Source organism: Paenibacillus agri (genome assembly GCF_013359945.1).
Lineage (GTDB): Bacteria > Bacillota > Bacilli > Paenibacillales > Paenibacillaceae > Paenibacillus_AQ > Paenibacillus_AQ agri.
This window is the reverse complement of the sequence record NZ_JABWCS010000206.1, coordinates 1-115,343: the sequence shown is the minus strand read 5'-3', so window position 1 is coordinate 115,343 and position 115,343 is coordinate 1. Positions and strand designations below refer to the sequence as shown.

Annotated in this window: 99 protein-coding genes, 2 pseudogenes and 1 riboswitch; of the genes and pseudogenes, 72 read left to right on the top strand and 29 right to left on the bottom strand. The window is 44.4% G+C overall.

Annotated features, from left to right (window positions below; genetic code table 11):
- Window positions 1-127: 127 nt before the first annotated feature.
- A complete protein-coding gene (locus tag HPT30_RS30400; protein WP_281364489.1) occupies window positions 128-1,555 on the top strand; it encodes a TQXA domain-containing protein in 1,428 nt (475 codons plus the stop codon).
- 258 nt (window positions 1,556-1,813) lie between these two features.
- Here the strand turns inward: HPT30_RS30400 and HPT30_RS30395 are convergent.
- Window positions 1,814-2,101: pseudogene (locus tag HPT30_RS30395) on the bottom strand (LOG family protein); the annotation flags it as partial.
- A 167-nt stretch (window positions 2,102-2,268) separates the two neighbouring features.
- On the opposite strand from HPT30_RS30395, the gene HPT30_RS12160 reads away from it, so the two are divergent.
- The 8 genes from HPT30_RS12160 (at window position 2,269) to HPT30_RS12125 (ending at window position 9,587) form a co-directional block, all read left to right on the top strand.
- Window positions 2,269-2,583 (top strand): MazG nucleotide pyrophosphohydrolase domain-containing protein, encoded by a 315-nt coding sequence (locus HPT30_RS12160; protein ID WP_175371656.1) that lies wholly within the window; start codon window positions 2,269-2,271, stop codon window positions 2,581-2,583.
- Between the two features lie 217 nt (window positions 2,584-2,800).
- Window positions 2,801-3,136: an LPXTG cell wall anchor domain-containing protein gene (locus tag HPT30_RS12155; protein ID WP_175371655.1), complete on the top strand. Its 336-nt coding sequence runs from the start codon at window positions 2,801-2,803 to the stop codon at window positions 3,134-3,136.
- A gap of 374 nt (window positions 3,137-3,510) precedes the next feature.
- Complete coding sequence (locus HPT30_RS12150) at window positions 3,511-4,083, top strand: GNAT family N-acetyltransferase (RefSeq protein WP_175371654.1); 573 nt, start codon at window positions 3,511-3,513, stop codon at window positions 4,081-4,083.
- A 253-nt stretch (window positions 4,084-4,336) separates the two neighbouring features.
- Complete coding sequence (locus HPT30_RS12145; protein ID WP_175371653.1) at window positions 4,337-5,311, top strand: alpha/beta hydrolase family protein; 975 nt, start codon at window positions 4,337-4,339, stop codon at window positions 5,309-5,311.
- 174 nt (window positions 5,312-5,485) lie between these two features.
- On the top strand, window positions 5,486-6,475 hold the full coding sequence (locus tag HPT30_RS12140; RefSeq protein WP_175371652.1) for a tRNA dihydrouridine synthase: 990 nt from the start codon (window positions 5,486-5,488) through the stop codon (window positions 6,473-6,475).
- Between the two features lie 127 nt (window positions 6,476-6,602).
- Window positions 6,603-7,172, top strand: a complete 570-nt coding sequence (locus tag HPT30_RS12135; protein ID WP_175371651.1) for an SF0329 family protein — start codon at window positions 6,603-6,605, stop codon at window positions 7,170-7,172.
- Between the two features lie 173 nt (window positions 7,173-7,345).
- Window positions 7,346-7,672, top strand: coding sequence for a MazG-like family protein (locus tag HPT30_RS12130; RefSeq protein ID WP_175371650.1), 327 nt, complete (start codon window positions 7,346-7,348; stop codon window positions 7,670-7,672).
- Between the two features lie 22 nt (window positions 7,673-7,694).
- A complete protein-coding gene (locus tag HPT30_RS12125) occupies window positions 7,695-9,587 on the top strand; it encodes a DUF2075 domain-containing protein (protein WP_175371649.1) in 1,893 nt (630 codons plus the stop codon).
- 104 nt (window positions 9,588-9,691) lie between these two features.
- Here the strand turns inward: HPT30_RS12125 and HPT30_RS30945 are convergent, their stop codons facing one another.
- A complete protein-coding gene (locus HPT30_RS30945; protein ID WP_175371694.1) occupies window positions 9,692-10,066 on the bottom strand; it encodes a DNA cytosine methyltransferase in 375 nt (124 codons plus the stop codon).
- 193 nt (window positions 10,067-10,259) lie between these two features.
- Here HPT30_RS30945 and HPT30_RS12115 point away from each other — a divergent pair, with 193 nt between their 5' ends.
- From HPT30_RS12115 to HPT30_RS12090, 6 genes are all read left to right on the top strand, one after another.
- Window positions 10,260-12,353: an ATP-binding protein gene (locus HPT30_RS12115; RefSeq protein ID WP_175371648.1), complete on the top strand. Its 2,094-nt coding sequence runs from the start codon at window positions 10,260-10,262 to the stop codon at window positions 12,351-12,353.
- The gene (locus HPT30_RS12110) at window positions 12,346-13,545 is read left to right on the top strand and encodes a hypothetical protein (protein WP_175371647.1); all 1,200 of its coding nucleotides are present in this window, start codon (window positions 12,346-12,348) and stop codon (window positions 13,543-13,545) included. The genes HPT30_RS12115 and HPT30_RS12110 overlap by 8 nt, the downstream gene beginning before the upstream one ends.
- A 1,506-nt stretch (window positions 13,546-15,051) precedes the next feature.
- Window positions 15,052-17,211 (top strand): Z1 domain-containing protein, encoded by a 2,160-nt coding sequence (locus tag HPT30_RS12105; RefSeq protein WP_175371646.1) that lies wholly within the window; start codon window positions 15,052-15,054, stop codon window positions 17,209-17,211.
- A gap of 533 nt (window positions 17,212-17,744) precedes the next feature.
- Window positions 17,745-18,905 carry a hypothetical protein gene (locus HPT30_RS12100; RefSeq protein ID WP_175371645.1) on the top strand — a complete coding sequence of 387 codons (1,161 nt, stop codon included), beginning with the start codon at window positions 17,745-17,747 and terminating at the stop codon, window positions 18,903-18,905.
- Window positions 18,895-20,487 (top strand): hypothetical protein, encoded by a 1,593-nt coding sequence (locus HPT30_RS12095; RefSeq protein WP_175371644.1) that lies wholly within the window; start codon window positions 18,895-18,897, stop codon window positions 20,485-20,487. The genes HPT30_RS12100 and HPT30_RS12095 overlap by 11 nt, the downstream gene beginning before the upstream one ends.
- A gap of 241 nt (window positions 20,488-20,728) precedes the next feature.
- A complete protein-coding gene (locus HPT30_RS12090) occupies window positions 20,729-21,844 on the top strand; it encodes a DNA cytosine methyltransferase (RefSeq protein WP_175371643.1) in 1,116 nt (371 codons plus the stop codon).
- 35 nt (window positions 21,845-21,879) lie between these two features.
- On the opposite strand, the gene HPT30_RS12085 is transcribed toward HPT30_RS12090, so the two are convergent.
- Window positions 21,880-22,743, bottom strand: coding sequence for a hypothetical protein (locus tag HPT30_RS12085; protein WP_175371642.1), 864 nt, complete (start codon window positions 22,741-22,743; stop codon window positions 21,880-21,882).
- Window positions 22,744-22,965: 222 nt separating this feature from the next.
- Complete coding sequence (locus HPT30_RS12080) at window positions 22,966-23,193, bottom strand: helix-turn-helix domain-containing protein (RefSeq protein ID WP_175371641.1); 228 nt, start codon at window positions 23,191-23,193, stop codon at window positions 22,966-22,968.
- A gap of 222 nt (window positions 23,194-23,415) precedes the next feature.
- Here HPT30_RS12080 and HPT30_RS12075 point away from each other — a divergent pair, with 222 nt between their 5' ends.
- The 6 genes from HPT30_RS12075 (at window position 23,416) to HPT30_RS12050 (ending at window position 30,631) form a co-directional block, all read left to right on the top strand.
- Entirely contained in the window at window positions 23,416-23,913 is a 498-nt protein-coding gene (locus tag HPT30_RS12075) for a hypothetical protein (RefSeq protein ID WP_175371640.1), read from the top strand.
- Between the two features lie 143 nt (window positions 23,914-24,056).
- Window positions 24,057-24,749: a nuclease-related domain-containing protein gene (locus tag HPT30_RS12070; RefSeq protein WP_175371639.1), complete on the top strand. Its 693-nt coding sequence runs from the start codon at window positions 24,057-24,059 to the stop codon at window positions 24,747-24,749.
- A gap of 18 nt (window positions 24,750-24,767) precedes the next feature.
- Window positions 24,768-26,411 (top strand): McrB family protein, encoded by a 1,644-nt coding sequence (locus HPT30_RS12065; protein ID WP_175371638.1) that lies wholly within the window; start codon window positions 24,768-24,770, stop codon window positions 26,409-26,411.
- On the top strand, window positions 26,383-28,797 hold the full coding sequence (locus HPT30_RS12060) for a DUF2357 domain-containing protein (RefSeq protein ID WP_175371637.1): 2,415 nt from the start codon (window positions 26,383-26,385) through the stop codon (window positions 28,795-28,797). Before HPT30_RS12065 ends, HPT30_RS12060 begins: the two co-directional genes overlap by 29 nt.
- A gap of 518 nt (window positions 28,798-29,315) precedes the next feature.
- Window positions 29,316-29,795, top strand: coding sequence for a carboxymuconolactone decarboxylase family protein (locus tag HPT30_RS12055; RefSeq protein ID WP_175371636.1), 480 nt, complete (start codon window positions 29,316-29,318; stop codon window positions 29,793-29,795).
- Window positions 29,796-29,878: 83 nt separating this feature from the next.
- Window positions 29,879-30,631 (top strand): SDR family oxidoreductase, encoded by a 753-nt coding sequence (locus HPT30_RS12050; RefSeq protein WP_175371635.1) that lies wholly within the window; start codon window positions 29,879-29,881, stop codon window positions 30,629-30,631.
- 67 nt (window positions 30,632-30,698) lie between these two features.
- Here HPT30_RS12050 and sigJ read toward each other — a convergent pair whose 3' ends face one another.
- Window positions 30,699-31,559, bottom strand: a complete 861-nt coding sequence (sigJ, locus tag HPT30_RS12045) for an RNA polymerase sigma factor SigJ (protein WP_175371634.1) — start codon at window positions 31,557-31,559, stop codon at window positions 30,699-30,701.
- Between the two features lie 412 nt (window positions 31,560-31,971).
- Entirely contained in the window at window positions 31,972-32,334 is a 363-nt protein-coding gene (locus HPT30_RS12040) for a hypothetical protein (RefSeq protein ID WP_175371633.1), read from the bottom strand.
- A 117-nt stretch (window positions 32,335-32,451) separates the two neighbouring features.
- Between HPT30_RS12040 and HPT30_RS12035 the strand changes: the two genes are divergently transcribed.
- Window positions 32,452-33,198 carry a helix-turn-helix domain-containing protein gene (locus tag HPT30_RS12035; protein WP_246317046.1) on the top strand — a complete coding sequence of 249 codons (747 nt, stop codon included), beginning with the start codon at window positions 32,452-32,454 and terminating at the stop codon, window positions 33,196-33,198.
- Between the two features lie 328 nt (window positions 33,199-33,526).
- Here the strand turns inward: HPT30_RS12035 and HPT30_RS12030 are convergent, their stop codons facing one another.
- Window positions 33,527-34,069 (bottom strand): TetR/AcrR family transcriptional regulator C-terminal domain-containing protein, encoded by a 543-nt coding sequence (locus HPT30_RS12030; RefSeq protein ID WP_175371632.1) that lies wholly within the window; start codon window positions 34,067-34,069, stop codon window positions 33,527-33,529.
- Between the two features lie 215 nt (window positions 34,070-34,284).
- On the opposite strand from HPT30_RS12030, the gene HPT30_RS12025 reads away from it, so the two are divergent.
- Window positions 34,285-36,204 (top strand): oxidoreductase, encoded by a 1,920-nt coding sequence (locus HPT30_RS12025; RefSeq protein WP_175371631.1) that lies wholly within the window; start codon window positions 34,285-34,287, stop codon window positions 36,202-36,204.
- Window positions 36,205-36,274: 70 nt separating this feature from the next.
- Here the strand turns inward: HPT30_RS12025 and HPT30_RS12020 are convergent, their stop codons facing one another.
- Window positions 36,275-37,690 (bottom strand): PQQ-dependent sugar dehydrogenase, encoded by a 1,416-nt coding sequence (locus HPT30_RS12020; RefSeq protein ID WP_175371630.1) that lies wholly within the window; start codon window positions 37,688-37,690, stop codon window positions 36,275-36,277.
- A gap of 756 nt (window positions 37,691-38,446) precedes the next feature.
- Here HPT30_RS12020 and HPT30_RS12015 point away from each other — a divergent pair.
- Window positions 38,447-39,565, top strand: a complete 1,119-nt coding sequence (locus tag HPT30_RS12015; RefSeq protein WP_175371629.1) for a slipin family protein — start codon at window positions 38,447-38,449, stop codon at window positions 39,563-39,565.
- A gap of 51 nt (window positions 39,566-39,616) precedes the next feature.
- On the opposite strand, the gene HPT30_RS12010 is transcribed toward HPT30_RS12015, so the two are convergent.
- From HPT30_RS12010 to HPT30_RS11990, 5 genes are all read right to left on the bottom strand, one after another.
- Window positions 39,617-40,348 (bottom strand): aminoglycoside 3'-phosphotransferase, encoded by a 732-nt coding sequence (locus tag HPT30_RS12010; RefSeq protein WP_175371628.1) that lies wholly within the window; start codon window positions 40,346-40,348, stop codon window positions 39,617-39,619.
- Between the two features lie 20 nt (window positions 40,349-40,368).
- Window positions 40,369-40,854, bottom strand: a complete 486-nt coding sequence (locus HPT30_RS12005; protein ID WP_246317045.1) for a GNAT family N-acetyltransferase — start codon at window positions 40,852-40,854, stop codon at window positions 40,369-40,371.
- Window positions 40,855-40,877: 23 nt separating this feature from the next.
- Window positions 40,878-41,741 carry a hypothetical protein gene (locus HPT30_RS12000; RefSeq protein WP_175371626.1) on the bottom strand — a complete coding sequence of 288 codons (864 nt, stop codon included), beginning with the start codon at window positions 41,739-41,741 and terminating at the stop codon, window positions 40,878-40,880.
- Between the two features lie 27 nt (window positions 41,742-41,768).
- Window positions 41,769-43,577, bottom strand: coding sequence for a DUF2201 family putative metallopeptidase (locus tag HPT30_RS11995; protein ID WP_175371625.1), 1,809 nt, complete (start codon window positions 43,575-43,577; stop codon window positions 41,769-41,771).
- Between the two features lie 142 nt (window positions 43,578-43,719).
- A complete protein-coding gene (locus HPT30_RS11990; RefSeq protein ID WP_246317044.1) occupies window positions 43,720-44,640 on the bottom strand; it encodes an AAA family ATPase in 921 nt (306 codons plus the stop codon).
- Window positions 44,641-44,873: 233 nt separating this feature from the next.
- Between HPT30_RS11990 and HPT30_RS11985 the strand changes: the two genes are divergently transcribed.
- The 3 genes from HPT30_RS11985 to HPT30_RS11975 all read left to right on the top strand — a co-directional run bounded on the left by HPT30_RS11985 (window position 44,874) and on the right by HPT30_RS11975 (window position 47,363).
- Window positions 44,874-45,452: an RNA 2'-phosphotransferase gene (locus HPT30_RS11985; RefSeq protein ID WP_175371624.1), complete on the top strand. Its 579-nt coding sequence runs from the start codon at window positions 44,874-44,876 to the stop codon at window positions 45,450-45,452.
- On the top strand, window positions 45,449-46,240 hold the full coding sequence (locus HPT30_RS11980; RefSeq protein WP_175371623.1) for a TatD family hydrolase: 792 nt from the start codon (window positions 45,449-45,451) through the stop codon (window positions 46,238-46,240). Before HPT30_RS11985 ends, HPT30_RS11980 begins: the two co-directional genes overlap by 4 nt.
- Window positions 46,241-46,475: 235 nt before the next feature.
- Window positions 46,476-47,363: an MBL fold metallo-hydrolase gene (locus tag HPT30_RS11975; protein ID WP_175371622.1), complete on the top strand. Its 888-nt coding sequence runs from the start codon at window positions 46,476-46,478 to the stop codon at window positions 47,361-47,363.
- A 216-nt stretch (window positions 47,364-47,579) separates the two neighbouring features.
- Here HPT30_RS11975 and HPT30_RS11970 read toward each other — a convergent pair whose 3' ends face one another.
- Window positions 47,580-48,776: an MFS transporter gene (locus tag HPT30_RS11970; RefSeq protein WP_175371621.1), complete on the bottom strand. Its 1,197-nt coding sequence runs from the start codon at window positions 48,774-48,776 to the stop codon at window positions 47,580-47,582.
- A 197-nt stretch (window positions 48,777-48,973) separates the two neighbouring features.
- Here HPT30_RS11970 and HPT30_RS11965 point away from each other — a divergent pair, with 197 nt between their 5' ends.
- From HPT30_RS11965 to HPT30_RS11955, 3 genes are all read left to right on the top strand, one after another.
- Window positions 48,974-49,717, top strand: a complete 744-nt coding sequence (locus HPT30_RS11965) for a FadR/GntR family transcriptional regulator (RefSeq protein WP_175371620.1) — start codon at window positions 48,974-48,976, stop codon at window positions 49,715-49,717.
- A gap of 72 nt (window positions 49,718-49,789) precedes the next feature.
- A complete protein-coding gene (locus HPT30_RS11960; RefSeq protein ID WP_175371619.1) occupies window positions 49,790-51,157 on the top strand; it encodes a uracil-xanthine permease family protein in 1,368 nt (455 codons plus the stop codon).
- Window positions 51,158-51,209: 52 nt separating this feature from the next.
- A complete protein-coding gene (locus HPT30_RS11955) occupies window positions 51,210-51,875 on the top strand; it encodes a cysteine hydrolase family protein (protein WP_175371618.1) in 666 nt (221 codons plus the stop codon).
- 137 nt (window positions 51,876-52,012) lie between these two features.
- On the opposite strand, the gene HPT30_RS11950 is transcribed toward HPT30_RS11955, so the two are convergent.
- Entirely contained in the window at window positions 52,013-52,636 is a 624-nt protein-coding gene (locus tag HPT30_RS11950) for a nuclear transport factor 2 family protein (protein WP_217622355.1), read from the bottom strand.
- A 54-nt stretch (window positions 52,637-52,690) separates the two neighbouring features.
- Here HPT30_RS11950 and HPT30_RS11945 point away from each other — a divergent pair, with 54 nt between their 5' ends.
- From HPT30_RS11945 to HPT30_RS11935, 3 genes are all read left to right on the top strand, one after another.
- A complete protein-coding gene (locus tag HPT30_RS11945; protein WP_175371617.1) occupies window positions 52,691-53,587 on the top strand; it encodes a helix-turn-helix domain-containing protein in 897 nt (298 codons plus the stop codon).
- A 211-nt stretch (window positions 53,588-53,798) separates the two neighbouring features.
- A complete protein-coding gene (locus HPT30_RS11940; protein ID WP_175371616.1) occupies window positions 53,799-54,782 on the top strand; it encodes a helix-turn-helix domain-containing protein in 984 nt (327 codons plus the stop codon).
- 45 nt (window positions 54,783-54,827) lie between these two features.
- Window positions 54,828-55,226 (top strand): hypothetical protein, encoded by a 399-nt coding sequence (locus HPT30_RS11935; RefSeq protein ID WP_175371615.1) that lies wholly within the window; start codon window positions 54,828-54,830, stop codon window positions 55,224-55,226.
- A 98-nt stretch (window positions 55,227-55,324) separates the two neighbouring features.
- On the opposite strand, the gene HPT30_RS11930 is transcribed toward HPT30_RS11935, so the two are convergent.
- Window positions 55,325-55,933, bottom strand: a complete 609-nt coding sequence (locus HPT30_RS11930; RefSeq protein WP_175371614.1) for a nitroreductase family protein — start codon at window positions 55,931-55,933, stop codon at window positions 55,325-55,327.
- A 186-nt stretch (window positions 55,934-56,119) separates the two neighbouring features.
- On the opposite strand from HPT30_RS11930, the gene HPT30_RS11925 reads away from it, so the two are divergent.
- Entirely contained in the window at window positions 56,120-57,286 is a 1,167-nt protein-coding gene (locus HPT30_RS11925) for a DUF4317 domain-containing protein (RefSeq protein WP_175371613.1), read from the top strand.
- 544 nt (window positions 57,287-57,830) lie between these two features.
- Here the strand turns inward: HPT30_RS11925 and HPT30_RS11920 are convergent.
- The 3 genes from HPT30_RS11920 to HPT30_RS11910 are packed head-to-tail and all read right to left on the bottom strand — an operon-like array spanning window position 57,831 to window position 61,891.
- Complete coding sequence (locus HPT30_RS11920; RefSeq protein WP_175371612.1) at window positions 57,831-59,342, bottom strand: sodium:solute symporter family protein; 1,512 nt, start codon at window positions 59,340-59,342, stop codon at window positions 57,831-57,833.
- A gap of 44 nt (window positions 59,343-59,386) precedes the next feature.
- On the bottom strand, window positions 59,387-60,139 hold the full coding sequence (locus tag HPT30_RS11915; protein ID WP_175371611.1) for an SDR family NAD(P)-dependent oxidoreductase: 753 nt from the start codon (window positions 60,137-60,139) through the stop codon (window positions 59,387-59,389).
- 24 nt (window positions 60,140-60,163) lie between these two features.
- The gene (locus tag HPT30_RS11910) at window positions 60,164-61,891 is read right to left on the bottom strand and encodes a methyl-accepting chemotaxis protein (protein ID WP_175371610.1); all 1,728 of its coding nucleotides are present in this window, start codon (window positions 61,889-61,891) and stop codon (window positions 60,164-60,166) included.
- 263 nt (window positions 61,892-62,154) lie between these two features.
- Here HPT30_RS11910 and yaaA point away from each other — a divergent pair, with 263 nt between their 5' ends.
- Both yaaA and HPT30_RS11900 read left to right on the top strand, forming a co-directional pair.
- Window positions 62,155-62,907, top strand: coding sequence for a peroxide stress protein YaaA (gene yaaA, locus HPT30_RS11905; RefSeq protein ID WP_175371609.1), 753 nt, complete (start codon window positions 62,155-62,157; stop codon window positions 62,905-62,907).
- A 138-nt stretch (window positions 62,908-63,045) separates the two neighbouring features.
- A complete protein-coding gene (locus HPT30_RS11900; protein WP_175371608.1) occupies window positions 63,046-66,411 on the top strand; it encodes a HEAT repeat domain-containing protein in 3,366 nt (1,121 codons plus the stop codon).
- Between the two features lie 109 nt (window positions 66,412-66,520).
- Here HPT30_RS11900 and HPT30_RS11895 read toward each other — a convergent pair whose 3' ends face one another.
- Both HPT30_RS11895 and HPT30_RS11890 read right to left on the bottom strand, forming a co-directional pair.
- Window positions 66,521-68,296: an ABC transporter ATP-binding protein gene (locus HPT30_RS11895; protein WP_175371607.1), complete on the bottom strand. Its 1,776-nt coding sequence runs from the start codon at window positions 68,294-68,296 to the stop codon at window positions 66,521-66,523.
- Window positions 68,283-70,058, bottom strand: a complete 1,776-nt coding sequence (locus HPT30_RS11890) for an ABC transporter ATP-binding protein (protein ID WP_175371606.1) — start codon at window positions 70,056-70,058, stop codon at window positions 68,283-68,285. Before HPT30_RS11890 ends, HPT30_RS11895 begins: the two co-directional genes overlap by 14 nt.
- Window positions 70,059-70,318: 260 nt before the next feature.
- Here HPT30_RS11890 and HPT30_RS11885 point away from each other — a divergent pair, with 260 nt between their 5' ends.
- Window positions 70,319-71,020, top strand: coding sequence for an ABC transporter ATP-binding protein (locus tag HPT30_RS11885; RefSeq protein WP_175371605.1), 702 nt, complete (start codon window positions 70,319-70,321; stop codon window positions 71,018-71,020).
- Window positions 71,021-71,033: 13 nt separating this feature from the next.
- On the top strand, window positions 71,034-73,517 hold the full coding sequence (locus HPT30_RS11880; RefSeq protein ID WP_175371604.1) for an ABC transporter permease: 2,484 nt from the start codon (window positions 71,034-71,036) through the stop codon (window positions 73,515-73,517).
- A 33-nt stretch (window positions 73,518-73,550) separates the two neighbouring features.
- Here HPT30_RS11880 and HPT30_RS11875 read toward each other — a convergent pair whose 3' ends face one another.
- On the bottom strand, window positions 73,551-74,543 hold the full coding sequence (locus HPT30_RS11875; RefSeq protein ID WP_175371603.1) for a DUF4003 family protein: 993 nt from the start codon (window positions 74,541-74,543) through the stop codon (window positions 73,551-73,553).
- Window positions 74,544-74,770: 227 nt separating this feature from the next.
- Here HPT30_RS11875 and HPT30_RS11870 point away from each other — a divergent pair, with 227 nt between their 5' ends.
- Window positions 74,771-76,147, top strand: coding sequence for a hypothetical protein (locus HPT30_RS11870; RefSeq protein WP_175371602.1), 1,377 nt, complete (start codon window positions 74,771-74,773; stop codon window positions 76,145-76,147).
- A 185-nt stretch (window positions 76,148-76,332) separates the two neighbouring features.
- Here HPT30_RS11870 and HPT30_RS11865 read toward each other — a convergent pair whose 3' ends face one another.
- On the bottom strand, window positions 76,333-77,526 hold the full coding sequence (locus HPT30_RS11865) for a DUF5780 domain-containing protein (RefSeq protein ID WP_175371601.1): 1,194 nt from the start codon (window positions 77,524-77,526) through the stop codon (window positions 76,333-76,335).
- A gap of 330 nt (window positions 77,527-77,856) precedes the next feature.
- On the opposite strand from HPT30_RS11865, the gene HPT30_RS11860 reads away from it, so the two are divergent.
- The 8 genes and pseudogenes from HPT30_RS11860 to HPT30_RS11825 all read left to right on the top strand — a co-directional run bounded on the left by HPT30_RS11860 (window position 77,857) and on the right by HPT30_RS11825 (window position 85,149).
- On the top strand, window positions 77,857-78,201 hold the full coding sequence (locus HPT30_RS11860) for a YojF family protein (protein ID WP_175371600.1): 345 nt from the start codon (window positions 77,857-77,859) through the stop codon (window positions 78,199-78,201).
- A gap of 23 nt (window positions 78,202-78,224) precedes the next feature.
- Window positions 78,225-78,881 (top strand): bacillithiol biosynthesis deacetylase BshB2, encoded by a 657-nt coding sequence (gene bshB2 / locus HPT30_RS11855; protein WP_175371599.1) that lies wholly within the window; start codon window positions 78,225-78,227, stop codon window positions 78,879-78,881.
- A gap of 204 nt (window positions 78,882-79,085) precedes the next feature.
- On the top strand, window positions 79,086-79,895 hold the full coding sequence (locus HPT30_RS11850; protein WP_175371598.1) for a DUF427 domain-containing protein: 810 nt from the start codon (window positions 79,086-79,088) through the stop codon (window positions 79,893-79,895).
- Between the two features lie 349 nt (window positions 79,896-80,244).
- Window positions 80,245-80,988: pseudogene (locus tag HPT30_RS11845) on the top strand (ABC transporter ATP-binding protein); the annotation flags it as partial.
- 86 nt (window positions 80,989-81,074) lie between these two features.
- Entirely contained in the window at window positions 81,075-81,686 is a 612-nt protein-coding gene (locus HPT30_RS11840) for an ABC transporter permease (RefSeq protein WP_066379920.1), read from the top strand.
- A gap of 77 nt (window positions 81,687-81,763) precedes the next feature.
- Window positions 81,764-83,122, top strand: a complete 1,359-nt coding sequence (locus HPT30_RS11835) for an LLM class flavin-dependent oxidoreductase (RefSeq protein WP_175371596.1) — start codon at window positions 81,764-81,766, stop codon at window positions 83,120-83,122.
- 238 nt (window positions 83,123-83,360) lie between these two features.
- Complete coding sequence (locus HPT30_RS11830) at window positions 83,361-84,188, top strand: DUF427 domain-containing protein (protein ID WP_175371595.1); 828 nt, start codon at window positions 83,361-83,363, stop codon at window positions 84,186-84,188.
- Between the two features lie 37 nt (window positions 84,189-84,225).
- A complete protein-coding gene (locus tag HPT30_RS11825; RefSeq protein ID WP_175371594.1) occupies window positions 84,226-85,149 on the top strand; it encodes a DMT family transporter in 924 nt (307 codons plus the stop codon).
- 523 nt (window positions 85,150-85,672) lie between these two features.
- On the opposite strand, the gene HPT30_RS30940 is transcribed toward HPT30_RS11825, so the two are convergent.
- Window positions 85,673-85,747, bottom strand: a complete 75-nt coding sequence (locus HPT30_RS30940) for a putative holin-like toxin (RefSeq protein WP_376767031.1) — start codon at window positions 85,745-85,747, stop codon at window positions 85,673-85,675.
- Window positions 85,748-86,110: 363 nt separating this feature from the next.
- On the opposite strand from HPT30_RS30940, the gene HPT30_RS11820 reads away from it, so the two are divergent.
- From HPT30_RS11820 to HPT30_RS11800, 5 genes are all read left to right on the top strand, one after another.
- On the top strand, window positions 86,111-86,959 hold the full coding sequence (locus HPT30_RS11820; RefSeq protein WP_175371593.1) for a methyl-accepting chemotaxis protein: 849 nt from the start codon (window positions 86,111-86,113) through the stop codon (window positions 86,957-86,959).
- A 40-nt stretch (window positions 86,960-86,999) separates the two neighbouring features.
- Window positions 87,000-87,848 (top strand): P-loop NTPase family protein, encoded by an 849-nt coding sequence (locus HPT30_RS11815; protein ID WP_175371592.1) that lies wholly within the window; start codon window positions 87,000-87,002, stop codon window positions 87,846-87,848.
- 188 nt (window positions 87,849-88,036) lie between these two features.
- Window positions 88,037-88,939 (top strand): AraC family transcriptional regulator, encoded by a 903-nt coding sequence (locus HPT30_RS11810; RefSeq protein WP_246317043.1) that lies wholly within the window; start codon window positions 88,037-88,039, stop codon window positions 88,937-88,939.
- A 34-nt stretch (window positions 88,940-88,973) separates the two neighbouring features.
- Window positions 88,974-89,855 carry a phosphotransferase family protein gene (locus HPT30_RS11805; protein ID WP_175371590.1) on the top strand — a complete coding sequence of 294 codons (882 nt, stop codon included), beginning with the start codon at window positions 88,974-88,976 and terminating at the stop codon, window positions 89,853-89,855.
- A 272-nt stretch (window positions 89,856-90,127) separates the two neighbouring features.
- Window positions 90,128-90,706 carry a GNAT family N-acetyltransferase gene (locus tag HPT30_RS11800; protein ID WP_175371589.1) on the top strand — a complete coding sequence of 193 codons (579 nt, stop codon included), beginning with the start codon at window positions 90,128-90,130 and terminating at the stop codon, window positions 90,704-90,706.
- Between the two features lie 189 nt (window positions 90,707-90,895).
- On the opposite strand, the gene HPT30_RS11795 is transcribed toward HPT30_RS11800, so the two are convergent.
- From HPT30_RS11795 to HPT30_RS11785, 3 genes are read right to left on the bottom strand one after another with little or no spacing between them, the layout of a single operon-like run.
- Window positions 90,896-91,705, bottom strand: a complete 810-nt coding sequence (locus HPT30_RS11795) for a pentapeptide repeat-containing protein (RefSeq protein WP_175371588.1) — start codon at window positions 91,703-91,705, stop codon at window positions 90,896-90,898.
- A gap of 33 nt (window positions 91,706-91,738) precedes the next feature.
- Window positions 91,739-92,563: a WYL domain-containing protein gene (locus HPT30_RS11790; protein ID WP_175371587.1), complete on the bottom strand. Its 825-nt coding sequence runs from the start codon at window positions 92,561-92,563 to the stop codon at window positions 91,739-91,741.
- The gene (locus HPT30_RS11785) at window positions 92,538-93,863 is read right to left on the bottom strand and encodes a helix-turn-helix transcriptional regulator (protein ID WP_175371691.1); all 1,326 of its coding nucleotides are present in this window, start codon (window positions 93,861-93,863) and stop codon (window positions 92,538-92,540) included. The genes HPT30_RS11790 and HPT30_RS11785 overlap by 26 nt, the downstream gene beginning before the upstream one ends.
- Window positions 93,864-94,025: 162 nt before the next feature.
- On the opposite strand from HPT30_RS11785, the gene HPT30_RS11780 reads away from it, so the two are divergent.
- Together HPT30_RS11780 and HPT30_RS11775 are read left to right on the top strand one after the other, a co-directional pair.
- Window positions 94,026-94,805, top strand: coding sequence for a nucleotidyltransferase domain-containing protein (locus HPT30_RS11780; RefSeq protein WP_175371586.1), 780 nt, complete (start codon window positions 94,026-94,028; stop codon window positions 94,803-94,805).
- 7 nt (window positions 94,806-94,812) lie between these two features.
- Window positions 94,813-96,039 carry an RtcB family protein gene (locus HPT30_RS11775; protein WP_175371585.1) on the top strand — a complete coding sequence of 409 codons (1,227 nt, stop codon included), beginning with the start codon at window positions 94,813-94,815 and terminating at the stop codon, window positions 96,037-96,039.
- A gap of 200 nt (window positions 96,040-96,239) precedes the next feature.
- Here HPT30_RS11775 and HPT30_RS11770 read toward each other — a convergent pair whose 3' ends face one another.
- Window positions 96,240-97,004, bottom strand: coding sequence for a class I SAM-dependent methyltransferase (locus HPT30_RS11770; RefSeq protein WP_175371584.1), 765 nt, complete (start codon window positions 97,002-97,004; stop codon window positions 96,240-96,242).
- 295 nt (window positions 97,005-97,299) lie between these two features.
- Here HPT30_RS11770 and HPT30_RS11765 point away from each other — a divergent pair, with 295 nt between their 5' ends.
- The 12 genes from HPT30_RS11765 to HPT30_RS11710 all read left to right on the top strand — a co-directional run bounded on the left by HPT30_RS11765 (window position 97,300) and on the right by HPT30_RS11710 (window position 108,321).
- Complete coding sequence (locus HPT30_RS11765; protein ID WP_175371583.1) at window positions 97,300-97,974, top strand: HAD family hydrolase; 675 nt, start codon at window positions 97,300-97,302, stop codon at window positions 97,972-97,974.
- A gap of 96 nt (window positions 97,975-98,070) precedes the next feature.
- Complete coding sequence (locus HPT30_RS11760) at window positions 98,071-98,460, top strand: iron chaperone (RefSeq protein WP_175371582.1); 390 nt, start codon at window positions 98,071-98,073, stop codon at window positions 98,458-98,460.
- A 203-nt stretch (window positions 98,461-98,663) separates the two neighbouring features.
- A complete protein-coding gene (locus tag HPT30_RS11755) occupies window positions 98,664-98,930 on the top strand; it encodes a CD3324 family protein (RefSeq protein ID WP_175371581.1) in 267 nt (88 codons plus the stop codon).
- A gap of 169 nt (window positions 98,931-99,099) precedes the next feature.
- A complete protein-coding gene (locus HPT30_RS11750) occupies window positions 99,100-100,122 on the top strand; it encodes a phosphotransferase enzyme family protein (RefSeq protein ID WP_175371580.1) in 1,023 nt (340 codons plus the stop codon).
- Between the two features lie 419 nt (window positions 100,123-100,541).
- Entirely contained in the window at window positions 100,542-101,396 is an 855-nt protein-coding gene (locus HPT30_RS11745; RefSeq protein WP_175371579.1) for an AraC family transcriptional regulator, read from the top strand.
- Between the two features lie 135 nt (window positions 101,397-101,531).
- Window positions 101,532-102,398, top strand: a complete 867-nt coding sequence (locus HPT30_RS11740) for a DUF6923 family protein (RefSeq protein ID WP_175371578.1) — start codon at window positions 101,532-101,534, stop codon at window positions 102,396-102,398.
- Window positions 102,399-102,432: 34 nt separating this feature from the next.
- On the top strand, window positions 102,433-103,797 hold the full coding sequence (locus HPT30_RS11735; protein ID WP_175371577.1) for an ABC transporter substrate-binding protein: 1,365 nt from the start codon (window positions 102,433-102,435) through the stop codon (window positions 103,795-103,797).
- 124 nt (window positions 103,798-103,921) lie between these two features.
- The gene (locus tag HPT30_RS11730) at window positions 103,922-104,812 is read left to right on the top strand and encodes a carbohydrate ABC transporter permease (RefSeq protein WP_175371576.1); all 891 of its coding nucleotides are present in this window, start codon (window positions 103,922-103,924) and stop codon (window positions 104,810-104,812) included.
- A gap of 82 nt (window positions 104,813-104,894) precedes the next feature.
- A complete protein-coding gene (locus HPT30_RS11725; protein ID WP_175371690.1) occupies window positions 104,895-105,731 on the top strand; it encodes a carbohydrate ABC transporter permease in 837 nt (278 codons plus the stop codon).
- 12 nt (window positions 105,732-105,743) lie between these two features.
- On the top strand, window positions 105,744-106,601 hold the full coding sequence (locus tag HPT30_RS11720) for a metallophosphoesterase family protein (RefSeq protein ID WP_175371575.1): 858 nt from the start codon (window positions 105,744-105,746) through the stop codon (window positions 106,599-106,601).
- Entirely contained in the window at window positions 106,598-107,800 is a 1,203-nt protein-coding gene (locus HPT30_RS11715) for a Gfo/Idh/MocA family protein (protein WP_175371574.1), read from the top strand. The genes HPT30_RS11720 and HPT30_RS11715 overlap by 4 nt, the downstream gene beginning before the upstream one ends.
- Window positions 107,801-107,802: 2 nt before the next feature.
- Window positions 107,803-108,321 (top strand): GNAT family N-acetyltransferase, encoded by a 519-nt coding sequence (locus HPT30_RS11710; protein ID WP_175371573.1) that lies wholly within the window; start codon window positions 107,803-107,805, stop codon window positions 108,319-108,321.
- A 54-nt stretch (window positions 108,322-108,375) separates the two neighbouring features.
- Here the strand turns inward: HPT30_RS11710 and HPT30_RS11705 are convergent, their stop codons facing one another.
- The gene (locus HPT30_RS11705) at window positions 108,376-109,560 is read right to left on the bottom strand and encodes an MFS transporter (protein WP_175371572.1); all 1,185 of its coding nucleotides are present in this window, start codon (window positions 109,558-109,560) and stop codon (window positions 108,376-108,378) included.
- Between the two features lie 134 nt (window positions 109,561-109,694).
- Between HPT30_RS11705 and HPT30_RS11700 the strand changes: the two genes are divergently transcribed.
- The 6 genes from HPT30_RS11700 to HPT30_RS11675 all read left to right on the top strand — a co-directional run bounded on the left by HPT30_RS11700 (window position 109,695) and on the right by HPT30_RS11675 (window position 115,089).
- Window positions 109,695-110,033, top strand: a complete 339-nt coding sequence (locus HPT30_RS11700) for a winged helix-turn-helix transcriptional regulator (protein ID WP_175371571.1) — start codon at window positions 109,695-109,697, stop codon at window positions 110,031-110,033.
- 148 nt (window positions 110,034-110,181) lie between these two features.
- Complete coding sequence (locus tag HPT30_RS11695) at window positions 110,182-110,763, top strand: hypothetical protein (RefSeq protein WP_175371570.1); 582 nt, start codon at window positions 110,182-110,184, stop codon at window positions 110,761-110,763.
- A gap of 17 nt (window positions 110,764-110,780) precedes the next feature.
- On the top strand, window positions 110,781-111,710 hold the full coding sequence (locus HPT30_RS11690; protein ID WP_217622353.1) for an aminoglycoside phosphotransferase family protein: 930 nt from the start codon (window positions 110,781-110,783) through the stop codon (window positions 111,708-111,710).
- A 95-nt stretch (window positions 111,711-111,805) separates the two neighbouring features.
- Window positions 111,806-112,243 (top strand): HEAT repeat domain-containing protein, encoded by a 438-nt coding sequence (locus HPT30_RS11685; protein WP_175371568.1) that lies wholly within the window; start codon window positions 111,806-111,808, stop codon window positions 112,241-112,243.
- 158 nt (window positions 112,244-112,401) lie between these two features.
- Window positions 112,402-112,508: riboswitch (TPP riboswitch) on the top strand.
- A gap of 116 nt (window positions 112,509-112,624) precedes the next feature.
- Complete coding sequence (gene thiC / locus HPT30_RS11680; RefSeq protein ID WP_175371567.1) at window positions 112,625-114,418, top strand: phosphomethylpyrimidine synthase ThiC; 1,794 nt, start codon at window positions 112,625-112,627, stop codon at window positions 114,416-114,418.
- An 86-nt stretch (window positions 114,419-114,504) separates the two neighbouring features.
- Window positions 114,505-115,089 (top strand): SMI1/KNR4 family protein, encoded by a 585-nt coding sequence (locus HPT30_RS11675; RefSeq protein WP_175371566.1) that lies wholly within the window; start codon window positions 114,505-114,507, stop codon window positions 115,087-115,089.
- The last annotated feature ends 254 nt before the right edge of the window (window positions 115,090-115,343 follow it).

Here is a 115,343-nt window from a genome sequence, read left to right as displayed (position 1 = left end):
AAATAAAAGTGAAGCTAGCCATATTTCTGATTATTCTGCTAGGTTCGACTCATTTCAATCTATCCAAGCAGCTCCTACAGTTGTTGAGAAGTTTGAGGTCGTAGATCATTGGTTTCCTAATGTGCGAATGTACCCTATCATTGTTTTAGCAGAATATAATAACGGAGTTTATGAACGAAGGCCGAACAGAGCAGGTCTACCTGATGGTATTTTAGCTTATTGCTTTGACAGGTCGAGACAATATCCACTTACGAAAGATCTTTTCGGTTATCGTGACGGTGAAGAGTTCTTTTCACCACTTAAAGAAATTAACAACTACTCCATTAAAGGAAAGGTGATTAATGGGGATATGTTAAGAGCGATCCTGCTCAATGGTTTTCCAATGAAGAGTGTTGCAGATTTACAAGCGGCCACTGGTATTACAGGTTTGGATGAAGACATGGCACTTTGGGCTACCCAATATGCTATTTGGCATTACACTAATGGAGCGAGTTTGAATGACTGGCGTGGGCAGCATTATCCGCCAACACCAGCGGGAGAGGATTTGTTTAATTACTACATCAGTTTAGCGCCTATAGGGCCAACGTATACAGAAGCCGATGTGGATGTATATGATCAGCAATTATCATTTGATGCGAATGATAACCTTGTTGTATCAGTATCCTATAAAGCAACAGAAAAGAACTATGATGGAACTGTCATTTTACCATCAGTCCAGCTTGATAATGCTACGGAGGCTAGATATCCAAAAGCGACTGTAGTTGAATCAACATACACCAATCCAAGTCTTAACAGTAAGACGATCACGATTACAATCGCTGATGGCGATTATGATGATACGGCTTCAAATGTAGATATTGGACTCCAATTTATGATGCGTCAATCTGTCAACGATGTGTTCATCACTTCGTCAGTGAAATATATCAATGATATTCAAGATTTTGGTGCGGTCGCAGTCAATGTATTGGATGTGCAAAGAAATGTGCTATTGAACTTTAAACTTCCCGTGTCGCCAACACCAGCACCAACAGCAACACCAACGCCAGCACCAACGCCAACAGCGACACCAACGCCAACAGCAACACCAACACCAACAGCAACAGCAACACCAACAGCAACACCAGCACCAACAGCAACGCCAGCACCAACAGCAATAGCAACACCAACGCCAACAGAAGAACCAGAACGGGTAGAAGAGCCAACGGCAACGCCGACGCTGACTCCAACAGAAGAACCAGGACGGGTAGAAGAGCCAACGGCAACGCTGACTCCAACAGAAGAACCAGGACGGGTAGAAGAGCCAACGCCGACGCTGACTCCAACAGTAGGATCAGAATGGGTAGAAGAGCCAACGGCAACGCCGACTCCAACAGAAGAACCAAAACGGGGAGAAGAACCAACACCAACGCCACTTGAACCGACAAATGCAAATGAAAAAATAACCGTCCTTCCTAAAACGGGTGAAGAAAGTAAAACTTTATTTTATATTATAGGAGCGGTATTTATTGTCGCCGGTTTGTGGCTATTTAGAAGAAATAGCATGGGTAGAGGTTGAGTAAATGATGTGCTTTGAAAAAAAGGCCGAAAGCTGCTCGAAAGAGGGCTGACCCTCCAGAGACACTCATTCTGCTGATTCGCCCTACTCTGCTATGTCGGAACAGATTATTACGGGGATGGCTTCTCTCTCAAGGATCATCGCGACCTTGCTCGTCTGCTGGCGAATAACAAAAGCAAGGCGATGGTGCTACACAGCTCGGAAAATGCGCTTGATTGAACGCATCGAGATCGAATTGGGTGGTGGAATTATTATCCACTATAATTTCGGAAATCCGTTGTCTACGGGGGCGTAATTCTCCCCTGTATTCACGTCAATATTAAGCACTCCACACATGTGGAATGTACAGTAAGACTTGAAAGAAAAGACACAGTCAATTAGACTGTGTCTTAGTTTTTCGCTAGAGGGTTGCTGGCTCCATGTAAATATTTCGAAAAACTCTTCTAATGTACCGGAACCACCTGGAAGCGCAATAAAGCCATCTGCTAACTCCATCATCTTGCTTTTTCGCTCGTACATGGCCTCAACAGTAATTAATTTTGTTAAGTTTTTTTGTGATATTTCTCATTCCACAAGTAGCCATGCTATAGAAGATCCATTACTAGATCCACAAAAAAACAGCTATTTTATTCATTAAAATAACCCCATTCCGAAGAATATTATATACTTATAATTGTTGTTGAATTCTGCTTAATTCATAGGGGGCACATAAATTGGACGTAAATGCATTTCAAGAATGGGTGAAGGATTATTATGAAGCACGAGGTTGGTCAGAACTCGATATTTTCATTCGCATAGGCTTTTTAACGGAGGAAACGGGAGAAGTAGCACGTGCTATTAGAGCTTTAGAAATTGGTCGAGATCGTCCAGATGAAATCGTCGGGACATACGCTGAAAATAAGCAGGAGTTAATAGAAGAACTTGGTGATGTACTAGGGAATGTTATAGTCATTGCTAACAAGTACGACATTAGCATTGAGGATATATTTAAATCTCATCAAGAGAAGTTATTAAAACGTTATAAGTAGAAGTTCACAGTATTACAGAATTGTAGATTTACATATGAATTGGAATTACCCCGTCACCTTCCGTTATTTTAACGGTTAGCAAGCGGGGTTTTTTAAGGTGTTTTCGATAGACAGGCACAAATCCTTCTTCTATGCAAAACTATATCGCTTACAGCAATCTGGAGATGTTCTAAAATAGCACTAGGGTTGTTTGGGAGGGTACGGGAAAATAACATATGTGAGATATATCGATGATATTCAAGATTTTAGTGCGATTGCAGTCAATGTATTGGATGTGCAAAGAAATGTGCTATTGAACTTTAAACTTCCCGTCCCGACAACGCCAGCACCAACGCCAACAGCAACACCAACGCCAGCACCAACACCAACAGAAGAACCAGGACGGGTAGAAGAGCCAACACCAACGCCATTTGAAACGACAAACGTAAATGAAGAAGTAACCGTTCTTCCTAAAACGGGTGAGGAAAGTAAAACTTTATTTTATATTATAGGAGCGGTATTTATTGTCGCCGGTTTGTGGCTATTTAGAAGAAATAGCATGGGTAGAGGTTGAGTAAATGATGTGTTTTGAAAAAATGGCAGAAAGCTACTCGAACCGTTGTCAGTCAATGCGAAGCCAATGAACGTATTAATTAGCGAAGTCAGGAGCTTTGCAGAGTTACAGATTGATGATGAGGAAGCTTCGGGAATCCGTTGTTTGTGGGGGCGTAATTCGCCCCCTTTATTTACGTCAATATTAAGCACTCCACACATGTGGAGACTATAATATTGATGGTTCGAAAATGAAGATGTGACAGTGGTACTCAAAAGCTGCTATTTAGCTGCCGGGCAGATTGGTTTATTAACCTATATAGTGTTATTATTTTCATAAATGTGGTAATTTAATTTCTGATATTGATATCATCAATGGGAAAAGGGAGGAGTAACATGAATTCAGAGTTCGCATTCATTGATTTCCCTCAGTTAAAAACAGAACGGTTCATACTACGGAGGGCAGAAGAAAAAGATCGCTATGATATTTTCGAACTTTATTCAAAAGAAGCCGTTGCGAAATATATGCCATTCATACCATTTACTTCAGTCGATAATGCGATAAATGAAATGAATTGGTATCAGAAAATTTTCAAGGAACAATCTGGCTTACGATGGATGATTGAAGATAGTGAGTCCAAAAAAGTGATTGGAACATGTGGATTTCTAAACTATGAGAAGATGCACAATCGTATTGAAATTGGTTATGACCTAAATCCTGATTTTTGGGGAAAGGGTATTATGACAGAGGTAGTGAAATGTATCATGCATTTTGGTTTTTTGACTATGAATGTCAATAAAATTGAAGCGAAAGTGGAGGCAGAGAATGAGGCGTCGATCCGATTGATGCATAGGCTCGGCTTCCATAAAGAGGGTGTCTTAAGGCAACATGAGTTTGAAAAGGGCAAATATGTTGATCTTGCTGTCTTCTCTAGATTGAAAAGCGAATATGAACCTTCAGAGCAATAAAACGGCTTAAGTTGCCTCTTCTATTTTTCCAATATTGAGCATTTTGCACATGTGGAGTGTACAGTAAGATTTGAGATATATGAATTGGAATTACCCCGTCACCTTCCGTTATTTTAACGGTTAGCAAGCGGGGTTTTTTAAGGTATTTTCGATAGACCGGCACAAATCCTTCTTCTATCCCAAACTATATCGCTTACAGCAATCTGGAGATGTTCTAAAATAGCACTAGGATTGTTTAGGAGGGTGTGAGGGAATGGAATATTATGGTCATTGGAGAAATAGAGCATTTTTTTTGATTCTAGTTATAATTATATTGATTACAGCCACGTTATCCAGCTGTGAAGCAACTGATCCACCGGATAGCGATATAGAGATCATCTCTAAAGAATTAATAGAAGTACCTGGTCAAAATCCGAATATTGATATATACAAGGTATTTTATAAAAGTGATAATATCAAAGTCCTAGCATATTTGACAGTTCCCAAGGCTGCCGGAAAATATCCACTGGTTGTTCATCTTCATGGGGGATACGCTCTTGAACGTAAGGAACTTTCTCATTACGATTTTGGCTTTACGTTCGGTTTTAGTTATATGAGTGACGAAGTGGTTTACTTGTACCCGATCTATCGTGGATATTTGGAGAGCGATGGCCATGTGCAAGGTATTGCGGAGAATACACGGGATGCAGAGAATGGAATTAAAGTGGCAATGTCCACCGGAAGCGTAAAATCGGATTCGGTATACCTGCTTGGTGCATCGATGGGTGGCGGTGTGGCTTTAAGATTAGCTTCTGAGCGGCAGGATGTAAAAGCTGTTGTCGGTGTGAGTCCTTTTGTGGGCTGGGATGTCAATTTACGCTGGTTATATGAGCACCCGGACGCAAATTCACCTGAAATTGTAGAGGAAAATAGAAAGACGGGAGAATATGTGAGATTTGGCTTGATTAATGCCAATCCTGAATCAAAAGGGGATTATTCGATACTGGATCGAATTCCCGACATTAAGGCCCCGGTACTTCTGTTGCAAGGGACTGCCGATGAGAGTCTCATTTGGCAAACCGTTCAAGATTTTGCAGGTGATTTGGAAAAGGCAGGTAAAACCGTGAAGCTTGTTCTGTACCCGGATGGTCGGCACGGGTTAGCGGACAAGTATCAAGACCAGAGGAACCAAGAAGTGACGCAATGGCTTCATACGTACGGCATGCCCAAATCATTTGCCCTACAGTAGGAAAACGGGTAAGAATCAAACCAAGACGGGAGAAGCCTGAGGCTCCCATCAAGAGAATGGAATCGAATGTATCAACAGCAGCTTGTACACTCATTAGAATCAATTGTAAGATAAGATTAAATAATATTATTGCGGGATAAAGATTTATCCTGGTATTTATAGAGAGGGTTTAAGATGATGAATAATTTTTGGCGTGATTTACCACGGCCTTTTTTTATACTGGCGCCTATGGAAGATGTGACGGATGTTGTGTTTCGCCATGTTGTCAGTGAAGCAGCCAGACCGGATGTGTTTTTTACGGAGTTTGCGAATACAGAGAGCTATTGTCACCCGGAGGGGAACCATGCTGTGCGCGGGCGTTTGACGTTTACAGAGGATGAACAGCCCATCGTAGCTCATATCTGGGGAGACAAGCCGGAATTCTTCCGTCAAATGAGTATCGGTATGGCGAAAGAAGGCTTCAAAGGCATCGATATTAATATGGGTTGTCCTGTAGCGAACGTAGCAGAGAACGGGAAGGGAAGCGGCCTGATCTGCCGTCCTGAGATTGCAGCGGAGATCATCCAAGCCGCCAAAGCCGGCGGACTGCCCGTCAGCGTAAAAACAAGGCTCGGTTTTAGTGAAGTAGACGAATGGCGCGGCTGGTTAACCCATATTTTGAAGCAGGATATTGTGAATCTGTCCATTCATCTGCGCACAAGAGAGGAAATGAGCAAAGTAGATGCTCACTGGGAACTGATTCCGGAGATTAAGAAGCTTCGTGATGAGGTGGCACCAGATACACTACTGACCATTAACGGGGATATCCCTGACCGTGAGACCGGCCTTAAGCTCGCTGAAGAGTACGGTGTGGATGGGATTATGATCGGGCGTGGTATTTTTCAAAATCCGTTTGCTTTTGAGAAGGAGCCGAAGGAGCATAGCAGTGAGGAACTGCTGGATCTGCTGCGGCTGCATCTGGATCTACATGATCAATATTCGGGACTAGAATCCCGTTCGTTCAGACCTCTTCAACGGTTCTTCAAAATATATGTCCGCGGATTCCGCGGAGCAAGTGAATTAAGAAATACCTTGATGAACACCAAGTCGACAAGTGAAGTGCGTGCGCTGCTGAGTGAATTTGCAAGCAAGGCGCAGGATGAGGCAGAGGAACATGGGGATTAAGCTGACGAAATTGTAGAAATCCGTGTGGAAATAGAATAAGACGTACAAATTGAGGATCGGATGAATGGAGAGGGGACCAACCCGGAGCCAACCAGCCTTTCCTCTGTTTTGTTATGGAGGGGATCACATGTCCTGGAGCAAATTGAAGCAACAACTGGAGGGCTTTCTTAGTCCTGCGTTAGAGGGAAGGGTAGAATACCGCGCACCGGGTTACCGTTATCTGCCTGATAAATCAGGGATTTGTTATATTACCGTAGATAAGAAGAACATCCTCAACATGAGTGATAAAACGAATCCTATTAGATGGTATCAAACAGAGCTGGAAATTAAGAATGATCCAGACATTCAAATTCCTATCAGCAGTGACGAAATTGAAGCGGTCAGAAAAGATACCAAGGGGCCAGTGCCAGAGGATCGCCTAATAGTCATTGCCAGAGGCAGAAAAAGTACAGAATATGCAAAAGAGCTTTTGTCAGCACAGGCTGCATTAAGTAAGTCGAATTTTACTGTTGTGGCTAATAAGTTCCTAACTACTCCTATAGAGGAGAGCTTGGAGAGCAGTGAGATTCTATTGAATGTGTTGGCTTTGGTGGACAAAAGGGTTGGGAAGAAGCGGATTTTGAGCATGGCTGAGAAGATGGAGTTGAAGCATCCGGTTGTGCGGTATTTTTATGATTTGCGGCGGGGTGGGTTGTAGGGTTCAAAGCCATATTTAGCTGTATGATTTTAATAAGGGCTTCTGATTAACAGGAGTCTTTTTTCTATTTAATTTGCAGGAAATTCGTGGATTTATATTAAGGATTGGGCTATCATATTTTGTGCAGAGCAATTGTAAAAAAAATGAATTTGATCAACATGACGGAGGTACAAATGGACGAATTAATTGAGAGAATCATTCAATTTCGCGATGAAAGGGACTGGAAGCAATTCCATGATCCTAAAGATCTGGCGCTCTCTATCTCTTTGGAGTCTAGTGAACTGTTGGAACTCTTCCAATGGAAGAATAGCCAGCAAGCCATAGAACAGAATTACTCTGACATGCAAGATGAAATCGCTGATATTCTCATCTACACGCTAACGCTCGTTCATGATTTAAATATCGACGTAAAGGATGCCATCCTTCAGAAAATAAACAAAAACGCGGAGAAATATCCGGTATCCCGTTTCAAGGGAAGCTCACAAAAAAGCACGCGGTAGGGAACGAATAGGGGAGAACTCCATGATTATTTATGAATCGACCAAGCAGCAATTTATGAATGATGTAACAGAAGACAGCATTGCGGTAAAAATTCATAACCAGTACGTGCAAAAAGTCGGCAAGGCTTCCATGAGCGAAATTAACGCATGGAACAATTCCATGAACTACCTTTATAAAGTATTAAACACATCGACCATTCCGGATGACGTAGGAATCGCGATTGAATATAAAGTTCCAGCGACCTCGAGAAGAGTCGACTTCATGATTACAGGCTTGAACGAAAAGGATCAATATTCCGTTGTAATCATTGAGCTTAAGCAATGGACAGAAGTTGAAACGGTTGAGGACGCGGATGGCCTTGTTAAGACCTACTTTAATCGAACGAAGACGAGAACGCCGCATCCTTCTTTTCAGGCATGGTCTTATGCTAGGCTGATTAGGGATTATAATGAGACCGTGCAGAACGAAGCGGTCCAGCTCTATCCTTGTGCTTATTTACATAACTATATACGGACCGATAACGACCCTCTATTGCATCCTGTCTACAATCAATACATTGATGAAGCTCCTATCTTCTCAAAGGGGGATGTTCTAAAGTTAAGAGGGTTTATTTCAACCTACATCAAAAAAACGGATAGAAGCAAATCGCTGTACCTCATTGAGCATGGCAAAATTAAACCCTCAAAATCGCTGCAGGATTCACTCCTCAGCATGCTGCAGGGAAATCAAGAATTCATCATGATAGACGATCAGAAGGTAGTATATGAGGAAGCGTTAAGATTGGCGCAGCAAGCCCAGTCGGGCAAGAAACAGGTCTTAATTGTCGAAGGTGGGCCTGGGACAGGTAAGTCGGTGCTCGGAATTAATCTTTTGGTAGAGCTTACGGCACGAGAACTAGTCTGCCAATATGTAACCAAGAATAGCGCGCCCCGTGCCGTATATATGAAAAAGCTGCAGCAAAATGTGAAGAAGTCGGTCATAGATAACTTGTTTAAGGGATCAGGTGTTTACTATGAAGCGTTGCCCGATGAATTCGGTTGCTTGATTGTTGACGAGGCGCATCGCTTAAATGAAAAGTCGGGTCTGTTCAAGAATAAAGGAATTAATCAAACCATGGAGATTATCCGCGCTGCCCGGTTTTCTGTATTTTTTATCGATGAATATCAGAAGATCGCGATGCACGATGTGGGCAGCAAAGAGCAGATTAGACATTATGCCGAACAAATGGATGCGGATATCACGGAGCTGACATTGGCTTCTCAATTCAGGTGCAACGGATCCGATGGATATCTGGCATGGCTCGATGATGTACTTGATATCCGTGAAACGGCAAACGCAGATGGTTTCGATTTCGACTATGACATTCGACTCTTTGATGACCCGAATGAATTACGGGACGAAATCTTCAGCAAAAATCAGATCAATAATAAGGCAAGAATGCTTGCCGGATATTGCTGGGATTGGAAGAAGGATGGGAAGAACAATCCTGGCGTTCATGACATTCAATTAGATCGCTATCAATTCTTCATGAGCTGGAACCTTAACAATACGACGACCTGGGCAATCGACCCTGAATCCATCGAACAAGTGGGCTGCATACATACCTCACAGGGACTTGAATTTGACTATGTCGGAGTCATCATTGGCGAAGATATGCGTTTTGAAAATAACCGTATCGTCAGCGATCCGTTCAAACGTGCGAAAACGGATAAGTCTCTCTCAGGCTTCAAGACCTTGTATAAGAAAGATAAGGACGAGGCGCTCCGAATGGCCGATCAAATTATACGAAACACCTACAGGACGTTAATGACTCGGGGAACGAAAGGGTGCTATATCTACTGTGTAGATCCTCATTTAAAAGCGTATCTGCAAAGGAGATTGGCTATCCAAAGTTCGGCGGTAATTTCGGGATAAGACCAATTGAGGGCGATCGAGAGTTATATTGATTTGAAAAGATGGAGGATCGGATGAATGGAGCGGGTGTAACCCTTGAGCCAATAAGCCTTTCCTCTGTTTTGTTATGGAGGAGCACTTTTAAAGAGAGTATGATAAGAAGGACGGTTGATCTCTTTTTTGTAACCAAATCTATCTATATTCGCTAAATATTTTAGAAACATATGGAATATGATATAATTTATAATGTTTTCAAATAGTACAAAAGTAGGATGAAGAATGTCTACAATCCTTGAGACTTCAAGAATTAAATTGTTACGAATATCAAAGTTACTACAGCTTCTTTTTTTGGAGAAACTCTGACATGGTGGAGTTCTAACAAGTAAATCTAGACTTTCTTTCGAGCCAATTAGGGATCTCAATTTTTCTTCTTTAATATTTCTGAGGCCTTCAACTAGTAAATGTTTATTGCCATGATTAAGAGCATATGACTTTGCAATTGTTTTATCGAACTATATTAAACTTATCTTTTAAGGCGGTGGAGACCCCACCAGCCCCCGAAAAGAGATCCAGCGCGTTGAATCTTTTAAGCAGGTCTCATCCCCCACCCCTCCAAAGTAGACCATACGTATTTATTTTAATCTTCACTAATAGAATTTAGTAACATTTTTTGACGGAGACGGAGGTTGTGTAATGAGTGAAGTTTCGTTTAGACCAAAGGCTAGAACAATGATTCTTTTAGGTGAAGAGCTTATAAAAGACGACTTAACAGCCATAACAGAATTGGTGAAGAACTCCTACGATGCGGATGCAACTCACATCATAATAGAAGTTTCTAATGAGGAGTCATTTATTAGACTATGGGATAACGGTCATGGAATGACTTCAACTATTATTAGTACGAGATGGATGGAACCGGCAACGAATTTTAAGGCCATGAGAAAAAACGGTATTAAAATGAGAAGTCCAATATTTGGACGGGTTTATCTTGGTGAAAAGGGTGTTGGACGATTCTCTTGTCATAGATTGGCTCAAAAACTAGTTTTGACTTCTAGAGGCACTGATCAATTTATAGAGGAAAAAGTTACAATTAATGAGGAAGAGAAAAGAGTTGTTCAAAAAGTTCCTTCTGGCGAAGAGTCAAAGCTCATTGTTGATTGGAATCTGTTTGAAAGTGATTCATATTTGTCTGATGTAAAGATTCCTTTTGACATTGGTAAACCCAATATATTTTTAAATAATACTGGTACAGAGTTATTAATGCAAGAGCTTAAAGAATTTTGGGACGAGGATAAGACTAATGCCTTAAAGATTATTTTGATTAGATTAATTCATCCTTTCGGCGAAAAACCTGAGCTAAAGATCGATTTTATTGTCGATAATCAACCTGTTCAACTTGATTTTAGTGTTTTTGAATATATTAACAGGTCTGATATTAAAATTAAAGGAAATGTAGATACAAAGGGAAACTTCACAGGAAGCTTAAATGGGGAGAAGATTACTGAATCACTACCAGTATACGAGAGAGATTTTAGGAATAAAGAAGCAAGTTGTGGTGATTTTAATATTGAATTTAGTGTGTTTGAAAGAAATGATCTGGCATCACTGAGAAAGAATTATCCCCAGATCGATAATATTTCCTCTCAATATGGTGGTGTTGCCATATACCGTGATGGGTTCCGAGTACTACCTTATGGCGAAAAAGGTGTTGACTGGCTAAATCTCGATGAGAGAAGAATTAGTCGCGTTAGTGAACGGATTGGAAATAAACAGATCCAGGGGCTAATTTCAATTTCAACTGACAACAACTCAAAACTAACTGATAAGACGAATCGAGAAGGATTAATCGAAAATCAAGCATATTACGATTTTAAAGAGCTTGTATTTCGTGTTATAAAATTTATTGAAAATCAGCGTATAAAAAAAACAGTAAAAAAGAATAAGGCTATAACTAATACTGAATTTATTAATAGGATTAGTAGTATTGAAAAAGTTATCAATGAAGAAGTTCCTATTCTTTTTAAGCAAGATATTGTCGATGATCTAAAAAAGGTTAAGGATGCTTATATCAATGAAAAAAAGCAAGTACAAAATAGAATGGAAAATCTTAGCCAATTATCAGGGATTGGAATAGCGGCTGAGAGAACAACACATGAAATAGGACACTTAGTAAATAAGTTAAAGGCTACGATTCAGGAGTTAAGAAAGCTGGTTTTGAATTCTGATGAGGGACTTAATTTAGTTGAGACAATGCTAAATTATACTTCAGCTCTTGATAGCGAACTGAAGCTTTTAAACCCCCTTTTTAAAGCCAACAGATTGATGCGAACACAACTGGATATAAAAAAAGTAATAAACAAAACGACATTATTTTTTAAGAATGCTTTTCAAGAACACCATATTGATTTTTCCTTAACTGAGGACAGTCCCTTAGAGGTTTTTGAAAATGAAGGAGTTATTATTCAGTGTCTGATTAATTTATTTGATAATGCCGTTTACTGGTGTGTTCAAAAAGCTGAAAACGAGCATTTTATTAAGGTTCTAATAAATGGAACAAAAAAAACAATAACAATCTCTGATTCAGGACCTGGGGTATCACAGAAAGATGCACCATACATCTTTGAGCCCTTATACTCCAAACGGAAAGATGGAAGAGGGATGGGGTTATTTATTACGGAAGATGTATTAAACTCGAGAGGTCATGAGATCCGACTATTAGAAGTTGATCAAGTTACAGGGGCGTCATTCCAAATTAAGTTTAACTCAAAGGGAGAAAACGATGATTAATAAGATATTGATTTTAGATGATAAAATTGAAGAATTATCTGACCTCGTCGTAAAGTTAAATCAGAGTTCAGAGCTTTATGTAAAAGCAACGAATGATATTGGGAATATGGAGCTTTTTGAAGCAATGGACTTATTAGTCATAGACTGGGATCTTACCGGCGTAGATACCGATGGGAAAATTTGCATGAGTTTACTTAGGGAAGTGTTAAGTAAAAGAGTTGTCCCAATTATTATCTATTCAACACATTCTGAGGAGAGTATAAAAGAAGTACTACAGGACTTCACACCGTTTCAGCTTAATTTTATTAAAATTGTAAGAAAAGGTGAACAAGAGACTGCAATTGAACAAATAAAGTTAGTGTTAGAAAAATCAGAAAATGTAATTGTGAGAATATCATTCATGTGGAAGGCTGCATTAGCAAAGGCGTTAGATAAATCTTTAAATACTATTAATAGTAGACTAAACGACTATGCTATCTCCTTATTGCAAAAAGAATGTGAGTTAGATACTCAAGATCTTTCAAGTACTGTTAAAGAGTTATTGACTGATTTATTGGCTGGTGAATTAGAAACTCTCCAACCAAATATCATCCAAATGGAGAATCACTTACAAGAGGGTTATGAATCGTATAAATGGTTGTTACAAATGAGAAAATATGCTCTTCCAAGCCCAACTAGGACAATTTTTACAGGAGATATTTTCGTGATTGGAACAAATCAATATGGAATAGTTATAACTCCTAAGTGTGACTTGGCTAGACTGACACCTGGATCTTACGTCAATTATGTAGTTGGATATGATATGTTTAACAAATTAAAGGGCGATGAAACACTTGAACAAGTTAAAGAAAAAACTGCTAATTTTCTTAGAAATCATATAGTGACCCCATCCGAAAAAGAATATTGGTTATTCGACGTTCCGGTTGGGGAAAAAGAGATAAACATAATCTTTACATTTGGTAATATACAAACCCTTCGATTAGATGAATTTGTAGAAAAAGGTTTTTCTAGAGTAGCTTCAGTGAAATCGCCTTATTTAGAGGACCTCATACAAAGTTATTCTAGATTTCAAATGAGAGTAGGAGTGCCTTCTAGGCCATTTAAAAAAGAAGACAAAATAGACAAAGAAAGCTATATTAACGTTTTGTCTGAAAACTATGCGAACAAGTATGTTGCAGCTTCAAAAGCTTAACAAAGTAGTGGTCACATTTTTGGTCACATGTATTTTAGCAAGAGTGTTATGAATTTCAGGCAGGATGAATTGATTTTTCTAAAAACCTTGTCCCACAAAGCTTTACCTTTCGTTTTACTAAGTGTAGATAACCCATCTCTCACTGGCAGCGATGAGGTTAGTTAGGGGTTCGAGTCCTCTATTCTCCACCATACTTTAAATCAGAGACGGCAGAGATGCCGTTTTTTATTGTTTGATTGTGTTGTAGCACACCAGACATTTAGAGTGCTGTGCGTTGTGGTACGGAATCAGTAATTTGAAAGCCGTATTTACCTGGGGTTAAGACCCTAATACATTAAAACGCTTGGGGCTTTAGTTTATTGGGGGAAACGTATTTCATTGTGTTCACTTCAACAGGCACCACTTTAATTGTTAAATTTAATATTAACTTCAACGTGCTTATCTCTTTGTAATGGAGAAGCAGAATCGATAAGCGGCCAAGAATAAATAAATGACGTTCTGAAAATGTTGGAAGAAGAGCAGACGGTTAACATGAAATCGCCAAGGAAATATGAGATTAGCCAAGTGTAAGCCTCTGGAAGGCCGAGTGTTTGGGACCAGTGTCCACGGTGTATCATGATATCTTAGTTTAAGTGCGTTTATTCGGTAGTTAAATTTTTTGAACCTTCACTGTACAAATATACTTAAAAAGTATTTTCATTCTTTTTTTATAATTATTGCAAATTTAAATATTTAAAGTATGAGGATAGTATATCTAATATCCGATGAGGTAATGTATGTCTATACCCGATTTTGCTGAACTTGAAGGTTTGAGGCATATAATAAAAAATTAGTAGAAATCTGAGACTTGGCAAAAGAAGGAAAAAATGAAACATTAGCAAGACAAGCACATATTATAATAACTATGAAACAAGATTCGTCCCCAGGTATGAAGAAACTAATGATTATTGTTACACAAGGTTAGGTCGATAGGGAACTGTAGGCTATTGTGTATATTTTACGAATTTGGAGTTCTGAATTACCGGTGCAGAATAGAAATTGGTTGATCTGGACGAACAAAAGATATTGATGGGGACGAATAACGTGTATGTATTTGTAAAATATTCATCGGAGAAATAGTGTTAATTCTTGAATATAAAAAGAAGGATATGAGGTAGTAATTTAGAATTTAGTAGGGCTTAGCTACTATCAGTCATTTAGGAACTGGTGCATTAGGGAGATGAGTATAGAATTAAGAAGTTCTTTAATGTTTCCACATCTATCCAAATTAATACTTATGTCATATAATTACATAGTTCGGAATGCTCAGAAAATAAATTTTTGAAGGATTTAAGTGTTGATAATGAATGGGAAATCACTATATTTCAGTACTTAAATAGAAAAAAGGCTAGTTATTAAGAATAAAAATCGACTTAAAGGAAATTTAGAGATGGATGTTTGTTTGGGGTTACGCGATAGGTTTTTGAGGGGATAATACAATTGCTTATAGAAGGAGAGAATGAAAGAATGATTAGTACTTTAGATATGAAAGGGTCTTTTTTTACTTATTTGAACGAAAAAAACAAATACTCTGTTGAGATGATTAAATGTATGGAAAGAACTGTTCAAAAGCTGCTTGACACCGAAACAACATTAGATCGTCCAGGAATGCTGCTTGGGAAAATACAATCTGGTAAGACACGGACTTTTCTTGGGGTAATGTCTCTAGCATATGACAATGGCTATGATGTTGTTATTATATTGACTAAAGGAACAAAAGCACTCTCCCAACAAACCTTGGAACGATTAAAGGCTGAATTTAAGGATTTAAATGAAGAAGACAAAATTCAAATATTTGACATAATGGTACTTCCCACACTGACTCGATATGAGCGCCACCAGAAACTTGCTTTTGTAGTCAAAAAGGAGATCCGCAATATGGATCGTTTTCACCAGGCCTTCTTTGAAACATATCCTGACCTCATTGATAAGAAAATATTAATCATTGATGATGAGGCTGATTTTGCAAGTATTGGTTTTACCAATAAGAAGGATGAAGAACCAGAAATTAAAAAGATCGCAGGAAAGATTGATGAATTCAGACAAAGAGTCGAGGGATGCAGCTTTTTACAGGTAACAGCTACTCCGTACTCCCTCTATTTGCAACCGGAAGACATTGCTATTGATTCCGAAGTGTTTAAACCTATTAAACCAATTTTTACAGAATTAGTTCCAATTCACGATAAATATATTGGTGGAGAATATTATTTCCAGAATAGTGAAGAGGAGGGGAGCATAGCATACCATCTATATAAGGAAGTTCATAAGGACGAATTGTCTGTTCTAAAGAAACAGGATCGTCGAGTTTTTAAGATCGAAGAATGCTTATTCAATAATAAAATTAAATCTTTGCGTGATGCTGTTGTTACTTTTATTGTTGGGGGCTGTATCCGGCGTATGCAAGACAGACAAAAGAATGTTGTTTTAAGGAAATACAGCTTTATCATTCATACCGAACAGGCTAAAGCTGCGCATGAATGGCAGGAAAGCATTATTGATGCTATTGTAGAAAAGTTGTTACAAGAGTCCCGAGAGAACTCTCCTTTATTTCATCGATTAATACAAGATGCTTATGCGAATTTAGAGAAATCCATTGAACTTTCTCCACTTATGATGCCTGGTCTTCCTGAGGTGGTATTGGAAACAAAGAAGGCACTGGATGAAGGACACATTATGATTACGAAGGTTAACTCTGAGAAGGATGTAAATCAACTTTTAGATACATCCGGGCAATTAAAACTCAGAACACCACTAAATATATTTATTGGTGGACAAATTCTTGATCGTGGTATAACGATCGGAAATTTGATCGGTTTTTATTATGGAAGACGTCCAAAGACTTTTCAACAGGATACGGTATTGCAACATTCCCGTATGTATGGAGCAAGGCCCATTGAAGATCTGACAGTTACACGATTCTACACTACATCCGACATTTATTCTGTCATGCAGCGTATTCATCAATTTGATTCGGCTTTACGTGAAGCATTTGAGAAAGGAAAACATGATAAGGGAGTCGTATTCATTCAAAAGGATGCGAATAGTCAGATCATTCCCTGTTCGCCTAACAAAATTCTGTTATCTGAAACTACTACATTAAAACCCAAGGCTCGCCTACTTCCGGTCGATTTCAAAATAAGACCCAAAACACATGTTCAAAAGCCAGTAGCTGCTATCGATACTATAATCGGTAATTATTGCAAGGATTCTTCTAATAATCCAGATCCATTCATGATGGATGTCAGTGATGTGGTTGAAATAATTAATCATATTGGAACAACCTTTGAAGAAGGGCATTTATGGAATAAGAAAGCATATATCGCTAGCTTAGAATATTTGACAGCTTTACCTAAGGACAAAATGCTTAAAGGAAAGGTTTGGGTAATAATAAGACGTGACCGGGATATATCTCGGGAGAAGAGCGATGGGCGTCTTGAGAACTCGCCGGACTCTTATCAAGAAAAAGGTTTGGCAAAAGATATAGCTATAGATATTCCAGCAATAGTTTTATTGAAGCAAAAAGGTACAGCTGCTGGTTGGAGTGGGTCGCCTTTCTACTGGCCTGTACTTGTTGCACCGAAAAAGATGCAAACTGTTGTTTTTGCTAATCATTTATTTGCAGATTAGAGCGTATCTTCAAACAACAAATGAGGTCCCAAATATGGTGGACTTCCTCTATGAAAAGACGAAGCGCAATACGCAACGATCAATAGGATCGAATTAAAGACGTACTGCTGCCAGAACCAAAAAATAGGGTGGACGAATTGGCATAGATAATTGAATAATATTAACTGCTTATTTTAAATGATTTTTCTGGTTCGACTTGGTAAAATATACTTGGTTTCAGCGCTGGTAAAAGGCTGGCCTATGGAATCATTTTTTAGGAAACATCCATATCAAATTCGATATGGATGTTTATTTTTGGAAAGAAAGAGATTTATTTGTTTAATTTTATTATTTATAAGGTTGGTTTTGATTTCGGTATTTATTCGAGTGAGAAAATGATTTTTGTACGTTTGCCCACAGATCATAAATAATTGTCCCCCTTTTTGTTGTTTACTATAAGTGGGAACGTCAGTTCTGAATGTAGATGATCAATATAGATGATACAATATATCTATGATTACCGAATATTTTCCTTAAATTAGGGGGAATTTTACATGGCGCTTGCAGAACGGGAAGTACCCGAATCTGAAGAGAATGTTAGTGAAGTAACTGAGCTCCTAAGATTGATAAGATCTGTAACAAAAGATGCTGTGATTCTTTTTATGAAACTAAAGTATGGATCTGAAATTAAGAAGACAATTACATTGACTGAGTTAGGTAATCTGGTGGCTAATGATCAAAATAATGAATTTATTATCAAATCATTAATAGACATAAGTGATTGTATAAAAGAAATTAATCATGATACTTTTGCTGAACTTTGTGAAATTTATGAAGTGAAGGACATCATATTTAATGAGGATATACGTTTCACAGTTGTTAAGTGTTATTTGGCGCTTGATATTACTACATTTCAACGCATTAAAGTAACTGCAGCAGTCAACAAAGATAAGAGTTTTGAAGTTTTAGCAGGTAAAAAGGTAGATGAACCCATCGTTTTCAATAAAAAACACAAGCAAGAGATCAATGATGTCATGGGAGGATTAATAGAAAAGGGTAGAAACTATATTATAAACACAGAGGTTGTTAAAGATGAAATAATTATGACAGCACATTTTGAACAACGCAAAAAGACTTTTACTACAATAGGTAAAGGAAAAACCATTTCATCTGTTACTGTAGTCCCAACGGCTAAGGCAGTTGCTAAATATGAGATTAAAACAAATAGAATTCAGCTGAAGTGTGGAAAAAACAAAAAAATTAAAGATAGCATTATAAATGCTTTCGGAGTTGTTTTTTTTAAAGACATTAATCATTTTTCCGATTCTGATCAACAGCGTGTCTATAATTTAATGCAAGTGAAAAGAGAGGGTTTTGAGGTTGTATTGAACGAGGAGCTGGCTCAAGAAATAGAAACAGCATTTATAGTTGAAGAAACCTTGAAAATCCCCGTCGATAACTCTTGGGCTATTATGACACTGAAGTCTATGGATGTAGAAAAGTTGCTTAAAGAACTTTCAAACAATAAGTATGATTTGAGTTCTATGGAAAGAACGGAATTAACCATAGAAATAAAGTTAAAACCGAAACTTGACGATGAAAAGGCTAAATCTATTAAAGTGACTGTATCTAATGACAGTAAAATAAATTGTGATCCTAAATACATTAGTGTAATCAACAAATGCCTTTCTGCCTGGGGGATCCATGTTGGATAATGAAAAACATAGACTGATAGATGATGTTCTAAGCAGGCTAAGCAGGAATCAACAAGACTTTATTACTCGAGAAGAGTATCTTGAAATAGAGTATAGACATAAGGACGAATGGTTTACTGAACTTAATATGGATTCAAAAGTGTGTTCTTTATGTATGGGAAGGTCATGCAATATTGAATTCCATCCATTGGACCGTGGTGTTCCATGCCCTCATGGAGAAAACCAAATAATTAAAATTGAAGACAGTGATCGAATTAGTTATAAATTTGGATTTGACCAGTTTATTAATGAAATACAAAGTTCTTTTGGAATAAATCAAGATATAAAATTAGAATCCCCCTTTTACTTACTCGGAGATTTTAATATTGAAAAAGATGATTGGCAAATTCTATTTTGCTTTAAAAAGCACTTATCACTAGGCGCTCTCCTGGAATTTAAATATAAAAACCAATCACCTCTAACTCTTATCATAGTAGACACAGACGGAGCTAATACATTTGATAACGCTATTTTAAAAACATTTGGAGTTCTGGTAGTGGACTGGAATGAAAATCCAGTGAAGTATCTGGAACAGAACTACGAAGATAAACCAGCTAATTTATTAGCCCTTAAAGAATTATCTCAAAATGCGCAACTCCATAATATTATTAATGAACAGCTTAAACGTACTGCTTCAGATGGAAAGGGTACCCCATTTGAAAAATCCGTATTTGAGATTATTGAAAAAATATTTAATGTTGTTATCCCCTTTGGCGGTAACCTTAGCGGTTTTAGTATTCCAGATGGTTTAATAATGGCTGATTTGGATATTATGAAATATCAAACATTGTTCTATGATTGCAAATCCTTTATTGGTGATAGATATAAGCATAGCGCTGGTATTCCGATGCAAGTCAATTATTATCACGATTTTCTTAATGCTTTTTATAATGTAGGATCATATAATAAAACGGGATTTATTATTTTTGCTAATTCATTTCCTGAGATTGAACAAAAACAAATCACTGGCTCTCCGCAATGGAAATATGTATTTGAAAATTTTAAAATATTTTTTATTAATGTTGCGTTTCTTTCGAAAGCTAATGAGCTTTTTGATATCTTCACAATTCAAGGTGACCAAATGAATAAAACTGATCTGATAAAGTTTTATTTTCATGAAGATCTTAGTGTTTTGCAAGATTCGGAAGTAGAAAATTATTATAAATTAATTAACAACAAAAGTGCATATGAAAATTATGGTTTTCTAAGTGAAGTGGAAGCTGAAATAGGAATCGTATTATCAGTTATTAACTCAGCAAAAGCTGAAAATTATCCTAGTATAGAATCCCATCTTAAGGATGTTTTAAAGCGATCAAAACATGATAATTTAAAAAAAAGTGTTAGTAAACCGATTTTAACACCATATTTAAGAGAGTTTGTGAAAATGGCGAAAGAGGAAAAATTGGATTCCGTGCTTCATCCATTATCCATTTTACTTACTTTAAACCGTTTTGATGATGATCTAAATTTACAATTAAACAATTATGATATTTTATATCAACAGACTAAAGATAAGTTAGTCGAATTAATAGCTAAAATCTAGTTGGAAGTTTTAAAGATTAATCTACTGTAAGAGGGATGAATGAATGTGAGTTTCAAGCATTCGTTCATTCTTTTTTTTAGTTCACAACAAAAACAGAACACATTTTCTAAACAGAACGCACGTTTCATTTTTCGTCAGTGTTTGATATAATAAAGTCCAGCTCAAAGCCTTATGTTAATGTGATATAAATGGATTTTATTCTAAGAAAATTGAAATTCTGCAATATATGGAGGACACCAACATGAAAAGAGTCTATACTAGCATCGAGTCGTTTTGTGGTGCAGGTGGCCTTGGTCTAGGATTACATGAGGCAGGCTTCAAGATCGGAGCTGCTTTCGACCTTAATGAACCAGCAGTTTTGACTTATCAGAATAACCTTTCGGAGAAAGCCTTTGTTGCGGATGCTACAAAGTTATCTGGGGATTATTTAATGGGATATACTGGGATAAAACGTGGAGAACTTGATATATTTGCTGGAGGACCTCCATGCCAAGGCTTTTCGAAACAAAAGCGCGGAGCTCACTTAGGGGACGATGAAAGAAATAAATTAGTATTGGAATTTGTACGTTTAGTAAAAGAACTTGAACCTAAATTCTTTTTGATGGAAAACGTTGCAATGTTAGGACAGAAGCGCGGTGTGTTTTTCATTGAGGCCTTAAAAGAGGAACTTAAGGATTATGTATTATATCCACATATATATAATTCGGCAGATTATGGATTGGCACAAACCAGAGAACGGTTCATCATTGTTGGGAAACATAAAAAAATCACTGCACCATTCGTAATTCCGCAACCAACTGTTGAAGTTTGGAAGACAGTAGGTGAAGTTCTAAAGGAATTACCTGAGCCACCTGAAGATCACAGAATTGAACATCCTGATATAGCTAATCATCAAAGAGCAAATGTATCAGCGATGAATATTAAGCGCTTTTCGTTTGTTCCACAAGGTGGCGGCTGGAGAGATATCCCAATGGAATTCCGATTAGAATGTCATAAAAATGCCGATACCTCCAAAGGTGGATGGCCAGATGTATATGGTCGCCTTAAATGGGATGGACAAGCTTCAACGATAACTGGCGGCTTCGATAGCTATACTCGTGGAAGATATGGCCATCCACTCCAGAATCGTCCATTAACTCCGAGGGAGGCAGCATTACTTCAGGGATTTCCGATAGACTTTCGGTTTTCAGGAAATCGGCATGAAGTAAGACATCAAATCGGCAATGCTGTTCCTCCCCTGCTGGCCAAAGCGATCGGCTCAGAGATATTGCGTACATTAATGATTGAAGACGGGGACATTTTGGATTCACACGAAGTAAAACAAGGAATTTTAGAAGTGGCCGCAGCACAACAATAAAAAAGGATCCGCCCTTGAGGCGGATCCTTTTTTAACTATGTATTTTGGAATAAGTCATGGACTTCGTAAAAAAATTCCCCTAATGGTTTAACGTGAATCGGTGGGAAAACATTATTGAGTGCTAAGTATTTACTAGGTGCATCTAAATAATAAACACGATACAACTGGGCAATAAATAATTGATAAGCCCGCCATTGTTCAGGTAGGCAAATGTCCGTCACTTCGAGCTTTTTTTGATCAGTCTTTGTCTCAGATAAACATACCAGCATACCTAAGAATCTTCCAGTTCCATAAACACCATCCAAAACGCGTTGGTGAGCCCAAACTTGAATTACCCGCTCTCTGGTTGATGTTTTTACAGGTAAATGAATCTTGGGGCGGTTATCCCCCAGATCGAAAATATAATCGGTAGGCAGTGAAGTGTCCCTATCTAAATTTAAGACGCGTATTGCTGTTTGGGGCTGAACTGAGAGCGTTCGCGCAAACCAGTGACTTGCAAAATATTCAAAAAAAGTGCCTGGAGTTTTCTGATCACCGCTTTTCTCTAAGTCAACAACAGCACAGAAACTTATAGCCATAGTATATAAAGCTCTAGTGATTTCTCCAGAAGAGGTATTTCTTAAATCATTATTTATCAAATAATTTATAGTGGTTTCTACTGTCAAAACATCATCAATATACAAATCTGAATTTATTGCTCTGGAGTTTTTCTTTTCATTCTGAAAGACAAAGTATTCCTTATCAGGAATTTTAGATATTAAAGCTACTCTCCTTACGGAGGCTAGAATGTTACGACATACTTGATGAAGCTCAATGAAGAGATCTGTTATTTCTGGATTTTGTGCATTCACTTTTGCAAGAACACCGATACGTTTATATATTCCGATTGCTGTTAGCATGTATTCTCCCGTCGTGCCATACGTAGTAAGTAAAGAAGCTTTGAGCTATATACCTTATCTTGAGAAAATGTGGTATTACGTACGGTAGTTATAGAATTTTTTGGTGTAAAAAGTGTTAACTTATAATTGTAGTTATGTTACAATCAATGGTCATTTTAAAGAGTCCGATTATTAAAGATTAATTCTTAGAAAGCTGTCCATGAATACTCGCAGTATTACTGGTCAGTTTGTATCTACTGTGTCAACTAAATCAATAATCTCTCGAATATCGCTAATGTCTAAAGACTCTGCAATTCTAATAATATGATTAAAGTTAATACTTTCTCTTTTATCATTGGCTAATTCACTTAAGGCAGCATGTCTAACATCGGATATTCTTGACAACTCTCGCAGAGAGATTCCGTGCTTTTTTGTCAATTGAGTTATTTTCACGATGACTCTCTTTCCCACTAGGATCTCCTCGCTTGTTCTGAATCTTGACTATACGTATAAGCGTACCGTATAATATTTCCAAGTATGGTACTCATATGCGTAACATCGCGAAACTTATTGTTCTTGTTCACATGTATTTTTATTTCATTCTTGAGTTATGGCCAAATAGATTTACCAACAGTTCATAATCAGTGCAAACGATGTCTACAGACATAGCTTGCCCAGGAAGGAGGAGATACAATGCAACATCTGATGCAGAAATATGAGGAGGAACAGCGCAAGCTGAATGAACTCGGACAGAAATCATTGGAGCAGGGAATTCCGTTAAGTAGGAATGAAGAACTTCAAGCTCAGAGTCGCAGGGTGGACGAACTCATTAATCAGATGTATCAGGAAAAGAACGCATATTCAGAGAATTTCCGTCTAAACTTTTGTCTTGGAGGAGATGTGATGAGCTTTCCAGAGTGGTTTATACAGACGTTTCAAGCTCGATTAAATGAAGTAACCGCACAGATCGAACATCAATCCGAGCCTAGATATGTTTTTGAAGAAGAGAGCAAAGCTTTTCAAGCGTTATTTAATTCCATGGACATTGCACGTATGCCAGAGTTTGAATATTGGGAGGATAAGCTTCAATTGAAGCAGTCCATACTTTATGAACGTCTATATTTACAAGGACTAAAAGACGGTATGCAGCTCGCGAATGCCTTTATTGCTCCTTCTGTTCTCTCGGATTAAGACCCAGTCAAAAGCATTCACATATTTATGTTTGGACTGTCCATGCGACAGTCTTTTCCTTATGTATATGTTTGGAAGGGATACATTCCCATATTGTCGAATAACCATACATATTGTAAATCTGGAACAGATGAGGTTTTGTTATGCTGAAAAAGCTACTGTCTCTCTTTAAAAAGTCCCATTCTAAACCGCCACAAGCTGTGCGCAAGGCGCAAGCTCCCAAGCAGAAACCGAAGGTTGCTGCCACAAGAATTGGAGAGCTAGGTGAGCATAAAATTAATATCCAGCTTGGCCAGTTACCTAAGGAGTGTAAATCGTTAAGCGATCTAATGCTTCCGAATCCCAAGTCTCGAACTGGTTACGCACAGATCGATCATATTATAATCTCCCCATATTGTTTATTTGTCATTGAGACGAAAAACTACAATGGTGAAATTAAAGGTGGGCGGACGGATCAACAATGGTCAGTAAGCAACCGTTACAAGATGTATAATCCGCTGAAGCAGAACTATGGACATATTAAGGCCATTGAGAGTCTTCTTAAAGGTGTTCCTAAAGTGAAATCTGTATCGATTATTTCATTTACAATGAGATGTCGCTTTAGCATAGATCCAGAGCTTCGCCAAATTCAGTCTAACGAGCTTGTTGTTTATGATGTGGAGTTGAGTGAATTTATCTCCAGGAAGCTGCTCCGTTTAAAGACAGAAACCTCTGAACCTTTGTTTTCCCAAATGCAAATTCAATCAATCTATGACCAACTGAGCCAAGCTAATATTACAGATACAGAGATCCGTAAACATCATATAGAAAAGATTACGACTACCAAAAATCGTTAACTACCCTTGGAGGACAACATGCCTTTACCTGAATCAATCACGCAGATTTTTAAACGCAAGCAGAAATCCTATAAGATGGTCCTCATTATATCCCTAATTGAAGAAATGAGAGCAACCAATCAGGAGCGTGTCTCGTTCGATAGAGTTAAGGATCGGTTCCTAAATTACTTCATAGATGAACAGGAGAAAGGAAACTGGGTAGATAAGCCTTCAGGCCGGGAGTTATGGAGAAATGCTCCGAAAAGCCAGTTGAAGGATATCATCAACAGTCCTGTTAATGCTCTTTCGCAGGATTTTATATATATGAATTCGGAAGAAAACACAATAGGCTTTCATATCCAGATTCAAAAACAACTAGGGGATGAAGAGCTTACGGAGTTAGAGAAGCTGGCTCATGAGGAGCTTAAGTTATATAACGCAGCAGCCAACGACGAGGAAGTGGAAATATTGCCACAAGAAGCCAAACCTCTGAAGGACGAACAGATAACAAGCATCCTCCACCAAATCCAATACCACATCCGCCGCAAAGGCTTCTTCTTCCCTGAGCACCTCATCGAGAACTTCTACCTTTCGCTGAAGACCAAGCCATTTGTCATCCTGGCGGGTATCTCAGGCACGGGGAAGACGCGACTAGTGAAGCTGTTTGCTGAGGCGCTTGGGGCAACGGGAGATAATGGTCAGTTTACCTTAATCCCGGTACGGCCGGATTGGAGTGATCCTGCGGATCTGCTGGGGTACAAGAATCTGTCGGGCTGGTTCAAGCAGGGTCCGCTCACGGAAGTGTTGGTAGAGGCGCGGAAGCCGGAGAATGGGCATAAGCTTTATTTTATCTGCCTGGATGAGATGAATCTGGCCCGGGTGGAGCATTACTTCAGTGACCTGTTAAGTGTGCTGGAGACGCAGGATTGGCAGGAGGGGAAGATTCGCACCCAACATCTTATCTCTTCTACGATGCTGGATAAGCCTGAGGATCAAGTGAAGTATGGGAGCCTGGGTATCCCGGAGAATGTGTTCCTGATCGGGACGGTGAATATGGACGAGACGACGCATTCTTTTAGCAAAAAGGTACTCGACCGCGCCAATACGCTAGAGTTCAATTACATCAATCTGCAACAGTATCCAGACATGAATGAGCAGGAAGAAGCGGATGATCCCGCTGATCTTGCTGAGCTGAACCATCTGTTTCTGCGCTCCGATTATTTGCAGCTGGTTGATGCCTATGATACCAAAAAGGAGCTCGTTGTGCGGACGACTGAGAGATTGGTGAAGATCAACGCCTTGCTGGAGGAGATTCACGCTCATGTGGGCTTCCGGGTGCGGGATGCAATTTGCTTCTATATGATCTATAACGATCGGTACAAGCTGATGGATGAGGAAGAGGCGTTTGACTGGCAGCTGCTGCAAAAGATTTTGCCGCGTATCCAAGGTAGCCACTCTACGGTGCGCCGGGTCCTGCTAAATTTGATGAAGGTTGCTCTAGGTACCGGATCTGGTGTTACAGTAGACATCTCTACACTTATAGACGACGCTTCTCCGCTTTATATGAAGTGGGCTGCTGGCCAGACTCCGCCTGCGGCGGTACATCCGCATAGTGCGCGTAAATTGGCTTTTATGCTTAGGAGGCTGGAGGAAGATGGATTCACCTCATACTGGCTCTCTTAATCAGGCGGTAGAATTGCTTCGTGTGGACACGGAGCTTTTTACGCTTTACATTCAAGGACGGCCCTATCATCCTACGGTGGAGACCTTGCAGCTTCATCGGTCCCCGGACCAGGAATGGGTGAATGCGCAGCTTGGAATGGTATGCTCTAAGCGGCTTGGTGATGTCCAGATCAAGGTCTTTTCCCCTGAAGCTTACGGGTTGGTGGAGTGGCAGCCGGAGAAGGCAGCGTTTCCGTGTTTCTATGAGACGCAGTCGTATGAGCTGGTGATTGAGAAGAAGACCCCTGTGGACCTTTCTTTTTACCATGATAGTGTGCTGCTGCGGCAGGCGATCAAGCCTTTAGGTGATTCGCTCCTTGTCGGTGCGCTGAATTTCGGGAATGAGGTCGGCCTGACGGAATGGGAAATCCGGGGTGAGGGGCAGACGCTGCTGCGGGTGGAGATGGAGATCTTCCCCTCGAAGATGGATTACAAGCTGGATTACCAGAACATTCTGAATGAAGTGAATGAGCAGATTTATAATTTGGCGTTTGATTTCTTTAAGCGAACCTATCAGCTGACAGGCACGCGGGAGACGCAGCATCAGAGCTTGACGGAGTTTTTCGCTATCCTGCAGCAAGTGTTCAGACAGCTCCTCGATGCCGTCGAACGGATTAACAAGAATCCGAATTATGCGCTGTTACAGGACCGCCGGCTTGTGGATGCCAATCGGGTCAAGAAGGCGGGAAAAGAGAATATCCGCGAGCTTGCCAAGCATCCCGAACGGCTGAGAGAAGATAAGAACCATGGATTTTTAACCATAGATGGCCGGAGCTACTCAGCTACACATTTACTGGAGACACGCAGACGCCTCGCCTATGATACGAATGAGAACCGGTTCATCCGCTGGATGCTGGAACGTATTCAGGGGAAGCTGAAGGTGCTCAAGGGTCGCTGGAAGCTGAACAACCGGACCGAAGATCCATTAATCCTTAGAAAAATCGACACTATGCTTACCCAGCTGGAGCGGGTGCTTCAGATGGATTTCTTACGTGAGGCCGGGATGCTGAAGCAGATGTCTGTTACGCTGGTGCTGCAGATGGCGCCTGGATACCGCGAAGTCTATCGCTTTTACCTCATGCTGCTTAAAGGCCTGTCTATTCAGGGTGAACTATTCCGCTTATCCATGAAGGATGTCGCTCAGCTCTATGAGTATTGGTGCTTCCTCAAGCTGAATCAGCTCCTGGGGCAGAAGTATAAGCTGGTGCAGCAGGATATGATTAAGGTGAACCGGAACGGGATTTTTGTGACGCTGGATCAATCGCGTAGTGCGCAGATGGTGTACGAGAATCCGGTGAACGGAGAGCAGTTTATCCTGTACTATAATGCGATACCTGATTCAGATAAGACACCGACACTCAGTCAGCGTCCGGATAATGTACTAACACTGAAGAAGAAGGATGCTGGCAAAATCAAAGAATATAAGTATGTTTTTGATGCCAAATACCGCTTAAATCCTGCTTATGAAGATACTGCTTACCAGAAAAAGTATAGACAGCCTGGGCCTGAAGAGGACGACATCAATACGATGCACCGCTATCGGGACGCCATTGTGTATCAGGAGAAAGGCTCAGGGGAATATGAACGAAGCATGTTCGGCGCGTATGTGTTATTTCCGTACCCTGACGAGGAGCGGTATAAGACCCACCATTTCTATAAAAGCATTGAGCTGCTGAATATTGGCGCCTTGCCGTTTCTACCGAATTCTACAAGCTTGGTGGAGAAATTCCTGGATGAGATTATTCAGGATAGTCCGGAAAAAGCTTACGAACGTTCCACACGTCCACGCGGGACGAAAGAGTATTATGCGAACCAGCTTGCGGGCAAAAATGTGCTTGTCGGCTCTGTCCGGGGACCGGAGCAGGTGGAGGCGGCGAGAAAGCATTCTTTTTACCATGTGCCGTTAAAGAACCTTTCGGACGTGAAAATCCTCACCCAGATCGAGTACGTGGCGATGTGCCAATCGCGGAAAAAGTTCTTTGATCCTGCAAAAACGGGCATTCACTGGGTAGGCAAAGTTACAGATTGGAAGGTGCTGCGGCGTAAAGAGATTAAGGAAGTCCCTTGCCGTCCGGGGACGGAGGAAGAGTTGTATGTCCGATTTTCGATTAAGAAATGGGAGGAGGTAGCAGCTCCCATTTCACTAGGAGGACAGGGAATCTACACAGTGCTGTATACGAGCAAATATATCCTGGACCGGGCCCTTGAGATCGCGGAGCTTCGTTTGGACACGGAGGAAGATATTCAGGAATGGCGGGAGAAGCGCCGCAAGGGCAGAGTGAAGGTGAAGCTGGATCATGAGCAGTATGTGGATTTAGGCAAGGTTGTGGAAGTTCGGAATATTTAAAGTCAGTTGGACATTATATTATGGATAATAGAACGAATTCGACATAAAAAACGTGAGATGACGCTCGGGAATCGATCCCCGTAGCGTCTTTATTTTTGCTCTTTTGCTTTGATATCAACCTTAGAAATCTGTGAATTACAGTAAGTCAATAGTGTAACCTGATGACTCTCTAATCAGCAAAATTATGGTTGGGCCGACCGCGTTACTTTGAACATTCCAATAGAACGAAAGCGAAGGTAATATGACTGGCAACAGAAAAAGGATTGCACGAATCAATTGCTTCCCTACTGTCACAGATTAATAAGTAACATCGTTATATGTATGAAAATCGAGCATGTCACAAAATGAATCTCATCGCCGTTATATTCACGTGTGCGAATGACAAAGGGGGTAAAGCCAAAAGGCACGGCTAATTAAGCTTCGGCGGATACCGTTTGTACGATAACTTATAGTTTGGGGATAATCACCATTGTTCATGAAATAGAAATCATAGATTAGAAAAGAGAGGTAGTGTAGTTATGGCACAACGTATAAATTACATGCAACAATCACCGGAATTTTTCAAAAAAATGATGGAATTTAGCAATTCCGAGAAGGAAAGCTCAATTGAAGAGAAAATTCTCGAACTCGTTCACATCAGAGCTTCGCAAATGAATGGATGTACATTTTGTCTGGATATGCATGTCAAGCAGGCCAAGATCCATGGCGAGAGTGAGCTTCGTCTATACCACATCTCGACTTGGCGTGAATCAACGCTATTTAGTCCACGCGAACGGGCTTCGCTAGCATGGACCGAGATTCTGACCAAGCTGCCAGAGCAAGGTGTACCTGATGACATCTATGACCGCGTTCGCGGGCAATTGTCGGAGAAAGAAATATCAGATCTTACCTTCTCCATTATGGCGATCAATGCCTGGAATCGCATTAACGTCGCCTTCAAGACCGTACCGGGTTCTGCTGACGCAGCATTTGGATTAGCTAAAGCCGGCTTGAGCTAAGCTGTAGGAGCAGGTGTTGTTTCTTTTAATAAAAATATAACTCTAGCACTCGTCTAACGAGCTGCTAAAACCAGGAGGTTAACATGAAAATTGTCGTTATCGGAGGAAATGGGCTTATTGGAAAACAGTTGGTGGAAAATCTTCGCAGTAATGGCCACGAGGCAGTAGCGGCATCCCCTTCCTTAGGCGTTAACACTGTCACAGGCGAGGGGCTGGCTAAAGCTCTTATCGGCGCACAGGTTGTTGTTGACGTGTCGAATTCACCTTCGTTTGAAGACAAAGCCGTGTTGGAATTCTTCGAGACCTCAACTCAAAATCTTCTTGCCGCCGAAGCAGCCGCAGGCGTGGGGCATCATGTTGCGTTATCGGTCGTTGGCACTGACGGGCTTCTCCAGAGCGGTTATTTCCGTGCTAAAATGGCTCAAGAAAAGTTGATCCAGGCTTCCAAGGTTCCTTATACAATCGTTCGTGCAACGCAATTCTTCGAGTTTGTTAGCAGTATCGCCTATGTCTCCACTGAAGGCGAAACGGTTCGTCTGCCATCCGCTTTAGTGCAACCCATCGCTTCTAAAGACGTTGCCGCAGCGCTAAACGACTACACGGTTGGGACACCGGTTAACGGTATCGTTGAAGTGGCTGGCCCGGACCAGATGGGATTCGATACATTCGTCGGTTCTTTCTTAAGCGCTCAAAAGGACAATCGTCGGGTGGTTGTAGATGACAAAGCGCCATACTTCGGCACGGAGTTGAACAAGCATTCTCTTGTTCCGGCTGGCAGTGAAGCTTACATCACATCAACGCACTTCAATGATTGGCTCAGTCAGTCGCAGGGGTGATGTCTAGCAGTATCGGATGTCAAAACAGAAGCACAAAGAACCTTGCGAAGGTTCTTTGTGCTTCGTTTCATTCTGCAACGTGCTTCAGCTTGTCCGGGTTTCGTACAATATAAATGTTACGAATTCGATTTTTCTCAACATGAAATATCCCGACGGTATGAATCCCTTCGCTAGATCGAAGAATAAATGCAGGTTGTCTGTTCATCTGAACAACCTCGATATGAACGCCATCGATCGTTGATGCTCGGCGCAATGGACCAAGCAGGAATTGTGCAACAAGTTCACTTGTAGAGATAGGCTCGACAACGGCCGAGACTTTGCCTCCTCCATCGGAGACAAGAACAACTTCTTTATCCAGAATAGCTAAGATTTTATTGAGGTTGCCCTGTTTGAGAGCATTCAGGAAGCCATGGACTAGCTCCGGGGTGGCTCCTTCCAAATGAACAAGTTGTTCAGATGTAATCCCCATCTTTGCGTTGGCCCGACTGAACAGTTTGCGACAGTTCACTTCGCTCTTCTCCACCAGTTCGGCGATTTCATGATAGTCTAGACCAAGCGCCTCTCGAAGCACAAATACGACACGTTCCGTTGGTGAGAGTCTTTCAAGCAGAACAAGCATCGCATAGGACAACAGATCGTCGCGGACGACGGCATCCATCGTATCGTCATTCATGCTGTGCAGGGGCTCTGGGAGCCATTCCCCATAATATTGCTCCCGTTTCCTGCGTGCCGATTTTTGCAAATCCCGACAGCGATTTGTTATCATCTTACAAAGATAAGCTTTAGGCTGTGCCAGCTTCTCCGGCGGTACATCGGCTATTTTCAAAAAAACATCGTGTACAACATCTTCCGCGTCAGTAACAGATCCGGTTAGTTGGTAGGCGAGCTTAAAGAGCAGTCCTTTATACTTCTGATACAATTCCTCCATGTCCTCACTTCCGATCGGTTCACATATATTAGTCTATTGCAAGATAGGCCTTAGATATTAAACGAGTTCCGGGGGGAGTTTGTGACATTCTCAAATTCAAATTCTGCATAGGACAATTCTAATGCCAATTCTTTACCAATGAAAGTAAAGCCCGTTAGATACGTTTGAAGTGCTTTCCTTTTGAATTCTTCTGTGTAGCTTGTAAAATGTATCCCTTATTTCCACTGAAATTAAGTCATATCTACTAATTTACGACAAAAATCTACAACTTTTGACCTAATTATCCGATATTTAGCGTAGAGGGTTTGCTAAGGTCTGTAGGCTATGAGTTGTGGTTATCCGAACTGAATTTGGCAAGCGCCACTGAAAAAAACCGCCACTAGGGCGGTCTATTCGTTCATTAATATTTATGTTAATTTTCTGGAGCATCAAGGTAAGCCTGAGCATCTTCAACAGTATCGAAGAACTTGATGAATCCTCCAAACATCCTTTTTTGTTGCATTCTATAAATTGAGCTAGTTGTGACAGTGGCCCAGCTCTTCTCCGTTGAAAGGCCGTACTTTACGACAAGTTCATTGGAGGAGGATAGTTCTTGCGCTACATCTTGGGAAAGGACTTTGGCTTCGGATAAATCACCAATGGCGGTAAATCCAGGTTGTGTTTTTTTAAGGTTGTCGGTAAGCTCATCGACATATTGTTGAACATTATCCTTGGTAACCGAATAGATTTTGATATACAGTCTATTCTTTTCTTGATCGTAATTGATTGTGAACATTATGTATTCCTCCTGATTGTCTTAAAATCAACTTAACTAAAGTATAGGGTATGATTTATTAATCATTCCACGGACTATAAGTCACATAGATTGAATTTCTCCAAAAGTATTTCAAGCATGCATAATCAAATCTTTATTTTACATATAGAAGAGGCTGTTGGAGGTTGTTGTATGGATATACTTGCTGAGTTTGGAAACAGGGTTAAGGAGCTGCGGGTGCGTAGCGGAATCTCGCAAGAACTGCTGTCGCATCGCTCCGAGCTGGATCGGACATATATAAGCGGAGTGGAACGTGGTATGCGTAACATCAGCTTAGTTAATATCGAGAAGATTGCAAATGGGCTTAGCGTCCCAATGAATTACTTGTTTTCAAGTGAGCGGTTTCCAAGCAATCCTGTTTGTATAAAGAAAGATGTTGAAGTCCCAATCTCCGAACGATTCAAGTATCATTTGGACTGTGACCACAAGCTACTCACTATCCAGATACAAGGATTACTAACCGGAGCCAATGTGGATTATATATCGAAAATATGGAAAGGCATTGTCTCTAACTTTGCGGAGGGAGAATTAAGTGTTTTCGTGGATCACAGAGATATGAAGGCATCGGACGGGGAGCCTGTTGTTTTTTTTCCTGAAGTCATTGAGAAGGCTGTTTTGCTTCAACAGAGTGTGATCGCGCGGAGCAAAAAGGCTATAGTATTATGTAATTCAGAATTCATGGTACATCAATTGAATTATATGACAACCAGAAGTGGGGTATGGGATAAAACTAATCCCTTGTACGGCAAGGATAAGGAAATGGTAGGTCAGGCTTACGAATTATTAGATGTTCACGGGAATGAATTAATTAAACCTATGCAATAAACCGTCCGCGATTGCTGACGGTTTATTTTCTGCCTAAATACCGCTTTTTTAAGATGAAAATAATATAGGCGAATTAAGTTCGAAATACAAAATAAGTGCTTTGTTTTAAAAGAGACAAAACACTCAGTTTGTTTCTTTTAAAGTGGTACTAAACAGAATAGACTGGAGTTGCTCACGGCAAAGAAATGTATATTGAACCCACTCCAAAGGTGGGAGACACCATGGCAGAAAAGGAGGGAAACGACGCTTGCGCGTATGATATGCGGAACTAAGTAGCTGCGGCTATTTATGTGAAAAACATCACAACCATAGAGTAAGAGAAACTAAATCAGGTATGTGTTTGTGCAGTTGCATTAAGTCCGCTTTTTAGAATATCGGGCATGTTATTGCAAAGTAACGCCGCCAATTCCTTCGGCGAGAGCTTCATATCCGAATTTACCCAGCTAATGAATATCTGAATGGTGCCTGCGCAATGATAATCAATCGCGAATTTAAGCTCTGTGGATACTGCTTGAGAGTTGTTTCTTGACACATAAGTGGCAGTGCAAAAATCCTGGTAATACTTTTGTATAAACTCAATAAATGAGTTTTGTCCTTTGTATTTTATGGCGTTCTGAAAAAAAAGCTTCCGCTCATAAATGAACTCAGCGGATTTGTTGCATATCTGCTCCCAGTTATCCTCGGAGTGAAAGAGTTCTTCTTTTATATAGGAAGCGTAGTACCAGTTCATCAAATCGTATTTGTCTTTGAAATAACGATAAAACGTCGCACGTGATATATCACTTTTTCTCAGAATCATGTCGGTGGAGATTTGATCGATGCGATGATCCTGCATTAAATCAAATATGGCATTATACAGATGCTTCTTCACATTCATGTTGTTTACCTTTACATTGTATGGAATTTAAGCCGTGCAAGAGCGTTGAATAATGTCACTATTATATTGTGTGGGGTAGGCAATGTAAAGCAGAGGATAGCAGCCATACTCGATGATACTTAATTCAAGGAGTTCGAGATCGGGCTGCAGGTTGAGTGTAGCAAAGGGATAAATGATACCGTTTTCAACTAGACATAGGAGGCATAATTATGTACGAAAAATTGTTTCAGCCTATTAAAATAGGTCAGGTAGAATTGAAAAACCGCCTAATCGTTCCACCCATGGTGGTAAACTACTGTACCCCGGATGGTATGGTTACTGAGCGGTTTATCCGCTATCACGAAGCCCGTGCCAAGGGCGGCTGGGGCCTGATCACGGTAGAGCAGAGTGTGGTGTGTGTGGAGGGAAAAGGACATCCGGGACAGCCCGGCCTTTGGTCTGACGATCACATAGAGGGGCTTTCTCGACTGACGGAGCGAGTCCATGCAGCCGGTGCCAAAATCTCCATACAAATCAACCATGCCGGTCGGGCGGCAAGCAGCTCTATCACTGGCTCCCAGCCAGTAGGACCTTCGCCGATTAAGGGGATCAGCAGTCTAGAAACGCCGCGTGAACTGAGTGTCGCGGAAATTCAGGAAATTGTACGTCAATACGGGCAAGCCGCACGACGTGCCAAAGCGGCCGGTTTTGACATGATTACTGAACATGCCCATGCAGGATACCTCATTGCTTCATTCCTTTCCTCCACCAGCAACAAGCGCACGGATGAATATGGCGGTACCCTTGCCAACAGGGCTCGTCTTGCACTGGAGATTCTAAAGGAGATGCGCGCCCAGGTGGGGAGTGAATTCCCCATTTTGTACCGGTTTTCGGCTGAAGAATATGTGGAGGGCGGCTTGACCATACGTGATACTGCTGCTCTGGCAAGATTGATGGAAGACGCTGGGGTCGATATGTTGGATGTTTCAGTGGCCAATGACACCCCGCCTTATACCGTGCAGCCCGCAGCGTTGCCACATGGTTTTGCAGCAGAGTTATCCCGGGAGATCAAAAAAGTGGTATCTGTTCCGGTAGCAGTGGCGGGACGGATTAACGACCCGCTTGTTGCTGAAAGCATTTTGGCTTCGGGTGATTCCGATTTAATCTCCATGGGCAGAGCGTCTATCGCTGATCCGGAGTTTCCTAACAAAGTGAAAGAAGGACGGCTGGATGATATTAACTACTGCGTCGCTTGTCTACAGGGCTGTGTAAAAAGCGCTGCTTCCTATTCCCCAGTCTCCTGCTTGGTCAATCCTGTTACAGGACGTGAGGAGGAATTTACCGTAGAGCCGGCTGCGCAGCGCAAAAAAATATTGATTGCCGGCGGAGGTGTGGCAGGCATGGAGGCTGCAATCGTCGCAGCTCAGCGAGGCCATGATGTTCACCTCTATGAGCAGTCTGACAGGCTGGGTGGTCAATGGCTGTTAGCTGCTGTTCCTCCTACCAAAACGGAGCTTAATTATTTTACCATCTGGCAAAAGAACCAGCTAAAAAAGCTGGACGTAAAAGTCAGCTACAACACATCTGTGGATCGCAACCTGGTGTTGCAGGAACAGCCGGATACTGTAATTATTGCCACTGGTGCCAAACCAATCGTTCCTCGCATCAAGGGAGCGGACAACCCAAATGTGGTACTGGCTTTTGATGTTTTAGCAGGTAAAGCAGAAGTTGGCAATCGAGTAGCTGTGATCGGCGGCGGTTTGGTAGGTACAGAAACCGCTGACCATCTTGCCTTACATGGAAAACAAGTGGTTCTGATGGATATGCAGGATGCTATCGCAAAGGATGGCTTTGTGTTTAATAACCACTATCTGCTTGAAAGTATTAATAAACATCATGTAGAGGTGATCACCTCCGCGAAAGTGCTGGAGATTACTCCTGATACTGTGATTTATGAAAAGGGTGGCGAACCACTTCGGGTAGAGCAGCTTGATACTATCATTCTTGCATTAGGGGCTGTACCTGTTGATACGTTGAGCCAGGAATTTAAGGATATGGGAATTGACGTGAAGGTTGTGGGAGACTCCGCAGTGGTTAAACAAGCCATTGATGCGATAAAGGACGGATTTGAAGCAGGATTAGCAGTATAGGTATAGTCGATACGGATAGATAATAACGAAATTGGAGAGATTGCCGCAAAATATAAATATGAGGCGACCTCTATGGCACAATCTCAAAAACAGTGCCCTGATTAGCATCAGCCACTTTCATCGAGCCATACACCCCTAAAAATAACCGGGTTTGATCCAGATTTGTTCCTAAACTAACATAATAAGCGGCGTGAGACCCGAAATTATAATCAGTTTCAATAATATTGTAATCACTTTGTTTACAATCTTCTCTTACTTTGGTATAAGCTAAAACTCCTCTAACTGGAGGTTGTGATTGTTTCCGAGCCAGATCGGTAAACACGACGCTCCCTGTTAAATCGGGGAGTTCATTTCCGTTATAAGCCTGAACTCCTGTGAGTGCAGTTCCTGCAAACTTACCCGGGCGGGGGTCTTCATGATAATAACTGACTAGAGGCGGAAGGCGCAGCACTGAAGTAGTCACAGCCTCATCGAAATAGGCAATATTTTTCTCATTCAGAGTGGTATTTCCAGGGCAGCCTCTAGGTACCGCAGTCGGTAAAGTACCTTCCCACCCTCGCCAGCCAAAGTTAATAAATCCTTCTTGGTTAGATGCAGGCTCCATCATAGAAGCTTGGACGAGCTGAGTAACCGGTATGGGTTGATAATGAGCGAATGAAAAAATCGATTCCACCAGTTCCTGTCCGACACTCCCTACGTATTTAATATACTTATTATTAAACCTTTGAAATGATATGCCTGTTAGATTACGTCCTCCTTTGGCAATGACCGTAAGCATTTCCTGAATAGGTTCGGGCAGCTCATGGAAACGTGTAACAACGGTTGGATTATCAATAAAAGTATGTATGCCTACATCAATTTCAATGACTTTGCCGGCGATTTCCATAATGTCCTGGCTTAGATTAAAGGGGTCATATGCTGATCCGCCATCTCCGGTCGTTAAAACAAGTTTTCCTGTTTCAGGTGAGAAGTTTAAGCTATTAACACCATTATGATTTAAAAAGGGTCTTCTTATATTAAGTAATGAGCGCCGTTTTTGAGGTTGAACATTCGATTGTAGAAACCATTCTTCTTCAACCGTATCGATATGATCATATTTTACGTCTCTATTGTCCCACTTTAAATTTAAAGTGCTGGGATCACACGGGTTAGGCTTAAAAGATTCAGAAAAAGCAACTGGACCTTGGCTTCCAGCAACGGAGTAATGGAGATAGAACAAACCGTTATAGTAAAATTGGGGATGAAAAGCTAAGCCGATCAGCCCTCTTTCATCGTATCCCCCACCAGAAGTCCCTAGTTTTAAGATTCGCTGGCGAATATCTAGAAATGTCCCGATCACTCCGTTTCTAATGTAAAAGATCTCTCCGACCTGGGTTACAATAAATAGGCTTTCGAAGGAGTCACCCGGGAGGATAGCTGTTTTTACAACAGTAGGCATATTTATCCCGCTAACAATAGGTCGTAGACTGACTTTAACTTTTTTCAACGAAATTCCCCTCCCGGTTGTTGGCATCTTTTTAAGAATATGATGTGATTTGTTTCATTAGCACGGGGATTTTAGAAATATGAACCGGATAGAGAAATCTAATTGAGTTGACAAGTGTTGACGAAATAAGTAGCCCTAAATTAGAAAACACCTGTTTTTAAACAGGTGTTTTTTCACGTTTTCAAAGATATCGGCGAACTATTCAATCAAGAGGGAATCATTCGAATGGCAAACTTTCTCCCGGTCGTAATACTTTCACCATGTTCCTTTAGGTCGAAATGAGCGATTATAGAACTGCAAGACACATCGGTTCTTATTCGGACGGACGTAACGAGGCGGGGATATCCATATATCCCGCAGTGCCGTGCATGGTATGTTACGGTATCCTGTGCGAACCGGCTCGGTAAGAATCCACTATTTGGGGTTCGATTCCCCAATCGCCTAGGGAGCGATTCTGGTAGAATACTCGACTTTCAATCGAGCAAAAAAAAATTGAGCAACAGAAAGACCAAAGGATAGAATCCCTAGCGGCTAGTTTGAGCGCACTGCAGGCTGGCTTTGTAATCCGTGGATACCGCTGGAACGAAACTCCGGGGAATTCGCTTGGATGGAGGATCAAGAAGGACGACTGAAGTGTAGTCAGCCATCTTCCCAAAACCCTTGAAAATCACTCGCAGATCGTCCAGCTAAAACGAGATTCCGTCAAAACCACAGTGGGATTTAATCCAATGGTCGAAATATTAAGGGGGAACGAATATGTTAAAAAAAGTAACCATTCAAGCGGACCAGCGAGGTTTGCTCTTTCATAAAGGAAGTTATGTTAAAAAACTCATGCCGGGAACGTACAACTATTTCTCGTGGTCGCAAAGCACAGTTGTGGTAATGAATATCGCGAAACCGTTCGATGTAGAGGGCAAAGACTTGCAGTTGTTCCTTCACGATGAGGATCTCGCGCGAGAACTCAATATCGTACGAGTGCAAGACCACGAGTATGTCCTGCGTTACGAGGACGGGCAATTCGTACAACTTCTTAAACCGGGTATCTATGCTTTTTGGAACATACTTAGAAAACATACCTTTATACATACAGATACCAGACAAGCTGAGCTGTCTGCCGAGGTAGATCGTTCAATTTTACCGAAGCTCACAGCCTATGTGCAGGCCTTCGAAATCGCGAGTAACGAATCTGGATTTTTATTCTATGATCACGTTCTGCAACGAGAGATCTCTCCCGGAAAGTATTACTTCTGGAAAGGCCCAGTGTCGGTTATGGTCAAGAAGATTGATCTGAGACAACAACAAATGGATCTTATCGGCCAGGAAATTATGACGGAAGACAAGGTTACACTACGGCTGAACTTCGTTTGCCAATACAAGATCGTAAACCCGCTGCGCGCTTTGGAAATGAAATCGTTTGACGAGCAAATTCATATCCAGCTTCAGCTTATGCTGCGGGAGTATGTCGGGACGCTTAAATTAGATGATCTTTTGAAACGGAAAGAGGACATCGCGTCGTTCATCCTGTCTCGTATGCATGAGAAGAGTGAAGAATTTGGCGTACAGTTCCTGGGCGCGGGAGTTAAGGATGTTATTTTGCCAGGAGAAATGAAAGAGATCTTAAACACCGTCCTAATGGCGGAAAAGAAGGCCCAAGCCAATCTAATTACCCGCCGGGAAGAGACAGCATCGACTCGAAGCCTGCTTAATACCGCGAAGCTAATGGATGAGAACCAGACGTTATTCCGATTGAAAGAGCTGGAATTCTTAGAGAAAATATGCGAAAAAGTCGGATCCATCTCTTTAACGGGCGGTGGAGATCTGCTTGAGCGGCTGAGTTCGCTTATTGGGGAGAGAAAGCCAGCGAGTAAATCGTAATAAGTAAAGAGGGGCCATCGCCCCTCTTTTTGTTTAAATCAGAACACGCATTTATTCCGTCAACCGAACCAACTCCGTGAAGTATTTCAATCCCTCTTCATCAATATCACTGCGCCCATAGGCATCCAAAAACAATTCTCTATACTGATCGGTCTTCAGATTATAGTTCAGAGTCCATATTCCCCAATATAAATCGTAGTGTCTGTCGCCAACCCCGCCATATCCCAGATCAATAAACCCGTTGAGCGAAAAGTGATCCATGATGATATTCGGCAAGCAGTAGTCCCCATGAATGATCACATTGTCTGCGGGAGAGTAATTGAACGTACTTAAGAGACTACAGTCGCTCCCCTTAACATAAGCCTCATTTAAAATTTCCTTCGTTCTATGGTTGTAAGGACATTCCGCAGTAGGCAGTGAATGCAGCATTTTAAGATATTCCCCGAACACGGATACCAATCGGCGTGGGTCCTCTAGGTGATGTGCGGCTGCTCCATCTTCACCGTTTACCGCTTCTGTAAGCAGATAATCATACTCTGAATCCGATTCATAGGCTATGGCATTAGGTGCGACATGATGTCTATGTAAAAAAGAGGTCATTTTATATTCGCGTTCAAGCGAGTCTCGTTCGCTTATTTTCAGAAAAGCACGTTCATCGCCTGCAACTAATAGTGTTTTTGCATTTTCGGAAGAGCTGCTGTCATAAAGGGTTGCTCCTTTTAGATATTGCCTGATAGTTGCGGGTACGGTCTCAATATCAAAGGAAATCTCAGTACGTTTCATATTCTAATGCTCCGCTCAAATTATATTCTATCAATCCCATAAAGCGCTTGCTCAGCGTCGTATCTCATGATTTTACGATCTAATTTCATGCCTACTCTTTCTAATAGCTTGCAAGAAGAATGATTAGCCGTTTGGGTCTCAGCAATCACTCTGTTTAAGTTCAATTCATTGAATGCGTAAGTAAGGACTTGGGCAACGGCTTCTTTCGCGTACCCATGGCCCCAGGAATGGGGGAGAAGCTCATAGGAGATCTCAGTATCTTGACCATCAACATGTTGTTCCAAAGAAACTAGTCCTATAAACTCGTTACTGATTTTCAGTCGAACAGTCCAGTAATATGAATCTGTCTCAGAACGTTGTAATATATCTAAAAACTTATTTAATGCATGCTCCTCGGGTATTGCTCCACCCAAGTATGTTCTTACTTGTTCGTTCCCATAAAGAGTTTTTACAGCTTGATAGTCACTTTGTTGTAGTCTGGTTAAATTGCATCTGTGTGTCTCCAAACGAGTTCGCCTCCGTGAAATCATTAAATTCCTCTTTCTAATCTTTCCTCCCAGTCTAGCCACAGTCTGCTTTCCCAATTTGACCAAACCTCTTTTACTTTGTTGATTAGCCATTCTCCGCCAATAGTTATTGAATTTTCATGGGAGGCGTAGATAACCCAGTCCATTTCTTTACTACACCAGAAGCCCTCCCCATTAAATGTATAAGTAGGAGTAAATGCTGAGAGCTCCAGTTCATATTCAGGTGAAAATTCTAATTCCCTTAACTCATAAACATGATTAACCCCATGTTCTTTTAAAAACTTACGGAGTAGTTCGTAGCCAACTTCTGAATCAAAGTAGTCATCCATAAAAGCTAGCGTGAGTTCATTCTGACTACCATCAAGTGGTATCCAGGGCCCTCTCGTTTTTATAGCCCATATATCATTTAGTTGAGTCCAAAGTAATTCAATTTCTGGCACGGATAACTTGCGTCTGTAGAATAACGGTGGTTGGCTCATGACTTTTGCTGCAGATACATTCTCAAGATAAGAAACAAAGCTACTTCTCTCTTCAGACATTGTGTTTCTTGTAACATTATCATCGTCATTTGCTTTTGTCATAAAACTAACAGCTTCATTTATAACTTGAGTGATCTTGACTTTTGCCTCTGAAAAAGAGTCAAAGTCTTCGGGTATATATCTTTCCAATTCAGCTAAAATAGCTTTCAAAACAATATATCTGGGGAATAATTTCTTGGCTTCAAGAGAGTGGTCAATTCCGTCGGGTTCCCGATCCCTACCTTGATCGATTAATCTACTATACTTTCTGCCCCAATAATCAATTTTTGTTATGCAATATCTCCTTGCTAACGAATGCAGGCCTCTTGTTAGCGATGCTTCAAGCATGTGTTCACCTCATTAAAATCTCTCATTTCAATCCATACGAAAAACCTTCCCCTTGGGTACAAACGGCAAGCTTTGTCCCTTGGGAATAAGAAAGGCGTGCTCCCGGCGAATGGTGACTCTATCACAGAAGCCGTCTGTGATGATCAGCAAGGGGCCGTTTTTGGGGAAATCCTCTGCACGCTCTAGCAGATCGATTCCCGGTTGGAGGATGGTGCCCCCGCGGCCTTTGACGGATATGCGATCGGCGATGACCTCTGGGGCGAGATACCCTTGGTCGTAGACAGTAGCGTCGCAGAACACTACACGTACCAGTGGAACATCTCTAGATAAGCTATAGCTGGCGATGGCACCCAGAGCTTTGCCAAGTAGCTTGGTATCCATGGAACCGGAGGTGTCTAGTACCACTCCGAACGTACGGCCATCTTCGTCCCCGGCGTCTGGTACCCAGCGAGGTCTGGGAATGTCGGGGGTGGAGGATTGTCTGCGGCTGATTCTGGAATAACTCCGAAACTTTTCCACTGGAGAGAAGTAGTGATCGAACCATTTCGCAAGCTCTATATCCCATAGGATAGGGGGCTGAGACAATGCACGAATTTCTTCTACAAGACCTGCCGGAAGTAGCCCGCGATGCTGATCATAGTGATAATCAAGACCTTGGCTGAGACAATTACGGTAAAAATCATCAAGGGCAAGTCCATCATTCCGCTCCCACCAATCAGGTTTACTCGGCGGTAGGATATCTCCAAGGCCCATTCCCCGAAAGGTAGCGACTTTACGATACAACCGGAGGTCGTTAACGATCCGGTCATAGATCGATTCGGCAGATAAGCCCTTTAATTCTGGATCATAAAGCCCGCCAATTCTAGGGAAAGCACCTAATCCCATCTCCATCAACCACTGATTGATGACATAATCACAGGCCACATTCCATAAATACGGAACACGTCCGTCAGCGCGGGCATGGTGTCTTAACCCGACATGCAGAAATTCATGCGCCAGCACAAACCGGCATTCCTGCTCATCGAGGCCTGCGGCGGGATTCATGTAGATTTCTTTGGCCTCGGCATCTACAGCGGCGACAGTGATGGACAATCTATTGCATAGAATGGGGTCCTCAATAATGGTAAAATCGGCAGCCATCGCTCCCATAAGCGGATAACTGCTGATGAACCAATTGCGGGCTTTTAGGGCGGGCGTGAGGACTTCTTTCTGAGCTCCCAGGTATGCTTCGTATCCTGCGGTCACATTGACTGCACTGGTGACAGCCATGGATAAACCCTTCCCCAGACAATCCTGCCAATTCACTTGACGGTTGCTCCAATAGTAGCCCGTATCACGGGAATTCAAGAGCATGTCCTGAAATCCGTGCCCGGCAGAGCCGAGGTTGTGGAAGGAAGGAGGGAGCCCCCGCTCCACGAAGGTGTCATACAACTCTTCTTCGCTTTTAGCAGCCAATTCTACTCGTCCGTCCATACCTGCAGGCGGTCGCCCAAGCTTCATGTCATACAGAAATTTTGCAATAAAAGCATCGCATGCCGCATTCCATAGATCCTGACGTTCCATCACCCGGAAATGTCCAAACCCAAGATGAAGCAAGGCATGGGCAAGAATGTACACCCATTCCTCCGGTAGACCTCTTCGCTTAGGATGCACATGAATAAAACCATCACTAGTGGTGACAGCCCAGCCGTGCTCTGGACACTGATTACCTTCCCGGCGGATAAAATGAGCGTGTAGGGCAAGCGGAGCGAACATGGGATGTTCGGTAATGTATTGAAGACCTTCGTTATAGGCTTTGGTAGCGGGATCAAGTTCTCTGGACTTAGGTTTCGCCATAGTTATACTTCCTTCTTCTGAACAAGTCGTGGCAAGTCACGGACAATTTCAACAAGGAACCAATCCGGCAGGCTCTCACCGTTCTCATTTCGCGCAACCGTAAGCTGAGCGATTTCGAGACTGATGGTGCTTAAGTTTTTAATCAGAGCCTTGGAACGGTGGGCAAGTCGCTTGTGATGCTCAGTAAGATTGGACTTGGATTCCGGCAGCTCTTTAATAAGATGTGCACGGAAGGACTGTGCCATAAAGTACAGCACATCCCGATCCTCTGGTTCATGAGGCCAATGGAGTTCACCTTCCAGGATGCATTCAATTTGTATTTGTTATTCGTTTGTTTGTAGAATGCTTTGAATTGCCCGGCATGATGAGGAGATAGACAACCCGTGGCCAGAATATCCAAAATTTCAGGCTGCAGGCCGTCACCGTATTCTTTTAACGCATCACTTAGCATATGCCAGGATCTTGGTGTGGAGAAGGGTACTTCGTGTTTCGGAGGTTGAACCCAAAGATGGTCTGGACGAGTCTCTATATATTGGATCACTAGCGGGTGGATTTCATTCTCATACGCCCACGCTAACCATTCACGGTGAGATACTCTCAATTGCACATGAAACATGCGGTTGATCAGTGCGGATGACATGGGTTTGACGATAGCGCTATCCTGCGCACGGTTTCCCGCACCAATGACGATAGAGCCCTCCGGGAGGCGGTATTCCCCGACACGTTTTTCCAGGATCAAGCTATAAAAAGCTTTCTGAACCTCATGCGTACAAGCGTTAAGCTCATCCAGAAACAGGCAATAAGGCTCGTCGCGGGCGATGATGCTTGGCGGACAGAATCTGCTTTTTCCATCTATAATTTGCGGGACGCCAATGAGATCCTCGGGTGCAAGCTGACTTCCCAGCAGAGAGACACAGGGCAGACCCACCTGATCGGCAAATTGCTGAACTAAGGAGGATTTTCCGATTCCCGGAGGTCCCCAAATAAAAACAGGACGTGCGACGGCGATGTTTAATAATAGATCCATGATCTGTTTAGATGACACTGTTGTAGAGATATTCATTATTGATTGTTGATTCCTTCCATATTTAAACGTTAAAGTAATGATACCACAAGATAATTGTGGACCTGGTGATAAAGAATGGTTATAAATTAAAGATTCATAGGTTAACCTTGCTTAGATACAGGCTGTATTTTTCAGCTATAATCAAAAACTACCGCTTCTTAAGGTGACATCAGAGTATAATGCGGTTAATGGAAGTTGAAATGAAAAAGGAATTTAGGAAGTGAAGGTAAATGTTAAATCAAGCTGCAGAAAAAAGCTTAAGCAAGTTAATGACCAAGATTCTCCGTCATACTCCTGGGGAGTTTGGTGTCGTTCTGGATTCTGGAGATGGATCGTGTCGGCTGAGTGTTTTATTGGAGGCGATTCAAGCCCAGCCAAAGTGGTCGGGAGTTACGTTAGCGGATATTGAACAGGTGGTTTCTCAATCGGACAAACAGCGTTTTGAAATTAAGGATGACCGGATCAGAGCGAGGTACGGTCATAGTCACGATAAAATTCAGTATGCCCCCGGTGAGCCTCCGGTGCTACTGTATCATGGTACGAATCAGAAGGCTCTCCCTGCAATTTTGCAGGAAGGGTTGAGCCCGATGAGCAGGCAGTATGTTCATTTATCGGAAGGGACTCATTTTGCAACATTGGCCGGGAGTCGCAGGGGAACGTTAGTTATCCTTAAAGTGGACACGCAGCGCGCACAGCAGTTAGGCGTTAACTTCTATTACGCTGGAAATGAAGTTTGGTTGGCAGAGCATGTGCCGCCTGTGTGCTTCTCGGTCTTAGAATCTGATGAACAAGAGGTGCGACAATCATGAATCAACCTATCATCGATATCGGCGTTAATCTGATGCACCGTTCGTTTCACCAAGATCGTGAGCAAGTGGTGGAGAGGGCAGTCGCTAAGGGCGTTAGTCCGCTTATTATTACAGGAACAAGTCTTAGGAACAGCATGGAAGCGGCCCGTTATGCTGGTCGTTACCCGGGGAAGCTCTATACTACAGCGGGCGTGCATCCGCATGATGCCAAGAGCTGCAATGAGGATACGATTGCGAAGTTAAAGGAATTAGCGGCACTTCCGCAAGTGGCAGCGATAGGTGAATGCGGTCTGGATTATAATCGTGATTTTTCCCCGCGGGATGTGCAGCGAAAATGGTTCAGGGAGCAGGTTAATCTGGCTGTTGAACTGAACATGCCGTTGTTCCTGCACGAACGGGAAGCGGCTACGGATTTTAAGGCTATTCTTAAGGAACAGGCATTCCCCAAAGCTGTTGTCCATTGCTTTACCGGAACCCAAGCAGAGCTCATCGCGTATCTGGAGATGGGTCTCTATATTGGGATTACCGGCTGGATTTGTGACGAACGAAGAGGGAAACATTTGAAGGAACTGGTGAAGCTGATTCCGCTGGACCGGCTGATGATCGAGACGGATGCGCCATTTTTGACCCCGCGCGATTTAAAAGAAAAGCCGGTGGATGGGCGGAACGAGCCAGGCTACCTGCCGCATATTTTGGAGGCCGTAGCGCGTTGTATCGGTCAGCCCGTGGAAGAGGTCGCCAAGGTAACGACAGAGACAGCGGTAGCGTTTTTTAATTTGAAGAGATAGAAGAAGATCTATTATGGTTTATGCAACGCTATTGATAATACTAAATCCAACAAGTAAATCTTGTTGGATTTTTTTGTTGAACATAATCTTTAAACCATATAGTAAGACGACAAATCCTACCTATTTGTTTAATATACAACGGAACCGCGATGTTGTTGGTTGATAAACAATAAAGGAGACTGATATCATGACAAGTGTATTATAAATAACAGTTGTTGTTTAAGGAGGAGCAAACATGAGCACCAATTATAAACCCCAAGCGCAAGTCCCTAGCGTTTTTCATAAAAAAATCGGTGGTATTATCGTTACGGTATTATCAGACGGGAATTTGGAATTACCATTGGATGCCTTCTTCGAACTAGAAAAAGACGAACCGATTCAAATATTGAGAGAACACCTTCAAGCTGTGCCTCCATACATGAATACAAATGGATTTATTGTTAATAACAACGGACATATTACTTTAGTGGACACGGGATTTGGATCTAGTTTTGGGCCAGGGGCAGGCCATCTAATCGATAACCTAATAGCAGCTGGCTACTCAACAAAGGATGTCGATACCGTACTTCTGACTCATATGCATCCGGATCATGTGAATGGTTTATTGTTGGCAGATGGAACGAGAGCGTTTCCTAACGCCAAAGTCATTGTACATGAGAAGGAATATGGATTTTGGATGAAGGACAATGTTGAGGATCATTTCCAGGACGATTTAGGAAAAATGAGTGTCCAAATGGCTCGATCAGCACTCGCTCCGTATAAAGATGATATTGTGACTTTTTCCGATTCCGTTGGTATTCCCGGGATAACCCCAATAGAGGCCCATGGACACACGCCTGGTCATACCGCATATCTAATAGAATCTGAAGGAGACAGATTGTTAATTTGGGGGGATATCATTCAGAATGCAACCATCCAGATGTCACAGCCAGAATTGAAGTTTGCTATGGATATTGATGCTGACCAAGCGTCAAGAACACGCATTAAACTGCTCGACTTCGCATCAGAGGAAAGAATCCGGGTAACAGGAATGCATATGGATTTCCCTGCTTTCGGGTACGTCAAAAAAGAAGGTAATCGTTATATTTATGTACCGGAGCAATGGAGAGCTAATGACTTATGAGGAGAGTTAGAAGTTAATAACTGACAGTAGCAGTCAGAAGGCTGACGAAAGTATAGCTCCCCTCTAGGGAAAACTCATAGTGTAGCGAAGGACCGCTCCTCTAAAACGCTGGACTTGGAATTCCGGCTCCAAGATGTAAAAACATTTTGCTTTTACTTAGTCCAAAATATAAACAGCCTGTTGAGTTTCCTCAGCAGGCTGTTTGAGCGATATGTATCAAAGTTTATCGGTGGCTCCGGGTACTTTGATAAACATTGCCGTAATCAGTCCCAAACACATCATAACGGCAAAGGTGAGAAAAGGGAGGGAGGCTATGCCAGACTTCAGCAGGCGTGTCGTTGCGAGTGGACTTACCCCGGCCCCGGCAAATAGAACAAAGGTATACATGGAAGTGGCGATGGCCCTGTTCCTGCTTCCTATTTCCCCAACCAAAGAGATGATGGCTGGTACAACCAGCGAGATGCCGCCTACAAAAACAACACTCATGAGCATATAGCTGCTTAGCTGTTGAACCAACCCCATGCTCGCTAAGCCCACGATGGCCAGTGTTAGGCCGATGCGCAGCGTCGGAAGTGTGCCCCATTTTTCAAATAGATTACCGGCAAAAGGGCAAATCAGCATACCAATGATGCCGAGTGCGCGCACACCGAATAATTGTATGCTGCTAAGCCCAAATGGTGCTTTCTCAAGAACAGTACCCAGCACGGTATACATTCCTACAAAGCAGAACAGGATCAAAGCGGTAATTCCGTAACACAGCAGCAAATTCGGGTTGGACCACACCTGTTTCCACTGTTTAGCATATGTCCGGGCATTCCAAGAGGGCCGATCCATTTTCTCTCTGGGCAGCAGGGTAATAATAAGCCCCAGGGTCAGCAGATAAGCGAAGCCCAGGACCACGAATACTTGATGCCAGCCCAGCAAATCCGTGAAAAAACTTCCCCATAGCTGTCCGACAATCCCGGCCATTAGAAATCCGGTGCTGACCACCCCGATGGCTGTCCCTCTTTTGGAAGAAGGAAAAACTTCACCAATGTAGGTTAAAGCTACGGGGGAGAACGCCGCAGCGGCGATCCCCTGCACGCACCTCAGGAAGATCAGAAGGTTGAAGCTGGAGACGAAGCCCACAGATAAAGTGGCCAAGGACAAAACAGCAAGCCCGATAGAAATGACTGTTTTTCTTCCTAACCAATCGGATATCGGACCGTGAATCAAGCAGCCGATTGCGTAAAAAAGAGAAAAGGAGCTTCCAAGTACAGCAGCCTTCTCGGACGACAGGTGAAAGCTCTGTGTAATAGTGGGAATCAGCGGTACGGATACATATAACGAAGAAAGAACAATCAACCCTGACCAGAACAGCAAAGCGACAAGCCGCGTGTAATTAGGCTCTCTGATTTGTAAGTTAGTATTCATAGAATCGACCAGCTCTCCTTTGAAGGGGAAATCCATAAAACAGATTATTCAATAGATCATCTGATGTTTGATTTTGTCTAACATAACTTTTAGTAAGGTGATTTGTCAATAATACATGTAATGTAACATTACATAACTATGAAAAAATAGCTTGTTTTTTACGATATCACTCACTATAATGTGAACCATAAACCGAAATGAATGAAATTGTGTTAGGTAAAATAACATATACAAGAGGCGGTGGTCCTATTAGCACCTATGCAGGTTTTAAAACTGTTCAGCGTCGAAAGCTGGTGGATGAAGTGCTTGACCAGTTACAAATGCTGATTGGCACGGGAGAATATAAAAATGGCGACAAGCTGCCGGCTGAACCCGAATTGATGCGGCTGCTCGGCGTTGGTCGATCCACCATTCGTGAAGCGGTCAAAATTTTGGTTCACGCCGGACTGCTGGAAGTCCGCCAGGGAGACGGGACGTATATCCGTTCTTCCTCGACAGTCATGAACGGGGTCCGGCAGACGCTGGCTCCGCATAACTATGCTCAAATTCTTGAGGTGCGCCGGATCCTGGAAATTGAAGTGTCAGGTTTGGCGGCAGACAGAAGATCGGAGGAAGATCTTGTGCGAATGCGCCAATACCTGAACCAGAGAAACGAAGCTTTGGACAAGGGGCGGTATGCCGAATATGTAGAGGCTGATCTTTCTTTTCACATTGCCGTCGCTGAATCGTGCCACAACGAAGTGCTGCTGGAAATGTACAAGGTCGTGGCTGAAGGACTCAAGGCGATGCTGAGCCAGCTAATTTTGGATACCCGCCATTATGAAGATAATACAGCTTATCACGAAGCGATTTTTGCAGCGATACAAGCGGGTGACAGTGCTGAAGCCAAACGGCAGACGATCTGTAATCTGGAGGCTGTGGCCCAAATTCGGATTTCCTAAGCTCTAAACATCAGATGATATGTTGAATAAGGATAACTTGCCCCGCCAACCACATCAAAGGAGTGAGAAAGTATGAGTCAACTTCATGAGGAGAACCAAGTTTTGCAGGTGGGCATTGAAGAAAAGCTTTCTTTCGGAGCCAATTTGACTTACGGGTTTCAGCATTTGCTTGCTTTAACAGGTATATTCCTGTTTCCGGTGTTAATTGGACAAGCGATGAAGCTCGAGGCCGGCACCATTGGTTATATGATTCAGGCCTGTTTTTTGACCACGGGGCTCGTTACCATTCTCCAGTCAGGTAAAATGCTGAAGCTCCCTGTCGTTCAAGGACCGACGGCCGCCTTTTTTGTAGCTGTATTATCTGCAGGTACTAGCGTAGGGCTGGGCACTGCGTTTGGCTCTATGGCAGTTGCGGGTGTGATTTTCATGCTGCTGACCATACCGATCCGCAAATTCGGGTTGATTGGACATGTTAACAGGTTTATATCCCCACCGATTGTATATGGGACCCTGCTCATTATCATTGGCGCCCAGCTCGCGAACATCGGCCTGAAAAACTGGTTCGGCAGCGCCAATGAGGGAATTAACTTCGCTGCTGCCGGGGTTACCGTGATTTGCGTGCTTGTTCTGATGATCGTTGGAGGCAATACGCTGCTTCGCCGGGGTGCCTTGTTGTGGGGGATTGTGATTGGCACTGTATTTTACTCGATTTTCGGGACGGCTAACTTCTCTGCAGTTGGATCAGCCGGTTGGTTCAGTCTGCCGTCGATCTTCCCCTTTGGTTTCGGTGTCTCCATTCCGGTAGTAATCCTGATGCTCCTTGCCTTTCTTCAAGCTTCGGCTGAAGCCGTCGGCATGTATACGCTGCTTACCAAATGGGGCGGACAGAAAATGGATTCCGAGCGTGTGAACCGCGGGTTGTTCGGCGAATTTCTCGGCTGTACGATCGGCGCTGTGTTTGGCGGGCTGGGCACAACTTCGTATCCGGAAAATATCGGGATTGTGCGGGTATCCGGTATTGGAAGCCGCTACGTTACGATGACAGCCGGCGTGATGGCGATTATTCTTGGTCTGATTCCTAAGGTAGGCTTGTTCATCGCTTCTCTTCCAGGTCCGGTCCTTTCGGCAGCTTCAACGGTGTTGTTTGGCATTATCGCAGTCAGCGGTATTCAAATGGTCAGCAAGGTCGTTTGGGACGAATTGAATCTGGTTGTCGCTGGTTCTTCCTTCATTATTTCGCTGGGTACGATGTATCTGCCTACAGAATTGACCTCTAAGCTGCCACTAGCAGTTCAAAGCATTGTTACCCAGCCTATGCTGGTGGGGGTTGTCCTGCTCATCGGATTAAATACGGTGGTTAACATCTGGATCAGACCGGTGATGGAGCAACGGTCCGGCGGGGTTAAAACGAACACGGAAGTCCCGACAGAGGTTGCCTGACGACGGGTTGTAGTCTATATATTCAATTTATCCGATTAGAGGAGCTGGGCATATGAGCTTTAAAAATAAGGTGAGATGGGAGATCAATCCCACTAGAACGGCAGTGATCGTGGTCGATATGCAGAATGTATTTTGCCAGCCGGATGGCGCGCTTTACGTTCCTCGTACCGACAATATTATTGGGAATATTCAGGAACTGACTGTAGCCGCTCGTGAGGCCGGGATGCCGGTCATTTATCTTCGCCATATCGTACGGGGAGACGGCAGCGATACCGGTAGGATGAAGGATATGTATCCGAATGTGGATGAAATATTGAAAAGAGGCACGCATGGAGTGGAGATTATAGACGAACTGGAGCCGCTTCCTGGTGACATTATCGTGGATAAACTGTTCTACAGTGGCTTTCATGATACCGATCTGGATACTATTTTAAGAAAACATGATGTCGATACGCTTATTATCTGCGGCACAGTGACCAATGTGTGCTGCGAAACAACGGTTCGCGATGGGGCACATCGGGAATACAAAATTATTTTTCTGAGCGATGGCAATGCAGCAATGGATTACCCGGATATGGGCTGGGGGGCCATTGCTGCCGAGGATATTCAGCGTATAACGCTGACAGTGATTGCCTATGAGTTTGGGCAAGTCTCGCCAACGGGTGAAATTATTCAAGAGATTCGGGAACGAGCTGGTCATTTGATTGCAGGGAAGTAAACCGTTATAAATTAGAACACCTGTCAATACTGGGCAATAAGAGTCCGGTATTAACAGGTGTTTTGAATTGTTGAGGACAAATCGAAGCGAAGTTACAAGTGAATTAAGCCTCAGAGGAAAACGGTTATGCGGGCGATTTAGCTATGTTGAGGTTTAGTTTCAACCCATGCAACCTTAAGATCTCTCTTTTTGAAGAACCAGGCATTGTTAATTTTGACGAACTCGTCGAAATATCTGATCGTTGCCACCATCAAATTTTTGTTATCTCCATCAACGGTTAAATGGTGCGCGAAACAATAGGTTGTCCCAGTCGCAGTATCACCAGACAAGTTGATCTTGCTTTGGCCATTAAAATGCATAGTGGAGGTATAGGTGTTCAGGTTGTCAAACACAGGGAACAAATCTTGTCTACTATTAATGACTTGATCTGGTTCTGCCTGACGTTCATCCATAAATACTCTAAATAGCGTATCTTCAGTGAATAGAGCCATTTGACCTTCAGCATCTCTCGTGTCTGCACAGAATGCATAGGCATCAACAAGATCGCGGATGGCATCACGGTCAGCAATTTCTTCAAGGGATAATTTTTTTACAGTTGTCATTTTTTCCACACCTTTTCCTTCATATATTTGTGTATCTGTTCTTGCTACATATATTTTGCTTGTTGCATAACTTCTATCCTTATAGTAACCGGGCTGAAGTTTTAAAGCTTTGTCGTACAGGTCATTTTTGTTGTCAATTCGGCTCATTCGAACGAGCATTGGATTGTCTTGCTGCCTTTGTGTTATCTTTTACTCAGATAAGGAGTGAGGTGAATGGGGTCAGTAATTAGAAAGGCTGTGAAAATGCCTCAGAGTATAGCTAGCGTTAGCATGTTGAAGTTAAAAGGATTATCGGTCATGGGAGCATGCGGCTATTCGGATATCAAGACCGGAAGGATGTATCTGCAGGACCATGTTTTATTGGTTGTTCTGGAAGGGGTCTACATCGTCAGATACGGTGAGCAGAAATATACGGTAAGGAAAAATGAAATGTTACTTTTGCATAAAGGCATCGCCGTTGAGTATGAGAAGTATGGGGAAGAGGATTCGAGGCATGTCTTGGATTATATGATGTTCTTTCTGAAAGATGAGTTGCTTCATGAGTTTATGAAAATATCGAGTTTTCCTTCTTCTGAGCCTGTATCACCTGCTCCGACTGCTGTTCATTCGGTGAATGAGCGCCTGCTAAGCTATGTTGCATCACTCAAACCCTATTTTGAAAAACCGGAGGCCATTCAAGACGAATTAATAAAACTGAAAATGCTGGAGCTTCTATTTGATATATTGGACGCGGACAAAGGGTTATTGAACCAAATTCTACAGCTCAGGCAGCAACGCCCTACAAGCATTGTAGAGGTGGTGGAAAAAAATCTGCTGAACCCTGTATCGCTTCAGGATCTGGCCTATTTGTCCGGCAGGAGCTTATCGACCTTCAAACGGGAATTTCGGAAGATCTATAATGAGCCTGCCATTCAATGGATTCGTAACCGCAGGTTAGAGAAGGCCAAGGAGCTATTAACCCATTCGGGAATATCCATAACGGAAGTCTGTTACGCCACAGGCTTCGAAAATGTTTCGCACTTCTCAAAAGTCTGGAAGAAGAAGTACGGAATTCCTCCATCCGCCATGAGACAGCGTAACGTTGCCGGAGTTTCTATTGCTGAGGGATAATCTGATATTAGGCACGGAATGGTTCTTCCGTGTCTTTTTGCTATTCTATAATGGATTCGAACTCAACTACGCTCTGGCGTGAATTGAAAGAATAATGGCGTGAAATGTCGTTAAAATCGTGTGGCCTAAAGGATATAATGTTTAACATAAGGGAAGTTGAATATATAGATGCAATTATGACTAAGTATCTGTGAAATAGTAGGAGGGATATATGTCTAATAGTAGAGTTGTAATAGATAGGAGATTTGATGATTTAATCGAGAAAATTGGAATATCAACTATAGAGGCCCTGAAAAAATCCGACTTGCCTGAAGATTTATTTACTCGTCCAATATCTTCATTAACAGCTACTGAATATATAAGATTCATGGAAGCACTTAAAGAACTGTCCATTGATGAGTGCGCGCCAATAAAGATTGGTACATTAGAAAGTATAGAAACTTTTTCTCCACCTGTTTTTGCAGCTTATTGCAGTAAGAATGCATTAACTTGTATGAAAAGAATAGCGACATATAAAAAACTTACAGGTCCATTAGTATTTCTAATTAACGAAAACAGGGATTACATAACTTTAGAGATCGTTTTTGAGAATGAAGAACATGAAATACCAGAGTTTTTAACTGCATTAGAAATGGTGTTTTTAGTACAGCTTATGAGAAATGCTACAAAAACTCATATTATACCCATAGAAGTGATGACAAAGCATAAGATAGATCATGATGATTATGAGAAGTTTTTTGGCGTAAGACCTAAAATAGGACCAAGAAACGTACTGACTATATCAAAGCAAGATGCGCTTTGTCCTTTTATAAGCCAGAATGATGCCATGTGGGAGTATTTTGAGCCAGAATTAAGAAGACGGCTTAATGAATTAGACGTAGATGACACTTATGCAGCTAGAGTTAGAAGTGCACTCACAGAGCTTTTACCCGCAGGAGAAGGAAGTATAGATAATGTATCATCAAAATTAGGCTGTAGCAAAAGAACGCTTCAAAGAAAATTAAATGAAGAAAATACTACATTTCAGAAGCAGTTAAACCATACTAGAGAACTGCTTGCAAGGCATTATTTAAAAAATTCTGGGATGTTATCTGATGAGATAGCTTATCTCTTAGGATATCAAGATTTAAATTCATTTGTAAGAGCATTTCATATGTGGACAGGTATGACGATAAGTGAATATAAAAGACAATAAATATATATAGTTTATTTAGAATAATTGAAAAAGGATGAGGTCTCTATGTATACATTTGATAATCAATTACCCAAAACAACTACCTATTGGAAAGAAGGAGGGATTTTTTATATTAAACATGCAAGCTTTCGTGTAACCATTGAGGAAGCATATGCCATTGCGGAATTGTTAAAAGCATCTGTTAAGGATCAAGACACAAAGGCAATTGTGATAGATAACCGTGAAGCAAGTGGGGTTTGGACACCAGAAGTTAATAAAGTTTGGGATGATACAACGGTTGGAATTAGTGATGAAATACCAAAGAAGTTTATTACATTAACGAATAGTGTTACAGCTGCAATGCAGATTAATCGGATTTCTAGAAGAACTGGTAATGAAAATAGGTCTAAAGCATTTTACAGTGATTTTAATGATGAGGTAAAGGCATTTATAAACGCAGATTAGAAATTCCGACCTGAAATCTACTCACCCTTACCCTTACATACACGCAAAAATAAACGGTCTTCATCCTTGATGGATAAAGACCGTTTTTAAGTGGGGGATTATTTATAAGTTCCCTCGAAAACGACTTCGCTAAGCAATTTTCGGCTACTCGGGACCTCTCTCTCTTGAATCGGAGCAGGCAAACTACTCTTATCTCCTTGGTAGCCAATGGCAATGACGGCATGGAGATCGTACTGCTCAGGCAAGTTCAAGGCTGCTTTAGCTTGCTGGCGGTCGAACCCGCCAATGGCATGGGTTGCAAGTCCTTTCAGCGTTGCTTCAAGTGCCAAATAGCCCCAAGCAGTTCCTGCATCAAATGCATGCGCTCCATTAGGATCGCCGTTCTCACGTTTGGTATCGGAAGCTACGAGCACGAGCACTGGCGCTGTGGACGCCCAAAGCTTGTTGAAATCGCCCAGGAACTGATGAAATACAGCCAATTGTTCCTCTGTCTTTGCGACTACAAACCGCCATGGCTGATCATTATATGAGGAAGGTGCCCAATGAGCGGCCCCCAAAATCGCATTTAAATCTTCTTCGGATACTTTGCGATCCTCAAATGCACGCGGCGACCAGCGATTCAGAAACAATGAAGAGACACCGTTCTCAGCGCTGCGGTAAGGCTGAACCTCTGCCGAGATTTCTTCTAAAATACGAGTTGAGCTCATTTAAAACACACCTTTCCTATGCGCATTATTTGAATTTTGTTTTATTGTATCATGTTAAGATAGGCAAGGCAAAAGATTTCTATTCATGGTCTAGAGCCCTTCTAAGTTCGTCTTATATAGCGAAGGTTTGTTATATGATTTATACTGATAAAGCCAATTTAATTCGTAGGAGTTGTTTAACGAATCATGATAAAGAAAGAAGTCGCGCATATACGCAAGCAGTTTAAGTTGGATCACGATTTGCTGAATATTTACGACATTCTCAACGTGTATATTATGAAGGAAAGCAACGAGATCTATCACTGGGAGCGCCAGCCGTTTGGACTGGTGGACAGAGAGAAGCAGGAGCTGTATATGGGCAACTTCAAAAAACTGCTGACCGGTGAATTGGATCAGAAGTTGTTCGAGTTGAAGTTTCAAGCGGAAGCCGAGGAGCCGACGCAGGTAATGCTTCACCAAGCGTTAGTGACAGGTGATCCGGATGAATGGCAGGATTTGATGCTGCTGTTGGTGGATAGAATGATGGCGGATACCCATTTTGAACGGGATACGGTTGTTACTTTCGTTCGCGGACAATATTACCGGCCGACCAAAGAAAGAAACGATGAAGCTGAGGAAAGCGAGAAGAACGAGATGTTCGCGCATCCGTTCATTTTATGTAGCGTGAATTCCACGGAGAAGCAACGGAAAGCTCTCTTATTTGATTATGTGGAGAAGGAATATAAATACAATGTCATTGTAGATCCGATCGTCAAGTTAAGTACGCCGGAGCAGGGCTTCTTTTACCCGAGCGTGACGGACAATTATTCCGATGTGAACCGTATTCTGTATTGTACGGGAAAATCGAACTTTCCAGATCCGCATTTCATCGAGCAGGTCTTGAATGCCGAAAGATCCGTGACGGCACTGGAAGAGAGAGCTATTTTTGAAGATATCGTGAAGGAAGTGGCAGGGGAACAAATTGACGCAACCACCCTCGCACAGGTGTATGAGGAAATCTATCAGGTCATCGAAACTAACGAAGACCAGGAAGAGCCTCCACGGCTCGATTATAAAGATCTGGAACGCGTCCTAACGGTAAGCGGCGTAGAGAATGTGACTCCGGAGAAAGTGGAACGGGCGTTTGAAACGATCGTCGACAATAAGCATTATGAGATGAAGGCGAGCAGCGTGATGCCGAAATTCACTACCAAATCGATTAAGATCGATACAAAGGTAGCTACGATTTCGATCAGCCCGCAGGATTTAAAGTATGTGAAGCAGGTGAATTATCAAGGGAGACGCTGCATTTTGATTGAGGTTGACGAAGATGCTGTGATCGAAGGGTTTACGCTCACTACAGAGACGCTGTAAGTTTTGGCGTCAGGAATGAAGGGAGAGCTGAGGAAGTGAAGCGCTTGTCTGAAAGCTTTCGGTAGGAAAGCTCGCCCCCATAAGCTGAACTGTCTCCGGATTTGAAGAGCGGGTGTGATTCTGGTGAAGTCAGGGCATTAGAGGTAAATCTAGTTCCTCCACTCCTCTTTCTCCGTCTTCTTAAACGTGAAAAAGGGCTCAACTTTCCAACTAACAGCATTTTTGTATCTTATTTTTATTAGATGGAGGTAAATAATAGAAATAACGGCATTATTGTATCTTAATTTATGGGGAATCACACTTAAAGGCGTATTGTGGAACATTTAAGGTACAAAATTGTCCTTAGTCACCATGATCTCTTAATTGTTGGGCGTTTAAGATACAAAAATGTCGTTAATTACACTTCAGGAGTCTTTACTAAAAGAGATCACATATCTCGGATCAATAGGAATCAGATTCATCATAAAAAAGGGCTGTCACCGGATCTTGAAGATCCGGCAGACAGCCCTTTTTAGCTGAATTGAACTATGATAATTGGTTTCTACTAAGCTTTAGCGTGAGTGCTAAAACCAGAATTGATGTCATCCGTACCACTCACTTCATCCAGTGAGGCGTCCTTCTGTTTATTGAACATTTCGAGGACAGCAGGCGTAGCCGGGAAGATGAAGCTGAACAATACAATGGTAATGCCTGACAGAACCACACCGGAAATGCCCGGCATCATCCAGAGTTCGGTCACCAGACCAAAGAATCCAGTGGATTCGGTAGTCCATCCCGGTACCCCGGTGAAGGAAGTGATGATGTAGTAGAGCAGGCCGACGGTGATGCTGGCCCACACGGCAATGGTGGAGACTCTTCGCCAGAATGGACCTAGAACGAGCGGCCAGAAGACTGTGACGAAGATGATATCCCATGCGAGGTAAGCCAGATCAATGATCTGCTGAAAGTTAATCGCCAGGATGAAGCCGATAACGGCACTAACCGCAATTCCGATCCGCGAGACGCGAAGCAGCTTCTTCGGTTCAGGGTTTGTATTGATGAAATCCAGATAAATGTTCTTAGTGAACACCCCGGAAGAAGCGACGAAGCAGGCGGCTAGCGTCGACATTCCCATGGCAGCCAGCGCAGTCAGGAAGATCGCGGAGACTAGCGGCGGGAAGTAACCTTGTGCGAAGGCCAGCATGAGGTTCTCCGGATTTTGGCTGCCTGGGTAAATGAATTTATAGGCTTCGCCTAGCATGCCAGGAATCCAGCTAATTAGAATTACAATGACACCGGAGATGATCATCCCCCGCTGGGCAATCTTCGGATTCTTGGCTCCCGCTACCCGCTGCCCTAAGTCAGCTGCAGGAATATCACCGAAGGCCAGGACCAGATACAAGCTCCAGAATGTAGCGCCGCCTTTATTGAATAGTGTACTTACGTTCCACCAATCGGGATGGAAGATGTTGTCGTGGTACGAGTAAATGACTGCAACGGTAATCCCCAGGATTCCCACAATGGAGAGAAGGCCTTGGATGACTTCCGTATAAGCAACAGCCCATAGTCCGCCAATGATAGAATATAGCGCCGTCAGAAGCACGAACAACAGTGCAGCCGGGATAAAAGGAAGATCGAAGATCGCTTGGATGATGTAGGTTCCTCCGACCGTCAAAGCCCCCGCATTAAAGAAGCCGAAAGCGACGGTCATTACAGTTCCTGAGTAAGCACCCAGCTTCTTACTGGCATAGCGCAGGCCGTAATAGTCGGCAATGGTCCAGCCCTTCAATCTGCGCAGCGGCCGGGTCCAGATGAACGCACCCAGTACCATACAGGTTCCAAGTCCGGCCATCGTTGCTGTTCCTTCAAAACCGCCGGTGGTATAACCGGACCCGATAGCGGCGAAGAAGAATGGTGCGGCCAGCATGGCAGCCAGGAGACTGCCGGCTACGACGTAGAGCGGCATGCTCCAGCCCGCTACGAGCAGGTCTTCTGCGGTTTTGATTTTTTGGTATCCTTTGAAGCCGATGTAATAAATAAATACCAAGTAAATGAGAAATACAATTATAGCTGTCATGTTGTTGCTCCTCCAGTGATTACCGCTGAGATGACTTGAGAAAATTAGTTCATTACACTGCCGCCATTGGCACCGAGCACTTGCCCTGTGTAGAAATTGGCATCATCGGAAGCCAGGAACAGAACGGATTTGGCGATTTCCTGCGGCTGTGCCAGACGCTTCAGCGGGTATTTGGCCGCTTCTTCCTCTTCGTAGCCTTCACCGAAGTCAGCCAGGATGTCGGTCAGTGTTCCGCCTGGAGCTACCGAGTTCACGTTAATGTGCGGGGCAAGTTCCCGTGCCAAAGCTTTGGTGAAAGAAGTAATTCCGCCTTTGGCCGCTGAATAATGCGTGAATTCTTCACAACCGAGACTCGCTAAGTCTGAGGAGATATTAATGATTTTGCCGGCCTGGTTATCCCACATGCGGCGGGCAGCTTCCCTTGCATTATAGAAAGTTCCATATAGATGTACTTTGATCATCCGGTCCCACTGCTCATCGGTCATGTCACGGACCGTCACGGCCTGGGCAATCCCCGCATTATTCACGAGGATATGGAGTGTACCGAATAGCCGGTCGAATGCCTCGAACATCTCACGCACCTGGGTGGAATCACTGACATCCGCGTGGTGAATCTCGGCTTTGACACCATATGACTCCGCTTCTTTTTTTACTTCAAGTGCTTCCTGATCATCGCCAATATAATTGATCATCACATTTGTACCTGCCTTGGCGAATTCGAGCGCCACTGCTTTTCCAATTCCTTTGCTTGCGCCTGTAATCAGCGCGTGCTTTCCTTTTAGACCTGCATAGCTCATCTATGATCGCTCCTGTCTACTAAATTAAACTTTGAATTGTTGAATTAATTCCTGAAGAGACTGCGAAGTATGGCTTAAAGATTCGGTAGCCTGGGCTACTTCCTGGATGAATTGCAGCTGTAGCTCGGAGGCGCTGGAGACTTGGTCGGAGCTCTTGGCAATCTCTCCCGAGACATTTCTAAGCTCTGTCATCGAAGCGGTAACCTCTTCAGAAGAAGCGGAAATTTGCTGGGAAGAAGCGGATATTTCTTGCATTTGCATAGATACGTTCTTAGTAGATTCGAGAATCTGATTGAAGGACTGAGCGGCTTCTTTCATCAGCTCAAGGCCTTTATGAACTTCCCCTTGTCCCTCTTGGGCGATGATCTGTGACTGAGTGGTGCTCTGTGTAATACTTCCCAGGTGTTCAGCAATTGTATTTGCAGAGCGGCCTGTTCTTTCAGCGAGCTTCCTGATTTCGGTGGCAACGACTGCAAATCCCCTGCCATGTTCACCTGCACGCGCAGCTTCAATGGAAGCATTGAGCGACAGCAGGTTCGTCTGTTCTGCCACATCGGTAATCAGATTTGTCATTTCGTTAATTTCACTAATTTGGGAATTGAGTACTTGAATCACATCGGCAATGCGGGTAACGGATTCTGTAATATTATGCATTTGATTCTGCAGCCTATCTAAGGAGTCATATCCGTTCTGAGCACTAGCAGCCATTTGTTCAGATTCCTCTGAAGCGGTAGAAGTGGATTCGGCAATACGCTGGATGCCTATCGCGGTCTCTTCCAGTACAGTTACAGTTTCTTCCGTAATTTTAGAATTCATCAGGGTCTTCTCAGCGATTTCTGTCATATCACTGTTCACTTTTACAGAGTAGGATTCAGTTTCCTGGGAACTAGCGGTGAGCTGCTGAGAGGAGGTAGCCACATGCTCTGAAGAGTCCTGGATATTCAAGATCAGAGTGCGCAGGCTATGTTGCATTTTGACAACCGCCGTATTAAGCTGACCTATCTCATCGTTTGAGTCGTAGCTCAGCGGATTGCTGCTCAGGTCTCCTTCGGCGATACGGTTAGACACATTTACAATAGATTTCAATGGTTTGAGTATCTTATTGATAGCGGCATAGATTACAAGAGCTATAATGATCAGACCAATAATTGTAATTAATAGCTGTTGATTCCGAGCCTGACTGGATAACTGATTTATATAGTCAGCAGAATAGTCTATCCCGATTACAGCAATGACCTTTCCATCCTGCTTAATAGGAGAGAATACGGTTCTCCATGTGCCGAACGGATCTTTAAATATATCAGTGACTTCAGATTTTCCTGTGGAGTACACCTTCTTGGCAGCATCTAAGTGGATGGGAGCAAGATCGGCGAACAAAGCACCTGGCTTATAGATATCATTCAAATTGGAAGTGTACGCTTGAGTGGTCACTTGATCATCCTTCAAGGTCCAAATATAACTCCAGCTCATCACACCTTGATCTTTCTGTATTTGGTCAAGCTGTTTCTGCAGACTTGTGAAGTCAGGATTTCCTTCTCCGTTCTTGCTGAGTAGCTTACCAACCTGATCCGGATTAACCTGCATGCTGGTCAAGGTTCCTACACTAAGAAGCTCACTCTTCAAGTCATTCGAAAGATTGGTTTTAAGAATGTTTAAGCTGAAATAGGTGACTCCGGCAAAAATTAAGACAACCATGATAATTACAATCATGGATACCTTATACTTTAAAGATAAATTTCTAACTTTTTCCACGATATCCTCTCCTTTTAAATGATTTCTCTCTCTTATGTATCGTTTCTCTTTTTAGTTATCGACATTAATCTTCCTAATAATTAGAAAGGTAGGTCTAAAGGTTGAAAATATCCCAGTATTCTTCTTGGAAGGAGAAAACAATAAGTATATTTAATATCTCCCTTACTGAACATAACTTGCAGCTCTCAATATGCCTACGAAGATTAAGTATGATACGATAAGATATATTTAAATTCCCCGTAGGGGTTAGAAAAGGGAGCAGCATGAGAATCATTATTTCACCTGCCAAGAAGATGAAGCGGGACACGGATTTCTTGGATTGCCGCCAGATGCCGCAATTCATAAGCGAGTCACAGACTCTTTTGGCCTTATTACAAAAATTGAATTATGAAGAAGCCAAATCACTATGGAAATGCAATGATGCCATCGCCACACTGAATGTGGAGCGGATTCGGGATATGGATGTAACACGGAATCTTACACCGGCTATCTTTTCTTATGAGGGTATCCAGTACCAGTACATGGCTCCTGGGGTACTTCAAATGGAGGAGCTAGAATATCTTCAGCAGCATTTACGGATATTGTCCGGGTTCTATGGGATTATCCGGCCATTTGACGGGGTTGTACCGTACAGGCTGGAGATGCAGGCTAAGCTTAGCGGACCTGGTTTCAGCTCGATCTACGAGTTCTGGAACAGGAAGCTGGCGGATCAGTTATTTTCGGAGAGTGACATTATTCTGAATTTGGCCTCTAAGGAATACAGCAAGTGCATCTCCCCGTATGTTGGCGGAAACGTTCGAATGATTAGCTGTGTATTCGGGCAGGAAATCGGCGGTAAGGTGGTTGAGAGAGCGACTCTGGTCAAGATGGCTAGAGGTGAAATGGTACGCTTCATGGCCGAGCGCCAAATCACCTGTGTGGAGGATATCAAAGGCTTCGACGGGTTTGATTTCAGCTTTGATGATAAGCTGTCGGATGAGAATACGTATGTGTTTATACAAAAAAAGAATGAATAGAGTAAGTAGTACATTAAAGGTAATCTTGAAGGCGGCTCTACAACCAGCTTCAGGGTTACCTTTATTTATAAAGGAAATGTATTGCAGAATAGAGAATAAAGTGTGGATGGAATAAGAACAGGCGTATTAGGAGGACTTATGATTTTTAAAAGAGATCCATTGGACAAACAGAGCTTACTTAAAGAATTGGATTCACTAGGCTATTCCGACAGACTTAAAAAAGTAGCGAAATTAGGCCGTGATCATCTTGGATCTGCCCAGTACTCCCAATTACTGTCCTCTTTGCTGGAGGATGGTGTTTATGAAGCACGTCTAGCGTTAATCGGTGCCATTGCAACACAGGATACCGCTATTGTTCTATCAGGACTGCGTCATCCCATGGCAAGTATCAGAAATACGGCTGCGGGTCTTTTGGCAAAGGTAGCATCTGATGCTGATATTGAACGTGAGCTTCCCCATTTGTCGCATGATTGCCGCCGCAAGCTGCTGCACAGTATTTCACAGATTAACCGTCAGGAATTGGCGGAACGCTTATTGCCTGTAGTGTACGCCCGGTGGGGCGCGGAGGAGGCAGCAATTGTTCTGCAGGCCTGTAATACGGCAACGGTTAGTAAATGGCTTGCTGATATTGGATATGCCATAAAAGACTGGAAGAAATTATCCACCAGGCATCTTGACGTAGTTGCGGAATACTTTGTAACCTCTCTAGAAAGTACGCCACCGAGGGAAAAGGGAGCTGTCTGGTGGAGGTTCTCATCCGCTATGGAGCTCCTATGCAATCTAAAGGCGGACTTGGTGCTGGATTGTGCGATGAAGCATGGACCCGTGGGCAGCATACCTCCTGTGTTAAAAGAACAACTTGGCACGCTCGTACGCCAAAATCCTAACGAGGTGTGTCAGTTGCTGACGCAGACGGAGTCGCGGAGTGATCTGACTACTTATGGTGTTCCTGAAGGGGTTCTAAAAAGAAAAAAATATTTATCCATTGATCAATGGATCGCGATAGCGAAATTACTCGCAGATCACCCTATGCATTTAGCGAATCTGCTTCGTAATATGGCACCTTCTAACCGCAAAGTCATTTTTGATGCCGTATATGAGGAAGATAAACGCCAAGAGCGTATTTTTCCGGAAAGCTTACTCTACGTATTACCACATGCCTTGCGTGACAAGGAAGCCGCCCGAATGCTGGGCCTTCGTGAAATCAAGGATGACCCGGATCGAACCATCAGAATTACGGCTTGCCGATCCATTGTTCATTCAAGAGTGGGGCTTGAACAAGCAACACGGGTATCCAGCGCAGATCAACGCGGCACGGCGCTTATGCAGTTGATCAGAAGTACAGTTCTGTCGAGACAGGGTATGAATGAGACTTTGGTGTACTTGGGCCGGATTCGAAATGAGCAGGACCTTGTCCGGGCCTTTGTGTTTAAAGAGCTTTCGGAAAGTCCTGCGTCTGTGTTCACGGATGACCATGTCCAAGAGCTTACTTTGCTTGTTGATAGTGTTATAGATGCCAGAGATACTTCCTATGGTACGAAGTTTTCCGTTCAACAGCTGGCCTTTGCTATTCTGCGGCATAACGTGATGCATCCTCACGGTGAGCTGTTTAAGTTCTCTATGAATACAATACAGAAACTGGCCAAGCAGAGTGGGCAGCTGTCCCTTCCATCACTCGAGAAGAATTTCCCCCGGGGAGTAGAAGAGATTATCTTCGAAGAAATGTATACACTAGCTGTACAAGCCAACCGGAGAGAAGACTACAATCTGGTGCTTAGCCTGGCTAGCTCATTCGGTAAAAGAGGCCATGGCATCATAAAACTTCAGAATCTGTTAAAGGAAGCAACGAGAGCAAAGGCAGATTCTACAGCTATACAAGCGGCCAGACATTGGCTTGCGCCACATATAACGCGTGATGCCAGAGTTAAGGAATTATTGGCTTTGGATAAATCGTATATTACGATCCATGAAGTGTTTCAGCATCTGCATCTGAAGCGTCAAGAATGGCTCGATCCTTTTATTTCGGGGGCTGTTATTAAGGGCAAGTTCCTATCGGGTAAAACGATCTATCCTGTGCCGGCTACGGACGGATTCAACAGGTGGCTGCCGCGTCAGCAACAAGCATTAAGCTCATTATTAGAAAAAATAGCATTCGATGCCAAGCGCAACCTTTGGGAGCGTGCAAGAGTGATTAAGATCATGGCAAGGATGCCTGATCTTGGTCCGGATAGGATACTTGAGCTTGTACAGGATAAAGAGATCACTGTAGTAGAGGCTGCGCTGCATGCTCTTTCACTCATGGAGGAACCGGAGAAGGCACTTCCCATTCTAATGGAGAATCTGGATGGGGATCGGGCCCGTGTTGCCATGTACTCGATACCTAGATGCATCCGCAGAGTGAATCCGGTGTTGCTGGTTTCTATGCTGAAGGAACTGTTAGATCGGGACAAGCTCAAAATCACTGTAAGAAAAGAGGCCGTCCGGTTACTGGGAGCATACAGAAGCGAGGATAGCATTCCGCTATTGATGAACGAGTTCGAGAAACCAAACGCACACAAGGATGTAATCATAGCCATAGGGCATGCTGCGAAACAGCTTCTAGATGATGAACGTGCTTGGGATATTTTAAATGCAATGGCTTCTTCATCGGAAAGTGACATCGCAGGAAGTTTATTATCTCAACAGCCTGATGCTATTCCGCTAGACTATAGACCGCGCTATCTAGGGTTAATCATTGAAATTTCCAAGCACCAAGATGCGTTTATTAGCAGATATGCTTTCTTTTCTATGATGCGGTGGACAAATGGAAATGAAGGGGTTATTGCAGCTGCCACTGCCCGGGCTATTGCGGATTTAGAAGACAGCACCAGATGGGAATTTGCTATGAACACGCTGATAGAAACATGCCGCGATGGTGAGGTCAATGAGGTTGTAATCGATGTTTGTCAGAGACTGGCAGGTATGGCGATAAATAATGAATGGAATGCAACTACCAGAAGAGATTTGCCTCATCGGCAGCGTCTCCTGAAATTGGTTGATCAGTTGAACGCTTTACCAAAAATCACACGAATGAACCTAATACCTTTGTATACGGGTCTGATTGACTGTCTGGCCTCTGATGAGACTTTACAGCAAGCTGTGATGAAATTGTATACAGCAGTAATAGACTGGAATAAGGTGGAAGAATCGGCAGCTTATCTGAATCGGATGATTAACTGTATTTCAGATCAGCCCCAGCTATTAAGCGATGCCTATAAGCAGGTCGCTCATAATTTAGAAGACAGTGTAGGGTACTGGAGTCCGGAGACTTTATTGGAAATTGTAGATGTGCTAGGGGCTGAAGGTGGTTACGAATCTCAGTATATTGGACTTTCGCTGCTTGAAGTTTCCGGAAGTGCTCTATTATGGAGTTCAGAGCCTGCAGAGCGTTTGAGGTTGTACAGAAATCACCCGAACATCGCGGTTCGCTCACTTGCGCTAAATGTTTGGACGGCGATAGATTGACCATCGAGAATGGAACTATATTTTTCCAGGAAAATAGCACAAAAAAGCTCAGGCTGCAAATTAAGCCTGAGCTTTTTTGGTGCTTATTCAATTAAGTGCTTATCTTCAATTATGCTTCCATCTTCTGCGCCGTATAGAGCCGGTGATAGAGTCCCTGCTTTGCGATCAGCTCATCATGCGAGCCGCTTTCTGCAATGCCTTTGCCCGACACATACATAATACGGTCACAGTTTTTTACCGTAGAGAGACGGTGCGCGATAATGAACGAGGTACGGCCCTTGAGCAGTTCGTTCAGACCCTTCTGGAGCAAGCGCTCCGTCTTCGCGTCGATAGATGAAGTAGCTTCATCCAGAATGAGAATGCGCGGATCAGCGAGCAGTGTTCTTGCGAACGAAATGAGCTGCCGCTGCCCCTGAGACAGCTTGGAGCCGCGCTCGTTAACTTCTGTCATATAGCCTTGCTCGAATTCACGGATGAATTCATCCGCGCAAACGGCCTTTGCCGCGGCGATCACTTCTTCTTCGGTGGCATCCAGTTTACCGTAACGGATATTGTCCAGAATGGTACCGGAGAATATGAAGCTGTCCTGCAGCATGATCCCCATTTGGCTACGAAGGGATTTCAGTGTGATCTGTGAGATATCCTGGCCATCAATAAGAATCTTACCGCTTGAAATGTTATAAAAGCGTGAGATCAGATTGACGACTGTTGTTTTGCCTGCGCCTGTTGGTCCTACTAGAGCGATGCTTTCTCCCGCTTTGACCGAGAAGGAAATATTCTCAAGGATGTTGAGCCCTGGATCATAGGCGAAGGTCACATTGTCGAAAGTGACATGGCCCTGTACAGCTGGCAGTGTCTTCGCATTCGGAATATCGCTGACCGTAACCGGCTCATCCAGCGTTTCGAAGATACGCTCTAAGTAGGCAACGGCGTTGATAAAGTTATTGTACAGGTTCGAGAGGTTCAGAATAGGCTGCCAGAAGCGGGCAGCATAGCTACTCATCGCTAGAATGACGCCAAGCGTTATGTTTTGCGGACTAAGTGTCAACAGACCCACTAGAAAAATCAGTGCTGTAACGATCGTAGACAAGTTGTCTACTGAGAACGGAATCAGCATGTTGTAACGTAGAGCCTTCATCCATTCCGTACGGAAATTGCCAGCCAGACGCGTGAAGATCCCCTCATTGCGCTGTTCGCGGGAGAACATCTGCGTTACACCAATGCCGCTGATGCTCTCTTGTAAATACGCGTTCAGATTGGAGCTTTTATTGGACACAGCCTGCCATGCCCGGCGCTGCCGGGTTTTGATCAGCATCATGATGCCGAAGAACACAGGTAACCCTGCCAGAATGACGAACGATAGGCGCACATCGACGGCGAACATGAAGGCAGCGATAAAGAGCAAGTTCACGATTTCCAGAATGAAGTTGATAATCCCGTTGGACAACACATCTGAAACCGAATTGACGTAATTCACGACCCGTATAAGGATCTTACCCTGCGGCCGGTCGTCGTAATATTTGAAGGGCAAATCCTGCAGATGCTTAAACAAATCGGTACGGATATCGAAAATAATATCCTGCCCGACACTTGTCATGATGCGTGATCGGACGGTTGCCAGATAGACGCTGACCACGATGGTCACAAGCGTCAGGGCAGACCAGCCCAGCAGCGCAAGTTTGTTTTTTGCCGGAATGGTCACGTCGACGACATGCTGCATGATCAGCGGAGCCGAGAGTGAGATGCCAGCTGAAAGAGCGCTGAGTATAAACGCTACAATCATGGGTGTTTTCTTTCGTTTGATGTATACCATCGCACGTCGGAAGTGTTTTATGTTGAACGGCGATTCCAAATTCTCATCGACGTCGAATTTATTCCGTGCCACTTTCGCTCACCTGCCTTCCAATACCCTCGTTCTGCAGTTTAAATACATCGTAATAGTAGCCGCGTTTCGCCAGCAGTTCGGCGTGTGTACCTTCTTCAATCAGCTTCCCGCCATCCACAATGAGGATACGGTCAGCCTGCGCAGTAGTAGACACGCGCTGCGCGATAATAATTTTTGTACAAGGATAATCGAGCTCGCGTAGACTTTTCTGAATATGTTCCTCTGTCTCCAGATCGACAGCAGAGGTCGTATCATCCAGAATCAGGATTGGACGGCGGACCGCCAAGGCCCGTGCCAGTGCAATACGCTGCTTTTGTCCTCCAGACAATCCGACTCCGCGTTCCCCAACAACGGTATCATAACCTTCAGGCATTTTGGTGATGAAGTCGTGTGCGGCTGCTAGCTCGGCATAGCCTTTCGCATCCTCTTCCGGAAGATCAGGATCGCCATAGGCGATATTTCCGTCGATGGTATCGGAGAACAAGAGTACATCTTGGGTCGCCATGCCGATATTACCGCGGAGTTCATCCAGCTCCAGCTCTCGAACATCGATATCGTCTACCAGCACACGTCCTTCGAATACATCGTAGAAGCGAGGGATCAAGTTGATGATTGTTGTTTTGCCTGATCCCGTCGAGCCCATGATTGCGATGGTTTCACCGGGTTCAACAGTAAAGCTAACATCGTCTAACACGAGAGCGCTGTCATATTTGAAGCGGACATGATCGAACACAATGCGGCCTTTATAACGGCGTTTCTCTATGGACGAGTGTTCGTTTACTATATTGGGCTTAGCATAATAGACATCGACGATTTTGGATAAGCTCGCGAAAAAGCGCTGAATATCGTTGATAATAATGCCGATGTTGCGCATAGGGTTAGATACGGCCCATATGAGCGAAGAAAAGGCTGTGAATTCACCAAAGGTGATCCGGCCATCCATAAGGAAGTATCCGCCGGCTAACATTAGGACTACGTTGAAGCCTTGCGCGAAGGATTCCAGATAAGGAAAATAATCAAGCCATACGAGGGCGGCCTTTTTGTTCGCCGTGGAATAGTTGACATTCTTCTCCGTGAATTTTTGGATCTCGAACTCCTCGCGGGCAAAAGCTTTAACTACACGGTTGCCTGAAATATTCTCCTGAGTAGTCGTGTTAAGCTGGGACAGTCGCTCGCGCAGGTCGATATACATGGGACGGACGCGTTTGGCGAATATGTAAGCCACGATAAAGATTGGCGGTGACAGGATCAGCATCCACAACGTCAGCTGCGTATCTATTGTGAAAAAATAGATAACGGCAGCAATGAAGATTGTTAACGATTCGATGATCGTCTTGAAAATCCATGCCATGGAGTGTCTGACCATGTCCAGATCGCCAGTCATCTTGGTCATAAGATCGCCAGTGCGGTTATGGTCGTAATATTCCCTGTCTTGCCCCTGGATCTTGTTGTACAAATAAATACGGATGTTGTACATCATGTTTTGCGAGGACTTTTCATACTGCATGGTCGTAAAATAAGCGAGCCCTGTACGCAGTAGAGAAAATCCAATCATGCCCAGGCAGAGCATTATCAATAGTTGCCGTTCTTGTGTAAGATTCTGCAGCGCGTTGTCACCAGCTATAAACGTATCGACAATGCGTTGACTGATGTATGGGTTCACGATCGTGAGACTGGAGCCCACCACCGAGAGGCAGAGCGCCATAATATAACGCGTCCGGTTTCCCTTTAAGTTCTGCCATAGCCATTTAAGTTCGAACATCTGATCACCTGTTTCTGATTGTTCTCTCACCCTTGCCTGAAAAGAGTGGCTAAATCAAAGTGATTATAACATTATCAAACGCCCAAGTATCGATTACGGAAATATTTTTCTTGTTACAATCGATGGAACTTTTTCAGAAGATCGTTTGTTCCTTGGTTTATAAGGTGATGCTAAAATGACCGCGTTCTTTTCTATAACGAGCATTGGATAGATAGTGAAGAAGACGGGGCTTGGTTCGGCCAGAGACAGGAGGATGAGGGATGAGCTTTGTTGCAGTAAAAGGGGGATACAAACGTTACAAGATGGGTGAGACTGTGATTGTCGCGAGCGACGGGATTGATTTTGAGATTAATAAGGGGGAATTTGCGGTCATTGTCGGTCCAAGTGGGGCGGGCAAATCGACTGTGCTTAATATTCTTGGCGGGATGGATTCTGCTGACGAGGGTCAGGTCATGGTGGACGGTACGGATATTGCCAAATATAGTGCCAAGGAGCTGACAGGCTACCGCCGTATGGATGTGGGTTTTGTCTTTCAGTTCTACAATTTGGTGCCCAATCTGACCACGCTGGAGAATGTCGAACTGGCGTCCCAGATTTCCCCGCGTGCCTTGGATGCACGTAAGGTGCTGGAGGATGTGGGACTGGGTGAGCGGCTTGATAATTTCCCGGCTCAATTGTCCGGCGGTGAGCAGCAGCGTGTCGCCATTGCCAGAGCGTTGGCCAAGCAGCCGAAGCTGCTGCTCTGCGATGAACCAACAGGCGCGCTAGACTACAACACCGGCAAGCAGGTACTGAAGTTGTTGCAGGATACTTGCCGCAATACCGGGACTACGGTCATCGTAATTACACATAACCTGGCGATTACGCCAATAGCAGACAGGGTCATTGAGATCAATAACGCTAAGGTACGGAAAATGGTTACCAATCCTTCGCCGGTATCCGTTGACGATATCGAATGGTAGGGAGAAGAAACGGATGAACAAACGCGCGTTGTGGAGTGATATTTTTCGTGAAATTTGGCGCACCAAGGCTCGTTTTATTTCGATTTTTGCAATCATTATGCTGGGCGTCAGTTTTTTTGCCGGGGTCAAGGCGACGGGGCCGGATATGCTGGATACAGCCGAAACGTTTTACCGGAAGCTGCGACTAATGGATCTAAAGGTGCAGACTACCTACGGACTGACTGAAGACAACATAAAGCTGCTAAGTAATGTGCCAAGGGTCGATGTGGTCCAGCCAGGGTACAGTGCGGATGTGTTCACCGGCGATAAAGCTTTAATACTTAAAGTCTACTCCTATGACACCGAGAAACCGTTAAATCAATACCGTATTATTAAAGGTCATCTTCCCAAGCATTCGGGAGAAATTGTACTAGATGACCGGCTTGATGGTGAGTATGGTCTAGGGGACAAGATTACGTTCACGGGAAACGGTAAGGATGCCGAACTGTCGAACCGCTTCGGGGTACTGGATTATACCGTAGTGGGTTTTGTCCGGAGCCCCCAGTTTATTGAGAAGAAGAGCCGGGGCACCAGCGGGATCGGCAAAGGTCAGGTAGATGCGTTTGCAGCCATCCTGGCGACAGACTTCAAGCTGCCGGTGTATACAGAAGTGTATCTGTCCTTCACAGATACCTCCGCGTTGAAGGCCTATACGCCAGAGTATGAGGCGCTGATGAAGCAGCATACCAAGGATGTAGAACAGGCGCTGTCCGCCGGGCTGGCTTCCGCGAAGAAGGATTTGGTCGAAGGGGAGCGAAAGCTTGCAGAACTGGCTTTGCCCAAGATCTATGTCACTGACCGCAATGATAATCCGGGGTATGCCGAATATAAAGACAATGCTGACCGGTTGTCGGCGATTGCGAGCGCGTTTCCGGTGTTCTTTTTCTTGATTGCAGCACTGGTCAGCCTCACGACGATAACGCGAATGGTGGAGGAGCAGCGCTTACAGATTGGTACTCTTAAGGCGCTTGGGTATGGTAACCGTGACATTATAGCTAAATTCCTCGTCTATGGCACGCTTGCCAGTCTGGCGGGTTCAGTTGTGGGGCTCGCGTTGGGTTTTACCCTGTTCCCGACATTTATTTATAATGCGTATAGTTCGCTCTATAACCTCCCGGATATTATCAAAAGGTTCTATCCTGCGTATTCCATCATCTCCATCCTAGTGGCGTTAATATGTACTACTTTGACGGCCTGGATTGCTTCCCGTGTAGTGCTTCGCGGCAATGCTTCCATTTTGATGCGCCCGAAGGCGCCAAAGAACGGGCAGCGGATTGTACTGGAGCGGTTTTCCTTTGTATGGAAAAGGCTGAGCTTTGTCCAAAAGGTAACCGCACGGAATCTGTTCCGCTACAAGCAGCGGATGTTCATGACTGTGTTCGGCGTGGCCGGCTGCACGGCGCTGATCCTGACTGGATTTGGTCTCAAGGACTCGCTCGGCAGCATCTCGGGACGGCAATTCGGGGCAATTATGAAATATGATGTCCTTGTAGCTCTGCATGCAGATGCGTCCCCTGATGTAGTGGATGCCTATAAGAAGTGGATCACTGACGAATCTGCCATAACCGGTACGCTTGAAGTGGCACAGGAAACGATGACCGCGCGGGCCAAAGGTATAAATGATCAGGATGTGAATCTGTTCATTCCTGTATCCGTTGATTCTTTGGCACAATTTGTGGAGCTGAGGGATCGATTAAGTGGAGAAAGGCGGAAGCTTACGGACAAGGGTGCTATCGTCTCGGAAAAGCTGGCTAAACTGTACGGGCTTGAGCCTGGTGGCTACTTGACCGTGGTGAACAAGGAGAACGAAACGTTCAAAATACAGATCGCTGGGATCACAGAGAACTATGTAATGCACTATGTGTATATGACCCCAGCCTATTATTCTTCCGTATTCGGGAAAGAGCCCGTATTTAACACAGAACTTCTGAACAATACCGTGCAGGATAAAGCCTCGGAGGATACATTCGGCGAGAAGCTAACGGATAGTGAGCATGTTGCTGCCGTTAGCTTCTCCAGCAGCTTAGGCACTGCCTTCGACGATATCATGAAAAGTATGAACGTTGTGACCTGGGTGCTCATTGTGTCGGCGGCGGCACTGGCTTTTGTCGTTCTCTACAATTTGAGCAATATTAATGTGTCCGAGCGGATCCGGGAGCTGGCTACGATCAAGGTGCTGGGTTTTTATGATAAGGAGATAACGATGTACATTTATCGGGAAAATATTTTGCTGAGCGTAATTGGTATCGTGGCTGGGTCGGGTCTCGGTATCCTGTTACACAGCTTCGTGCTGAAGACGGCCGAGCTAGATGCAACCTTGTTCGTTCCGATCATCAAATGGCCCAGTTATATTTATGCCGCACTCTTAACGCTGTTGTTCTCGGGCATGATCATGGCTTTCATGCATGTCAAGCTCAAGCGGATTCATATGATTGAGGCGTTGAAGTCGGTGGAATAGAACAGTCCATACCTTCCTTCCCGTCAATCCATTTTAATCTGAAGAGGAGGAAGCTACTGCGGCAGCTGATGCAGCTGTAGCCCCGGCTATAGCTGCCTGTTGTGCAATCACAATATTGGTAATGCTGGTGGAGAGCATCGTGGTGATCATGCCATTTCGCACATCATCCACATATTTGAAGGCCAGCAGCGAGGCGGAGAGCAGCAGCAATTCCTGCTTGCTGATGGACCAGCTGCCGAGGCCTTTTTGGGTGCGCAGAAATTCGTATGTCTCTGAGACATCCGTAACGATGTCCTCTCTGTTGCTGGGAAGCAAAGAGAGCACACCAAGCGAAGAAAGGGTATATTCCTTGTCCAGACGGATCCCCTGTGCACGGAAGTCATCGCGTAAAGCAAGAACACGGGCCGCTGCCTCTGGGGCTTCTCCTCCAAGAATCAGGACCTGCGTCAGGGCTTGCACACTGTTCCCCGATAAAAACTCAGGTTTAAGCGTAGAATAGAGCTGCTCCATACGATCGATACCTTGTTCAATGTCGATATCGGAAAGACCGAGCATGGCAGCAAAGATATAATCATCCTGTCCGGTAAGGAAACGGTGCTTCGCCTTCATACTGTCGTAAAATTGCTTTGCGCGTTCTACCGTACGGGGATATTGATCCGATGTCGCATGGGCAGCGATCTGATAGGCGGAAATGACGAGATAATCAGAGGCTCTAAATTTGGCTTCCTTCATTAACTCATACACGGTCAGTGTGTTTGTGAGCTGTTTTTCTTGATCGGCAGAAAGAGAGAGCAGGGCAGCTATGCTGATAATCGAATTACCCCTGAAAGCAGAGAACCATCCGGTATTCTCTTTAATAAGTTCATAGCTTGCGCGGATCGCTTCATCATCGGCAATTTTGTTCTCTGCCGTGTATAGCAATGCCGCCAAACGGTTAACCATTACATTTTGCCAGGCGAACGCTTTTTTCAACTTCAGCGCGTTTTCTGCGAACAATTCAAGCTTTGCTGTGTACTGCTCCTTCATTAGATACACTCCTCACCTGTACTATGCTTTATTTGATACACCCTTCCAAGATCCGTTGATGTATATTCATTTTACCAGATCATCTTACATTTTTATCCTTTATTTTACGCTATGAAAGCGAGAGAAATGATTTACAAAAAAATTGCAAGCGACTATGATATTTCTATGCGTACTAATTTCCTTTTTTATCTATTTCATGGGGTCAGAGGGGACAAATGGAGGTCTAAATGAAGAAGCATGACAAAGTCATATCCATCATTTTTGTACTGATTATGGCGGGTATGGCTATTTTCTGGGCAGATTCAAATCATAGTTGGACAGTGCTAGGCACTATCGCCACAGTTGCCTGTTTCGCACTATTCGTGTTATTAGGTCTGCGCACGATACCCGTTTTATCAGAATATATTCTGACCAGCAAGCAACCGGAAGAGATGCGAGCCCATAGAATCGAACCCGGGAGAAAACAGACTTGGTTGAAGATTATTGGCTGGATGTTAATTAGCCGTGCGCTTCTCCTGATCATTGGTTATGTTTTTCTAATCATACAGAATGGTTATTCCGGCGGTCTCTTCAGTAAGGTGATGGAGACATGGCATATATCGGGGATCGATGCTGCATCCTATCTTGGTATTGCGGAGAACGGGTATGTGACAGAGGGAGATGCTAAATTTCACCTCGTGTTTTTCCCCTTTTTACCCAATCTGATAAAAGTGGTTGAGATATTTACCGGGAGTTATCTTGCGGCAGGATTTGTTATCTCTATCCTCAGCTCGATCGTTGCAGCTCTATTTGCTTATGAACTTGCCCGAATAGATATGTCGCAAAGAAATGCTCTACGAGTTGTAAAGTATATTTTTATATTTCCAGCAGCATTCTTTTTCCTCATTCCTATGACGGAATCGCTATTCTTGGCACTTTCTCTGATGTGTATCTATTTTGTGCGGAAAAAGCAGTGGTTCATCGGATGCTTGTTCGGGGCACTGGCAGCCTATACGCGTTCTCCGGGGATACTTCTGGCAGTACCGGTCGCTATTGAATTCGTTCGGGAGTTGCTAGGTACATATAAAGTTGTAAATAGAAGGGCATGGATAAGCAGACTTGTTGGTGCGTTTGCCTGTCTCTTCATTATATCGCTGGGGCTGCTAGCCTATCTTTATATTAATTATGAGGTTACAGGTAACGCGTTTCAGTACAGCATCTATCAAAAAGAGCATTGGTTCCAAAAGCTCTATTTCTTCTTCGATACGGTAAGATATCAGATGGAATATGCTGTTCGTACTTTTATTGAGGGAGATAGCCGTAATTTTCTTGGATTATGGTTGCCCAATTTGTTGACTATATTCTCCGCTCTGATCGTAATATATATGGCTGCGAAGAAGCTGAATCCCGCGTATACAGCGTATTTTATCGTGTATTTTGCTTTTGTAGTCGCTCCGACCTGGTTGTTGTCTGCCCCGCGCTACTTTATCGTTGTGTTTCCGTTAGCTTTTGCAGCCGTAGCGCTCACAGAGGAGAAATCTAAGGATGCTGCGCTTACGGCAGTATCTGTTATCGGTGGCTTGCTATATCTCGCATTGTTTGTAGCGGGGTATCCTATATATTGATAGGTTCTAAGCGGCGATCTGCTGTCGGTAGTTGTTCTATCGGTGACCGGTCGCTGGGTGTTATCTGGAAGTGTTGGTCATTACGCGTGTAAAATAAAATGCGCTGGCAAAGAAGGGAAAACCTCTCTCGCCAACGCATTTTATTTTCATAGTATGAGCAGGATGGGATTTCGAAGGTATTGTTATCAATCTAAGGGCTTTTCTTGGTGCTTCTCAATCCAATACGGATAATACTCGTTCTCCCATGTTGTACCGTCATAGTATTCTACACTTTTTACACAGGCAAGCACAGTTGTTATACCATGGGTGCTGTCGAGGCCCCAGCCTTTTCCTGAACCAAAGGTAGCCTTTGGTACAATGTTTACATTTTGAGCGAGTCCTACAAATTCTAAGGAACTATCTCCATATTCTCGTTTAATCTTTATAGGAAGCCCGTTATTATCAAAGCCCAGCATAGAAACATCCATGTTTTTAACCACTTTATTGGTGTTATTCCGTGTTATGACTTGAATCATATCAGGATATAGCGTTTTGTAGGTATCATCTTGAACGATTATAGATGTTTTCTCTACAGTTACCTCTTGATTTTTTTTGGCTTGTTCCATTTTCTCTTTGCGTTGGAGGGCTAGTTGTTCTTCATTTTGTTTTTCATAGACTGTTTTTTTAGCCATCAAATCAGAATCAGTAGACATGATGAATAATCCTTCATTTATAACTTTGATAGCTTCATCATACTTATGATCTGTTGCGAGTTTTTGAGCATCATCTAAAATAGATGTTTTATAGGCAGAAAAAGTATCCTTAATTAAGGTTTGGGCCTTCGAATAGTTAGCTTCGTCAACCTTGCTGACCTTCTTTAATTCCGTTAGGGCATTTTTCACATCGTTATTTTTCAGGAGTTCTTCTCCGGTCTTAAAGGCCGTTCTTGAACCATTCAATTTATCTATATCCGATTGAGCGGTTCTCACTTCCGAATTCAAAAGATTCGTTTTCTTAATGATTTCCAGTTGGTTTAAAGCAGTGTTATAATCGATCTTTTCGTCAGTATAATCTTTTTTAATTTGTTCTAAGCTGGTTTGAAGATAGATTTCGACTTCTGATTCCTTTTCTAAATCGCCTTTGATTTTGTTTTCATAAACTTCTATCGCATTTCCGTATTTATTATCTTTAATAGCATTCTTGAATGCATTCACAGGTCTGTTGTTTAAGGTCAAGAATATCAAGGCAATGATGATCAAAGCTCCAATAATACTACTGCTTAAAATCCACGTTTTTTTGTTTTTTTTCCTTCCAGAAGCTCTACTCATAGTCCTGGCTCCACAATTGTTACAGAATAGGCTATCCTCAGGCAGCTCAGTGTTACACTTGCTACAAAGCATGTTCATTCCCCTTTTATTTTACTTGCCTGTTTAAGTTCTTCTTCAATCTTTTAGTGAATAATGTCGAATTAGGTCTTAAGTTGTAGGCATATAATACCATTATACTTAAATAAACAAAATCATCCAATTAATTAAATTTTATTAGAAATAGATATTGGATACCTGTCCCTACTACTCAGAAACATCCATTGAATTACATAGCATCGCAAGTTATACTTTGATGAGAAATAAGTCACACTTGTATCCTGTAGGTCCGTTCTGCAAAGGGTTGGATCTTATTTCTTATAAGTTCATTCAGCTATACATTCAGTCAGAGATGGAGGCGTAACATTGCAGCTAATCAATCAGTCAGAAATACAAAAAAGAATTGACCGACTTAAAGATCAGGAGCTGTATATCCATCTTGAGTTAACAATGGGGGCATATGCAGCCCACTTGGATAGCTCTAAGCACTCGGCTTCTACTTTCATCACCAATGCTGTCATTCAATATTCTCATGGGTCGATTTCTGGAGAAGGACCTTATCGTATCGGTCTGAAAATGTCGCAGGGTTGGGTTTACTCAGAAGGTTTAACTCACTATGAAGAGAGTGAGACAGATAGATTGATCATGGCAGGGCACGACAGTCAAGGCAAGCTTATCGTATCTTTACAATTAAGCCGGGAGCCTTTCTAATGCATGAGGAGATGAAAAATTCAGTGGAAAGACATATTCTTGTTGTATTGCCACACCCGGATGACGAGGCTTTCGGTGTAGCAGGAACCCTGGCGAAGCATATACAGAATGGAACTCAGGTAACTTATGCCTGCCTGACATTAGGAGAAATGGGCCGGAATATGGGAATTCCGCCTTTCGCCAATCGGGTAACCCTTCCCGAGATACGCAAAAAAGAGCTTGAAGCATCTTGTGAGGCCATTGGGATACAGGATCTAAGAATGCTTGGTTTCCATGACAAGATGATTGAATTTGAGGATCAAGACTTGTTGGATAGTCAAATTGACGCTCTTTTGAAAGAGCTTAACCCTTCGTTAGTCGTTACGTTCTACCCGGGTTACAGTGTTCATCCCGACCATGATGCCACTGGAGCCGCAGTTATCCGTACGGTTGAAAGATTACCTAAGGCAGAGAGACCTCCTGTTCATTGTGTGGCCTTTGCCCGGAATACGGAGCAAGAGATTGGCAAACCTAATGTTATCATTGATGTCAAAGATTTTCTGAAGCCTAAAATGGCATCGATTCAGGCGCATAAATCACAATTCCAAGCCGCTGAGTTAGTAGGCAGCAAAGAATTGAATGATGAAGAGATTCAAGCGCGTTTTGGAACAGAACATTTTTGGATTTATCCTTTTAAATAAGGAAGTCAAAACATAGAGTAAATTTAAGCAACCAATCACCAGAAGATTATCGGTGATTGGTTTTTTTATTTCGTTAGTTATTATTTTAAATTCTTATTGGAAAAGTTGGTTTTTTATATTGAATATCTGAAATTTGCATGATATTATCTAAATGCAATAATTAATTACCTATATTTGATATTATTTAGAAGGAGGAGAGTACACATGTCTAATAAGAAGAAATTGCAGTTTGATTCAAATCCAAGACGAGTAAGAGTGGAGTTTGAAGGGGTTACGATTGCGGATAGCAAGAATGTGATCACGGTTCATGAGAGAGGGCATCTTCCGGTTTATTATTTTCCCGAGAGTGATGTTCGCAAGGATCTGTTCGTAGAGTCGGAGCATCATTCCCACTGCCCATGGAAAGGTGCAGCATCTTACTGGAGTATCAAGGTTGGGGACCGGATTTCAGAAAATGCAGTTTGGAGCTATCAGAACCCCATTCCCGAGAGTGAGCCGATCAAAGGATATGTTTCATTCTATTGGAATCAAGTAGATGCCTGGTTCGAAGAAGATGAAGAAATCTTTGTTCACCCGCGTGACCCTTATAAAAGAGTTGATGCGCTGCAAAGTTCTCGGCATATCCAGGTAGTGATTGATGGTGTAACGGTTGCGGATAGCAAACGTCCGATCATTGTATTCGAGACTGGTGTCCCTGTTCGTTATTATTTACCGAAGGAAGACGTGAAGCAGGAGTTCCTGCAGGAAACCGACTTGGAAACGAGATGCCCTTACAAAGGAAAGGCTTCTTATTGGTCCGCTGAAGTGAATGGTACCGTTCATGAAAACATTGTGTGGAGCTATCTCAATCCGATTCCCGAAATTCCTAAAATTAAGGAATATCTCTCCTTCTATAATGAACGTGTAGAGATTTATGTTGACGGCGAGAAAGAAGGAGAGACTTCTTGGTATCGCTCCGCATTGGATTTTTTTAATGCTAATGAGATTAAACCTGCGCTTGTGGAAAGTAATTAATTCTTAAGGATAACCGCATAGTAGTCTAATATGGCTGACCTGATCACAGGAGGTCTTTTTTTATGCCCTAAAAAACATAAATCATCTCGTGATTTGAAAATTTTAATCCGATGAGTTTACTTGTTTTTAATGATTGACAAAAAATTAGACGTAATATAATATTGCATTAAAGTATTACATTACAGTATTGTATTATCGGATGTTAATAATAGAAGAGACTAACCTTACAAACGGAGGTCTCATTTCCCTTGCAGCTACATGAGGGAGATGTGATCTTTTTTTATATTTAAAACCGACTAAAATTATGAATTAAGTTGGTATATTTTGAGAAGAAGGATGAGTGAATGATATGGGTGTTGATGTAGCCGCAGTACAGTTCAAGCAAGTGACTAAAAATTATGGTTCAGGTAATGTGTTGGAGAATTTTGATCTAACCATACCTAGTGGTCAAATCGTTACCATTATCGGACCGTCAGGTTGCGGGAAGACAACGCTGCTTAAAATGATCAATCGCTTGATAGAGCCGGAGTCTGGTTCTGTATTGGTAGAAGGGCAGGAGGTCAGCACACTTAATCCGGTTGAGCTGCGGCGGAATATTGGTTATGTCATTCAACAGATCGGATTATTTCCTCATATGACCATTGAACAGAATATCTCTATCGTTCCAAGGCTTAAGGGCGAGAAGAAGAAAGATTTGGTTCAGCGTACAGAAGAACTCCTGCAATTGATTGGTCTTGATCCACAGCAATTTCGTAGCCGTTACCCGCATGAGCTAAGTGGTGGACAACAACAGCGCATCGGTGTAGCTCGTGCACTTGCTTCCAACCCTTCTATTATTCTTATGGATGAACCTTTCAGCGCATTAGACCCCATTAGCCGGGTACAGCTACAGAAGGAGCTTATTAAGCTGAATGAAAAAGTGCAGAAGACCATCGTGTTCGTAACACATGATATCGATGAGGCACTTAAAATAGCCGACCAGGTAATTCTGCTAAAGGATGGCTTTATTATTCAGACTGGAACACCTGCGAATTTACTGGAGGCACCTGCTTCTGACTTCGTTCGTGAATTTCTAGGTGCAGAGCGGTTTGAACAATATTCAATTTGATCTCGATTATCAATGAAAGGGAGTGGTTATGGGTGGATCAATTTTGGAATACCTTGCAAGCAGATTGGCCTATGATTTTACAGAAGATGGGGGAGCATATCAATCTGTCACTGATCTCGGTTCTGATTGCTTGCCTGATTGCAGTACCGACCGGAATTATTCTTACTGCCTATAAACGTGTAGCGAACACAGTCATAACAACGGTATCTGTGATTCAGACCATTCCCAGTCTTGCATTATTCGGATTTATGATCCCGTTTCTGGGCATTGGAACAAAGCCTGCGATTATCGCGTTAACGCTGTATGCGCTACTTCCGATTCTTCAGAACACCTATGTAGGTATTGGGGGCGTGAATCAGGCGTTAATTGAAGCTGGTACGGGAATGGGAATGACCAGATGGCAGATTCTGTGGATGGTTCAACTTCCTATTGCGCGCAGCGTTATTATGGCCGGTGTAAGGCTAGTTGCGGTGCAGACGATCAGTATGGCTACTATTGCTACTTACATTGCTGCTGGCGGACTAGGCGATATTATTACTAGAGGGATAGCGATGATCAATACGGTAACTATTATGGAAGGTGCAATTCCTGTATCGCTACTCGTTATTGTCGTTAATTTATTGTTGCTAGGACTGAATAAGTTGCTTACGCCAAAAGGCCTGCGTCAATATACCAGAAATTAATATTTAATAGCGAAGGAATGGCTGGAGAATCAAGGCCTGCTGTAATTAACAGACAGTATAAGGGATGGTGTATAGAGATGAGTAATAACAAACGACAAATGGCACTGGGAGCGATGATGTTCTTTCCGGCAGGTGAGCATATCTCCAGTTGGAGACATCCGGAATCGGATGCAGCCGGTCTGCTTGATTTTAATTACTACAAGCATATTGTGCAGACTGCTGAACGCGGGAAATTTGATATGTTCTTCTATGCAGATGAATTATATGTCTGGGACAGATTTCAGTCAGGGATCACTGCGGCAAACAGCATTCGTCCAGAGCCATTCACACTACTATCTGCACTATCTGCGGTCACAGAGCGAATTGGTCTTGCAGCAACCGTATCAACGACATATAACGAGCCGTATCATATTGCCCGAAAATTAGCCACACTGGATCACTTAAGCAGTGGACGTTCAGGATGGAATATCGTTACTTCGCAGACGGATGAAGAAGCCCGGAACTTCGGTAAAGATAAACACCTGGAGCATGAGAATCGTTATGGAAGAGCTGGCGAGTTCGTCGATGTGACTCAAGGGCTATGGGATAGTTGGGAAGATGATGCCATTGTATTGGATAAGGCGTCAGGTATTTTTGCGGATAAAGACAAGCTGAATAATTTGAATTATAAGAGTGATGAGTTCCAAGTTCGGGGTCCATTGAATGTATCACGGCCTCCGCAAGGATATCCTGTATTGATTCAAGCAGGGGCTTCGGAAGCAGGCAAGGAGCTGGCGGCCGCATCAGCAGAAGTTGTATTTGCACCAGGTACAGCCTTTGGACCGTTTGGAACGGTTGAGGATGGGATTGAGCTATACGAGGATATCAAGACAAGGCTGGCCAAATACGGTAGATCGCGTGATGATCTGAAGATTCTGCCGGGCTTTATGCCTGTTATTGGACGGACGGAGGAAGAAGCGGCCCAGCGGTTGGCGATTGTGGAGGATCTTACGCCTGAGAAGCTGGGAGTCGATCTGCTCTCTCATTATTTGGGTCATGATGTATCACAGTATCCATTGGATGAGCAATTGCCGTTCACACCAAAGCTGGAGGGCTTTAATCAGAGTAAGAGCAGTCTGGCCAAAATCATTCAATTGCTGGAGCGGGAGACCCTGACTATTCGCCAGCTCTATAAACGTCTTAACTCGCGCGGAGTAGCCGGAACACCTTCGCAGATTGCTGACCAGATGGAAGAATGGTTCGTTCGAGGCGCAGCGGATGGTTTTAATGTGATGTTCCCGCATTTGCCTGGCGGTCTGGATGACTTTGTGAACTTGGTTGTCCCTGAATTGCAGCGGCGCGGAATCTTCCGCGAAGATTATGAAGGAACGACCCTTCGTGAACATCTGGGACTGCGTCGCCCTGCTAATCGTTATAGCGTGATCGCTACACGTTAATCTTAAATTTATAAGATGAACAAAATAAAGTAACAAAGCGAGTAGGAATGAAGGGGGAAGTTTGGAACTGTAGGAGCGCAGCGTTCGCATTTGTTCCCAGATTTCAACCGCTGAAGCAGTTACAAGAGCGACCGGAAGTCCAAACATTCCACCGTAGTGACGACCGAGCCTTACGTTCGGATCTTAAGTTCGTCTTATTATAGATGACAATATAACGAATAGAAGGGAGAGGGATTAGATGGCGCATTATGACCCGCAGTGGAATTTAAATGATGAATTTGATGGGGATTGGCAGCTTCGGGCCGAAGTGAGTCCGAAATGGATTCGTGTAAAAATAGGCGAGACATTCGTGGCCGATAGCAGACGTGTGCTGATCGTTACGGAGACCGGCAAGCTGCCGGTGTACTATTTTCCCAAGGACGATGTCCGGACCGAGTTTCTTCAAGAATCGACTCATCGCAGAGAGGACCTTCACAAAGGGGAAGCCGTCTATTGGAACATTGGAGTCGATGATACGCTTGTAGAGAACGCTGTCTGGAGTCATCCCAATCCGCCTGTGCCCAGTGCCATTATTGCGGGATATATTACTTTTATCTGGAAAAATAATGATATTAGATGGTTTGAAGAAGAGGAAGAAGTCATTAACCATGCCAGAGATCCTTATTCGAGACTGGATGCTATTCCGAGTTCCAGACATATAAAAGTAATCGTAGGCGGCAAGGTTGTCGCAGATAGTCAAGAACCGGTTATCTTGTTTGAGACAGGACTGACTCCGCGTTTTTATTTGCCAAAAGAGGATATTAACTTTGATTATCTAGTGCCATCAGATACAGTGACAACCTGCCCTTATAAAGGATCTGCCACGTATCATTCTTTCAATAGCGATGGAGTGATTGCTGACAATGTGGTGTGGAGCTATCAGGAGCCACTGCCAGAGGTTCATGAAATAGCGGGTAGATATAGCTTTTATAATGAAGAAGTTGATGCGATCTACATAGATGGAGAGAAATGGTCCCTGCAGGAGCAAGATCGTTTACCTTACAAATCAATCGCTCATAAGCAATGAGATGTGCTTTTTCAGTTAATGTAGGGGAGTGCATCTAATGTCGAGTTATAGATCGGCTATTGTTGGACTTATTGGGGCAACTCTCTGTTGGGGATTAAGTTATATCATGAGTGCGTATCTGATAAATTTTTTCTCTCCTGCATTTCTATCCTTTATACGCATGGTTTTAACATGGCTGCTTGTCCTGTTGTTGCTGTATCGTGCCGGAAAATTAAGATGGCCAACCCGGCAGGAATGGTTACTTTTGACGGCTAGTTCGTTGTTTGGCACTTTGATTCAGCAACCACTTTATTTCTCAGGTCTCAAGCTGTCCTCAGCAGCCAATGGTTCCTTGATCTATGCAGTAGCACCATTGGTAGCCATCTTCATGGAGCGTCTATTGTATAAGGTTTCGTTGACTGCAGGAAAGCTGGTTGGAGGCCTACTTGGTGTAGTGGGTGTCGTTATTATTATCAGTTTTGGTGGAGGGCAGTTCAGTCTATCATTAGGTGACTTGTATTTGGTACTGGCGATGCTGGGGATGACGATCGGTATGATGTTCACGCCACTGCTGGTGAAGACGATGCCACTGACAGCTATTAATATTATTTCTGGTGGATTAGGTGCTATTCTGATATCTCCTATGGTAGCGATAGAGTCGTATAATGGTGGTTTGATAGCAACAAATAATGCTTCTATCTGGTTAATGCTACTTCCGTTAGCCTTGATTACAGCAACCTCGGGGATATGGTGGACAAGGGGCGTAGCGGTCACAGGGCCTGGGACAGCTTCCATGTTCATGAATATCCCGCCGTTTATCTCTCTTATCCTGGGGCATTTTTTATTGGGAGATGAGATCTACGTCACTCAATTGCTGGGCGGAGCCCTGATTCTAATTGGAGTTTTCATCTCTAATCGCAATGCTTCCAAAAAAGTTGTGCAGGTGAATGAGACAACGAGTACAACTGAAGCTACAACTTAAATGAATCGAAAGCCTTTCCTTAGTTTTTTGCTGGGGAAGGGCTTTTTGTATGGAGGCCTATTAGAGAAAATCCGAGCACATAATTCTTCATCCTTTTCCCACCTTCATGTTTTATAAAAGAGCTGGAAGCAGGATAGTTGATGACATTTTAACATAAGAGAAGCCAGGAAGACGTTCGGAAATCGCACACTGGAGCGTTTTTTTGTGATTTAGGCTTATAGATGTAGAGGAGATTAGTCGCGGAGTAGAGTTATTTCGTATACGGCGATATGTCGGTTCTGGGAAGTAGCAGCATTTTCGCTGAATACAATCTTTGATCAGTTCGGAATTTAAATATAATTATATATATGTATTTCTACTTTAAAGGGCGGTCTATGGTATATTGGAGGTACAAAATACGTACAATGCAAAGAGAGCCGTACGTCAACACGGCTCCCAATGCAATAGCCGCTTTTAAGGGCGGTGGGCTTTTAACAAACAGGACACGACAAGTAGACCGCATACCTTTGTTCGGGGGGGCGGTCTATTTGCGTTTATCGGACAGCAGCGCTACGATAAGCGAACCGAAGGTTAGCATAAGCATCATTGCTTCAAACATTGTCACAAGGCATCCTTCTCTTCAATGGAGAGGTAGCCGACCGACCCTTTAAGCCTATTCTATTACTTAGTCGATGATAACTAGTGATAATGAAATTTAGAAGTCTTAGAAAAACGTTATGCTCCTGTACTATTATTTAGCCTTATCCAATTTGAAGTTCTTCCACATCATATCCCAATCATCCTCCCTATGATTTTCCTCCGCATTTACTGTTCCTCCCTATATTTATTCTGCTTTCCTACCGATACAGTTTATAACAAGAATATTATTAAAATTGTTTATATTATTATGTTTAGTTAATTAATGGAGTTATATAGTGAATTTATACTACAAATTCAAATGATTTAACTGGGGGAAATAGCGATGAGTGTTGATCAAGGAATCATGTTTACAGCTATGGAACAATCACTTGCGATGATTGCTTTTGATACCTACGGGAAAGTGCTATGGGCGAACCCTATTTTCGCAGAAGTAATGGAACACACAGTGGATGCTTTGCCAGGGATGCAGCATAGTAGTTTTTGTCCTTCTGAATTTGCAAAGAGCCGGGAATATGCAGACTTTTGGGATAATCTACGCAATGGAGTAGCCTTTCATGACAAGGTACAACGGGTTACAAGAAGTGGAAGAGTGCTCTGGCTGGAGGCTTTTTACACACCGGTGTTAGATGCAGAAGGACACGTGCAAAATGTGGTCAAAATTGCTACAGATATCACGGCCCGCCAACAGGTGCTGGTGGATAGTTCAAATGAATTTATGTCGGTTGTTACGGCAATGACTGCACGGACGAACGAAGTGCATCATGCTTCACAAGGCATTGTTAATGATATTGAAATCCTTAATAAAGAGTCACAAGTTGTGAAAAACAACGTGGAAACGATAAGCTCTGTAGCTTCTTTAGTCAAAGAGATCGCCACTCAATCGCATATGCTGGGGCTGAATGCGGCTATTGAGGCGGCCCGGGCGAATGAATATGGGCGTGGTTTTGCTGTAATTGCTGAGGAAGTTCGCAAAATGGCGAATACCAGCAAAAATTCAGCGAACGAAATTTCCAATCAACTCGATGAGATTTTGAAATCGCTATCTGTTATGATGAATATGGTAAATAATGTGACTGAGAAGATAGAGAACAATTCAGACTCTATTAACCAACTCAAAGATTCCTATGGTCATATTGTGCAGACTGCTGAGAAACTCTCAGCTATTGTCTGATGATTATAATTACAAAGTAAGAGTGCGAGGAGGTAATTCTATGAAACCCAAAGTAGTCCTCATTGAAGGTTTACCCGGCTCCGGGAAAACAACAACGGCTAGGCTCGTTCATGAAATTTTTACGGAGATGAATGTGAAGTCTCAGCTTTTTTTGGAGGGGGATTTGGACCATCCGGCAGATTACGATGGTGTGGCTTTCTTTGAGAATAACCAATGGGATGAATTATTGAGCACCAATGAAGAGTATAGAGCGTTATTGAGCCGTCATGGGATTCAACAGGGTGACGGTGGCATTTTCCTGGAATATCGCAAGTTAAAGAATACATACGAATCTGACTTCCCTGACCAGTTATTGAACATCGTGTTCCGAAATGATGTGTACGAATTACCGCTGGAACCACATAAGAAGCTGATTACAAAGCGATGGAAGTCTTTTGTGGGAAATGTTCTGACTGGCTCGGAGACCTTTGTGTTTGATTGTTGTTTTATTCAAAACCCTGTGACGATGGGGATGATTAAGTATGGTGCTGAGAAAGAAGATGTTATAAGTTATGTTACGGAACTGAGTGCCACTGTAGAGCGTCTGAATCCATTGCTGATTTACGTGGAGCAGGATGACTTGGAGCATGCGTTCCGTAAAGCTGTTCAGGAAAGACCGATAGAATGGTCAGAAGGATTTATTGAATATTATACAAACCAAGGTTTTGGGCTGAAGAACGGGTGTGAGGAATTGGAAGGAACGCTCCAGGTTCTAAAGGCAAGACGTGAATGGGAAGAAGATATATTTAATAGATTACCTATCGCCAAGTACAAGGTGAATAACTCTTCGTATGAGATAGATGAATATAAGCAAGTGTTGGCGGGGATCGTATCGCAATATTTTAGATAACAGGCACAGAGTGACTTTTATTCGCTGCAGTGCAAGCTAGCTCTTACCTGCGCATAAGCTGTGGGGCAAGGGCTATTTTGTATATTGTAAATACGATGAAGCAAAAAAAGGAGAAGTGAGGCCATTATGAGAGTAAAGAGAGCGCAGAGCTCCGAACTAATCGTATGAGGGATAATGAGCAAGATAGAATGGACCATGTCGTTCAATATATCAAGGAGAACAGCCATAAGAAGCTCAACTTGGAGCTATTGGCGGGTGTTTCACATTTGTCGAAGTATCATTTTTCGAGAATATTTACAGCCAAAATCGGTATGACTCCGGTGGCATTTGTGAATCGAGAACGCTTACATAAAGCTACTCAGTTGCTGGCTGAGGGCAGCCATAAGACGATTCTGGAAATCTCAATTCAGTGTGGTTTTGAGTCAGTATCGACGTTCAATGCGCTCTTCAAAAGACATTATGGGCAAACGCCAAGCGAAGTTCGTAGCCGTGCCAGGAAGAATAGCAATTATTCAGCAATCTTTAGCAATAAGCAAGCAGAATTACCCCCTGTGGAAAGATACAATAACCATAGCACTGGTAATCAACTACTCAAGAGGGTTTGGGATAACATGATCACTACTCGGGAATTGCCGGGGTATGAAGTGGCGTATGTTAGACATGTCGGGAGCTATCTGGATACGCGGGATGCATGGGATAAGCTGGGGCAATGGGCGAGTGAGCAAGGACTGGCACCAGGACAGCACTCTTTTATCGGCATATCTTTAGATGACTCGATTTTCATAGATGAAATGGCCTGCCGGTACGATGCCTGTGTCTCATTGCCCAGTGGATTTCAGCAGCACGGACATGCCCTGCACATCCAATTCCAGACGTTATCTGGTGGACTGTATGCGGTATATCCCTACTACGATACTGTAGAAAAGTTTGTGCTGGCTTATCAAAATGTGTTCAACCTCTGGCTGCCTAACAGCCAGTATGAGGTCGACGATCGCCCCTGCCTGGAATTCTGCCTGAATGATCCTGCACAGGACGCGGAAGGGAAGGTTAAGGTTAAATTATACGTTCCGATAAAGCAGGCTACGAGCTGAATTTAATCCTTATATAAGGAAGGGAGGATCAACATTGGGAAGCCTGATTACTGCTGTGAATTGGATTGAAAAAGAGGACACGCTAGATGCGCTCTTGAATCAGGTAGAGACACTTAGCAAGCAGCCTTTAAAGCAGGGGTTTGAAGCCGAGGTTCTACGAATACATATTGATCAAGAGGACTTTGTCTTAAAGATATGGAGCAAGGAGTCCAAACCGGATGTAGGTGCTCAGTACCATTTGCTTAAAATCCTTCATGAACGGGGAATCGCTGTTTCCAGGCCGATAGGTTGGGGCATCGATTCCGCTGGGGATCAGGTGTTGTTAACGACCTTTGATGGGACACCTATTGAAAAAGTGAATGACAAGACTACAACTGAGGTGGCTGGATTATTAGCCAGGTTGCACGAAGTAGATGTTTCCGAGTTGGGAGAGGCAGCGGGTCTTATTCCTAAGTATGATTTTCTCAATTATTTTTTCCCCGGGGCCAGTGAATTCTCAGATCTCTATGACGCAGCCGTTTCCCTTATTCCACTGACTCACATGAAGCAGGATCGGATTATTCATGGTGATTTCCATTCTAATAATATTCTGGAGGACAACGGACGATATACCATCATTGACTGGACGAATGGACAACTGGGGGACCCTAGGTATGATTTTGCATGGACTTATATTCTGCAGAAAATCTACTGGTCGCAGTCCCGTGCAGAGGTGTTTCGTTCAGTTTATCTATCTGATAAGGATATTCCGGAGGAAGAGTTGGATGCCTTTGAAGCGCTGGCTTGTCTGCGCTGGATATTACTCAGTAGAAGGAATGGAGTTCCCAAGAGGAGCGGAACGGCTGGGCGGGTAATGAAGCTGATTAATAACAACCCGTTTCTGAAAGAACGGAAGTTTAGTGATTTTTCTACTTAGATGAACAAAAGATATTAAGGAAAAGCGAAAAGGAACGAAGGGGGAGGGTTTGGAACTGTAGGAGCGTAGCGTTCGTCTAAAAGCTTTCCATAGGAAAGCTCGCATCGGAAGCATAGGCTGTTCTCAGATTTCAACCGCTAGAAGCGGTTATTAAAGAAGAAATCTGGGAACAACAACGACCGAAAGTCCAAACATTCCACCGTAGTGACGATGGAGCCTTACGTCCATATCTTAAATTCGTCTTACACAGAAAAATTGAAAAGGGTGACGGAATGAACCTTGAGGCGATTTTTGGGCAGTTCCCCGTGCTTAGGTCCGATGAATTGATATTAAAAAAGATAGAAGATGTCCATGTGGACGGTGTTTTTGAAATCTACAGCAATGATAAGGTGTTTGAATACTGCGGCATCCTTCCTAAACATAACAAAAACACGGTGAGCAACATGATTGGGCATTTTGCCAGAGATTTTCACAAGCGATCAAAGATCAAGTGGGGGATCTTCGCTAATGCGGAGCCTGAGCGCTTGCTGGGAATTATTGAAGCCTTCGATTTTAATCAGAAGGTGAATATGGTGACGATCGGATACTTTTTGGATGAGGCCCATTGGGGCAAGGGCATTGCCAGCGCTGCGGTGAAGCTGTTAGTGCAATTTCTGTTTGAGGATGTCAACGTGAACAGAATTCAGGCAGAAGTGATGCCCCGGAATGATTCATCCAAGAAGGTCTTGGTGAAGAATGGCTTCTTGAAAGAGGGTACGCTTAGACAGGCGAGTCTTTGGACGGGGAAAGGGATTGTGGATTTGGAGATCTATAGTATTTTAAAAGAAGATTATTTAGCAACATTAATCTAAGGAGATCCTATGAAAAAGGTTCTAATCATCGGGATTGTAGCTAGTGGTAAAACAACAAAGCCAAGCTACATTTGTTTCAAAATAAAGTTATCAGAGTGTATAACAATAAAAACTTGAACTTTAGATGAAGGCGACCCAGGCAAAGGGGGTTACGTATGCTCTCGCCGATAGGTGGGGGCTATTTGATCCTCAAGAAGATAACCAATGAGCAGGAACGTTTAAGTAATGAGGTAACCGGGTCTCTTGATTCCCTTTTGCCGAGTTAACCTGCGCTTGTGTCAGAAAAATACTTCCCGTAAGATTAGCGCCAGATAACTCAGCATCTCTTAAGTCTGCACCGATAAAATCTACCTTCCGCAAGTCAGCGTCCCGCAAATTAGCAGCGATGAGCAATGCCCCTCTAAAATTCGATCCTCGCAGGTTGGCACTTCTTAAATTTGCACCTAAAAAATCTTTGCGCAACTTGTTTTTCTTCTGACTTTGAATATAGTCCTTTCGAATAAATTCACTTGTGGCAAGTAATAACCGATTTACGGTTCCACGATGAGCCGGTATATCTAATTTGAGAATATTTTCGGGATCAAGATTGGATAGGTATTCAATAGAATTAAATGCGTTTTGCAGTTCATTTCGGATGGAGCGGGTTTCTTCCAATTCTAGCGCTTGATTTAAGTAGAAAAGCATCTCATGCAATTGTTGGACGATTGGAAATACTGCAAACATGGTCTTTGAGGACTCTGGATTCTTGCTCCAACTCGTTCCTTTGAAGAGTTCCTGAGAGACCTGCTGTCCTGCACCAAAACATTCATAAGCAACACACCCGTTAAAACCTTTATCTCTCAACTGTTCATGTATGCTGCAACGGTGATCTGAACCCATGTTGCGGCAAGGAGTGCCGCTATCTTTATCAAAAGCAAAATCTGCTGATTTGGCATACGGCAAAGCCACACAACATAATCCAAAACAATGTTCACAGTCAGACTGTAGTTTGCTATTCATACAACACTTCCTAAAAGAGTTTATTTTAAAATCTTAGCCGGATAATTCCTCTTCCGACGGCAGCTCGCCGTAGAGCTTCAGCGCTTTGAGCGCCGATTCCTGCATCCGCTTTTTGAGATAACTGCCCTTCACGACCCTGACTCTCTTGCCGAGAAAACGGAGCTTGGAGAGCAGATAATCGCTGTCGTTCCCGGTTAGAATAATGCTGACACTGTAGGTGTCTTTATCCGCATTGTATGCAACGTCCTTTTCAAAGCTGGAGAAGGCGTAAAGAATGCGGGATAGCTCCCGGTTATAGTCAGGGAGGATTTCAATGACAACCTCAAATTTACGTGTGTCGCGCCGCGGGCTGATCTCTTGAAGAATACACTCATATTTGGAAGCAGCTATAGCTTGATGTGAGACACTGACGATTTTGCTTAGCTTTGTACTCATGAGTGAGCGCCGCCGCAGATGGTACCAGAGCAAATACCATTCCCGTTTGACCATGGAGTACTCCAGTTTGTAAGGCACCCCCGCGTGCCCCTCTTGAACACTGCCGCGTTTGGTTCCGTAAGTCAGTTGGACCGCTTCTTTAGCCATGATATGGCGGCGCAAGGTACGGAGGAGCGGGTGATACACCTGCTTTTCCCTGCTGCGGGCTTTTTGCACCAAGTGGTCAGCCGTATCCATCAGAGGATCAGACTCCAGCAGGGAGACCAGCTTCTCCAGCGTCCCGGCAGTGAACGCATCCTTGGCTGCGGGGTGCTCAAGCATGGTCTTCAGCCAGGCTCTTTCGTGGGAGGTGACCATGAAGGTGCCGTTGTCGTCCAGACGGGAGATGATCTGATAGTTAAAAATTTTCTCGAAAAGGTTCATAGTAGGCCAATATCTCCTTCCATTCAGCGATCATTTCACGGCGCAGCCTCACGGGTTCAAGCACTTCACAGCTGGACCCGAAGCTCCGCAGCCAGGGCTTGATCTCGGTCGTCCCATTCACGGTGATTTCGTAGATAAAAGAATACGGATCTTCGTCCACGATCTGTCCCCACTGTCCTTGCAGCAGCACCCGCGCTCTTACAAAATTCGGTTCAGAATCCCCGGGACTGTAGAACCTCGCTCGCACTGTGACTGGCAGCCCTGTATCAATCAGCCAGCTATACTTCATTTTCTCGTCAAGCTCGCAGCGCTTGGCCTGGAACGCTTCCTCACTTAGAGGCTGATCCTCAGTCTCCATCCGCGTGATCCCTTCCATACGATACTTGCGAATGCCTTCCCGGCCGCTCGCGAGCAGATACCACCTTCCGTATTGATGGTCATAGACGACCTTCAGCGGGAGTGTCTTTATGGCGGAGCCTTCGCTCTCGCGTTCGAACAATGGATTGGTGTTTTTGGAGCCATAGCTTTTCTCGGACTTTGGCGAGAAGTAGAGAAAGGCGACCCTGTGGCGCTGGCGAATGGCGTTCAAAAGAGTGAACAAGTGGGCTTCGTCCAAGATCCGTGAGTAATAATGATACTTATAGATAAAAGCTTCGATAGCTGGCTGCTCCACCTGATTGCGCAAAAGATGCTTTTTCAGTCCGTCACGCAGCAGATAGCCTTGCACAGAAGGGACCTGGGTGTTCGCCATGACATCCACAAAATCATACAAGTCGATAAGCTCTTCATGGCTTAACTGCTGCACCAAGTCGTTATGTACGCGGTAGCGGAAAGGACGGGAGGCCCCTTCTTTGCGGATGACCCCCACCTCTTCCAGGTATTTCAGATCCGAACGGATCGTCTTCTCATCGGGCTGGGGAACACCTGCGGGCAGGCTGCTACAGCACATGTCCAGAAGCTCCATCGCTGTCAGTGCGTCTGCATTCATGGCACCCAGCAGGAGAGAGAGGCGCTGGCTTTCGCTTTCTTTTACCGACTTGGCACGGAAGAGAAATAACAGCATGGGATCGGTAGAGTCATAGTAGCTGTACTTTAGGGTCTCAGCAAATTCTTTGCCTTGTTCCTCCGGGAGGTGCTGATAGGTAGAGCTCACGATATCCTTGAGCCGGCGGATGGTTTTGTCAAAGGTATGCACGGAAATACCCAGCCGGTCAGCGAATTGCTGTCTGTTGAACGCGCCGCTCGTGAGCGCAAGCATACGCAGGAATTGGATTTCTTTATCAAAGCTTTCCTTGGCCACCTGGATTCCCCGTTTCATGAATGTCTTCCTTTCATTGTAACAGGGCAAGGGTAGGGGCGGAATGGTAAACTGCTCTGTGATCGTAATACTTTTGCCATGTTCGAACTTCCGAAAATAAGCGAAAATGTACATAGTAACGGAGCTGAACAGGAGGAGAGCCTTATGACGGAGGTTAAATCAATCATAATAGAAGAGTTGAAAAAGATCGAAAGGGAAGAAGACGTCCGTATTCTATATGCCTGCGAATCAGGCAGCCGGGCCTGGGGATTTCCTTCCAAGGACAGTGATTATGACGTAAGATTTCTATATATCCGGCCGCTGGAATGGTATCTGTCCATTTTTGAGAAGCGGGATGTCATTGAACGGCCGATCAGCAAGATGCTGGACATCAACGGCTGGGATTTGAAAAAGGCTTTGAATTTATTCCGTAAATCCAATCCGCCGCTGCTGGAGTGGCTGCAATCCCCGACTGTCTATACGGAGAATGAATCGGTCGTCCGGCAAATCCGCGATATCTCTTCCTTCACGTTCTCCCCAAGATCGTGCATGCACCACTATCTGCATATGGCCAAGGGGAACTATCGTGATTACCTGAAGGGCGATCATGTGAAAATAAAGAAGTATTTCTATGTGCTTCGCCCAGTGCTGGCCTGCGAATGGATCGAGCGTTTCCATACGATGCCGCCTATTGAATTTCCAGTGCTGGTGGAAACCCTGCTGCAGGAGGGCAGCGTGCTTAGAGTGGCCGTCGATGATTTGCTGATCCGCAAAAGAGCAGGTGACGAGATGGATTACGAGCCGAGAATTCAGCCTATTAATGAATTTTTGGAGGAAAGAATCAGCTACTACGAGCAGATCGTATCCGAAGTAGAGGCTGCCGGGGGCGGTCAAGATGGGCGGCTCGATGAGTTGTTTAGAACAATAGTAACGTTACAGGGGTGAATGAAAGATGGCATATCAGAATATTGACGGTGTACGTGTCTGGGGAAAGCCCGATGAGGGGGCGCTTACTCAGGCGAGAACCTGCTCGAAGACAGGGAACGTGGTTCAGACGCTGCTTATGGCAGATCATCATAAAGGGTACAGCCAGCCTATTGGCGGTGTCGTTGTCTATGACGGACAAATCTCGCCATCCGGTGTGGGCTATGATATTGGGTGTGGGAATAAAGCGGTGCGGACACAATTATATGCGGCTGATGTAAAACCTGGGTTGGCCCGGATTATGAATGATATCGCCCGCCAGATTTCTTTTGGCATGGGCCGTATCAATAACGAGAGATTGGATCATGAGCTGTTCGACGATCCGGACTGGGATGTGTACCGGGCTGTAGGAAAAGCAGAGCATGACAAGCTGAAGACGCTGGCCCGTGATCAACTCGGAACCGTTGGGAGCGGGAATCATTACGTGGATCTCTTTGAAGACACCGAGACAGGACGGCTGTGGATCGGCAATCATTTTGGCAGCCGGGGCTTCGGGCATAAGACTGCGAGCGGTTTTATCAACCTGGCAGCAGGACGTGAATTCTTAGCCAACGCGCCGGGTAAAAAGATGGATCAGCCGCCGCTCCTGCTGGATTTGAATAGTGAGATTGGGGATATGTACTACCGCGCTATGAAGCTGGCCGGGCGTTATGCGTATGCTGGACGGGATTATGTAATCCGCAAAGTGCTGTCCATCCTGGGAGCAGAAGCTGATTTTGAAGTGCATAACCATCATAACTATGCCTGGAAGGAAACCCATGACGGGAAAGAGACCGTAGTGGTCCGCAAAGGCGCCACACCGTCTGCACCGGGGCAGATGGGTTTTATAGGCGGGAGCATGGGCGATATTTCTGTGATCGTTAGAGGGAAGGATACCTCAGAGAATCGGGACGCTTATTACAGCACCGTTCACGGGGCTGGACGGATCATGAGCCGGACACAGGCCGCAGGCAAAATGAACTGGAAGACCCGTACCCGCAGCGGCGGACAAATCTCCAAGGCACAAATGCTGGACGCGGTGCAGGCATTCAATGTGGAGCTACGCGGAGCCGGGACGGATGAAAGCCCGTTTGTATACCGGAAGCTCCAGGAAGTATTGGATGCTCACGCGGAGACGATTGAGGTTATGCATGTCTTGAAACCGATCGGAGTGTGTATGGCGGGAGCGGACGAATTCGATCCATATAAGGATTGAGTATGAGCTTGTAGGGATTGCTGTGAGTAAATGAGGATTAACTATGTGCGTATAGTGATTAAGCATGGACGTACGAAGATGAAGCATATTGTCCTATAAGGAAGGACCTCGGCTCCCACGGATTCGTGGAGCTTGAGGTCCTCTTTTGCAAACGGATCATTATTCCCGAGGGAACTTTAGAGACTATAGAGTATCAGAGATCAATTAATGGCAGAAATGCGTCTCGCAATGATCATAAACCGCGCTGAATTCGTCAGTATGCCTTGTTCTCTTTGATTCTCTGCAATAAATCGCTGAAGAGTCTGGAAATCCCCCTCGTTCTGACCGAAGCCAGGAATGATCGGTGTATGCTTCAACAAAAATATAAGGTCTTCAGCGGTCTGGTAATACTCGTTGATGTTATATTCGAAGGATTGAACATCCGTAAATTCTGCTTCGCTTAGCTTGGTTAGGTATTGTTGCTTGAGGGTGTCACCTGGTGTCCCCAAAGCTTGCCCTCTACCGAAGGCCTCCTTCAGGTTCAGCTTATCGTGCTCAGCCACTTGCTGGGTCAGGAAAATCCCACCCCTGGACAGGACACGTGCTACTTCCTTAGCAGAGAAAGGAGAATGTCTGCATGAGATAACGTTAAAGAAATGTGCAGGAAACTCCAACTGATCACCATTCATTTCCAGAAAACGGACATTTGCTCTGCCGGAGCTGGATAGATTTCTGTTTGCTGTCTCCATCATGCCAGTTGACTGGTCAATGCCGACCAGTAGCGATGCCGATTCAGCTATGGATAAAATGGCTTCCCCGCCACCGGTTCCGATATCCAGCAGGAGGTCGGAGGATTGGCATCTCTTCGTGACTTCACGGTAGAAGTCCCAGGGTGCTTGTTCGGACACGCATTTCACACTGCTGAAATCCCAACCGTTTAATACACCGACTCTATCATAAAAATCCTTGTAATTTACCTTGTTCATTCTTAAATTCCACCTTCCAATGAGAATAAAATAATAAGGAGTCTCCGTTGACTATTGTTCAAGATTGCACTGGGTCAAAAGGGCAGACTTCTCCCTTGACGGCTGGTACGCGTTTTATCCAGCCCGGCAGCTACATACCTCGAACGATGCGGAAAGACATCCATTTCACCCCAAATTAGAAGATTTTTCAATTATAAAATTCGGCGAATGAGAGATCAAGAGGTAGAATGATTATAGTGGTTTTAGGCGAAGCCGAATGGACCCTAATTTAATTTCAGGGGAGTGATACATCCAAGTGATACGAGCTGTGCTGTTTGATCTGGACGGAACGCTGCTGGATCGGGATGCATCCTTGAAACGATTTGTTGATAGGCAGCATCACCGCTGGGGGCATTGCCTCGGTCATATTCCGAAGGAAGCTTTTATTAACCGATTTGTGGAACTGGATGCACGGGGCTATGTGTGGAAGGATGCAGTCTATCAGCAACTGATCAATGAGTTTGAGATTCAAGGGACGACGTGGGAAGAATTGCTTGAGGATTATGTGTCTCAGTTTCATCAGGCCTGTGTACCATTCCCAAATTTGCTCGAATTGTTAGAGGAGTTACAGCGGCGGGGAATAGTTCTAGGACTGATAACCAATGGCTTTACAGCACTGCAAATGAGCAATATCCAAGCCTTGGGCATTGAACGGTATTTCTCGGCCATACTGGTATCAGAACAGGAAGGTCTAAGAAAGCCGGATCACCGAATATTTAAGTTAGCAGCAGAGCGGCTGGGCGTAGCGCCCGAAGAGAGTATATACGTAGGGGATCATCCGATGAATGATGTGCAGGCCTCCAGAGAAGCAGGGATGATAGCAATTTGGAAAAAGGACGAGTACTGGGAGTCCCCGGTGGAAGCTGATGCGGTCATTGATGACCTGTTCGAGCTGGTAGGCGTGCTGGAGAATTTTATCCATCTCGAATAATTTAATTGAGCGTAAAGGGGCTTGAAACAGTGCGATACATAGGATGAGCCAGGAAATGCAGAAGCATACTAATCCATGCTGTGAAAGGAGAATAAGATGGATACGGACAAGCCTACTTTTGCGACGATAGATGAGTACATCTCGTTGTTTCCCGCCGAAGTTCAGCAGACACTTCAGACCTTAAGAGGTGTTATTCACGCTGCTGCGCCGGAGGCGGTGGAAAAGATCAGTTATCAGATGCCTACCTTTGCCCAGCAAGGCAATCTGGTGCATTTTGCCGCATACAAGAATCATATCGGATTCTACCCGGGAGCCAGCGGAGTTGCGGCCTTTAAGGAGGAGCTGTCAGGGTATAAGGGGGCCAAAGGCTCTGTGCAATTTCCCATCGGCCAACCATTGCCATATGAATTGATAAGCAGGATTGTAAAATTTAGGGTTGCGGATAATGCAAAACGAGGAGAGAATAAAGGGAGGAAGAAAAAGTAATCATGTTGCATGTTAAGGAAGGGAGGGGCACCACATGGCTAGATTAGATCAGCGCTCTATGCAGAGTTTATTCTATAAACAACAAGCGGTTGTTTGCATAGAGCCAAATAGAAATAAGTAACCGCTTTTAATGACAGTGTTCATGTTTATAGAATAGACTTTGCTACCTTTAAGATTTCAACATTTAAAGGAGCGGAGCTATTATGAAATATGTAAATGCTGACCTAATCTTCCCGGAAGCCTTGCTGAAGGAAGTACAGAAATATGTCCATGGCGGGATGGTGTACATCCCCAAGCCGGATGGCGTGCGCAAGAAATGGAGCGAGAAATCCGGCAGCCGACAATATCTGGATCATAGAAACGAGAACATTCGTCTAGAATTTTCAACCGGGGTCACGATGGACCAGCTGGCCGACCGGTTTTGCCTATCCAGAGATAGTATTAAGAAGATTGTATATGCAAAAAAGTAGTCACATAAAGTCGCATTGGAACTTATTCTGATGTGGCTTTTTGCTGTGTAAAATACAGTTTTTAATCATTTATTGTATATTTCCGGGTGACCCGTCATTGCTATAATGACCAACAGAACAGGGACCGCGTTATCGATCTTAGGGCACAACACACCGGGAGGAGATATGTATGGATAACTTTTTCAAGTATGACACAGTGCAACATAGACGTTCTTTACTGAACAAAGCCAGGATGATAGTTTTGTCGGCACTCATGCGTTACGATATCGAATGGGAGCGTATCGAGTTTATTCAGTTATCGGACACCATCACGTATAAAATAGAGACGAAATCCACGGGCCATTATTTACTGCGTATTCATTCGGACCTCCTGAGCAAAGAGCAAATTCAATCCGAGCTAACGCTGCTACAGGCTCTTAATTCAGGTGATGATCTGACGGTCCCGGAAGGAATAGCAAGCCGTGATGGCTCCTACGTATTGGACATTGAGGTGGCGGGTGAGCATCGTCGTCCCTATTATGTGACCATGATGCGTTGGGTAGAGGGTAGCCATGTAGAAGGTGATTTTACAGACAGCTTGGCTTCTAAAATGGGTATGCTGATGGGCAGGCTTCATGAAGCCGCTGAGAAGTTTAACCCGCCAGCAGACTTTACCCGTCCTGTATGGGGTGCCGGCAGCTTTCGGTCTGAATTGACTAAGCTGGAACAGCATTATTCCGTGTTTTTGTCGGAGGAGGATTGGAAAGGCTATCAGGCGGCGGCTGAAAAAGTCTGCACACAACTCGAAGGGATGCTCAGCAACGATCATAACTATGGACTTATCCATGGCGATTTGCACAGTGGTAATATCGTTATTCTGGAGGATGAGCCCTACCCCATTGATTTCGGAAGATGTGGCTATGGCTATTACCTATACGACATAGCAGCGGCGTTGTTAGAGCTTTGGCCGAAGCACCGCTGGATGTTCATCCAGGGATATGAGAGTGTAAGGAAGCTTGAGGGGGACTATGTCCGTGAGCTGGAATGCTTTTTCATCATGGTTATGATCGGAAATTATGCTCATCATGCCTCTAATCCGCTGGAGACAGCAAGTCTGATTGAGGAACAACCCTACGCTCTGGCTTACATCAGGCAATTCTTGAGCGATCGATCATTTCTGTTCGAGGTGGTCGATCCTGTGAAAATACACTAACCGTTCATGCCGTGAAACTGCGCGAAGAACTGGAAGCGAACAAGGACATCAGCTTCCGGACTGATTTTGAATAAGTAGAGGGCACTACCCTGTGCAGCAGGATAGCAGTCAGTGTTCTAATCAGTTAACTCAGGATTGGCTGAAGCTAGCTGAAAAGCCATAAAACCAAAAAAGACAGCGAGTCCCGATAACGGAGACTCGCTGTCTTTTTATATTTGGCTAAAGTTCATGGTATGAAATGACTCGGTCATCTCCGTTAATGAGTTATAACAGATGTGTTGTCCTGTGATGGCATGAATATCGTAACAGTTGGAGTATGTTCCAAGGCGAGCAGCAAAGTGGATTTACAAATGTTTTACAGCTCATTGACGCGGCGCGCATATATGGCTGATAGATTGGGGGGACAAGGGGTGATGGCTATGAAAAATTTTACAGAAACGGTCTCCACGACATCTCAGCCTGTTCTGGCAAGTGACAACCTGGGTTGGGATAAGCTCAAGGTCTCACAATGGTATAGTCCGCAGCAAGCGTTTAGTCCCTCGCCGGAGCCCAAGTATTTGGTAGGAATCCATTGTACGGCTTATTACGAAAATTATTATACGATTCATATTACCCCATGCAACGAGAGCCTCCTCTGCCCCTGGGGCAAGACGTCGTTATATTTCCTGAATATTGAGATTACTCCTTCTGTGATTGAAGAGGTCGCCCGTGAATCCGGATTTTTGACGGAAGGCCACATTCAATTAGACCGCAAATTCCATGTCAAGGATTCCAAGCTCCTGCAGTTAGGGCTCTGGATGCTGGAAGAATTGCAGAATGGCGGAGCGAAGGGGAAAATATACAGCGATTCACTGTCCAATATGCTAATCATTCATTTACTGCAGCACTACTCCTCTGTCATTCCCCAACATTCTAGCGGCAAAACGCTTGCGAACCAGGAGATTTTCCGCGTGATTCAATACATGCGAGAAAACCTGGAAGAAGATGCTCCGCTGACTGAGCTGGCCGCGAAGGCCAATATGAGTCAGTCCCACTTTATCCGTGTCTTCAAACAGCAGACCGGTTATACTCCCCATCATTATTTAATCCGCCTCCGAATTGAACGCTCCAAATTCCTGATCCGATCAGGCAAGGTAGGTTTGAAGGAAATTGCTGCTCAAGTCGGTTTTGCCGACCAAGGGCACTTTACCAGAGTCTTTAAACGGGAGACTGGATTGACTCCGAAGCTGTATGCCTATCAAATTTCTGCTAAACCAGGTTCTGTGTCGGAATAAATATGCAAATGAGAGTTTTATTCAAGGAAAGAAGTATTTTGTTCAATAGGAGGCGGATAGGTCAGCCCTAGAATGAGATTAAGGTCAGGCGTAAGGACGTGCTGGGCCAAGATCATTCTAGGAGGAGAGAAGAACATGAAAGTTGCGAGGTTTTGGGGTCTGGTTGTTGCGGGAGTGATGGTGTCCAGTTCAGTGTCTATGTCTTCGGTACTTGCAGATCCGGTAGAAACGGAAAATCCGGGAAGTGATTTTGCAATTACAGCAGCCGCTGAACCCTGGCATGAAGTGTCCAAGCAAACCTTCTGGCTGTTAGATGCCCTGGAACGGGGGCAAGGGGTAACGACGGATGGGAACGCATGGATTTTCAGCTCACCTTATGGCCTGCTTCGTACAGCACTGGACGGCAAGACGGTAATCGCACGTAATCCTTTGGCGATTCCACCCCACCTGAGCGCACTTGGTGGCGATCATATCGGGGATATCTCTTACTACAACGGGACGCTCTATGTTCCTATTGAAGATGGAAAAAAATACGAACATCCTTATATCGCTCTTTTTGATGCCAATACCTTGCAGTATACCGGAACTTCTTACGCGCTGCCGCTGGATCTTCATCCAGGAGGAGTCCCATGGGTTGCTGTGGATGCTGCCCGCGGGCAGGTATACACGGCGAAATGGAACAATGCTGATGTGTTAAACGTGTTCAGCCTTGACGACATGCACCTGATCAAGACGGTTCCGCTTAGTCAAAGCATTGACCGGGTTCAAGGTGCTGCGATGTACAACGGATCTCTCTATGCTTCTTCAGATAATACGACTCAGACGCTCTATCGGGTCGATGTGGATAACGGCAATGTGTCAGTTGCACTGGATCGTAATTTGCCTAGTGGTACCGAAGCCCAGGGCATTGCAGTGCTGCCGACGGCCGATGGAGCCCAGCTTCATATTCTCGATGTAGGTTCCAATCGTGTTACCGTAAACTTCCGTCACTATTCTTTCTAAATCCAAACGAAGCTTAACAAAGGAGCCTACAGAAATGATGAAGCAATCGAAACTGATGTTGTTCTTGATGGGATGTACTCTACTAGCCACAGGCTGTGGTCAATCTAATAATAATAGTGTTACAGAAGCTGCTGCAGACCCTACTGCGAAGCCTGCTGCAAGTGCAGAGGCCACTGAAGCACCGAGCACACAGAACGTAGAAATTACCTTCTATTATCCGGTTAACGTCGGTGGCCCACTGACCAAAGTCATCGATACTATGGCCAAATCCTTCATGGAGACGCACCCTGGGATTAAAGTGAATCCTGTATATACCGGCAATTATGGCGATAATACAGTGAAAATTCAAGCCGGTGTTCAGGCCAAGCAGCCGCCGGATGTAGCTGTAATGATGTCCACGGAATTGTACAGCATGCTCGATATGAATGCTATTGTTCCGCTGGATGAATGGATCGCCAAGGATACAGACGTTAATATGGATGATTTCTATCCTGCTTTTATGGAAGATACGCAAACTGAAGGCAAAACCTACAGCCTTCCGTTTCAACGAAGCACAATTGTCATGTACTACAACAAAGAGATGTTCAAGGAAGCCGGCTTAGATCCTGAGAAGCCACCGACAACCTGGGCTGAGCTCGTATCCTATGCCGGAAAGCTGAACAAAGACGGTCATGCTGGTCTGGAAATCCCGGGCAATGACGACTCCTATTGGATGTTCCAAATGCTTGCAAGGCAAAATGCGACAGATCCTAAGCAAAATATTATGTCCGATGACGGTAAAAAAGCGATGTTCAACACACCAGAGAATGTGGAAGCCCTCCAGTTCTGGCTGGACCTGTCCCGCAAAGATAAGGTAATGCCAGAAGGTGTAATTGACTGGGCTACCGTACCGACTGACTTTATTCAGGGCAAGACAGCAATGATGATGCATACAAGCGGTAACCTGACGAATGTCAGAACAAATGCTAAATTCGATTTCGGTGTGGCTTTCCCGCCTGCACAGAAACAATTTGGATCACCTACGGGCGGCGGAAACCTGTACATCTTTAAAGACACTTCGCCTGAGAAGCAAGCAGCAGCTTGGGAATTTGCTAAATATATGACTGCTCCAGAGCAGGCCGCACTGTTCAGCAGCTCCTCCGGCTATGTGGGCGTACGCAAATCAGCCTATGATACAGAAGCCATGAAGAAGTACACGACTGATTTCCCGCAAGCACTGGTTGCACGCGATCAACTGCAGTATGCATTCAGAGAATTGTCCACGCATAACCACGGTAAAGTGTCGACGGCGATCACGAATCAGATTCAAGCCGCTTTAGCCGGGCAAGTGGACGCTGCTGGTGCACTGCAGAAAGCGCAGGAAGAAGCCGATCAGGCTCTAGCCCCGTTCAATAAGTAACAAAGGCAACGGATAAGACAGAGTTATTCTGGAGTACGCCGGGAGGGTCTCTGTCCCAGGCGTACTCCATTCTATACCGTGAAATGGAATGATCCAGAGCCCGTGGCAGAAAGGACGGAAAGGCATGCTTGCCGGATGGAGTGAAAAGCTTAAACGAAATAGCTTTGGCTGGGGGCTGGTGTTGCCCTCACTACTGTTTCTCTGTTTATTTACCTACTACCCGATGTTGAAATCCGTGTGGCTTAGTTTAGATGAAAAGAATCTGGCGACCCCCGAACCTGTGTTCGTCGGATTGGGGAATTATATTAACCTGCTTCAAGATCAGGTGTTTAGAAAAGTGGTAGCAAACAATATTTGGTTTGCTGTCGGAACGGTTCCCGTTTCAGTGGGACTCGCGTTTGTCATGGCGCTGTTTGCCGACAAGGCGATTAAGGGACGCGGGGTTGCCCGCCTTGCATTTTTTTATCCGAATATGATTCCAATGATCGCCGTGGCGAACATTTGGTTGTTTCTGTATACACCGCATTTCGGGCTGTTCGCCAGGTTTGCTGCTTGGATCGCAGATCAGCCGGTCAATCTGCTGGGGAACCCCGATACCGTAATGGGGGCGCTAATTGTCATGATGGTCTGGAAGGAAGCTGGCTACTTCATGATTTTCTATTTGGCAGGGATGCAGCAGATTCCGAAAGATCTGTATGAAGCCGCAGCGGTCAGCGGTGTTGGCACATTCAACTCTATACGGCGGATTACCATTCCGCTCACGATGCCAACCACGCTGTTTGTCATGGTGGTCGCGATCACCAATTCCTTTAAACTGGTCGATCATCTATGGATTATGACCAAGGGTGGTCCGAACAATTCCAGCAACTTACTCTTGTACTATATCTACGAAAACACCTTTAACTTCTACGATCAGGGAATGGCTGCTGCGATGACCGTCGTGATGATCGGTCTGCTGCTCATTATCTCGTCCCTCCAGTTCTTTGGTTGGGATCGTAAAATTCATTACGAATAGGACGGGGCTCATGGACAATCCATTAAAGCTGTCACTTCTGCCAAGGCAGAAGAAAAGCAGGTTGGCAGAAGAAGAGCGGGCTATGCCCCGGAATCGACGGATCGGTCGAAGACTTCTGCAAGTGGTGTGGCATGGAATCGGCTTCGGTGTGGTGGCTCTCTGGATCATTCCTTTTTTATGGGTGGCCAGAACGGCCTTTTTGCCCAAAGCCTCAGCTGTGGATACAGGCTGGTCCTGGGGATGGACGCTCGATAACCTCACTCGGGTGTGGCAAGCGGCACCCTTTGGGCAATTCTTTTTAAATACGTTATTGGTCTGTACTGGCGTTCTCACTGTTCAGTTAGTTACGTTGACCATGGCCGCCTACGCATTTGCGCGGGTGCGTTTCGTGGGAAGAGAGCTAGTATTTATGTTGTTTTTAGTGCAAATCATGGTACCGCCTGATGTTCTAATCTTCTCTAACTATCAGATTTTAAGCGACATGGGTCTGCTGGATACCAAGATCGGAATTATGCTGCCTTACTTCGCATCAGCCTTTGGTGTCTTCTTGCTACGGCAGTCTTTCAAGCAATTGCCGTATGAACTGGAAGAGGCCGCGCGAGTAGAAGGGGCTTCCCGTCTGCGTATCCTGGCGCAAATTTATGTTCCGTTATCCCGGCCGGTCTATGTGTCGTTCGCGATCGTCTCTTTCAGCTTCCACTGGAATGATTTCTTATGGCCGCTGATCGTGACCAATTCCGAGGAGAACCGGCTGTTGACGGTAGGTCTGGCGATGTTCGCGAAATCTACGGAGTCAGGGGCACAATGGAGTGATGTTAGTGCAGCGACACTAATTGTATCGGCACCTCTTATGCTTGGGTTCTTATTGTTCCAGCGTAAGGTGATCGGCAGTTTTATGCACTCAGGAATCAAAGGCTAAGGGGGACTCAGATTGAAGTTAGCTATAATTGGAGATTTGCATTACCCGGATGTACTGACCAGCGATGAACCTTCAATAGCCGCTGCCCGGGATGCTTATTATGAACATTTCATGGATCTGTTCTTATCCCTGGAGGCTGATTATTATATTTCGATTGGTGATTTAACACATGCGGGAGAAGTCGCCGAATTTACGTATGTCTTGCAGCACATCGAGAAGCGTGGCCTCCGTGACCGTTTTCTTCATGTGCTGGGCAATCATGATACGTATACTTATCCGAAGAGAGATATTCTTGCGCTAACCGGGCTGAAGAGATATGAAGTGATCGAGGAGCATGACGCGCGAATTCTGCTGCTGGATACCGCTCGTGAAATCCGTGAGGATTGGAGCGGCACCATAGACGAGGAACAGTTGAACTGGCTGCACAACCAATTGAGACAGGACCCGGACAAGCCGCTGATTGTGATCGGCCATCATCCGCTTTATGGGACAACTGCGAGATCAACCGAAAGCATGATGTCACTCGATCCTGACCTCACGATCTGGCCGTTGTTTGAACAGTGGCAGGGAGCCGGATTTTATTTTAACGGACATAATCACGTGAATTCCATTGTTCAAAAAGAACATTGGCACTTCATCCAGACGGCAGCTGTGCCGGATGTACCCTCTGTGCGAATGGTGAACATTATAGACCAGAAAGTTAACGTAGAAACGATCAGCTTCGCCAGTGATGCCTTCTCTAACTGGGCGTCAGTCTTTACCCCACACATGTACGATTATGAGAGACATCCCGGCTGTGAAGGTGACCCGTCAGCGCTGGAACTCTTCGTCAATGCCCAAACAGCCCGTAAAGGAGTTGCACCGAAATGAGTCGTAAGCCTGTAAAATTAGCCATTGTTGGCGGGAATCGGGGGGCCAGCTTTATGAACGCCCTATCCTCGCTCTCTGACCGAATTCAATTGACTGCAACCTGTGATTTGAATGAATGGGTGCTTCTTCAGTGGAAGGAGAAATTCCCTGAAATCCGTACCTATCGTGATTATCATGAAATGCTGAAAGACCCCTCGGTGGATGCTGTCTTTATATTAAGTCCGATGCATTTGCATGCCAGACAATCCATCGACGCCCTGAATGCTGGCAAGCATGTGCTCAGTGAAGTCATTGCTACCCGAACGTTAGAAGAAGCCTGGGAGCTGATCAAGACCGTAGAGCGCACGGGACTTAAGTATATGATGTCCGAAAATTATTGCTTCTCCCGTTCCAATCTGACGATCAAGCATATGGCGGATCAGGGGATGTTCGGTGAAATTACATACCTGGAGGGCGGGTATATCCATGACCTGCGCCACTTGATCCACCATCCGGATGGCTCGCTTACTTGGCGGGGCCAGTTGCATCAACAATTTAATGGAATTAATTATCCTACACACTCCATTGGCCCGATTGCGCAGTGGATTAACCTGAACAAGGAGGGCGGAGACCGCTTGAAGCAGGTATCCACCTTTGTATCCAAATCGAGATCGCTCCAGCGCTACTTTAGCGAGCATTTTGGCAAGGATCATCCGGCTGCAGGGAACGGATTTTGGCAGCAGGGTGATAGTGCAGTAGCCATTTTGCAGACCGAGAAGGGTGTGCTGATTGAATTACGTGTGGATTGGACCTCGGTAAGGCCACACAATAAGACGCATTATTTGCTGCAAGGTACCGAAGGCGCCTTTATTACAGGCCGGCATCATCAGGAAGATGATTTGATCTGGTTCAAGAATCGTTCGCCTCAGCATGTAGAGGACGGGTCGGAGATGTGGGAGCCTCTGCAAAACTACCAGCCGCAGTATGATCACCCTACGTGGAAACAATGGGGGGCATTTGCGGTAGGGACGAAGCATGGCGGGGGTGATTTTCTAGTATTGGAGGAATTTATTTCGGCCATCCAGGAGGATCGCGAGCCTTCAGTCGATGTATATGATGCGGTTACCTGGAGTTCGATCTTTTCCCTATCCATGGAGTCGGTGAAAGCGGGCGGACTAGCCATTCCTTTTCCTGATTTTAAGGCGAAGAGGGGGGAGTAACGATGGGACAAGGACTGTCGAAGCTTATTATGCAAAAGGAAACGCTGGACGATTTGCCGCCATTTCTATGTCCAACTGGCTTTCGAGTGATGACCTTTCAGCATGGAGATGAACGCAATTGGGAGGATCTGATCCGTCATTCTTTTACAAGGGATGTGAAGTTTTCGGATAAAATTGGCGATGTAGTTCCGCTCTACTCCGATCGCTTATTATTTCTTTGTAAGGGAGACCAGCCTGTCGCTACTGCTACTGCCTGGGAGACCGCAAGCCATAGCTGGTATTTGCATATGGTGGGTGTGCTACCTGAGTATTCCGGAAGAGGCTTGGGATTTGCGGCAAGCCTTGCCGCCCTGCATAAGATGCGGGAAGAGGGCGGGGGAACTGCCTATTTGGAGACAGATGATTTCAGGTTGCCAGCTATTCAAATTTATCGAAAATTGGGCTTCACACCAGTCCATATGGATGAGAGTCACACTGGAAGATGGGAACGGATTCTCCAGCAGCTTAGTCCCTCTGTTTAATTGTAAAGAAAGCCTTCCTTCTCAGGGAGGCTTTTCTACTTAAATGGATGAACGTTAAGCGTGCCTCTTCTCTACACGTTGTCCCCATAGCGTAACTAACAACCCCACCAGCGTCACCAAAGCGGCTACCCAGGTCAAGGATTGAAGTCCCAGTGGACTGTCCAGTACGATACCTCCGAGCCAAGCGCCGCCTGCACCGCCAAGATTAAAAGCGCCGATATTGAGCGCGGAGGCCAGGTTGGGTGCAGCACTGGCTTTATCGAGAACACGGATCTGGAACCCGGGTACTGTACCGAAGGCGGCGAATCCCCAGATGAAGATCGTGATCACTGTAGCGATTTTGTTGTGGCTTGTGAAAGTGAACAGGGTCATCACAACAGCAAGAAGGATCAGCATCCCGATCAGGGACGGCATCAGCTTCCAATCTGCTAATTTTCCACCTGTTATATTCCCAAGGGTTAGGCCAGCACCGAACAGGAGTAGCAGAATCGTCACGGTGCTTTCCTGGAAGCCGGCAATTTCCGTCAGGAAGGGGGAGATGTAAGTGAAAATAACAAACACTCCTCCGAATCCCAGAACCGTCATCAGCAGGGTGAGTAGAACCTGAGGATTACGCAGAACACGTATTTCTTTTCGAAAACTGGGAGTCTCCTGACTCTTCAACTTAGGAACGAATATGGCTAAGGTGATCAACGAGAACAAACCTAGCAGAGATACGACCCCGAAAGTCGAACGCCAGCCATGACTTTGGCCAATCCAGGTTCCTAAGGGAACGCCGAGGATGTTCGCTAGAGTGACACCGATGAACATCATAGCGATCGCAGTAGCTTTTTTATCCGGACTGACGATACTGGCGGCGACGATAGAACCGATCCCGAATACCGTGCCATGAACGACAGCCGACAGAATACGTGCAATCATCAGAACTGTATAATCGCTGGCGACCATGCTGATCAAGTTGGCACCTACGAATAGGGCCATTAGCGCCAGGAGTAGCGTTTTCCTGGGTAGACGGACTGTTAATGCGGTCAGTAACGGCCCGCCAATAGCCACCCCTAATGCATAGCCTGACACCAGCAGCCCTGCTTTGCTGATAGAGATATGGAGATCATTGGCTACGTCAGGCAGAAGCCCCATAATAACAAATTCAGTTGTACCGATAGCAAACGCACTGATCATCAAGATATAGATGGCAATGGGATAAGATGTTTTGGCATTGTTAGTCGTAGTTGCTTGCATATGCTGTACTCCCCTCTTGCTGTTGATTATAAGAACGTATTTGATTATGCTTGAATGGTAGAGTTCTGAGAAGTACGCACTTTATTTCGCGTTAGTTTCTTTGAAGTAAGTGTAAGTGAAGGAGGTAATGCCTAATGAGACCTACTGAATGTGATTATGCTGCGAACGTAACGCTTGGAATCATTGAGGGGAAATGGAAGCTATTGCTTCTCTGTCATCTGCGCAATGGCACCAAACGATTCAGTGAGTTCGCTCATCTGATACCCGGGATCACACAGAAAGTGCTGACCTACCAGCTAAGAGAGTTAGAGGCACATGGACTGATCAAGCGCGAGGTGTATCCGGTCATCCCGCCCAAAGTGGAATATTCATTAACCGAATACGGGGAAAGTTTAGTTCCGTTGATGGATTTGATGAATCTGTGGGGAGAGAATCACAGGGAACGAATTAAACCAACCGAGCGGATCTGTTAATGATAGATAGAAGAATAGGTAGGAAGGCTCTGGAGTCGGGAGAATGACTTTCGGAGCCTTTTTTGGGAGCTAATGATAGAGGTGACTGATGATTGAGGCGAGTGATCGTCAAATCGAATTAGTTCAAGTTCACTAGGAGGTTTTAGTAATGACTCAATTCCATTACATCGGATCATCGGTGGAGCTGCCGCTCGGCGAGAGGGGAAGCGTACTGTCTTCCAAAACGCGCAGCGAAATGTTAGCCTCCCCGGAATATCAAGCGAAGCGCGAGGAGCTTAAGCAACAGGGCATGGTTCCACTGGAGGAAATTTTCGATCTGTCCCATCTGCGGGACGAGGACTGTCTTGTATATGATACGGAAGAAGATGCCGGGGGTATTTACATTGAAGCGCTAGGTTACTGGAATGAGGAGATCCGCAAGCATTTTCAGAGCCCCTATGTATACAAAATCTCTCCGAATTGGGGTAGTTTCACGGTTCTTCCAGCAGATCAGGAGACTCGTCCGGACTCCGAGAACGCCTCGCTCAAATGCTGCCGGGAATTGTTCAAGCTGATGCAGGATTTCGGCGTGCCTGGTTCAGTATTCGAGCTGTACAGCTGCTGGGCGGACGAGGAGGGTGACCCGCGCAATAAGAAGTATGACCGTGTAATTGATCTCTCCACATTTAGCCTGGAGCAGGGATTTGATTTGCTGGAAAAAGAATATATTGTGGTGAAGCTTCCTACGTAGATACAGGAGGGATGCAGGTGGAGCGGTTATTGGACATCCCCGGCGCGAGCGCTTGGAGAAAGATAGAGCCTGTCCTCAAGGGCTGGTCTAATGATAAAAAGTATTATATCGAGGACGCCGGCGGCCGCAAGCTTCTGCTGCGGGTGTCGGACGGGAAGAATCATGCACAGAAGCAAGCGGAGTATGCAATGATTCAGAGGGTCAATAAGCTCGATTTTCCAATGTCGCGGGCGGTGGATTTCGGCGCATGGGGTGAAGGTGTGGAGCGCAGTACATATATGCTTTTGACTTGGGTGGAGGGCCAGCCGCTGGAGCACTGTCTGCTGTCTTTGGCAGAAGATCAACAGTATGCACTTGGGGTTGAAGCCGGAAGAATACTCAAGCAGATTCATACGATTCCGAACAACAATGACCTGGCAGATTGGGAAAGCCGAATGCAGGCCAAGATATTGCAGCGAGTGGAGGCGTATGAGAACGGCTGTCCTTTTCGGATTGAAGGGGATGAGGTGGCGATTGCTTTTGTCAGGGAGCATATCAGGGCGATTTCTCAAGTGGAAAAAGTGTATCAGCACGGCGACTTCCATATCGGAAATCATATTTACACAAGTGAGGGCCGGATTGGTGTCATCGACTTCAATCGCTGGGATAACGGCGATTATGCTGAAGAATTTTACAAACTGCAAGCATTCGACCGGGAGCGTAGTATTGCTTTTACACTCGGGAAGCTGGATGGTTATTTCGGAGGACCTCCCCCTGAGGATTTCTGGATCAGACACGCATTGTATGTGGCCTATACTTCGCTCTATTCAATCCAATGGGCGATTCCGTTCGGAACGGCTGATATTGAGGGGATGCAGGCGCGCTGCCAGATGGCGTTCGAGGACTATGATCACTTTCAAAGATTGGTCCCGCATTGGTATGCGGAAGGAAGAGCCCGGGGACGGTAAGACGGGATAATTATTTGTTTGTCCAAAAGATTGATATTGGGGATAGCGGTACGGTAGAATTGGTACAGATTGATTATAGAAGGGAATTGTGACTTTTGAACAACGAAGAAGTGCAGCAAGAGCTGCCGGAAAATTATGAGCAGTTAAAGAAGGAAGCGGGTCGTTCCGCGGATTGGAAAGCCCGCCTGGCGGCAGTGGAGGAACTTAGTCGTACACCGCATAAGCAGGTTATTGATATTTTGAAGCGTTTGGTGGAGAACGATCCTGTATATACCGTACAAGAGGCGGCTTACCGTGCGCTGGTGGCTTTTGGTGAAGAGGTTCAGGAACCGTCCAAGAACAAACCTGAACTGTTTAAGGGCCTATCCAAGATTCTCTTGAGAATCAAGAAGAGCCTGCCGAAAGATCATTCCTATGAGGACTTCAAAGAGAAGCTCAAGAAGATGAGAATTGATATCTACGATGCTTACGAAGGTGAAAAAGGCGCCGAGTTTGATCAATGGCTGGAGAGCAAATGGCAATCGGCTAAATAGTTTTATGCAGGAACTAGCCCTCTCTTACAGGAGAGGGTTTTTGGCGTTACCCGTCCTCTGGTGGGTTATCCGCTCTTAACACACAACATCCACCTTATGGCTGCAGCGGGTGTTGACGAATTCCAATTATACCGTTAACTTATATATTAACTAAATAAGATAACCACTAGGGGAGCCTGAATGGGCTGAGACGGGAAAATTGCATTCCCGGACCCTTGAACCTGATCTGGATCATACCAGCGTAGGAAAGTGGAGACGGGACTTTTTTTTCTGTATAGCTATGTCTTTTTGCTGGCTGTTCATGGATAAAGCCGCTCCACGTGGAGCGGCTTTTTTGGCGCTTGTCTTATTTATATCCCATAGTACAGGAGGATGCATAAGATGGCACATGAACACGAGCAGGACAAGAAACGAGAGTATGATAAGGTGGACCTTTCAGCTTTTCCGGGTAGTCGCAAGGTGTATGTAGAAGGGCAACACCCTGATATCCGGGTACCCATGCGGGAGATTGAGCTCAGCCGCACCGAGGGTATTGCCGGCGAAATGGAAAATGTTCCTGTACGTGTCTATGATACTAGCGGACCCTATACAGACAGCGAGATTAAAACCGACATTCGTCAGGGGCTGCCGCCTCACCGTAAGTCCTGGATTGAGCAGCGTGGGGATGCTGAAGGATATCAGGGACGGATGCTTAAACCAGAAGATAACGGACATGCGATGGGAAAATCGGCCGTGGAGGCGTTCCCGGGATTGGAGCGGCGTCCGCTTCGGGCAAAAGCTGGCCGGAATGTTACGCAGCTGCACTACGCACGAAAAGGTATCATCACTTCTGAGATGGAGTATATAGCTATTAGGGAAAATGTTAGTCCTGAATTCGTTAGGGATGAGGTAGCGAGCGGACGCGCCATTATTCCAGCTAATATTAATCACCCGGAGAGTGAGCCGATGATTATCGGGCGCAACTTCCTTGTGAAGATCAACGCGAATATCGGGAACTCTGCCGTATCCTCTTCCATCGAGGAAGAAGTGGAGAAAATGAGGTGGGCCACCCGCTGGGGCGCTGACAACATTATGGATCTCTCTACCGGCAAAAATATTCATCATACCCGGGAATGGATTATCCGCAATTCTCCAGTGCCGATCGGTACTGTGCCGATCTATCAGGCTTTGGAGAAGGTGAATGGAAAAGCAGAGGATCTGACGTGGGAAGTTTACCGTGATACGCTGATTGAGCAGGCGGAACAGGGTGTAGATTATTTTACAATTCATGCGGGGGTGCTGCTTCGTTACATCCCCCTGACAGCCGGACGAATGACGGGTATTGTCTCCCGTGGCGGGTCGATTATGGCGGCCTGGTGTCTGGCCCATCATCAGGAGAACTTCCTTTACACGCATTTTGAGGAGATCTGTGAAATTATGAAGGCCTATGATGTCGCCTTCTCTCTGGGAGACGGGCTGCGGCCGGGCTCTATCGCTGATGCCAATGACGAGGCCCAGTTCGCGGAGCTGGAGACGCTGGGTGAACTGACGACATTGGCTTGGAAGCATGATGTTCAGGTCATGGTGGAGGGTCCGGGCCATGTGCCGATGCATCTGATCAAGGAGAATATGGATAAGCAGCTTGAGCATTGTCATGGAGCGCCTTTTTATACGCTGGGGCCCTTAACCACGGACATAGCACCGGGCTATGACCATATTACTTCCGCTATCGGGGCAGCCATGATCGGCTGGTTCGGGACGGCGATGTTATGCTACGTTACGCCCAAAGAGCATTTGGGACTGCCGAACAAGAACGACGTGCGTGAAGGTGTGATTGCCTACAAAATTGCTGCCCACGCCGCTGATCTGGCCAAAGGCCATCCAGGTGCCCAAGAGCGGGATAACGCGCTGTCCAAAGCACGCTTTGAGTTCCGTTGGCGGGATCAGTTCCATCTGTCGCTCGATCCTGAGCGGGCACTGGAGTATCATGATGAGACACTGCCAGCGGAAGGCGCCAAGACGGCCCATTTCTGCTCCATGTGCGGCCCGAAATTCTGCAGTATGCGTATTTCTCACGATATTCGCAACTCTGGAAGAGTGCAGGATGATCCCATGCAGGAGCAGGAAGCCATCGTTGCTGGGATGCGCGAGAAATCTGCTGAGTTCAGAGTGGGCGGCAGCCAGATATATCAATAGAGGTGACGTCAGGAGTTGCATCGGCAGGCACATTGGGGATAATAGAGAGTAGATAACACTACCCTACAGATGCAAAGGATGAAGACATGTCAGTTCAAAATTTAACGCAATTGTTTCAAGAATACCTTCAATTGTCGGACAGTCTACGGCCCGGATACACTGCTAGCCTGGGAACGGGACAAGCGGAGAGCGAGGCGGAAATAGCGGCAATTGTGCCTGAACTGCCAGAACTGTTAGCGGCCATATATAATACGGTATCAGGTACAAGCAGCGAGGAAGAAGAACCTAGTCTGATCGAGTTTGTGCCGGGATACCGCCTGATTCACAGGGACGAATATGAGCAGGAGATGAAGGTGCTGGCGGGGATTTTGGCAGAGAAGGGTCATCCCGTTGAAGGGATCGTCCTGCCCATCCTGACCAACTATGGCAGTGATTTCATCTGCTACTATCGATCTGCAGACGGTACAGAGCGGATTTGCGATCTGCTTCACGACTTTGGAGATTTAGTAGTAATGTATGATTCTCCTGCGAAGTTCCTGGAGACGCTTGGCGAGTTCTACCGTCAAGAGGTGTATTTCCTCGATGAAGACGGTTATCTAGACTGCGATCTGATCAGGGAAGGCGAGGTAGGCGCGGAAATGAATCCGGATGCCTCCTATTGGTCGGAGTAGCGGAGGACAAGTAGTTTTCCTATGTTTACAGAGAAAAAGCAGCCCGATGGGGCTGCTCAGATTGTCGAGAAACCCCGGATATTTAAATATCCGGGGTTTCTTTTTTGCTTTCAGGCAAGAGCCCGTCGAAAAACGAGGGTTTTACCCCCGTTTTTCCAGGCGATCCAGATGGATCGCCATCTTCTTCATGTTCTGCACGGCTGCCGTCATCAGTGCTTGTTCGCTGACGTTTGGCAGTCCGCGCAACCGACAAT

Coding starts and splice junctions, on each gene's coding strand:
- HPT30_RS11850 (WP_175371598.1), top strand. CDS start 79,086: ATGTCTAATAAGAAGAAATTGCAGTTTGATTCAAATCCAAGACGAGTA.
- HPT30_RS11935 (WP_175371615.1), top strand. CDS start 54,828: ATGTATACATTTGATAATCAATTACCCAAAACAACTACCTATTGGAAA.
- HPT30_RS11915 (WP_175371611.1), bottom strand. CDS start 60,139: ATGAGCTATGCAGGTCTAAAAGGAAAGCACGCGCTGATTACAGGCGCA.
- HPT30_RS11880 (WP_175371604.1), top strand. CDS start 71,034: ATGAACAAACGCGCGTTGTGGAGTGATATTTTTCGTGAAATTTGGCGC.
- HPT30_RS12035 (WP_246317046.1), top strand. CDS start 32,452: ATGCATAATCAAATCTTTATTTTACATATAGAAGAGGCTGTTGGAGGT.
- HPT30_RS12010 (WP_175371628.1), bottom strand. CDS start 40,348: ATGAAACGTACTGAGATTTCCTTTGATATTGAGACCGTACCCGCAACT.
- HPT30_RS11825 (WP_175371594.1), top strand. CDS start 84,226: ATGTCGAGTTATAGATCGGCTATTGTTGGACTTATTGGGGCAACTCTC.
- HPT30_RS11980 (WP_175371623.1), top strand. CDS start 45,449: ATGAATCAACCTATCATCGATATCGGCGTTAATCTGATGCACCGTTCG.
- HPT30_RS11710 (WP_175371573.1), top strand. CDS start 107,803: ATGGGACAAGGACTGTCGAAGCTTATTATGCAAAAGGAAACGCTGGAC.
- HPT30_RS11985 (WP_175371624.1), top strand. CDS start 44,874: ATGTTAAATCAAGCTGCAGAAAAAAGCTTAAGCAAGTTAATGACCAAG.
- HPT30_RS12065 (WP_175371638.1), top strand. CDS start 24,768: ATGCCTTTACCTGAATCAATCACGCAGATTTTTAAACGCAAGCAGAAA.
- HPT30_RS12015 (WP_175371629.1), top strand. CDS start 38,447: ATGTTAAAAAAAGTAACCATTCAAGCGGACCAGCGAGGTTTGCTCTTT.
- yaaA (WP_175371609.1), top strand. CDS start 62,155: ATGAGAATCATTATTTCACCTGCCAAGAAGATGAAGCGGGACACGGAT.
- HPT30_RS12135 (WP_175371651.1), top strand. CDS start 6,603: ATGTCCTGGAGCAAATTGAAGCAACAACTGGAGGGCTTTCTTAGTCCT.
- HPT30_RS12095 (WP_175371644.1), top strand. CDS start 18,895: ATGTTGGATAATGAAAAACATAGACTGATAGATGATGTTCTAAGCAGG.
- HPT30_RS11975 (WP_175371622.1), top strand. CDS start 46,476: ATGAGCACCAATTATAAACCCCAAGCGCAAGTCCCTAGCGTTTTTCAT.
- HPT30_RS11760 (WP_175371582.1), top strand. CDS start 98,071: ATGGATACGGACAAGCCTACTTTTGCGACGATAGATGAGTACATCTCG.
- HPT30_RS11930 (WP_175371614.1), bottom strand. CDS start 55,933: ATGAGCTCAACTCGTATTTTAGAAGAAATCTCGGCAGAGGTTCAGCCT.
- HPT30_RS11725 (WP_175371690.1), top strand. CDS start 104,895: ATGCCCCGGAATCGACGGATCGGTCGAAGACTTCTGCAAGTGGTGTGG.
- HPT30_RS11745 (WP_175371579.1), top strand. CDS start 100,542: ATGAAAAATTTTACAGAAACGGTCTCCACGACATCTCAGCCTGTTCTG.
- HPT30_RS12140 (WP_175371652.1), top strand. CDS start 5,486: ATGATGAATAATTTTTGGCGTGATTTACCACGGCCTTTTTTTATACTG.
- HPT30_RS11795 (WP_175371588.1), bottom strand. CDS start 91,705: ATGAATAGCAAACTACAGTCTGACTGTGAACATTGTTTTGGATTATGT.
- HPT30_RS11750 (WP_175371580.1), top strand. CDS start 99,100: ATGGATAACTTTTTCAAGTATGACACAGTGCAACATAGACGTTCTTTA.
- HPT30_RS11675 (WP_175371566.1), top strand. CDS start 114,505: ATGTCAGTTCAAAATTTAACGCAATTGTTTCAAGAATACCTTCAATTG.
- HPT30_RS11990 (WP_246317044.1), bottom strand. CDS start 44,640: ATGAATATCTCTACAACAGTGTCATCTAAACAGATCATGGATCTATTA.
- HPT30_RS11730 (WP_175371576.1), top strand. CDS start 103,922: ATGCTTGCCGGATGGAGTGAAAAGCTTAAACGAAATAGCTTTGGCTGG.
- HPT30_RS11775 (WP_175371585.1), top strand. CDS start 94,813: ATGGCATATCAGAATATTGACGGTGTACGTGTCTGGGGAAAGCCCGAT.
- HPT30_RS12000 (WP_175371626.1), bottom strand. CDS start 41,741: ATGCTTGAAGCATCGCTAACAAGAGGCCTGCATTCGTTAGCAAGGAGA.
- HPT30_RS11890 (WP_175371606.1), bottom strand. CDS start 70,058: ATGTTCGAACTTAAATGGCTATGGCAGAACTTAAAGGGAAACCGGACG.
- HPT30_RS11800 (WP_175371589.1), top strand. CDS start 90,128: ATGAACCTTGAGGCGATTTTTGGGCAGTTCCCCGTGCTTAGGTCCGAT.
- HPT30_RS12070 (WP_175371639.1), top strand. CDS start 24,057: ATGCTGAAAAAGCTACTGTCTCTCTTTAAAAAGTCCCATTCTAAACCG.
- HPT30_RS12150 (WP_175371654.1), top strand. CDS start 3,511: ATGAATTCAGAGTTCGCATTCATTGATTTCCCTCAGTTAAAAACAGAA.
- HPT30_RS11740 (WP_175371578.1), top strand. CDS start 101,532: ATGAAAGTTGCGAGGTTTTGGGGTCTGGTTGTTGCGGGAGTGATGGTG.
- HPT30_RS12105 (WP_175371646.1), top strand. CDS start 15,052: ATGATTAGTACTTTAGATATGAAAGGGTCTTTTTTTACTTATTTGAAC.
- HPT30_RS12085 (WP_175371642.1), bottom strand. CDS start 22,743: ATGCTAACAGCAATCGGAATATATAAACGTATCGGTGTTCTTGCAAAA.
- HPT30_RS12110 (WP_175371647.1), top strand. CDS start 12,346: ATGATTAATAAGATATTGATTTTAGATGATAAAATTGAAGAATTATCT.
- HPT30_RS11955 (WP_175371618.1), top strand. CDS start 51,210: ATGAGCTTTAAAAATAAGGTGAGATGGGAGATCAATCCCACTAGAACG.
- HPT30_RS11865 (WP_175371601.1), bottom strand. CDS start 77,526: ATGCTTTGTAGCAAGTGTAACACTGAGCTGCCTGAGGATAGCCTATTC.
- HPT30_RS11900 (WP_175371608.1), top strand. CDS start 63,046: ATGATTTTTAAAAGAGATCCATTGGACAAACAGAGCTTACTTAAAGAA.
- HPT30_RS12100 (WP_175371645.1), top strand. CDS start 17,745: ATGGCGCTTGCAGAACGGGAAGTACCCGAATCTGAAGAGAATGTTAGT.
- HPT30_RS11695 (WP_175371570.1), top strand. CDS start 110,182: ATGACTCAATTCCATTACATCGGATCATCGGTGGAGCTGCCGCTCGGC.
- HPT30_RS11925 (WP_175371613.1), top strand. CDS start 56,120: ATGATAAAGAAAGAAGTCGCGCATATACGCAAGCAGTTTAAGTTGGAT.
- HPT30_RS11950 (WP_217622355.1), bottom strand. CDS start 52,636: ATGCTCGTTCGAATGAGCCGAATTGACAACAAAAATGACCTGTACGAC.
- HPT30_RS12125 (WP_175371649.1), top strand. CDS start 7,695: ATGATTATTTATGAATCGACCAAGCAGCAATTTATGAATGATGTAACA.
- HPT30_RS11920 (WP_175371612.1), bottom strand. CDS start 59,342: ATGACAGCTATAATTGTATTTCTCATTTACTTGGTATTTATTTATTAC.
- HPT30_RS11940 (WP_175371616.1), top strand. CDS start 53,799: ATGTCTAATAGTAGAGTTGTAATAGATAGGAGATTTGATGATTTAATC.
- HPT30_RS11755 (WP_175371581.1), top strand. CDS start 98,664: ATGAAATATGTAAATGCTGACCTAATCTTCCCGGAAGCCTTGCTGAAG.
- HPT30_RS12115 (WP_175371648.1), top strand. CDS start 10,260: ATGAGTGAAGTTTCGTTTAGACCAAAGGCTAGAACAATGATTCTTTTA.
- HPT30_RS12040 (WP_175371633.1), bottom strand. CDS start 32,334: ATGTTCACAATCAATTACGATCAAGAAAAGAATAGACTGTATATCAAA.
- HPT30_RS11815 (WP_175371592.1), top strand. CDS start 87,000: ATGAAACCCAAAGTAGTCCTCATTGAAGGTTTACCCGGCTCCGGGAAA.
- HPT30_RS11870 (WP_175371602.1), top strand. CDS start 74,771: ATGAAGAAGCATGACAAAGTCATATCCATCATTTTTGTACTGATTATG.
- sigJ (WP_175371634.1), bottom strand. CDS start 31,559: ATGGAGGAATTGTATCAGAAGTATAAAGGACTGCTCTTTAAGCTCGCC.
- HPT30_RS11830 (WP_175371595.1), top strand. CDS start 83,361: ATGGCGCATTATGACCCGCAGTGGAATTTAAATGATGAATTTGATGGG.
- HPT30_RS12055 (WP_175371636.1), top strand. CDS start 29,316: ATGGCACAACGTATAAATTACATGCAACAATCACCGGAATTTTTCAAA.
- HPT30_RS11735 (WP_175371577.1), top strand. CDS start 102,433: ATGATGAAGCAATCGAAACTGATGTTGTTCTTGATGGGATGTACTCTA.
- HPT30_RS11820 (WP_175371593.1), top strand. CDS start 86,111: ATGAGTGTTGATCAAGGAATCATGTTTACAGCTATGGAACAATCACTT.
- HPT30_RS11770 (WP_175371584.1), bottom strand. CDS start 97,004: ATGAACAAGGTAAATTACAAGGATTTTTATGATAGAGTCGGTGTATTA.
- HPT30_RS11965 (WP_175371620.1), top strand. CDS start 48,974: ATGAATGAAATTGTGTTAGGTAAAATAACATATACAAGAGGCGGTGGT.
- HPT30_RS11995 (WP_175371625.1), bottom strand. CDS start 43,577: ATGGCGAAACCTAAGTCCAGAGAACTTGATCCCGCTACCAAAGCCTAT.
- HPT30_RS12075 (WP_175371640.1), top strand. CDS start 23,416: ATGCAACATCTGATGCAGAAATATGAGGAGGAACAGCGCAAGCTGAAT.
- thiC (WP_175371567.1), top strand. CDS start 112,625: ATGGCACATGAACACGAGCAGGACAAGAAACGAGAGTATGATAAGGTG.
- HPT30_RS11780 (WP_175371586.1), top strand. CDS start 94,026: ATGACGGAGGTTAAATCAATCATAATAGAAGAGTTGAAAAAGATCGAA.
- HPT30_RS11840 (WP_066379920.1), top strand. CDS start 81,075: ATGATTTTACAGAAGATGGGGGAGCATATCAATCTGTCACTGATCTCG.
- HPT30_RS12090 (WP_175371643.1), top strand. CDS start 20,729: ATGAAAAGAGTCTATACTAGCATCGAGTCGTTTTGTGGTGCAGGTGGC.
- HPT30_RS11810 (WP_246317043.1), top strand. CDS start 88,037: ATGGACCATGTCGTTCAATATATCAAGGAGAACAGCCATAAGAAGCTC.
- HPT30_RS12060 (WP_175371637.1), top strand. CDS start 26,383: ATGGATTCACCTCATACTGGCTCTCTTAATCAGGCGGTAGAATTGCTT.
- HPT30_RS11885 (WP_175371605.1), top strand. CDS start 70,319: ATGAGCTTTGTTGCAGTAAAAGGGGGATACAAACGTTACAAGATGGGT.
- HPT30_RS11960 (WP_175371619.1), top strand. CDS start 49,790: ATGAGTCAACTTCATGAGGAGAACCAAGTTTTGCAGGTGGGCATTGAA.
- HPT30_RS12050 (WP_175371635.1), top strand. CDS start 29,879: ATGAAAATTGTCGTTATCGGAGGAAATGGGCTTATTGGAAAACAGTTG.
- HPT30_RS11700 (WP_175371571.1), top strand. CDS start 109,695: ATGAGACCTACTGAATGTGATTATGCTGCGAACGTAACGCTTGGAATC.
- HPT30_RS30400 (WP_281364489.1), top strand. CDS start 128: ATGTACCCTATCATTGTTTTAGCAGAATATAATAACGGAGTTTATGAA.
- HPT30_RS12025 (WP_175371631.1), top strand. CDS start 34,285: ATGTACGAAAAATTGTTTCAGCCTATTAAAATAGGTCAGGTAGAATTG.
- HPT30_RS12130 (WP_175371650.1), top strand. CDS start 7,346: ATGGACGAATTAATTGAGAGAATCATTCAATTTCGCGATGAAAGGGAC.
- HPT30_RS11970 (WP_175371621.1), bottom strand. CDS start 48,776: ATGAATACTAACTTACAAATCAGAGAGCCTAATTACACGCGGCTTGTC.
- HPT30_RS11945 (WP_175371617.1), top strand. CDS start 52,691: ATGGGGTCAGTAATTAGAAAGGCTGTGAAAATGCCTCAGAGTATAGCT.
- HPT30_RS12145 (WP_175371653.1), top strand. CDS start 4,337: ATGGAATATTATGGTCATTGGAGAAATAGAGCATTTTTTTTGATTCTA.
- HPT30_RS11705 (WP_175371572.1), bottom strand. CDS start 109,560: ATGCAAGCAACTACGACTAACAATGCCAAAACATCTTATCCCATTGCC.
- HPT30_RS11790 (WP_175371587.1), bottom strand. CDS start 92,563: ATGAACCTTTTCGAGAAAATTTTTAACTATCAGATCATCTCCCGTCTG.
- HPT30_RS11715 (WP_175371574.1), top strand. CDS start 106,598: ATGAGTCGTAAGCCTGTAAAATTAGCCATTGTTGGCGGGAATCGGGGG.
- HPT30_RS11875 (WP_175371603.1), bottom strand. CDS start 74,543: ATGAAGGAGCAGTACACAGCAAAGCTTGAATTGTTCGCAGAAAACGCG.
- HPT30_RS11835 (WP_175371596.1), top strand. CDS start 81,764: ATGAGTAATAACAAACGACAAATGGCACTGGGAGCGATGATGTTCTTT.